The organism is Micromonospora sp. NPDC002389, from assembly GCF_040296095.1.
In the GTDB taxonomy this organism is placed as follows: domain Bacteria; phylum Actinomycetota; class Actinomycetes; order Mycobacteriales; family Micromonosporaceae; genus Micromonospora.
In genome coordinates, this window is record NZ_JBEOWP010000013.1 from 1 (window position 1) to 115343 (window position 115343).

Here is a 115343-nt window from a genome sequence, read left to right on the forward strand (position 1 = left end):
GGGCGGCGGCGGGGCCGCAGTAGTAGAAGTTGGGCTGGGCTTCGTAGCGGACGTCGAGCTGACGCTCGCTGTTGCCCTTGCGGTCGGCCTGCACGGCGGCGGCGGGCGGGCCGGCCGGTGCGGCGTACGCGGTGGTGATGGGGCCGGCGATGGCGCCGCCGGTGAAGGCGAGGCCGGCAGCGGTCAGGGCAGCCTTGCGGAAGATAGCGGTACGCATGATGTCTGCACCTTTCGTTCGGGGGTGCGCGCGGCCCACGTAGGGGGTGTGCCGGGGCCGTGCGAAAGGGGGGAAGTGCGATCGGAACCGTCGGGGGCCGGGGGCCGCTCACGACGTCCGAGCCAGGTGTAACGCCGGGGGGTGCGGGGTCATTCCGACCCGGTCCCGGGGGGCGGCGCCGGGGGAGGCGTCGCGGTCATGCCATGTACAACCCCCGGCCCGGGCCGATGATTCCGCGATCGGGGTGGCCGGGACCACCCCGCGAATGGTGCAAATCGGTCAAGCGTGCATGAATATTATCGGATTAGTCGGACTTAATGGTCGAACCGGGCAGCACCTCGCGCCTGGAGCGCCCCGTCGCCGAGACCTCGGCACTGCCTGTTCCGCGCGCACCCGCCCACGCCTGAGGCGCGGTGTTAGGAGGGGTCCCCTGCTATGCACGAGGCGTTAGCAGGGGACCCTTCCTTACATCTGGAAGGCGGGGGGCGGGGATGTCGGCGTCGGTCGGCCAGGGGATCTCGGGTGCGCGGTGGAAGGTGATGGCGGCCCGGGTCCAGCGCGGGCCATGCCCGGCCAGTCGTCGACGGAATGCGTCCCAGTCGTGGGTACGGCGGGGTGACCAGGCCAGCTCGGCGATGGCGGGCAGGCGGGGCAGCAGCATGAACTCGATCTCGGCGAGGTTCGTCACCGATTCGGTCCAGAGCGGCGCCTCCACCCCGAGCACGGCTTCGGCCGGTACGCCGGTCAGGTGGGTGGCGGGGTCCCACTCGTACGCCCGGCGCACGTCGACGAGGCCGGCCCAGTCGTGTCCGATCGGCGTGTCCGGGGCGTACTTCATGTCCAGGTATGCGTGGTTGCCGGGGGAGAGGATCAGGCGGGCGCCCCGACGGACCGCGTCGGCGGTCTGCGGGTCGTCGCCGTTCGTGCCCCACCACTGCAGGATCCGCCCGTCGACGTGCCCGGCCGGGGCGATCTGGTGCCATCCGACCACCGTCTTGCCGAGCCCGGCGACGATCCGCTGCACCCGCTCGACGAACGCGGCGTAGACGTCGGCGGGCACCTTGAACGCCTCGTCGCCGCCGATGTGCAGCCACCGTCCGGGGGTGAGAGCGGCGAGTTCGCCGAGCACGTCGGCGACGAAGTCGTACGTCCGCTCGTGTGCCGGGTCGACGTAGCTGAACCCGACCTCGGTGCCGGTGTACGGCGGCGGGGCGGTCCGGTCCGGGGCGAGTTCCGGGTAGGCGGCCAGCACGGCGTTGGTGTGCCCGGGCAGGTCGATCTCGGGGATGACGGTGATGTGCCGGGCTGCGGCGTACGTCACGATCCGGCGGTAGTCGGCCTGGGTGTAGTACCCGCCCGGCCCGCCACCGACCTCGGTCGCCCCGCCGACGGTGCTCAGCCCAGGCCAGGAGTCGACGGCGATCCGCCAGCCCTGGTCGTCGGTGAGGTGCAGGTGCAGCCGGTTGAGCTTGTACCGGGCCAGGTGGTCGATCACCCGCAGCACGTCGGGTACGCCGAAGAAGTGCCGGGCCACGTCGAGCATGACGCCCCGGTGCGGGAAGCGCGGCCGGTCGAGGATCGATCCGCCGGGCAGCACCCAGCGTCGGGCCACCGGGGTGGGGCTCTCGATGTCGGCGGGCAGCAGTTGGCGCAGCGTCTGGACTCCGTGGTGCAGACCGGCGGCGGTGCAGGCGGTGAGTCGTACGCCGTCGCGGGTGACGTCGAGCCGGTAGCCCTCCGCGCCGAGGTCGGGGTCGCCGGTCAGGACGAGGGCGATGCCGCCGGCCGGAGTGGGCGCGGTGGTGTCGGTCACCGGCAACGGGTACCCGGTGGCGGGGCGCAACAGCGCGGCGAGTTGCTCGGCGACGGCCAGGGCGGCGGGTTCGGCGCTGACCCGGATCACCGTGTCGGCGGTGAGCGGGTGGTCGGCGGTGGCGTCCGGGGTGACCCGTTCCGGGGCCGGGACCACGTCGTCGAGCCGGACCGGCGCGGGCCGGGCGAGCTGCGCCGCCGCCTCCCGTGCGGCCGTCTCCGCCAGCTCCCCGGTGGTGCGTACCGCCCCGCCGACCGGGTCGACGGCGGCGACCTCCCGAGCGGCGACCGCGCCGACGGCGGTGGTCTCCGGCGCGGTGGGTGGCGTGCGGTCCGTCGTGCCGCCGGTCCGCGCGGCGGGTACGCCGGCCGGGCCGGTGCTCTCGGGCGGTACGGGGGCGGTGGCGGGGGGTGTGGACACGACGACGGCTCCGAGGGGTGTAGTCGCGGCGGTTCTGGCAATGGTGCGAGCGTGACGCTGCGTGCCGTCAAGAGTACGGGGAGGTCGGCCATTGCGTATTCGTGCACGTGGAAACGTTCCCAAAGACCGTGACGAACGCGTGCGGTCGTGATTGCTGTGCCCATTGTCACCGAATGGTCCCGAGGCTCGCGAAGTTCGCTTAGCCTTCGCCCACCGATCGGAAAAGTCCCCCGGATTACCAGTGGTCGATCCCGGGGTACTCGGAAACTGAACTCTCGTTAAGTGTCAATCCGGGCGCGTGGGAGGCTTTGGTGACGCAGGAAACGGTCGAACACAAGTACGTCTACGACTTCGCCGAGGGCAACAAGGACCTCAAGGACCTGCTCGGCGGCAAGGGTGCCAATCTGGCCGAGATGACCAACCTCGGCCTGCCGGTCCCGCCCGGCTTCACCATCACCACCGAGGCATGCCAGGCGTACCTCGCCACCGGGGCGGAGCCCGACGGACTGGCCGACCAGATCGCGCGCCACCTGGATTCCCTGGAGCAGGGGATGGGCCGGCGGCTCGGCGACCCGGACGACCCGCTGCTGGTCTCGGTGCGGTCCGGGGCGAAGTTCTCCATGCCCGGGATGATGGAGACCGTCCTCAACGTCGGGCTCAACGACCGCTCGGTGGTGGGCCTGGCCCGGCAGGCCGGCGCCTCCACCGGCCCGGCCGCCTCCAACGGCAGCGCCGGTCCGACCGTATCCGGCGGCAGCGCCGGTCCGACCGTATCCGGCGGCAGCCCGGCCGCCTCCGGCGGCAGCGACAGGTTCGCCTGGGACTCCTACCGGCGGCTGATCCAGATGTTCGGCAAGACCGTCTGCGAGGTGCCGGGGGAGGAGTTCGAGCAGGCGCTCGACGAGGCCAAGCGGGCCCGGAACACCACCGACGACCTCGACCTGGACGCGGACGACCTGCGGGGACTCGTCGACACGTACAAGAAGATCTTCCGGAAGCACACCGGTCGGGACTTCCCGCAGGAGCCGCGCGAGCAGCTCGACCTGGCCATCCGGGCGGTCTTCGACTCGTGGAACGCGGAGCGGGCGGTGGTCTACCGGCGGCAGGAACGCATCCCGGCCGACCTCGGCACCGCCGTCAACGTGGTGGCGATGGTCTTCGGCAACCTCGGGCCGGACTCCGGCACCGGCGTCGCCTTCACCCGCGACCCGGCCAGCGGCGCGCAGGGCATCTACGGCGACTACCTGGCCAACGCCCAGGGTGAGGACGTCGTCGCCGGCATCCGCAACACCGTGCCGTTGCAGGAGCTGGAACGGATCGACCGCACGTCCTACGACGAACTGCTCGACTACATGGCCCGGCTGGAGCGGCACTACCGGGATCTGTGCGACATCGAGTTCACCATCGAGCACGGCAAGCTCTGGATGTTGCAGACCCGGGTCGGGAAGCGGACCGCCGCCGCCGCGTTCGTCATCGCCGGTCAGCTCGTCGACGAGGGCCTGATCGACCTCGACGAGGCGCTGCACCGGGTCAACGGCGCCCAACTGGCCCAGCTCATGTTCCCGCGTTTCCAGCTCGACCACGGGTTCCAGCCGGTCGCCACCGGCATCGGCGCCTCGCCGGGTGCCGCCGTCGGCAAGGTCGTCTTCACCTCGGCCCGCGCCGTGGAGTTGGCCGGCGAGGGCCAGGACGTGATCCTGGTCCGTCGGGAGACCAACCCGGACGATCTGAACGGCATGATCGCCGCGCGCGGCATCCTGACCTCGCGTGGCGGCAAGACCAGCCACGCCGCCGTGGTGGCCCGGGGGATGGGCAAGACCTGCGTCTCCGGCGCCGACGAGCTGGACATCGACGTGCCCGGCCGGCGATTCACCGTGGCCGGGCAGACGGTCACCGAGGGCGACGTGGTCTCCATCGACGGCACCACCGGCACGGTGTACCTGGGCGAGGTACCGGCCACGCCGTCCGAGGTGGTGCAGTACTTCGAGGGCGAACTCGACCCGGAGAGCACGGACGACGCGCTGGTCCGGGCCGTACACCGGATCATGTCGCACGCCGACGCCGCGCGGCGGCTGGCGGTACGCACCAACGCCGACACCGCCGTCGACGCCGCCCGGGCCCGGCGCTTCGGTGCCGAGGGCATCGGGCTCTGCCGCACCGAGCACATGTTCCTCGGCGACCGGCGTGAGCTGGTCGAACGGCTCATCCTGGCGCGGGAGGCGGAGGAGCGGGAGCAGGCGCTGGCCGCGCTGCTGCCGTTGCAGCGGGCGGACTTCGTGGAGATCTTCCGGGAGATGGACGGGCAACCGGTCACCGTCCGGCTGATCGACCCGCCGCTGCACGAGTTCCTGCCCCCGCTGGAACAGCTCGCGGTCGACGTGGCGGTCGCCCAGGAACGCGGCGAGGACGTCGCCAAGGAGGAGGCGCTGCTGGCCGCCGTCCGCCGGATGCACGAGGAGAACCCGATGCTGGGGCTGCGCGGCGTACGCCTCGGCCTGGTGATCCCCGGCCTGTTCGCGATGCAGGTACGGGCGATCACCGAGGCGGCGGTGGAGTGCACCCGGCAGGGCGTACGCTCCTGCCCCGAGATCATGGTGCCGCTGGTCGGGGCCGTGCAGGAGCTGGAGACGGTACGCGCGGAGGCAGAGCGGATCATCGGCGAGGTGGTCGGCGGCAGCGACGTCGAGGTGCTGATCGGCACGATGATCGAGGTGCCCCGGGCGGCGCTGACCGCCGGGCAGATCGCCGAGGCGGCCGAGTTCTTCTCCTTCGGCACCAACGACCTGACCCAGATGGGCTGGGGGTTCTCCCGCGACGACGTCGAGGGTGCCTTCTTCTGGCGCTACCTGGAGCTGGGCATCTTCGGGATCTCACCGTTCGAGTCCATCGACGCGGACGGGATCGGCCGGCTGGTGCGAATCGCCGCCGAGGAGGGACGGGCCGCCCGCCCCGGGCTGAAACTCGGGGTCTGCGGCGAGCACGGCGGGGATCCGGACTCGGTGCACTTCTTCCACTCGGTCGGGCTGGACTACGTCTCCTGCTCGCCGTTCCGGGTGCCGGTCGCCCGGCTGGAGGCGGGGCGGGCCGCGGTGGTCACGGCGGGTTCGGACAGCCGGTGACGCGGACGGGCCGGTGGACTGGCGGTCCGCCGGCCCGGCACCGGCCCGGTGCCGTCGGACGGTGGTGCCGGGTTCACATCGGCGGGCGACGCCAGGTGATGTACGGGTCGCGGTGCGGGCGCCGGCTGGGCAGGGTGGCCATCGGGGTGCGTACCGCCAACGGGGCGTGCGGATCGGGGCGCTGCGTCGGCAACGTCGGGCGGTGTCGGGCGGCGAGCGCGGCACCGGTCCGGTCGACCAGGCCCCGGGCCTCCTCGCGCAGTGCGACCAGATCCGCGCCCGGCTCGGCGACCAGGGTCAGCAGGGCGTCGCGGCCGGCGGGATAGGTGACCACACAGCCGGCGGCGGTGTGCACCACGGACTCGTGGAACTCACCCCGTCGGACGGTGGTGGCCATCCGGTGGCCGAGGCCGAAGCTGGCGGCGGCCAGGGCGGCGAGGTGGGTGGCATCGGTCGTGGGCAGGTCGCTGGAGATCAGCAGGCCGTCCATGCCGGCGAGGACCACACCGGCGATCTCGGGGCGACGGCGACGCAGCCCGCGCAACTCGGTGCCCATCATCGTTTCCGCGTTCACGAGCGTGTCTCTCCCACCGGTCGTGTCTCCGCCTCAACAAGTGACGTTCCGCAGTGGCGACGCTACCTGTCGGCGTCAAGTTAGGCGATCCCGTGACCGTCGGCAATCGGTCGGCAACTCTCGACTGATCGGGGGATGTGACCACGACAGGGGCACGTCGTGGCCGGGCCGCACCCGCCGACCGGGCGTAACCTGGGCTCGCCCGTGGACCGTCGTCGCGAAGGGTGGCCGGATGGAATCGCGTACCGCACTGCTGGGGAGTCGTGCCGACGGCCGGGCGGCGGTGCCGGCATGACCAGCGTCTGGACGCATCTGACCGTGGACGCGCGCGACCCGGGGCGGCTGGCCCGCTGGTGGGCCGAGGCGCTCGGTTACCAGGTGGTGCGCGAGCTGCCGCACGAGGTGGAGATCCGCGAGTCCGCCGACCGGCTGCCCGGTCTGCTCTTCGTGCGCGCAGGCGGGGTCAAGGAGGGCAAGAACCGGCTGCACCTCGACCTGCGCCCGGCCGACCGGGAGGCCGAGGTGGAGCGGCTGGTCGACATGGGGGCGCGGCACGTCGACGTCGGCCAGGACGGCGACGACTGGACGGTGCTCGCCGACCCGGAGGGCAACGAGTTCTGCGTGCTGCGGCAGGCGGCGGATTGAACCCTGACGGCGCCGAGGCGCGCTGGGTGGCCGAGCCGGCCAAGGACGCCGGCCACGGCCGGTCGCCGTACGAGCGGGACCGGGCCCGGGTGCTGCACTCGGCGGCCTTCCGGCGGCTCGCCACCAAGACCCAGGTGCACACGGCCGGCACCGACGATTTCCTGCGTACCCGGCTGACCCACTCGCTGGAGGTGGCGCAGATCGCCCGCGAGATGGGCGCGCGGCTGGGCTGCGACCCGGACGTGGTGGACACCGCCGGGCTCGCCCACGACCTGGGGCACCCGCCGTTCGGCCACAACGGCGAGGCGGCGCTGGACGTGGTCGCCGCCGACTGCGGTGGCTTCGAGGGCAACGCGCAGACGTTGCGGGTGCTCACCCGTCTGGAGGCCAAGGTGTACGCCGCCGACGGCACCTCGGCCGGACTGAACCTGACCCGCGCCGCGCTGGACGCCGTCGGCAAGTACCCGTGGACCCGCCGACCCGGCCGGCGCAAGTTCGGGGTGTACGCCGACGACCTGCCGGTCTTCCACTGGCTGCGGGAGGGGAGCCCGGCCGGCGAGCGGCGCTGCCTGGAGGCGCAGGTGATGGACTGGGCCGACGACGTGGCGTACTCGGTGCACGACGTCGAGGACGGCATCCACGGCGGGTACCTCACCCTGGAGCCGCTGCGGGCCGACGCCGACGAGAGGGCCGGGCTCTGCGCCGACGTGGCCGCCGTCTACTCGGCCGAGTCGCCCGACTACCTGGGGCAGGCGCTGCTGGACCTGCTGGCCGATCCGGTGTTCGCCCCGCTGGCCGGGTACGACGGCAGTCACCGGGCGCAGGCCGCGCTCAAGGCCACCACCAGCGTGCTGACCGGCCGGTTCGTGGCGACCGCGGTGGCGGCCACCACCGACCGGTACGGGCCCGGGCCGCACCGCCGGTACGAGGCCGACCTCGTCGTACCCCGGCCGTTGCGGGCCCGGTGTGCGCTGCTCAAGGGCATCGCGCTGCGGTACGTGATGCGCCGCCCCGGCGCGGCGGCACGGTACCAGCGGCAACGGGAGATCCTGACCGACCTGGTGGCGGTGCTGGCGCGGCGGGCACCGGATCTGCTCGACCCGGTGTTCGCGCCGTCGTGGCGGGCCGCGCCGGACGACGCCGCCCGGTTGCGGGTGGTCGTCGACCAGGTGGCCTCGCTGACCGACCCGGCCGCACTCTCCTGGCACACCCGCCTACTCGGCACCTGACCGACCGGGGCGCGGATGTAAGGGGGTGCGGTGCAAGGGGGGTGCGGTGCAAGGGGGTGCGGTGCAAGGAAGGGTCCCCTGCTAACGCCTGGTGTATAGGAAGGGACCCCTACTAACGTCACACCCCGTCGCGTGCCGTCGCGTGCCGTCGGGGCAGTCGGGGACGGTCGGGGGCGGGGATCGGGCACCGGGGTGGACGACCCCCGGGCGAGTTAGGTTAGCCTAACCAGATGACGGAGCGCCCGATCAAGGTCACCACCGCCCGCGTGCTGCGCACCGAGCGGCCCACCGCGCACGTGATCCGGCTGGTGCTGGGTGGGGAGGAACTGGTCGGGCTGCCGCTCGGCGAGTACACCGACACCTACATCAAGATCGTGTTCCCGGTCGACGGGGTCGACTACCCGCGCCCGATGGACCTCGCCGCGATCCGGCGCGAGCTGCCCCGGGAGCACTACCCCCGGCTGCGGGCGTACACGGTCCGGAACTGGGACGCGGCGACCGGGGAGATGACCGTGGACGTGGTGCACCACGGCGACGAGGGCCTCGGCGGGCCGTGGGCCGCCGCGCTGCGCCCCGGCGACGAGGTGCTGTTCGTCGGCCCCGGCGGGGCGTACGCGCCGAGCCCGGAGGCGGACTGGCACCTGCTGGTCGGTGACGAGAGCGCGATGCCGGCTATCGCCGCGTCGCTGGCCCGGCTGCCGGCCGGCGCGCCGGCGTACGTCTTCGTCGAGGTGGACGGCCCGCTCGACGAGCAGCCGCTGCCCAGCCCCGGCGCGGTGGCGGTGACCTGGCTGCACCGGGGTGCCCGGCCGGTGGGCGAGGCGCTTGTCGACGCCGTACGCGGGCTGGACTTTCCGCCCGGTGCGGTGCAGGCGTTCGTGCACGGCGAGGCGGGTTTCGTCCGCCAGTTGCGCAAGCTGTTGCGGGTGGAGCGGGGTGTGCCGCGCGACGCGCTCTCCATCTCCGGCTACTGGCGGCGGGGCCTGGACGACGAGGGCTGGCGGGCCAGCAAGCCCGACTGGAACCGTCAGGCCGATCTCGACGAGCAGGCTCCGGTCCCCGCTCCGGTCGGTTGATCAATGGCTTGACGAGCCCTTTCCCTCGAACCCTGTTAACGTCATGATCCAATTGGGTTCGAGGTGCCCGAACCCTCCGTGACGTTCCCGTCCCCGTCGGCGGCCACTGCGTGCCGCTGATCCCCTGGTCCCGCCAGGGTGATTCGTGCTGATTACGGCACGTGGCGGCGCGGGAACCGGAGGATTGGTTCGGGGTGACCATGAGTGACGAGGTACCGCAGCGGCCCGATCGGACGTCCGGTGAGATCGACCGGATAGTGCTCGGGCTCAGCATCGGCGGAGTGCTGGCCGTGGTGGTCTGGGGCGTGCTCGCGAGCGACTCACTGGCCAGCTTCGGCGAATCCGGCCTGGCCTGGGTGACCAGCACGTTCGGCTGGTTCTTCGTGGTCGCCGCCAACGCCTTCCTGGTGCTCGCGGTGGTGCTGGCGGTGTCCCGGTTCGGCCGGTTACGGCTCGGCAAGGACGACGACGAGCCGGAGTTCAGCACGCTCGCCTGGATCGCCATGATGTTCAGCGCCGGCATGGGCATCGGCCTGGTCTTCTTCGCCGTCGCCGAGCCCATCCAGCACTTCACCACCCCGCCACCGGCCAGCGGCGTCGAACCGCAGACCGAGGCGGCCGCCGGGGCGGCCATGCAGTACACGCTGTTCCACTGGACGCTGCACCCCTGGGCGATCTATGCGGTGGTGGCGCTGGCGTTGGCGTACTCGACGTTCCGCAAGGGCCGGCAGAACAGCATCTCGGCGGCGTTCCGGCCGCTGATCGGCGACCGGGCCGACGGGGTTCTGGGCCGCTCGATCGACCTGCTGGCTGTCTTCGCCACCGTCTTCGGCTCGGCCACCAGCCTCGGCCTCGGCGCACTCCAGATCGCCGCCGGCCTCGACCTGGTCGTCGGCATCCCGGACAGCACCGCCGTGGAACTGGTGGTGATCGCCGCGCTCACCCTGGCCTTCGTGATCTCCGCCTTCACCGGCCTGCACAAGGGCATCAAGTGGCTCTCCACCACCAACGTGCTGCTGGCCCTGGCGCTGATGCTGTTCGTGTTCGTGGTCGGTCCGACCATCTACACGCTGGAGGTGCTGCCCGCCTCGATCGGCAACTATCTGGACGACCTGATCGTCATGTCCACGCGTACCGGAGCCTTCTCGGACCCGTCGTGGCTCGGTGGCTGGACCATCTTCTACTGGGCGTGGTGGATCTCCTGGGCACCGTTCGTCGGTACCTTCATCGCCCGGATCTCCCGGGGCCGCACGGTCCGGCAGTTCGTGATCGGCGTCCTGCTGGTGCCCAGCGGCGCCAGCGCCGTCTGGTTCGCGATCATGGGCGGCAGCGCGCTGCGGATCCAGACCACCGGCACTCGTGACCTGGTGGCCGACGTCGCCGCCAGCACCGAGCAGGCGCTGTTCGGGTTGCTCGACGCGCTGCCCCTGGCGGCGCTGACCAGCGTGCTGGCCGTGGTACTCGTCGGGCTGTACTTCGTCACCAGCGCCGACTCGGCCTCGCTGGTGCTCGGCTCGCTGACCTCGCGGGGCGCGCTCCGGCCGCACCGGGTGCTGGTGGTCTCCTGGGGTGTGCTGATCGGCGCGGTCGCGGCGGTGCTGCTGCTCGCCGGTGGGCTCGACGCGCTCCAACAGGCCACCATCATGATCGCGTTGCCGTTCGTGCTGGTGATGCTCGGGCTGGCCGCCTCGCTGGTCAAGGACATGTCCGACGATCCGCTGCTCAAGCCACCGAGCCGCCCTCGGCGGTCCGGCCTGGCCGCCGCCGTCCGCACCGCCCGCTCCTACGGCGAGGAGGACCCGCCGACGGTCCGGCGCTACCTGCGTCGTCGTCCCCGCTGACGCTTGGTGGGTGTTAGGAGGGGACCCCTGCTATACCGCAGGCGTTAGTAGGGGGCCCTTCCTTACACCGTCAGTAGGGCAGGGCAGGATGTAGCCCGAGGAGGTGGCCGACATGGCGGGGCGGATCCGGGACGAGGACATCGCGCTGGTCCGCGAGCGTACGTCGATCGCCGAGGTCATCTCCGACACGGTGACGCTCCGGTCGGCTGGCGGCGGCAACCTCAAGGGGCTCTGCCCGTTCCACGACGAGAAGTCTCCCTCGTTCAACGTCTCGCCCGCCCGTAACGTCTGGTACTGCTTCGGCTGCGGCGCGGGCGGCGACGCGATCAAGTTCCTGATGGACGCCGAGCACCTCAGTTTCGTCGAGTCGGTGGAGCGGCTCGCCGAACGGGCCGGCGTGCAACTGCGGTATATCGAGGACGACCGGTCCGCCCCGCGCGCCCGCCCGCAGCAGGGCCAGCGGCAGCGGCTCGTCGCCGCGCACGCCGCCGCCGTGGAGTTCTACACCGGGCAGCTCACCACCGCCGGGGCGCGGACCGCCCGGGAGTTCCTGGCCGAGCGGGGGTTCGACCGGGCCGCCGCCGAGCGGTACGGCTGCGGTTTCGCTCCGGAGGGCTGGGACCCGCTCACCAAGCACCTGCGCCAGCGCGGGTTCACCCACGACGAGCTGGTCACCGCCGGGCTGTCCCGACCGGCCCGCTCGGGCAGCCTGATCGACCGCTTCCGGCGTCGGCTGCTCTGGCCGATCCGCGACCTCACCGGCGACGTGATCGGCTTCGGCGCCCGCAAGCTCTTCGAGGACGACGACGGCCCGAAGTACCTGAACACCCCCGAGACGCCGATCTACAAGAAGTCGCACGTGCTCTACGGCATCGACCAAGCCAAGCGGGAGATCGCCAAGCAGGGCCGGGTGGTGGTGGTCGAGGGGTACACCGACGTGATGGCCTGCCACCTGGCCGACGTGCCGACCGCCGTGGCGACCTGCGGCACCGCGTTCGGCGCCGACCACATCGGCGTACTGCGCCGGCTGCTGCTGGACACCGACGCGGTGGCCGGCGAGATCATCTTCACCTTCGACGGGGACGCCGCCGGGCAGAAGGCCGCGCTGCGGGCCTTCGAGGACGACCAGCGGTTCGTCGGACGGACCTTCATCGCGGTCAGCCCGGACAACATGGACCCGTGCGAGCTGCGCCTGGCAAAGGGCGACCTGGCCGTACGCGACCTGGTGGCCCGCCGCGAGCCGCTCGTCGACTTCGCGCTGCGGCACATGCTCAACCGCTTCGACCTGGACACCGTGGACGGTCGGGTGGAGGCGATGCGCCGGGCGGCCCCGCTGGTGGCCAAGCTCAAGGACCAGGAAAAGCGTCCCGAGTACGTCCGCAAGCTCGCCGGTGACCTCGGCATGGAGATCGAGCCGGTCCAGCGCGCGGTGCTGGCCGCCGCCTCGGGACGTCCGGCGGATACGCCGACGCGTTCCGCCCGCCCCGACCCGGCGGTGGACAGTCCGCAGTCGATGGTCGAGCGGGAAGCCCTCAAGCTCGCCCTCCAGGAGCCGGCGCTGGCCGGGCCGATGTTCGACGCGGTCGAGGCGAGCGACTACCGGCACCCGGTGCACGTGGTGGTCCGGGAGGCGGTGACGGAGGCCGGCGGTGCCGCCTCGGCGGCCGGTGGCGCGGTGTGGATCGAGTCGGTCCGGGACGCCTGTGTCGACCTGGCAGCCCAGGCCCTCGTCGGTGAGCTGGCCGTGGAGCCGCTGCGAATCGACGGGGAGCCCGACCCGAGGTACGTCTCGATCACCATGGCCCGCCTCCAGTGGGGCTCGGTCACCGCCCGCATCCGGGACCTCAAGTCGCGGATCCAGCGGATCAACCCGGTCAACAACAAGGACGAGTACTTCGCCACCTTCGGCGAGTTGTTGTCGCTGGAGCAGCACGCCCGCGCGCTGCGCGAGCAGGCGGCAGGAGGGCTGTAGAGATGGGACTGTTCCGCCGCCGACGCAAGCTGCCGCAGGCCGACCGGCCACCGCTGGAGCGCGACGAGCGGGTGCTGGCCTGGTCCGCCGCCGGCAACGGCGAGGGCGACGGCGTGGTGGTGGCCACCAACCTGGGGCTCTGGCTGCCCGGACGCGGCCACCGGATCGGCTGGCACGACATCGTCAAGGCGGTCTGGTCCGGCCGGGAGCTGACCGTCACCCCCGGCGAGCAGGTCACCGAACGGGACGGGTACGTGGTGGTCGCCGACTGTCCGGCCGAGCGCTACCTGCTGCTCGATCCCGGTGAGCTGCCGCACCAGATCCGGGCCCGGGTCACCAAGTCGGTCGCGTACACCCAGCACCACGCTGTTTCCGGCGGCGCCGGTCGGGTCGTCGGCCGGCGGGTGTCCGGCGTCGACGGCCTGACCTGGATGGTCCGCTACGACCCCGGCACCCCCACCGACGACCCGGCCGTACTCGCCGAGACCGACCACCTCGTCGCCGCCGCCCGCGCCGCCACCACCCCCACCGACCTCTGACCCGCTGCTCCCGCCGCCCGGTCGCCTTGCTCCGGCGGCTGTCCTCGCCGTCCGTCGGGGCGGCCGCTCACGCCGATCAGGCGGCCGCTCACGCCGATCATGGACTTGTGGCACCCGGAAGGATGTGTTTTGCCCTCTTCTGTCCTCGCCACAACTTCATGATCGGCGCGGAAGCGGGCGGCCAGGGCTTCCGGTGAGGAACTGCCATCCAGGTCACCGGCGGCGTCGTACATCATCGAGCCGAGGTAGACGAGCAGGCCGGTACGGTTCTCCCGGTACTCGCCCAGCAACGCCAGCCGGGCCGGCGAGCACGGCCAGCGGGCACCGCACACCCGGCACCGCCAGGACGGTCGGGCCGCGACGTGGGGGCGGTAACGGGCCATCAACGGTCCCTGTCCCCCGGGAGCGACGGTAGCCACCGCCCGGCGTTGGCCCGCCACCGTCCGGCGAGGGTGAGCCACCCCAGTGGGCCCGGGCCGTTGAGCGGAAGCATCTCCGTCGGCGCGGTCGCCCAGACAGGACGCACGACGGCGGCCTGCCCGGTGACGGGTCGCTCGTTGGCACTCCGCTTGGTGGTGGGTGGCTCGCTTGGGAGGCGTGGGGCGGACGGTTGCCCGGTAGGCGGCTGCGCGAGCGTGGTCGGCGGCGGGTTGGTGTGCGCTCCGCGCCGGGGGAGTGGGACGGGGGTTGTCGGGGGCGGGCATCGCCAGAACCGGAATCGCATGGGTGGGCCTCCGTCGAGGTGAATGGGGCGCCGGCCGAGTCGGGTACGCCGACGCCCCGGCCTGGTTCCGCCCGCCGTCCGATCCTGTGAGCGGTCCCGCTGCGTGACAGTCTGGTGAGGACGCGACTACGGTGGGAGGCTTGGCGCGGTGACGACGAGCGAGTCCCGAGCCATTCCCAGGCGGTACGACGATGTACGGAGGGTGTCCGTGGACCGCTCGTCCATGCTGGAGCACTTCGCGGAGGAACTGCGGCTGGTCCGAGCCACCGCCGACATGTCGCAGACCGCGCTGGCCGAGGCGCTCAGCTACTCGGCGGCGCTGGTGGCGAAGGTGGAGACCTGCGAGCGGAAGCCGAGCCTGGACTTCGCCCGCCGCTGCGACGCCGTCTTCGCCGCCGACGGACGCTTCGAGCGCATCCAACGCCGACTCAGCCGGGAGTCCGTGGTGCCGTGGTTCCGCGACTGGGCAGGCATCGAGGCAGAGGCCACCGCGCTGCGCTCGTTCGAGCCGCTGTGTGTGCCGGGGCTGCTGCAAACCGAGACATACGCCCGTGCGTTGCTGTCGGGTGGCGGATTGTTCGCTGACGACGAGGTCGAGCAGCAGGTGACCAACCGGTTAGATCGCCAGGCGGCGCTGACCCGTGACCGGCCGCCCCTCTTTACTGTGGTCATCGATGAGTATGTCCTGCGCCGCCGGATCGGCGGGCAGGAGGTGATGCGGGAGCAACTGCGACACCTGGGGAAGACAGGCTCAGCCATGCCCCGGGTTCGGATTCAGGTCGTGCCGCTGGCAGCCGGAGCATATGCAGGGCTTGGCGGCCCCTTCGTGATCGCCACCTCGGCCAACGGAGACGATGTCGTCTACCTGGAGGGCCAACGCCACGGACAGGTGATCGACCGTCTCGACTACGTTCAGCAGATGGTCGAGGTTTGGGAGTCGATCCGGGGTGAGGCACTATCGCAGCAGCAGTCCCTCGATCTGATAGCGGAGTTGACAGAGACATGGAGCTGACCGGCGCCCGATGGCGCAAGACCACCCGCAGTGGTCCCGATGGAGGCAACTGCGTGGAGGTGGCCGACAACCTGTCCGGTGTGGTGGCCGTACGCGATTCCAAGGATTCAGCCGGGCCGGTGCTGGTCTTCGGCCCCGACTCTTGGCGTGCGTTCGTCGCCCAGCTCGCCGAGCGCCCGTAGCGGCCCTCGGCACGTAGAGTTCGCGTCAATCTTGGACAGTTTTCGTTAGCTCGTAACGGCAACTGTCCAAGATTCGGGTGCGGGTGCGGGTGGGCACGGTGGGCAGATGACGTCCCGATTACGGAAGTGGCGGAGACATGGAACTGACCGGCGCCCGGTGGCGCAAGAGCACTCGCAGTAACGGCCAGGGAGGCAACTGCGTGGAGGTGGCCGACAACCTGTCGGGCGTGGTGGCCGTACGTGATTCCAAGGATCCGGCCGGGCCGGTGTTGGTCTTCGGTCCCGGCTCCTGGCGTGCGTTCGTCGCCCAACTCGCCGAGCGCCCGTAGCGGCCCTCGGCGCGCGGAGTTCGCGTCAATCTTGGACAGTGCCATTAGCTCCTCGTAACGGCAACTGTCCAAGTTTTGGGTGCGGGTGCGGGTGCGGTGGGCACGGTGGGCCGATGGCGTCCCGATGACGGAGGTGGCGGAGACATGGAGCTGACCGGCGCCCGGTGGCGCAAGAGCACTCGTAGCAACGGGCAGGGTGGTGCCTGCGTGGAGGTGGCCGACAACCTGTCCGGTGTGGTGGCCGTACGTGATTCCAAGGATCCGGCCGGGCCGGTGTTGGTCTTCGGCCCCGACTCCTGGCGTGCGTTCGTCGCCCAGCTCATCGAGCGCCCATAGCGGACGCCGGACGGGACCCGAACAGATCCTGGTACGTGAGCACCCCTCCGAGGGCACTTTCGTACCAAGATCTATCCGGATCGGAACCACCCCCCACGCAAGGCGGGCGGGGTCAGCCGCCCCGGTAGTAGCGGGCGGCGCCGGGGTGTAGGGGGATCGGGTCGGTGGAGGCGGCGCTCTGGCGGTCGAAGTTGCGCGCTTCGGGATGTGCCATGGCCAGGTCGGTCTGGTACGTGAAGAGGAGTCGGGTCAGGTCGTACGCCAGTTGTTCGGGCATGTCGGCGTTGACCAGGATCACGTTGGCCACCGTGACGGTGGGGGTGCCACTCGGCGTGTCGTAGGCGTCCTTGGGCAGCTCGGCGGTGGTGTATACCGAGCCGTGTTCGGCGTTGAGCGACTCGACCAGCTCGGCGATCGGCAGCAGGGCGAACCGGCCCGGTGCGCCGCTCAGCAGGTCGGCGATCCCGGGGGTGGGCAGGCCGCCGGAGAAGAACATCGCGTCCAGGCTGCCGGCACGCATCCGGGTGACCGTCTCGGGCAGCGACAGCCGGGCCCGGCGTACGTCCCGTTCGGGGTCCAGCCCGGCGGCGGTGAGCAGCCGGGCGGCGATGACGTCCGTGCCGGACTTGGGTGAGCCGGTGGAGACCCGCTTACCGCGCAGCGCCGCGAGGTCGGTGATCTGGGCGTCGGCGCGGACGATCACGTGGGTGTAGTTGCTGTAGACCCGGGCCAGGGCCCGGACCGGTTGGGGTTGGCCGTCGAACGCGCCACGGCCGGCAACGGCGTCGGCGGCGGTGTCGGCCAGGCTGAAGGCGATCTCCATGTCGCCCTCGACCAGGCGGGTGATGTTCTCGCCGGAGGCTCCGGTCGGTTCGGCGCGGGCCTCGTAGCCGGGCAGGTGTCGGCTGATGATGTCGGCGTACCCGCCGCCGAGCTGGTAGTAGACGCCGGTGGTGTTCCCGGTGGCCAGGAAGATGCGCCCGTCGTGCCACGGGCGCGGCTCCGGAGTGGCCTCGGCGCCGCAGCCGGCGACGAGCGCGACCGCCAGCACCGCCGCCACCAGACGCCGACCCCGCCCGCGAACCCCGGCATCCGGCCTGCGACCTGCGGCGGCAGGCACGGGAGCGCAGACATCCGGCCCGTTCACGCCGGTACCCCGCCGTGTTCCGCCCAGGTCCGGGTCGCCGGTTCGAGGGCCTCGGCGACCCGCTGGACCAGAGTGGCCGTCTCGTAGCCGATCTGGCCCAGGTCGCATCCGGCGGAGGCGAGCACCCCGATCAGGGCGCGGTCACCGACCGCCATCACCAGCAGCACCCCGCCGTCCATGTCGACGATCTGCTGGCGTACCCGGCCGGCGGACATCAACCGCGCCGCGCCGACGGTCAGGCTGGCCAGACCGCTGATCACGGCGGCGAGCTGGTCCGCCTGGTCGGTGGAGAGGTGGGGCGAGGCGGCCAGTCGCAACCCGTCACCGGAGACGGCGAGGGCGTGCGACACGTCCGGAACCTGCTCGGCGAAGTTCGCCAGGAGCCAGTCCAGGCCGGCGCTGACGTTGGGCATCATTCTGGTCTCCCGGTGTGTCTGGTCTGCTGGTTGCGTCGCATCGCCTGGGCCACCCCGGCCGACAGGGCGGTGAGTCGGGCTCGGACCACCTCGGGGTCGAGCAGGTCGGTGCCGGCCGGTGGGGGTGGCGTGTCGTGCAGTTCGGACTGCAACCCGCCGCCACGGGTACGCCGGGGCAGCCCGCTCGCGGTCGCCGCGCCGGCTGCCGACCAGGCGGGCTGACCGTCCGTCGGCGCGGGCGACGACCAACTCGGCAGCGCGTGGCCCGCCCCGGCACCGGGCCAGCTCGGCGGTGCCTGGCCGGGCCCGACGCCTGTTCCGACGCCCGGCCCGCCTGCGCCGACGCCCGGCCCGACACCCGAGCCCGGCCCGACACCCGCGCCCGGCCCGACACCCGCGCCGACGCCCGACCCGACACCTGCGCCGGCCCCAGACCAGCCGGACGAGCCGTTGGCGGCGGCGCGGACCACCGGCAGCGTCATCGTCGGGGCCCGGTGGACGTTGAACTGCTCCGGCGCGGTGCCCACGTCCACCCGGGGCCGCGGAACGCCGATGCCGCCGGGCGTACCGTCGGGCGACCGGAACCAGGCGGCACCCGGCGGCGTGGCCCGGGGTGCGGCGGACGGCCGCCCCTTGACCTCCTCGACGCGGGTGAGGATCGCCTCGGGGACCTCCACCTGGGCGACCGTGCCGGCACCGGCACTGTGCAGTCGGACCTGCACGCCGTGCCGCGCGGCCAGGTGGGCCACCACGTGCAGGCCCATGCTGCCGGCCGCCGCGCTGGACAGGACGGCCGGTGAGCGCAGCCGCTCGTTGATCTCGGCCAGCCGGCCTTCGCCGATGCCGATGCCCTGGTCGTGTACGCGCAACGTGAGCCCGTCGACCGTGCGTCGACCGTCGACGTGCACCGGTGCGTGCGGCGGGGAGTAGGCGGTGGCGTTCTCCAACAGCTCGGCGAGGAGGTGGACGAGGTTGCCCACGGCCGAGCCGTGGACTGCGGCGGGCGGTACGTCGATCTCGACCCGGGCGTACTCCTCGATCTCCGACGCGGCACCCCGGACCACGTCGGCCAGCAGGTGCGGGCCCTCGTGCGAGCGGCCCGGTTCGCCACCGGCGAGGACCAGCAGGTTCTCCCCGTTACGCCGCATCCGGGCGGCCAGGTGGTCGAGCGCGAACAGCCGGGCCAGCGCGTCGGGATCGGTCTCCTCCTGCTCGAACTCGTCGAGCAGGCGCAATTGCCGGGTGATCAGCGTACGGATCCGGCGGGCCAGCGCCTCGACCATCCGGGTCACGTCCATGCGCAGCTCGGCCTGCTCACCGGCGAGCCGCAGAGCGGCCCGGTTGACCGTGTCGAACGCCTCCGCCACCTGGGCGATCTCGTCGCGCCCACGACTGATCCCGGCGGTGGCCTGGGAGGCCGGACCGGCACCGGAACTGCTGTCGCCGGCCGAGATCGCGGTGATCCGCTCGGGCAGTTCCCGGTGCGCCATGGTCAACGCGGCCACCCGGAGTCGCCGCAGCCGGCGGCTGGTGCGTACCGCAAGCATCGCGGCGGCGATCAGCGAGGCCAGTGCCAGCGCGCCGGTGGAGCCGCCGGTGACCAGCGCCCGCTGGCGGGCGTCGGCGGCCAGCGCGGCGGCCCGGCGGTCGAGTTCGTCGGAGAGTTCGCGGCCCAGCAGGTTGTATCGGCGGATGGTGCCGCTCTGCGCCACGAACCAGGCGTCGCCGTCGGTGTCGAGCGCGGCCGGCTCGCGGTCCGCGTTCAGCGCGCTGTCGCGCATCCGCCGGGCGGTGGAGACGTCACTGCTCTCCATCAACCGGGTGTACGCGGCCGTGGCGCCCGCACCGGCGATCCGGGAGAACTCGGCCTGGCGCTGTTCCGCCGCGCCCCGCAGCCGGCCCAGCCGGACCAGTTCGCCCTCGGCCAGCTCGCCCCGGACGAAGACGGTTCGCAGCAGGTCCCGTTCCAGCGACGCCAGGTGCTCCTGGGCGGCGACCGCGGCCACCTCCCGGGCCCGGTTGGCCAGCTCCGTGTCGCGGACCTGGGCGGGCAGCGCGTCGGCGACCGTGAGCAGCGACTCCACCAGCGCCACGTAGGTCGGGTCGGCGGTCGCGGAGCCCAGTGCGGCCACTCGTGCCTCGTCGAGCTGGACGAGGTGTTCGTCCACGCCGTCCAGCGAACGGCCCAGGTCGGGAGCGGCCCGCCGGGCGTCGCCGCTGGCCGACCGGTACCTCGTCACGGCCTCGTCGACCCGCTGCCGCTGGGCGTCGACCAGTTGCCGGCCGGAGGTCCCGCCGCGCTGACGCAGGGCTGCCGTCTCGCCGAGTTCCCGCTCCACCTCGTGCACCAGCGACACGGTGGCGGTGGCGGTGCCGGCCAGCACCCGGGCGCGTTCGGCGTCGCGGGTGGTCGACAGGGCGCTGTCGGTCTGGATCGCGCCCAGGGCGAGCAGTCCGGCGGTGGCGACGAGGATCGGTGCGAGGAGCTGCGTACGCACCGACCACAGTCGACCCGTGTGATCGGACGGACGGTTGTGCCGGCGTACGCGCGCCAGTGAGGGCAGCGGCACGGGGGTCTCCCGAGGTAGTGGTGGCCGGGCCGGGCCTCCACGGAGGCACCGGCCCGGCCGGGGTCGGTCAGCTCGCGCCGAGGTCCTGCAACGCCTTGTCCGCCCCCCGGTGCAGACCGACCGGGTCGGTCTTGCGGGCGGTGTCCAGAGCGATGCCCTTGGCAGCAGGGTTGGCCTGGGCCAGCGCGTCCTTCTTCTCGAACACCGTCCGAGTGATCGCGCAGGCCACGTTGGCGTCCAGGTCCTTGCGGACGAGCAGCACGTTGGGGACCACGATGGTCGGGGTGTCCGCCACAGTGGAGTACACGTCCTTGCCGATCGTGCCGGCCTGGTACGCGGGGTTCAGTTCGCTCATCTTAGGCAGCAACGGCGTGATGTCGATGAACTTGACCTTGTCCCCCGCCGTGGTGAAGAGGTCCGTCACACCACCGGTGGGTACGCCGCCGGACCAGAAGAATCCGTCCAGGCTGCCGTCCTTGATGCCCTCGACCGTCTTGGTCAGGTCCAGACGCTGCGCCTGGACGTCGGCGGCCGGGTCGAGTCCGGCGGCCTCCAGCAGGCGGTTCGCGATGACCTCGGTGCCGGACTTGGGGGAGCCGGTGGAGATCTTCTTGCCCTTCATGTCGGCCACGGAGTTGATCCCCGCGTCGGCCCGGACGACCACCTGGGTGTAGTTGTCGTAGATCCGGGCCAGCGCCTCGACCGGCTGCGGCGCGGTGAAGGTGCCCTTGCCCTGCACCGCGTTGACGGCGGTGTCGAAGAGCGAGAACGCCACGTCGTACTGGCCGCCGACGAGCTGTTCGATGTTCTGCACCGACGCGCCGGTCTCGGCCGCCGTGCCGGTGAGTCGACCCTCGGTGCTGTTCGAGAGCTGCCCGGCCAGGGCGTTGCCGACCACGTAGTAGACGCCGGTGGCGTTGCCGGTGGCGATGCCCACCCGGGTGTTCTCGGCCACCTCGCAGGTGACGGCGTTCGCGGTGTCGTCCGTGGCGGCGGCGCCCTGACGGCCGCCGCAACCTGCGGTGCCGGCCGCGACGAGGGCGAGTGCTCCCACTCCCGCCACGAGCCGCACGTTGATCCGTCCCACTCTTGCTCCTTCCTCGGTCATGCCGGTGATCCGGCTCGCGTCCCACCGGAGGAGCCGGCGGATCCGCGTCGTACGAAAACGCCCACCGCCATGGCGCCGGCCAGTACGGCACCGATCGCGACGGGTACGGGTTGCAGCCAGAGCAGCGTGAGCCCGGCGATCGCGCCGAGCACGCGTTCCGGTGCGCCCGCCGGGCCCACCCCGGGCAGCCAGCCGCCCGCCGCCACGGCAAGCACCGCGACGCTGAGCGCGGTGACCGTCCCGGCGACGAGGATCCGTTGTGGACCACCCATGCCGAGCAGGCCGAGCCCGGTCGGGGTGACCACGAAGGCGAGCGGGATGAGGTAGGCCGGCAGCGCGTACCGCAGGGTGTGCCACATGGTCGGCACCACCCGGCCGCCGGTGATGGCTGCGGCGGCGACCGCGGCGAGCGCGGTCGGCGGCGACACCTCGGACAGCACCGCGAAGTAGAAGACGAACATCGCCGCGGCGGGGGCGCTGACGCCGAGGTCGAGCAGGGCCGGGCCGATGATCACCCAGCCGATCACGAAGGACGCGGTGACCGGGATGGCGAGTCCGAGCAGGCTCAACGCGACGGCGGCGAGCAGCGCCGTGAGCGCCAGCACCACGGCCGGGTTCGAGCTGACCGCACCGGCGGCGTCGACCAGCAGCGCGGCGGCCTGTGGCCCGAGCCCGGTCTTGGTGGTGGTGGCGGTGATGATGCCGGCCGCCGCGCAGACCACGGTGACGGCGAGGACCCCACGGGCGCCGCCGGAGAGCGCGTCGAGCAGCCGGGGCGGGGTGAGCCGGTGCTTCCGGTCCAGGTAGGAGAGCACGATCGCGAGCAGGGTGGCCAGCACCACCGCGCGGGTGGCCGACATGCCGACGGCGAGCAGACCGACGATCGCGAAGAGCGAGGCGAAGTGGTAGCCGGAGCGGGCCAGCAGCCGCCAGGCGGAGGTGGCCGGCAGGGCCGCCGCGCGTACCCCGGAGCGCCGCGCGTCGATCTCCACCGAGAGCACGATGCCGAGGTAGTAGAGCACCGTCGGCACCATCGCCCAGCCGAGCACCTGGAGGTAGGAGACGCCCAGGTACTCGGCGATGATGAACGCCGCCGCACCGAGCGTGGGCGGGGAGAGGATGGCCCCGACACCGGCCGCCGCGAGCATGCCGCCGGCCCGCTCCGCCGGGTATCCGGCGCGGCGCAGGATCGGCCAGGTGACCGCGCCGATGCTGACGGTGGTGGCCGCACCCGACCCGGAGACGGTGCCGAGCAGGAAACCGGAGGCCACTGCGGTACGGCCGGCGGCGGTGCGGGAGCGACGGAACGCCGCAGCCGACAGGTCGACGAAGAACCGACCCGCGCCGGAGCGGTCGAGCACCGCGCCATAGATGGTGAACAGCACGATGTAGGTGGCGGCCACGTCCAACGGGGTGCCGTAGAACCCGCTGTCGGAGTTGTAGAAGGCGTCCACGAGTTGCCCGAAGTCGAGCCCGGCGTGGGCCACCGCCCAGGTCTGCGGCAGCAGTCCGCCGTAGTAGCCGTAGCCGAGGAAGAGCAGGCACACCACGGGCAGGATCCAGCCGGTGGTGCGCCGGCACGCCTCCAGCAGCAGGAGCAGCAGGACGGTGCCCATCACCACGTCGGTGCCGACGAGCAGGCCCTGCCGGTCGAGGAAGGCGTCGTAGCCACCGCCACCGCCGGCCAGCGCGACCGGCAGCACCGGATAGAGGCAGGCGGCCAGCGCGGCGACGCCCAACGCCCAGTCGACCCCGCTCGGCCCGGTGCGCGGCGGCCGGGCCTGCGCCGGGGACGTGACATCCCGGTCGGTGCTCGCGTCCCGGTTGCGGCGCAGTCGGGGCAGGCGCAGGTCGGCCGGGTACGCGAGGAAGACCAGCGGGAGCACGCCGGCCAGGAAGAAGATCAGGTAGTACTTGCTGCCCTGGGCCAGCGGGCGGAACACCTGCCAGAGCGCGAGCAGTGCGACGGCCAGGGTCGCGCCGGTCAGCAGGACAGCGATCGGCCCGGTCAGCGTACGGCCGGGCTTCTCGTCCTCGAACCGGCTGGCCAGCTCCCGCGCGTCCACCTCCGGCGGCGCGTCGGTGTCCCCGGGGGCGGGACGGTCGCCGGGCGGGGCGCTCGGGTCGGTGGCGCGATCGGGGCCGGACCGTTGCCGGGGGACGGTGGCCGGAACGGTCCCGACGGTGCGCGGATCGGCCTCGGGGTCGGCCTCTGCCACGCGGGCACGGGCGCGATTGCCCTCGGGTCCGGAATCATCGGTGAATCGGATAGCCGACACGAGGGGGGACGATACGCGAATTGACACTTCGTTGGAAACATTGTCGATCATCGTTTCCCTGAGTGACTTTCATTTTGTTTCAGTCACTCCCCGCTGCGGATGTTTCAGAATCGGTTTCGCGATCCGCGCCGGACGTGCGCGTTGGTCTGTCGGGCGCTCGGAGCGGGCCCGTGTGGCCGTGCCCGTTTTCTCCTTCTTGAGGCATTCGGCTGTCATATGTTGGCGTCGAAATGACAGCGAATCCATTACTCTCCGTGCATGTGGTGACGGAGCGTGGCGGCGCCGATCGAGTGGCTCGCGGCGGTCGTGGAGGCGGTGGCGCGGGTGCCGGCGCGATGCCTGGCGCGATTCGGTCGGCGCGTCACGGTTGACAACGCGCAGCCGATGAGACGTGCCTCTCCGGCGCTGTACGCGCCATTCTCCGTACGCATTTCCCGGACCCGGACCGGATTCGCGACGGCCGGTGGCGCGGCGGGGTGGCAACGGCGCAGCGATGTGGTCGGCGGCACGACCCACCCGCCGGTCCGCGCCCAGGGCTGGTGGGTGGGGTTACCCGAGCGTGCTGGCCGGGCATGTCTCGGGCGAGAACGTCGAGGTGAGGGGAGGGGCGATGGCCTCCGAGAAGTCTTCCCGCCCGGACGGGCGCGACGCGGTGCGGCGGCCCGCCGAGGATCCCGGCAGAGGTGCGGAGCACCCGCCGGCCGACCGGGACGCGCCCGACGGGCCGACCCGCCTGTCCCGGGACGAGTGGGTGGCGGCGGCGCGGCGGACCGTACGGGAGTTCAGCTCCGACGGCCTGACCGACTGGGCCGCCGCACTCACCTACTACGGCGTGCTCTCGATCTTCCCCGGCCTGCTGGTGCTGGTGTCGCTGCTCGGACTCCTCGGCCCGGGCGCCACCCAGGGCGTGCGGGACACCATCGACCAGGCGGTGCCGGAGCAGAACATCCGCCAGATCATCGACGCGGCCATCGACCAGGCGCAGCAGAACGGCGGCCTCGCCGGTCTCGCCGCCGTGGTGGGTCTGCTGGCCGCCTTCTGGTCGGCCTCCGGCTACGTCGCCGCGTTCATGCGCGCCTCGAACCTCATCTACGACGTGCCGGAGGGGCGCCCGATCTGGAAGACCCTGCCGATCCGGGTCGGGGTCACCGCCGTGATCGGGGTGCTGCTGCTGGCCAGCGCCGTGATCGTGGTGTTCACCGGCCGGTTCGCCCAGCAGGTCGGTGACGCGATCGGAGTCGGCCGTACGGCGGTGACGGTCTGGGACTACGCCAAGTGGCCGGTGCTGCTGATCCTGGTCAGCCTGATGTTCGCCATCCTCTACTGGGCGTCGCCGAACGCCCGGCAGGGCGGCTTCCGTTGGGTCAGCCCGGGCGGGATTCTGGCGGTGGTGATCTGGCTGCTGGTCTCCGGCGTCTTCGCGCTCTACGTGGCCAACTTCGGCTCGTACAACAAGACCTACGGGGCCCTCGCCGGCGTGATCATCTTCTTGGTCTGGCTCTGGCTCAGCAACGTCGCGATCCTGTTCGGCGCCGAGTTCGACGCCGAGCTGGCACGCGGCCGGGCGATCGCGGGCGGCCTGCGGCCGGTCGACCGGGAGCCGTACGTCGAGCTGCGCGACGACCGCAAGCTGAAGGACGAGGGCGAGGCGCATTGAGGACGCCCGCTAGCTGATCAAAGGCTGCCCGGGTCCGACCGTCGGTGATCGACGGACGGGCCCGGGCTTGTCGTGCCCGGTCGGATCCGCGTCGCGCTCCGGGACGCCGGCTCACCCGGGTGGGTGTCGGCAGGCCGGCGACCACCATCTGCCACGGCACGAACCGTCTGAGCAACCCTTTTCTTGATCCACTTGAAGCTTTTGTCTGTCGGGACAAAAGTTGGCGGAATGTCGGCCGAAGATCTGGACAGGCGGCGCGGAAGGCGCCTACTGTGTCGGGCACAACACATCGGCGTTGCGTCGATGTGAATGGCATCGATGAAAGGGGTCCCGATGCGGACCGTCGAACCCCTGCACGTGCGCCTGTTGCGGTTGCTCCGCGACCAGGGGGCCGTTTCCCGAGCGGAACTGGCGGACCGCCTGGAGATACCCCGTCCCCGGCTGCTGGCAGAGCTGGAGCGTCTGGTCGGACACGGCTACGTCGCCGAGGCCGGTATGGCCGCCTCGCGGGGTGGCCGCCGCTCCACCCTGGTCGAACTGAGCCCGGACCTTCGGTTCGCGGCCGTCGACCTCGGGGCGAGCTCCATCGACGTCGAAGTGCTCAACGGTCGCCTGGAGCCCGTGGCGGCGTACGCGGAGTCGGCCGACATCCGCTCCGGCCCCAAGGTGATCCTGCACCGCGTGAACGAACTGCTGGCCAAGGCCCGGGTGGACGGCGTCTACGACCGGCTGAACGCGGTCGGCATCGGGGTGCCCGGTCCGGTCAGTTTCCGCGACGGGGTGCCGGTGTCGCCGCCGATCATGCCGGGATGGGACCGCTTTCCCGTCCGTGAGCTGCTGACCCGCGAACACGGCTGCCCGGCGGTGGTCGACAACGACGTGAACATCATGGCGATCGGGGAGCGGCACGGTGGGGTGGCGCACTCGGTCGACGACTTCCTCTTCGTCAAGATCGGCACCGGCATCGGGTGCGGGATCTATCTGAGCGGCGAGGTCTACCGGGGCACCGACGGCTGCGCCGGGGACATCGGCCACATCCAGGTGGACGGACACGGGCCGGTCTGCTCGTGCGGCAACGCCGGCTGCCTGGAGGCGCTGTTCAGCGGTGCCGCGCTGGCCAAGGACGCCACTGCGGCAGCGCGTACCGGTGCCTCGCCCGCGCTGGCCGAACGGCTGCGCGTGCAGGGGGCGGTCACCGCCCAGGACGTCGCCGCCGGTGCCGTCGAAGGGGACGTGGCCTGCATCCAGCTCATCCGCGAGGGCGGTCGACGCGTCGGCAGCGTCCTGGCCGGACTGGTGAGCTTCACCAACCCGTCGATGATCGTCATCGGCGGGGGACTCGCCCACCTGGGCCACGTACTGCTCGCCGAGATCCGCAGCGTCGTCTACCGGCGCTCCCTGCCGCTGGCCACCGGCAACCTGCCGGTCGTGCTCTCCGAGCTGGGGCCGCGTGCCGGTGTCGCGGGAGCCGCGGTGCTCGCCAGTGACCTGGCCTTCCAGGAGGCGGCATGAACAGTCAGGGTGACGTGAGCGACGCGCCGCTGGTCGAGGCCCCGGACGACACCGTCGCCGGCGAGGTGGTCCTGCGCCTGACCGACGTGGTCAAGACCTTCCCGGGCGTACGCGCGCTGGACGGCGTGCAACTGGAGGTGCGGGCCGGTGAGGTGCACTGCCTGCTCGGCCAGAACGGCGCCGGCAAGTCGACGTTGATCAAGGTGCTCGCCGGAGTGCATCGACCGGACTCGGGGCTGGTCGAATGGCGCGGAGAGCCGGTCACCTTCGCCAATCCGCAGGCCGCCATGCGGGCCGGGATCGCCACCATCTATCAGGAACTCGACCTCGTCGAGGACCTGTCGGTGGCGGAGAACGCCTTCCTGGGGCACGAGCCGCGCCGTCTCGGCTTCGTCCGTCGGGGGCAGATGGCCCGGCGTACCCGGCAGATCCTCGGCCGGCTCGGGCACGCGGAGATCCCGCCGGGCCGGATGGTGCGGGCGCTGCCCGCAGCCGGCAAGCAGGTGGTCAGCATGGCCCGCGCGCTTTCCCACGAGGCCCGGCTGATCATCATGGACGAACCGAGCGCGGTGCTCGCCCACGACGAGGTGGAGAACCTCTTCCGGATCATCCGCGAGCTGACCGCGCAGGGCATCGCGGTCATCTACATCTCACACCGGCTGGAGGAGATCCGCGAGATCGGTGACCGGGTGACCGTCCTCAAGGACGGCCGGACCACGGCCGCGAACCTGGCGGCCCGGGACACCCCGACCGGGGATTTGGTCTCCCGGATGACCGGCCGGACCATCGAGTACGTCTTCCCGGACCGTCCCGCCGACACCGGCGTCGGCGACGAGCTGCTCCAGGTCGACGGGTTGACCCGCGCCGGGGAGTTCGCCGACGTCTCGCTCTCCGTGCGGGCCGGTGAGATCGTCGGCATCGCCGGGCTGGTCGGCTCCGGCCGGTCCGAGCTGCTGGAGACCATCTACGGCGCGCGCCGGGCCGAGGCCGGCTCGGTGCGGATGTCCGGCCGGGCCCTGCGACCGGGCAGCGTCGGCGCGGCGGTCCGGGCCGGCATGGGCATGGCCCCGGAGGAACGCAAGAGCCAGGCGCTGCTGCTCGGCGAACCGATCTACCGCAACGTCACGCTGGCCACCTTCAGCCGGTACGCCCGACTCGGGTTCACCGACGTCGGGAAGGAACGCGCCGAGGCGGACCGGATCGCGGAGAACCTGGAGATGCGCCCGCGCGACGTACGCCGGGCGGTGCGCACCCTCTCCGGCGGCAACCAACAGAAGGTGGTGGTCGGGCGCTGGCTGCTCGGCGACACCAGGCTGCTGCTGCTCGACGAACCCACCCGGGGCGTGGACGTGGGCGCCCGCGCCGAGCTGTACCAGGTGATCCGGCAGCTCGCCGCCGAGGGCGTCGGGGTGCTGCTGGTCTCCAGCGAGGTACCCGAGGTGCTCGGTCTGGCCGACCGGGTGCTGGTGATGCGGGAGGGCCGGGTCGTGCGTACCGCCCCGGCGGGCGAACTCGACGAAGACACCGTGCTCGACCTCGTGATGGCGGGGTCCCTGATGGAAGGCGGAGTGCCGGCATGAGCGAGCGATCGCCCGCTACCACACAGTTGCCGGCGCAGTCGCCGCCGGTGGACCCGGCACCGACCGGGGTGACCAAGCACGATCCGTCTGGCGGGTCGAGGCGCGGGCTGTCCTTCTGGAGCGGTGAGGGCGGCGAGGGCGCCAAGCGGAACCTGGCCCTGATCGGGGTGTTGCTGGCGCTCTTCGTGATCGGTGCGGCCACCCGCTCCGACCTGTACTCCAACCCCGACTGGGTCTGGGCCAACATGCTCAGCATCCTCAAGCTCGCCTCGGTGGTCGGCGTGGTCACCGTCGGGATGACCTTCGTGATCATCGGAGGCGGCATCGACCTCTCCGTCGGCGCGATCGTCGCGCTCGCCGGGGTCTGGTGCACTACGGTCGCGACCCAGAGCTTCGGCGCCGGCGGCATGATCTTCACCGCGATCGTGGTCGGGGTGGCGGTCGGCCTGGTCAACGGGACGCTCATCGCGTACGGGCGGCTGGTGCCGTTCATCGCCACGCTGGCCATGCTGGTGGCCGCCCGGGGACTGGCCGCCGAGATCTCCGACAAGCAGACGCAGATCTCGCAGAACGGCGTCATCAACGGCATCGCCAGCAACGACCTGCTCGGCATCCCGCTGCTGGTCTACATCCTGGCCGCCGTCGTCGCCGCCGGGTGGGTGCTGCTCAACCGCACCACCTTCGGTCGGCGTACGGTCGCCGTCGGCGGCAACCCGGAGGCGGCCCGGCTGGCCGGCATCAACGTCCGGCTGCACACCCTGCTGCTCTACGCGCTCTCCGGCCTCTGCTGCGGCATCGCCGCGATCATGCTCACCGCCCAGGCCACCTCGGCCCAGGCGGCGATGGCCAACCTCTACGAGCTGGACGCGATCGCTGCCGTGATCATCGGTGGCACGCTGCTCAGCGGCGGGCGGGGCACCATCGTCGGCTCCCTGCTCGGTGTGATCATCTTCGCCACCATCACCAACCTGTTCGCGATCAACGGCCTCTCCACCGAGGCGCAGAACATGGTCAAGGGCGGCATCATCGTCGCCGCCGTCCTGATCCAGCAGGTGCAGTTCGGCACCCTCACCCAGTTCTTCCGCCGCAACAACCGGCTCACCACCGGCTGACTTCTCTCGCACTTCCGCACCACACCGGGCCACCCGAGCGAACGACGGTGGCCGGGTAGCGCACACCCAATTTCCCTCCACCACCTGACATCAGGAGGTCGTCATGACCCAGCACAGTCGCGACATGTCGCGGCGCCGGATGCTCTTCGGCGGGGCGGCCGTCGGTGCCGGCGTCCTGCTCTCCGCCTGCACCAGCAACGAGCAGGGGACGCCCACCGAGGCACAGACCAAGGCGGCCGAGGGCGGCGGCAACGCCGAGCCCGGTGAGCGGGTCACGATCGGTTTCTCCGCGCCGGCCGCCGACCACGGCTGGATCGCCGCGATCACGAACAACGCCCGGGCGCAGGCCGGCGCGTACTCCGACGTGGAGTTCAAGACGGTCGAGGCCGGTGCGGACGCGGCAGCCCAGCGGGCGGCGCTGTCCACCCTGATCTCGCAGAAGCCCGACGTGATCGTGCTGCTGCCGCACGACGGCAAGGAGCTGAACTCGTTCGGTCTGGAGGCGATGGCGGCCGGCATCCCGGTGGTCAACCTGGACCGGGCCTTCCCGGACGCCAAGGCGTACCGGTTGCAGATCAAGGGCGACAACTACGGCATGGGCGTCTCCGCCGCGACCTTCATCTACGAGCAGCTCAAGGCCAAGGGCGTGAGCAACCCGGTGATCGCCGAGATCGCCGGGATGGACGAGTTGGAGCTGACCCAGGAGCGGACGAAGGGCTTCAACGACACCCTGGCCCAGCACGGCCTGCGGGTGGCCAACCGGCGGGCGGCCCGGTTCACCGTCGACTCCGGCCAGCAGGAGACGAGCCAGTTGCTCCAGGCGCTGCCGAAGATCGACGCGGTCTGGAACCACGACGACGACCAGGGTATCGGCGTGCTGGCCGCGATCAGCCAGGCCAACCGCAACGAGTTCTTCATGGTCGGCGGCGCCGGCTCGAAGAAGGCGATGGAGGACATCCAGGCCGACAACACGGTGCTCAAGGCCACCGTGACCTACAGCCCGTCGATGGCCTCGTCGGCCATCTCGCTGGCCCGGCTGATCGGCCAGAACCGGGGCATGTCGGATCTGGTCGAGCTCCAGGTGCCCAAGGAGATCGTCCTCGCCTCCGAGACGATCACGAAGGAGAACGCGAGCGACTACCTCAAGCTCGGGTTCTGACACCACGGGGGGAGACCCACCTTGTCCACGACTGACAACCAACTGCGGGTCGGCATGGTCGGCTACGCGTTCATGGGCGCCGCGCACTCGCAGGCCTGGCGGACCGTGAATCGAGTGTTCGACCTGCCGGCGCGGGCCCGGATGGTGGCCGTCTGCGGGCGTGATCCGGGAAAGGTGGCCGACGCCGCCGACCGGCTCGGCTGGGAGGAGCACACCACGGACTGGCGGGAGCTGGTGACCCGACCCGACATCGACGTGGTCGACATCTGCACACCGGGGGACAGCCACGCCGAGATCGCCCTCGCGGCGTTGGCCGCCGGCAAGCATGTGCTGTGCGAGAAGCCGCTGGCCAACACCGTCGCCGAGGCGCGGGAGATGGCCGCCGCGGCAGCCACCGCCCAGGCCAGCGGGGCCCGCTCGATGTGCGGGTTCAACTACCGGCGGGTGCCCGCGGTGGCGCTGATGCGTCAGCTCGTCGCCGACGGGCGGCTGGGCCAGATCCGGCACGTCCGGGCCAGCTACCTGCAGGACTGGATCGTGGACCCGCAGTTCCCGCTGGTCTGGCGGTTGCAGAAGGACCAGGCGGGCTCCGGCGCGCTGGGTGACATCGGTGCGCACATCATCGACCTGACCCAGTACGTCACCGGCCAGCGGATCGCCGGGGTCAGCGCGGTCACCGAGACGTTCGTCAAGGAGCGGCCGTTGCCGTCCGGGTCGAGCGGGCTGGCGGCGCAGGCCGACGGTGCCGCCGCCACCGGACCGGTGACCGTCGACGACGCCGCGATCTTCGTGGCCCGACTCGACGGCGGCGCGCTGGCCACGTACGAGGCGACCCGGTTCGCCACCGGTCGCAAGAACGCCCTCCGGGTGGAGATCAACGGGTCGCTCGGCTCGGTCGTCTTCGACCTGGAACGCCTCAACGAGCTGGAGTTCTACGACGCCACGCGCCCGACGGCCGAGCAGGGCTTCAGCCGGATCCTGGTGACCGAGAGCGAGCACCCGTACCTGTCGGCCTGGTGGCCGCCGGGCCACATCATCGGGTACGAGCACTCCTTCACCCACCAGATGCGCGACTTCATCGAGGCGGTGGCGATCGGCGTCGACCCGTCGCCCTCGTTCGTCGAGGCGTTGCAGGTGCAACTGGTGTTGGACGCGGTGGTCCGCTCGGCCGAGCTGGGGTCCGCCTGGACCGAGGTGGAGCCGACCTTGGCGACGGTCGCCGCCTGAACCGCCTCCGGTACCGACCGGCGAGGGCCGGCCGCGGTTGCGCCCCGCGGCCGGAACGGGGTCGGTACCGGAGGTCGTGCCACCGGCCACCCGGCCCGGTGGCACGAGGAACGCGGTGCCTCCGGTGCGGCCGGACCGGGATTCCCCGGCCGCACCGGAGGACCGCCACCGGCGGCAACGTCGCCGCCGGTCGGGAGATCCCGCCGGGTACGCACCACCCGATCTTCCCCGCCTCTGGGCGGACCTGTTCGCCACGAGTCGTCCGGCCCGGTCACCGATGCCGGTGGCCGACCGGTTGCGGGGGAGGCAGGGGCGCGACGCCGACCGCCCCTGCCTGCTAGCCCCGTCCGTCCGCACCGCCCGAATGCCGGCTGGCGTCGTCGCCGCCGACCTCGACGCCAGCCGGTGAGTTTCATCGGGCGGCGCGGCGGACGGGGCGCATCCGCCCGAAGTGATCCGAAGGAGCGCCATGCGTACGGGTGTCTGGCTGGTGGGGGCGCGCGGCTCGGTCGCGACCACCAGCATCGTCGGGGCGCTCGCCCTGCGGGCCGGTCTGACCGGGCCCACCGGGTGCGTCACCGAGCTGCCCGAGCTGCGCGGCCCGGCCCTGCCGACCTTCGCCGAGCTGGTGTTCGGCGGCCACGACGTGGTCACCACGCCGCTCGCCAAACGTGCCGAGGCGCTCGCCACCGCCGGCGTGCTGCCGGTCCGCCTGGTCGCCGCGTTGACCGAGGAACTGGCTGCCGTGGAACGCGACCTGCGCCCCGCGCCGATCGGCGGCAGCCAGGCCGACCGGGCCGCCGCCACCGTCCGTGACCTCGTCGACTTCCGCGAGTGGCACGGGCTGGACCGGGTGGTGGTGGTCAACGTCGCGGCCACCGAGCCGACGCCCCGACCGCACCCCGGCCACGCCGACCCGGACGCGCTGCGGGCCGCCCTCGCCGGCCCCGACGAGGTGCTGCCACCCAGTTCCCTGTACGCGTACGCGGCGGTGACGGCGGGCTGCCCGTACGTCGACTTCACCCCGTCGACCGGGCTCCGGTTGCCGGCGTTGACCACGCTTGCCGACACGCACCGGGTGCCGTACGCGGGACACGACGGCAAGACCGGGGAGACGCTGCTCAAGTCGGTGCTCGCCCCGATGTTCGCGATGCGCCACCTCACCGTCCGGTCCTGGTCCGGACTCAACCTGCTCGGTGGCGGTGACGGTGCGACCCTCTCCGAACCGGCCGCCAACGCCGCCAAGGTCCGCAGCAAGCAGCGGGTGCTCGGCGAGACGCTCGGCTACCTGCCGCAGGGCGACACCCGCATCGAGTACGTCGAGGAACTGGGCGACTTCAAGACCGCCTGGGACCTGATCACCTTCGCCGGCTTCCTGGGCACCGGTATGCGCCTGGAGTTCACCTGGCAGGGCTGCGACTCGGCGTTGGCCGCTCCGCTCGTGCTCGACCTGGCCCGGCTCACCGCCGCAGCGCACGCCGCCGGGGTCAGCGGGCCGCTGACCGATCTCGCCTTCTTCTTCAAGGACCCGCTCGGCACCGCCACCCACTCACTCGGCGACCAGTGGACCCGGCTCGCCGCGTTCACCCGTCGCCTGCACGCCGGAGGTCGCGATGCCTCGCGTGGCTGACCTCGCCGAGCTGGTCCGGGCCCCGGCCGCGCTCTCGGTGCCCGGGGACGTGGTGGCCGGTGCCGCGGCGGCCGGTGCGCTCGGCCCGGGTACGCCCGTGCTGGCCACCGCGTCGGTGCTGCTCTATTGGGCCGGGATGGCCGCCAACGACTGGGCGGACCGGCGGCTGGACGCCGTCGAGCGCCCCGAACGCCCGATCCCCAGCGGCCGGGTCCACCCCGGACTCGCGGTCGGCCTGGCCGCCGGCCTGACCGTGGCCGGCGTCGGGCTCGCCGCGCTGGGCGGGGGCCGTCGCGCCACCGCCGTCGCGGTGCCGTTGGCCGCCGCCGTCTGGGCGTACGACCTGGCCGCCAAGAACACCGCCGCCGGGCCTGCGGTGATGGCCACCTGCCGGGGACTGGACGTCCTGCTCGGTGCCGCCGGTGGCCGACCAGCTCGGGCGTTGCCGGCGGCGCTGACCGTCGCCGCGCACACCTGGACCGTCACCGCCCTGTCCCGTCGCGAGGTCACCGGTGCCGACCGGGCGCTGCCGAGACGTACCCTCGCCGGCACCGCGCTGGTCGCAGCGAGCGCCGCGCTGCCGTCGGGCCGGGACGCTCCGACGGCCGCCGGCCGGGTGGCGGCGACGCTGCCCGGGGTGCTCGCTGGTTGGTACGCCGTCCGGTACGGCACCGCCCAGGCCCGGGTCGCCGCCGACCCGAGCGCCGGCCGGGTCCGCGCGGCCGTCGGCGCCGGGATCACCGGGCTGCCCGCGTTGCAGGGCGCGCTGACCGCGCGGGCCGGTGCCGGCCTGCTCGGGCTGGCGGTCGCCGCCGCCGCGCCGCTGGGCCGCAGGCTGGCCCGGAAGGTCTCACCGACATGACCGCCGCCGACTCCGCGAACCCGGGCGGGCTGCGTTTCGGGTACGGCACCAACGGCTTCGCCAACCACCGGCTGGACGACGCGCTGTCGGTCATCGCCGACCTCGGCTACACCGGCGTGGCGCTCACCCTCGACCACGACCACCTCGACCCGTTCGCGCCGGGGCTGGCCCGCCGGGTCGACGCCGTCGGCCGCCGACTGGCCGACCTCGGTCTGGGTCTGGTGATCGAGACCGGGGCGCGGTACCTGCTCGACCCCTGGCACAAGCACGCGCCGACGCTGCTGCACGACGACCCCGCGCTGCGGATCGAGTTCCTGCGCCGCGCGGTGGCGATCGGTGCAGACCTCGACGCCGAGGCGGTCTCGTTCTGGGCCGGTGTCCGACCCGAGTCGGTCCCACCGGCCCTCGCCTGGGATCGCCTGGTCGCCGGCTGCGCGCCGGTGGTCGCGGCGGCCGACGCCGCCGGGGTGACCCTCGGCTTCGAGCCCGAGCCGGGCATGCTGGTCGAGGACATCGCCGATTGGCGTCGCCTGTACGCGGCCCTCGGCGCCCCGCCCCGGCTGGGCATCACCCTCGACATCGGACACTGTCGCTGCCTGGAGCCGATACCGGTGCCCGACTGTGTCCGCGCGGTCGCCACGCACCTGGTCAACGTGCAGATCGACGACATGCGGCGCGGCGTGCACGAACACCTGGAGTTCGGCGCCGGCGAGATCGACTTCCCGCCGGTGCTGGCCGCCCTGCGGGAGGTCGGCTACCGGGGCCTGGTCGCGGTCGAGCTGCCCCGCCACTCGCACACCGCCCCCAGCATCGCCGCCCGCTCCCTGGACTTCCTGCACACCGCCGCGTCGACCGCCGCCGCGTCGACCGCCGCCGCGTCGACCGCCGCCGCGTCGACCGCCGGTGCGGGCGAGGCGACAGCGGTCCCGGGGGCCGCGTGACGGTGAGGCGGACTTCGGAGCGCGGAGAGTGCTGACTGGCGAAGCGGAGGAAGGGGTGCGGACGGCGATGACACCGGACGAACTGCGGGCGGCCCTGCGGGGCGTACCCGACCCGGAGTGGCTGGCGACGGCGCTGCGGCGCGTCGCGGCCGAGCCCGCCACGATCGCGCGGCTCTTTCCTGCCGCCGGTCGGCACTGTGGTCGGGCCGAGCTGCCCGACCTGCCCGGCTGGACCGCCGACGAGGCGGCTCGTGCGTTGCTGCTGACCGCCCTGATGACCGGGCACGCAGGGCAGGCCGAGCAGGCAGGGCATGTCGAGCAGGCCGGGCTCGCCGAGACGTTGTACCGGGACGGCGACGCGGCGGAGAAGCGGGCGGTGCTCAAGGCGTTGGCGCTGCTGCCGATCGGCGCGGCCGGGGTGCCGCTGCTGCACGACGCGATCCGCACCAACGACACCCGACTGGTCGCCGCCGCCCTCGGCCCCTACGCCCGTCATCTCGACCCGCCGGCCTGGCGGCAGGCGGTGCTCAAGTGCGTCTTCACCGGCGTACCGCTGGCCGTGGTGGCCGACCTCGACGCCCGCGCCGACGGGGAGCTGGCGCAGATGCTCGGCGCGTTGGCCGACGAGCGGCGGGCCGCCGGGCGGGACATGCCCGCCGACGCCGTCGCGTTGCTGGACCGGCTGACCACCCACCACAGGGAGGTGTGATGCGGATCTTCGACCCGCACATCCACATGACGTCCCGGACCACCGACGACTACGAGCGGATGGCCGCCGCGGGGGTCCGGGCGGTGGTCGAGCCGGCGTTCTGGCTCGGCCAGCCACGCACCAGCGTCGGCTCGTTCACCGACTACTTCGACTCGCTGGTCGGTTGGGAGCCGTTCCGGGCCGGGCAGTTCGGCGTACGTCACCATGCCACGATCGCGCTGAACCCGAAGGAGGCCAACGACCCGCGCTGCCGGGCGGTGCTCGACGTGCTGCCCCGCTACCTGGAGAAGGACGGCGTGGTGGCGGTCGGCGAGATCGGGTACGACTCGATGACGCCGGAGGAGGACGAGGTCTTCGCCGCCCAACTCGCGCTGGCGGTGGAGCACGAGCTGCCGGCGCTGGTGCACACCCCGCACCGGGACAAGGCCCGGGGCGTCGAGCGCACCCTCGCGGTGGTCGTCGAGTCGGGGATCGGGGCGGGGCGGGTGGTGGTCGACCACCTCAACGAGGTGACCGTCCGCGCCGTGCGGGACAGCGGGTGCTGGCTCGGGTTCTCCATCTATCCCGACACCAAGATGTCGCCGCCCCGGATGGTCGAGCTGCTCAAGGCGTACGGGACCGAGCGGGTGCTGGTCAACTCGGCCGCCGACTGGGGTCGCTCGGACCCGCTGCTGACCCGGGCCACCGGCGAGGCGATGCTGGCGGCCGGGTTCACCGACGACGACGTGGACCTGGTGCTGTGGCGCAACCCGGTGGAGTTCTACGGCCAGTCGGGACGGCTCGACCTGAGCGACGTCGACGCCGAGCCCACCTTCGCCGGCAACTCGATCCTGCGTGGCGGTGGCTGATGCGGCTGCGCCATCCCGGCGGGCGCACCGTGCACCTCGGGTACTGCACCAACGTGCACGCCGCCGAGGACCTCGCCGGCATCGTCGCCCAACTCGACCGCTACGCGGTGCCGGTCCGGGAGACGCTCGGCAGCGACCTGCTCGGCCTCGGGCTGTGGCTGGCCGCCCCGGTCGCCGCCGAACTCGCCGCCGACCCGGACGCCCGTCGTCGGTTGCGCACCGAGCTGACCGTACGCGGGCTGGAGGTGGTCACCCTCAACGGTTTCCCGTACGCGGCTTTCCAAGCGCCCGTGGTCAAGGGCGCGGTGTACCTGCCGGACTGGACCGACGCGCGGCGGCTCCGGTACACCCTGGACCTGGCCCGGGTGCTGGCCGACCTGCTGCCCGACGACGCCGTGCGGGGCTCCGTCTCGACCCTGCCGCTGGCCTGGCGTACCCCCTGGGACACCGCCCGTGCGGACGCGGCCCGGCAGCGGCTGGACCAACTCGCCGCCGGGCTCGCCACGGTGGAGCGGGATACCGGCCGGACGGTGCGGGTCGGCTTCGAGCCGGAGCCCGGCTGTGTCGTGGAGAGCAGCGCCCAGGCGGTCACCGCGCTGTCCGGGACGGACACCGAGCGGCTCGGCATCTGCCTGGACCTCGCCCACCTCGCCTGTGCCTGGGAGGAGCCGGCCGCCGCCCTCGACCGGTTGGCCGCCGCCGGGCTGCCGGTGGTGAAGGTGCAGGTCTCCGCCGCGCTGGAGGCGGCCGACCCGGTCGGCGACGCCGATGCGCTGCGCCGCTGGGTCGAGCCGCGCTTCCTGCACCAGACCCGTGCCGCGAGCTGTGCCACCGCCACCGCCAGCACCGGCCCGGCGGCCTCGTCGTCGGCGGGGGACCCGGCCGACCCGGCCTGGGCGGCCGACGACCTGGACGCGGCGCTCGACGCGGCGCTGCCCGGCCCGTGGCGGGTGCACTACCACGTGCCGTTGCACGCCCCGCCCGAGCCGCCGCTGGGCTCGACGCTGCCGGTGCTGCGCGCCGCGCTGGCCGTCCTGCTCGGCGGCGCCGACGCGGGCTGCGACCACCTCGACGTCGAGACGTACACCTGGGGGGTGCTGCCGGTCCGGCGGCGCCCGCGCACCGATGCGGAGCTGGCCGCCGGGATCGCCGCCGAACTGGCCTTCACCCGCGACGAACTGGTCGCCCTCGGGCTGACCCCGACCGAGACGGTGGCGACGCCGTGACCGACCCTGGAGGACCGTCGTGAGCCGACCCCTGGTGGTGCTGGACGTGGTGGGGCTGACCCCCCGGCTGCTGGCGCACATGCCCCGGCTGCGGGCGGTCGCCGACGCCGGTTTCCAGGCCGAGCTGGGTACGGTGCTGCCGGCGGTGACCTGCTCGGCACAGTCGACGTTCCTCACCGGGGCGCTTCCCACCGAGCACGGGATCGTCGGCAACGGGTGGTACTTCCGGGACCTCGGCGAGGTGCTGCTGTGGCGGCAGCACCACGCGCTGGTCGGCGGGGAGAAGCTGTGGCAGGCGGCCCGCCGGGCCGAGCCCGGCTACACCGTGGCGAACGTCTGCTGGTGGTACGCGATGGGCGCGGACGTGAACTGGACGGTCACGCCCCGGCCGGTCTACTACGCCGACGGCCGCAAGGAACCGGACTGCTACACCGACCCGCCCGAGCTGCACGACCGACTCACCGCGCGGCTGGGCACGTTCCCGCTGTTCACCTACTGGGGGCCGGGCGCGGGGCTGCCGTCGTCGCGGTGGATCTGCCGGGCCGCCCAGCAGATCGTCGAGGAACAGGCACCGGACCTGACCCTGGTCTACGTCCCGCATCTCGACTACGACCTGCAACGCTTCGGCCCCTCGTCGCCCCGGGCCGCTGCGGCGGCGGCCGAGTTGGACGGCGTACTCGGGCCGCTGCTGGACGCCGCGCGGGACCGCGAGGCGACCGTGGTGGTGCTCTCGGAGTACGGCATCACCGACGTGTCCCGGCCGGTCGACGTCAACCGGCTGTTGCGGGCCGAGGGGCTGTTGCGGGTCTACACGCAGGCCGGGATGGAGTACCTGGACCCGTGGACGTCGCGGGCCTTCGCGGTCGCCGATCACCAGGTCGCCCACGTGTACGTGCGGGACCCGGCGGATGTCCCGGCGGTGGCGCAGCTCTGCGCCGGGCTGCCGGGAGTGGCCGAGGTGCTCGACGCCGACGGCAAGGCGGCGTACGGGCTGGACCATCCGCGCGCCGGTGAACTGGTGCTGGTCGCCGAGCCGGACGCCTGGTTCACCTACTACTACTGGCACGACGACGCCCGCGCGCCGGACTTCGCCCGACTGGTCGAGATCCACCGCAAACCCGGGTACGACCCGGCGGAGCTGTTCTTCGACCCGGCCGCCCCGGGTGCGGCGAAGCGACGGGCCGGGGTGGCCCTGGCCCGCAAGAAGCTCGGCATGCGGTACCTGATGAGCGTGGTCGGCCTGGACGCCGGGGCCGCCGCGGTGCGTGGTTCGCACGGCCGGCTGCCCGCCGACCCCGCCGACGGGCCGGTGCTGCTCTGCTCGGACGGGTCGGCGGCGCGGGACCGGATCGCTGCCACGGAGGTGAAGGGGCTGCTGCTGCACCTGGCCGGGCTCCCGGTGCGGTGACCGTCACGGTGCCGTCCGCCGACGCGGGCGCGTTACGAGCCAGGTTCGACGCCGAGCTGACCGCGTTCCTCGACCGGCAGGACCCGGACTGGCCGGACGGCGCGCCCCGGGGCGTCTTCACCACGCTGCACCGGTTCGTGCTGGCCGGCGGGAAGCGGCTGCGTCCGCTGTTCTGCTACTGGGGCTGGCGGGGCGCCGGTGGCCCGGACGGCACGCCGATCGTGACCGCCGCCGCGGCGTTGGAGCTGTTCCACGCGTTCGCGTTGATCCACGACGACATCCTGGACGGCAGCGACCGTCGCCGGGGTGAGCCCTCGGTGCACCGGATCTTCGCCGACCTGCACGCCCGCTCGTCGTGGCGGGGCGACCCCGAGGCGTACGGGCGCAACACCGCCCTGCTCTGCGGCGACCTCTGCGCGGCCTGGTCGGACCAGATGTTCCACGAGTGCGGGCTGACCGCCGAGGCGGTGCACCGGGGGTACGGCGTCTTCGCGTTGATGCGGACCGAGGTGATCGCGGGGGAGTACCTCGACCTGGTGTCCGGAGTGGGCGACGGCTCGGTGGCCAGCGCGCTCACGGTGATCCGGATGAAGGCGGCCCGCTACACGGTGACCCGGCCGTTGCAGATCGGCGCCACCCTGGCCGGCGCGCCACCCGAACTGGTCACCGCGCTGGTCGAGTTCGGCGACCCGTTGGGGGACGCCTTCCAGCTCCGCGACGACGTGCTCGGAGTGTTCGGCGACCCGGCGGTCACCGGCAAGTCCGTGCTGGACGACCTGCGCGAGGGCAAGCCGACGGTGATGATGGCGCTCGCCCGCGCCGCCGCCGACCGGTCGCAGAGCGCCCGGTTGCGTGAGCTGTTCGGCAACCCGGACCTGGACGGTGACGGCGCCGCCGAGCTTCGCAAGATCATCGAGAGCACCGGTGCCCGGGACGAGATCGAGCGGATGATCCGGCGACGCGCCGAAGCGGCGCTGACCGTACTGGCGCACGTCCCGGTGACGCCGGAGAGCCGCGCGGCGCTGAGCGCGCTGGCCAGACAGGCGATCGATCGTCGGCACTGACCCGCCACCCCGGCAACTTTTGATCGAACTGACGAAAGTCAGTGCCGACTCGGCGGAAGATATAGACACATCGACCAATGTCGTTTAGTGTCATCGCCAGCACCGGATTGTTTCGTCGAGGTGAACCGGCGGCGCGGGAACCCACGACAGCACCACCGCACCCCTCCCGCTACGGCATCCGGCGCGACGGCGCGCGCCCCGCCCTGGCAGTCACTCGTCAGGAAGGGACAGGACACGCATGTCCACCCACCACCACCGCCACCCCGCACGGTGGCTCACCGGCGCCTCGGCGCTGCTGCTGGCCGTCACCGCCGGCACAGTGGCCCTCGGTGCCGGGCCGGCCGCTCTCGGCGGCCCCACCCCGGCCCAGGCCCACCCCATCGTCGCCACCGACTTCCAGCAGGTCACCCTCGCCAAGGGCGTGGCCGAGGTCGGCGAGCCGATGACCCTCGCGGTGCTGCCCGACCGCTCGGTCCTGCACACCGCCCGCAACGGCACGCTGCGCCGCACCGACGCGGCCGGCACCACCACCGTGATCGGCACCGTCCCGGTCTACACCCACGACGAGGAAGGGTTGCAGGGCGTCGGCGTCGACCCCAACTTCGCCAGCAACCGGCACGTCTTCCTCTACTACGCCCCGCCACTGTCCACCCCGTCCGGTGACGCCCCGGCGACGGCCACCGACTTCTCCGCCTGGCGCGGCGTCAACCGGCTGTCCCGGTTCACCCTCAACGCCGACTTCACGCTCAACCAGTCCAGCAAGGTCGACGTGCTGGACGTCCCCGCCGACCGGGGCATCTGCTGCCACGTCGGCGGCGACATCGACTTCGACGCCGCCGGCAACCTGTACCTCTCCACCGGCGACGACACCAACCCGTTCGACTCCGCCGGATACTCACCGATCGACGAACGGACCAACCGCAACCCGGCGTACGACGCGCAGCGCAGCGCGGCCAACACCAACGACCTGCGCGGCAAGATCCTGCGCATCAAGGTCAACGCCGACGGGACGTACGCCATCCCGGCCGGCAACATGTTCGCCCCCGGTACGGCCGGCACCCGCCCCGAGATCTACGCGATGGGCCTGCGCAATCCGTTCCGGATGAGCGTCGACAAGGCCACCGGCATCGTCTACGTCGGCGACTACGGGCCGGACGCCGGCTCCACCAGCAGCCGGGGCCCCAGCGGGCAGGTCGAGTTCAACCGGATCACCGCGCCCGGCTTCTACGGCTGGCCGTACTGCACCGGCACCAACACCACCAACGAGACGTACGCCGAGTGGAACTTCGCCAACGGCACCGCCGGCCCGAAGTACAACTGCACCGGCGGGGCGACCAACAACTCGTTCCGCAACACCGGCCTGACCACCCTGCCGGCCGCCAAACCCGCCTGGATCCGGTACGCCGGAGACGCCGGCAGCCCGCCGGAGTTCGGCAGCGGCTCCGAGTCACCCGCCGGCGGCCCGGTCTACCGCTACAACGCCGCGTCCACCTCGACCACCAAGTGGCCGCAGAGCTTCGACGGCCAGTTCTTCGCCGGCGAGTTCGGGCGCGGCTGGATCAAGCCGATCCACATCAACAGCGACGGCTCGGTGGGCGCCATCGACGCCTCCTTCCCGTGGAACGGCAAGCAGGTCATGGACATGGCCTTCGGGCCGGACGGCGCGCTCTACGTGCTGGACTACGGCACCGGGTACTTCAACGGCGACGCCAACTCGGCGCTCTACCGCTACGACTACGTCGGCGGCGGCAACCGCGCCCCGACGGCGGTGGCGTCGGCGAACCGCACCTCCGGGGTCGCCCCGTTGACCGTGAACTTCTCCTCGGCCGGGTCGTCGGACCCGGAGGGTGGGGCGTTGACCTACTCGTGGGCGTTCGGCGACGGCACCACCTCGACGGCCGCCAACCCGAGCAAGACGTACACCGCCAACGGCACGTACAACGCCACGCTGACCGTCCGCGACCCGCAGGGCGCCACCGGCAACGCCAGCGTGCAGATCCGGGTCGGCAACACCGCGCCCACGGTCACCATCAACGGCCCGGTCAACGGCTCACTCTTCTCCTTCGGCGACACCGTGCCGTTCAGCATCACCGTCACCGACCCGGAGGACGGCACGATCGACTGCACCAAGGTCCGGATGACCTATGTGCTGGGCCACGACAGCCACGGCCACCAGATCACCTCGCAGACCGGCTGCTCCGGCTCCATCACCATCCCGGTCGACGGTGAACACGACTACGCGGCGAACATCTTCGCGATCTTCGACGCCGAGTACACCGACACCGGCGGACTCACCACCCACACCCAGCACATCCTCCAGCCGCGCAGCCGACAGGCCGAGCACTACAAGACCTCGTCGGGCATCGCGGTCTTCGACAAGGCCCCGGCCGAGGGCGGCAAGACGGTCGGCAACATCAACAACGGCGACTGGATCGCGTTCGAGCCGTACCGGATCAACAACGTGACGTCGTTCAGCGCCCGGGTCTCCTCGGCCGGCACCGGCGGCACCCTCCAGGTCCGCGCCGGCTCGGCCACCGGCACCGTGCTCGGCTCGGCCACCGTCCCGGTGACCGGCGGTTGGGAGACGTTCACGACCGTGAGCGGCGCGATCACCAACCCGCCGAGCGGCACCACCACGCTCTACCTCACGTTCGCCGGCACCGGCACCGGATCGCTGTACGACCTGGACTCGTTCACCTTCACCACGGGCAGCGGGAACACCGGCGGCACCGGCCCGATCACCGGTCTGGCGGGCAAGTGCCTGGACGTGCGGAACGCGGCGACTGCCGACGGTACGCAGATCCAGATCTACACCTGCAACGGCAGTGCGGCGCAGACCTGGTCGGTGACGCCGAACTCGACGATCCGCGCGCTGGGCAAGTGCCTGGACGTCGACGGGGGCGGGTCGGCGGACGGTACGAAGATCCAGCTCTGGACCTGCAACGGCTCGGCTGCCCAGAACTGGTCCGCGCAGTCGAACGGGACGCTGCGGAACCCGCAGTCCGGTAAGTGCCTGGACGTGTCGAACAACAGCTCGGCCGACGGCCAGGCGGTCCACCTCTGGACCTGTCACACCAACGCCAACCAGCGCTGGGTCCTGCCCTGACAGAAGGAGGGGTCCCCTGCTAACGCCTCGTGTATAGCAGGGGTCCCCTCCTCACACCACGAACCGTAGGGAGAGCGACATGCGCAGACTCCTCAGAAGACCCGCCGCCGGCCTGGCCACCGCCGTCCTCGCCGTCCTCGCCTGCACCGCACCGGCCACCCCGGCCAGCGCCGCCGACGCCCCGTACGACGTGCTGGTCTTCTCCAAGACCGCCGGCTTCCGGCACGACTCCATCGCGGTCGGCACCCAGGCCATCCGCGACCTGGGCGCGGCGAACAGCTTCACCGTCACCGCCACCGAGGACGCCGCCGCGTTCACCACCGGCAACCTCGCCCAGTACGAGGCGGTCGTCTTCCTCAACACCACCGGCGACGTGCTCAACGCCACCCAGCAGACCGCCTTCGAGTCGTACATCAACGCAGGCGGCGGATTCGTCGGCGTGCACGCCGCCGCCGACACCGAGTACGGCTGGTCCTTCTACGGCAACCTGGTCGGCGCGTACTTCCGCTCGCACCCGGCGATCCAGCAGGCCACCGTACGGGTCGAGGACCGCGGCCACGCGGCCACCGCCCACCTGCCGCAGAACTGGGTACGCACCGACGAGTGGTACGACTTCCAGACCAACGCCCGCTCCGGCGCGCGGGTGCTGGCCAACCTGAACGAGTCGACGTACTCGGGTGGGGTGATGGGTGCCGACCACCCGATCGCCTGGTGCAAGACGGTCAACTCCGGGCGGTCCTTTTACACCGGCGGCGGCCACACCCAGGCCACGTACGCCGAGCCGGCGTTCCGGGCGCACCTGCTCGGCGGCATCCGGTACGCGGCCGGCCGCACCAAGGCCGACTGCCGCCCGGAGACCGGCTACACCGCCCTCTACAACGGCTCGACCACCGGCTGGTCCCAGGCCGGACCGGGCAGCTTCACCAACTCGGACGCCACGCTGACCTCGGTCGGCGGGATGGGCCTGTACTGGTACAGCGCGAAGCAGTTCACGAACTACTCGCTCAAGCTGGACTGGCGGCTCGCCGGGGACGACAACTCGGGTGTATTCATCGGCTTCCCGCCGTCGAGCGACCCGAACTCGGCCATCAACAACGGCTACGAGGTGCAGATCGACCCCACCGACGCCGCCGACCGGACCACCGGCGCGGTCTACGGCTTCAAGTCCGCCGACCTCGCCGCCCGCGACGCCGCACTGAACCCGGCGGGGGAGTGGAACACCTACGAGCTGCTGGTGGAGGGGGAGCGCCTCCAGGTCTTCCTCAACGGGGCGAAGATCAACGACTTCACCAACACCGACCCGGTACGGTCGCTCGCCGGCCACATCGGCATCCAGAACCACGGTACGGGTGACGACGTGTCCTTCCGCAACATCCGGATCAAGGAGTTGGGCGGCACGAACCCGCCACCCACCGGCACCGGACGGATCACCGGTCTGGCCGGCAAGTGCCTGGACGTGCGGAACGCGGCGACCGCCGACGGTACGCAGATCCAGATCTACACCTGCAACGGCAGCGCCGCCCAGACCTGGACGGTCACGCCGAACTCGACGATCCGCGCGCTGGGCAAGTGCCTGGACGTCAACGGCGGTGCCTCGGCCGACGGTACGAAGATCCAGCTCTGGACCTGCAACGGCTCCGGCGCCCAGAACTGGTCCGCGCAGTCCAACGGCACGTTGCGTAACCCGCAGTCCGGTAAGTGCCTGGACGTGTCGAACAACAGCTCGGCCGACGGCCAGGCGGTCCACCTCTGGACCTGTCACACCAACGCCAACCAGCGCTGGGTCCTTCCGTAACGGTTAGGAGGGGTCCCCTGCTATGCACGAGGCGTTAGCAGGGGACCCTTCCTTACACCCTCCGCGAGCGCGTTACACCCGCCGCAGCCGCAAGCGCACTGCACCTCCGCAAGCGCGTTACACCTTTCGCTACCGTGCGGTGCGCGCCTAGAGTGAAGGCGGCGACCGCGAGGTGGCCGGTGCACCGACGGGAGGCGCAACCCGTCGGTCCCAGGTGCCACCGCGCCCACCGGTCCACCCCCTCGCAGGCCGCCACGTCCGGCCGCCCTCGCCCCGGTCACGCAGGTACGGAATCCCCACCATCGCACAGGGGAGAAGAACTATGGCGCGACCGATCACGCTGTTCACCGGCCAGTGGGCCGACCTTCCATTCGACGAGGTGTGCCGGCTCGCCGCCGAATGGGGCTACGACGGGCTGGAGATCGCCTGCTGGGGCGACCACTTCGAGGTCGACAAGGCCCTGGCCGACGACTCGTACGTCGACCGCAAACGGGAGACGCTGGCCAAGCACAACCTCCAAGTCTTCACGATCTCCAATCACCTGGTCGGCCAGGCGGTCTGCGACCACCCGATCGACGAGCGGCACCAGGGCATCCTGCCGGCCAGGATCTGGGGCGACGGCGAACCCGAAGGCGTACGCCAGCGGGCCGCCGAGGAGATCAAGGACACCGCCCGCGCGGCGGCGAAGCTCGGCGTCAACACGGTCGTCGGCTTCACCGGCTCGTCGATCTGGCACACCCTGGCGATGTTCCCGCCCGTGCCGCCGTCGATGATCGAGCGCGGCTACCAGGACTTCGCCGACCGGTGGAACCCGATCCTGGACGTCTTCGACGAGGTCGGGGTCCGCTTCGCCCACGAGGTGCACCCGAGCGAGATCGCGTACGACTACTACACCACCAAGCGCACCCTGGAGGCGATCGGGCACCGGACGGCGTTCGGGCTGAACTGGGACCCGTCGCACTTCGTCTGGCAGGAGCTCGACCCGGTCAACTTCATCTTCGACTTCGCCGACCGGATCTACCACGTCGACTGCAAGGACGCCAAGGTACGCACCGGCGACGGTCGACGCGGTCGGCTGGCCTCGCACCTGCCCTGGGCGGACCTGCGGCGCGGCTGGGACTTCGTCTCCACCGGCCACGGCGACGTGCCGTGGGAGGACTGCTTCCGCGCCCTGAACGCGATCGGCTACGACGGGCCGATCTCAATCGAGTGGGAGGACGCCGGGATGGACCGGCTGGTCGGTGCGCCCGAGGCGCTCCAGTTCGTCCGGCGCCTCGCCTTCGACGCCCCGTCCGCCGCCTTCGACGCCGCGTTCAGCAGCAAGGACTGATCCCCGCCGACTCCGCACGGACCGAGCCCCGCCGGCTCCGCGCAAGGACGATCCCCGCTGAGTCGGCAAGGACCGATCCCTGCCGACTCGGCAGGGAGAACTGACCTCCGCCGACCGGGGGCCGACTCTCCGGCCCCCGGTCGACGCACGCCTGCTCAGCCGACGGTGAAGACGTGCTCGCTGGCCAGCCGGGCCGCGCCCACCAGGCCGGCCCGGTCGGCCAGGTCGGAGAGGACCACCGGCATGGTGCCGGTGGCCGTCGGCGCCGACCGGCGGTAGACCACGCCGCGTACCTCGGCGAGCAGGATGTGCCCGAGCCCCTCCGGCGCGCCACCGATCACCACGATGCCCGGGTTGAAGAAACTGACCAGGCCGACGAGCACCTGGCCGAGGCGGCGCGCGGCGTCGCGTACCAGAGCCTGGGCCGTCGGGTCCCCGGCGAGCGCGGCGGCGGCGACGTCCGACACGGTCAACGTGCCGGCCTCGGCCAGCCGCGCGGCCAGCGGCGCGCAGCGGCCGGTCCGTGCCGCGGCCGTCGCGGCCCGGGTCAGTCCGGCGTCGCCGCAGTACGCCTCCAGGCAACCCACCTCTCCGCAGGCGCAGGTCGGCCCGTCCTCGGACAGCGGCAGGTGCGCGATGTCGCCGGCGCTGCTGGTCGAACCCCGGTACAGCGTGCCGCCGAGCACCAGCCCGCAGCCGATCGCCGTGCCAAGCTTGAGATAGAGGAAGTCGTCGAAGGTGCGCCCGATGCCGGCGTGCTGCTCGCCCAGCGCCAGCACGTTCGCGTCGTTGTCGACCAGCGCCGGGCAGCCCAGCTCGGCGGCGAAGGCGTCCCGGACCGGGAAGCGTTGCCAGCCGGGCAGCGCGGTCGGCGCGATGGAGGCGCCGTTGTCGACCGGCCCGGGTAGCGCGACACCGACGCCGGTGGGTTCGCCGCCCCCCGACTCGGCGCGGAGCTTGCCGATGAGTTCGACGCACCGCCCGATCACCGGCTCGGGTCCCCGACGGACGTCGGCCGGCTCGCTGGTCTCGGCCAGCACGTTCAACTCGCCGTCGGTGACTGCCACGCTGATCCGGTCGGCCCCGACGAGCACGCCGACGAACCGCACCCCGGCGGCGAGCCGCAGCAGGGACGAGCGCCGTCCGCCCCGAGAGGCGGCCGGACCGGCGGTCTCGACCAGGCCGCGGGCGACGAGGCGATCCAGCTCGGTGGTGAGAGTGGTACGCGACAGGCCGAGCAGATCACCCAGCTCGACCCGGGAACGAGGGCCCTCGTCGCGCAGCAGCCGGACCAGTCGCGCCTGCTGCGGGTTCTCCGGCCGGAGAAGGGCCATCCCCACCACCTCCGGTCCGGAGTCTTCCACGACGGTGTTTCGGCACTGTGGCCGGAACCGTCGCCCGGCCCTGCCCGACCTCGACCTCCGGCCGCCCCTTCCTGTTCCGGCCGCCGCGCTCCTGTCCGGCCGCCGGTACGGCCCGCCCGGCTGTTGCTTGAGCTGCCACCACGTGACCCGTCACCGTGCGGCATGGCGCGGTCTGTGGCGGTGTGGTCCGTGACCCGCCCGCCATGGCGCGGTCTGTGGCGGTGTGGTCCGTGATCCGCCCGCCATGGCGCGGTCTGTGGCGGTGTGGTCCGTGATCCGCCCGCCATGGCGCGGTCTGTGGCGGCGTGGTCCGTGACGGCCCGCCCTCGCCACGGCCGCCCCGTCATCCCCTGGCCCCTCGCCGGGCGACGGCCTTGCGCAGCCCGGGGTGGCCGGGTCGCTGGAGGTGGGGTTGCGCAGCCTCGGGCGGCTTGGGGTGGGGCGGGGTTGCGCAGCCTGGGTGGCCGGGGCGCTGGAGGTGGGGTTGCGCAGCCTGGGGCAGCCGGGTGGCTTGGCCCGAGGCGGCCCGGTGTGGCCTGGCGTAACCCGGTGTGGCCTGGCGTGAACCGGGGCGGCCTGGCGTGAACCGGGGCGGCCTGGCGTGAACCGGTGTGGCCGGCGGTGGTGGAACTCAGAGGTGGTCCGGACCGTCACGACTGCGCTGGAGATGCCGTGGAGGCGGACGGGACCGTGTGGTGGGTAGATTTGTTGTCGCTCCAGCGACAACAAATCTACCCACCATGTCGCCCGGCGCAGCCGAGCGGACGTTCGGACATGTCGTGTGACGTCTGCGTCGGCCGGCGGGCAGGGGGAGATGTCCGTGTGTCGCTGGCGTGGACCGGAGAGCAAGGTCGGTGCCGCGTGGTGCCGGCGTCGATCGGCGAGCAAGGCGGGGCCGCGTGATTCGGCGTGGGCCTGCTGGCGGGCTGGGCTGGTGCGGTGTCCAGGAACGTTGGCGGTGTCGCGGCGAGGTTCAGGCGGCGATCCGGCAAGGCGGAGGCTGGCCCGGATACCGGTGTTGTATCCGGGCCAGCCTCCAACGCCGCCGGGCGTCGTTTGAATCCGGCGCGGCCCGGTGAACGTTCCTGGACACCGCACTAGGTGCCGCGTGAGTGCTTGGTGGACCGTCGGGCGGGGGAGGGGACGCCATCGTGCGTCGACTGACGGGCGGCCGGAAGTGCCACGTGACGCTGGCGCGGACGAGCGGAAGACCGGATGCGCTGCGCGATCTTGACGGCGACTGGTGGGCGGCGCACAGCGACAGGCCCGGCCGCCGAGGTGGCGGCCGGGCCCGATCGCGTACGGCTCTAGAGAGTGCTGCCGTTGGTACCGGTCGACTTGCTGCGGGGGGTGGCCGACGTCGAGCTGGTCGCGCTCGACGAGCTGCTGCCCGCCTTGCTGCCTGCCGTCGCCGGAGTACCGGCGTAGGTGTCGTCCGCCGGGGTCAGCCCGTGCTTGCCGTTGCTGTGCAGCTTCTCGCCCAGCTTGGAGTGCTCGAGCTTGTCCTTGCCCTCCTGGTAGAGGCGGTTGGCCTGGGCCTGCGCGACCCCGGCCGCCTCCTGGACCGTCGGGTGGTCGAGGACCTTGCGGCCCTGGACCATCAGCTCCTCGTACTTCTCACGGCCGGCACGGGCGCCCAGGACGAACCCCGCAGCCAGCCCGCCAAGGAACATGATCTTTCCGCGCATGGCGGCTCCTTTCGTACCTGGCGCACTGTCTTCCGTGCCCGAAGTCCGGGCGGCGGTCGATCACACTCGCGCCTACGTCATGTCGTCGGCAGTTATCTACCCATCCTCCTCTCCGCTCATACCTCCTTGGGCCGCGATGACGATTTATCCGCTTGCGTCCGGTTAGCAACCTGTCCGGCGGGAGGGTAACCCCCTAGCCCGCGACCCCCCGGAATCCTGTACTCTTGTGCCGGTCGCGCGGCGCGGAGAGATCCGCACCGAGCGGTGGCACGGTCCCCCGTAGCTCAATTGGCAGAGCAGCCGGCTGTTAACCGGCAGGTTTTTGGTTCGAGTCCAAACGGGGGAGCTTTACCTTCTCGTCCCGACGCCCACCGGCACCCGGTGGGCGTTCGTCGTATCCCGGCCCGCCTGAGCCGCCCCACCCCGGGACCGGCCCACCCCGGGCACAGCCCACCCAGGCCCACCCCAGGCTCGCCCCACCCTGAGCCCGCCCCACCCCGGGACCGCCCCACCCTGAGCCCGCCCCACCCTGAGCCCGCCCCACCCCGGGGCCGGCTGACCCGGACCTGCCCGCACGGCGGCGTCGGGCAGCGAAAACGGGGACACCGGAGCCGAAGATGATCACCTATTATCCTCGCTGTGCCCGCACCCCTCCCGCCGGTGACCTTCGACGTCGCTGCGGCATATCCGCAGGTAGCGGCCGGTCGTGACGCCCTGGCCGCCGGCGACTGGCCGGCCCTGCGCGCGCTCGTCGACGCTCAGGACGCGCACGGCCGGACCGTCCTGGTCGGCGAGGTCGGCGGTGCCCCCGACGCGGAGCCGGTGCTGCGCGGGGTGCTCGCCGAGCACCCCGAGGATCCGGTGGCGGGAGCGATGCTCGGCGCGCACCTGATCCGGGTCGGCTGGCGCATCCGCACCGCCCTACGGGCCCAGCATGTCAGCCGGAAGCAGTTCGCCGACTTCTTCGACCACCTGCGCCGCGCCGAGCAGATCCTGATCGAGGTCACCGCCCGCCACCCACAGGACGCGGCAGCCTGGACCCAGCGGGTCACCAGCGGCCGGGGCCTACAGGTGGGGCAGGCCGAGGCCCGCCGTCGGTACGACCGTCTCGCCGCACATCACCCGCACCATCTGCCGGCCCAGGCATCGCTGCTCCAGCAGTTCTGTCCCAAGTGGAGCGGCACCTGGGAGAAGACGCACGCGTTCGCCCACGAGTGCGCCGAGGCCGCGCCACCCGGCGCCGCCAACGCGGTACTCGTCGTCGAGGCGTACCTGGAACAGGCCCTGGACCACGACCGGGTCGCCGCGGCGAGCCAGTTCCTGCGCGAGCCGGCGGTGGCCGCCGGGATCCGCGCGGCGGCGGAACGCTCCGTCTGGCACCCCGACTACCGCGACGGCTGGGGTTGGGTGTGGGTACGCAGCACCTTCGCCCTCGCCTTCTGCCTGATGCAGGAGTGGCACCCGGCGGCGCGCGAGTTCGCCGCACTCGGCGGCTTCGGCGACGAGTCGATGTTCGGCTATTTCGGTGACGGGGCGACCGAGTTCCAGCGGCTGCGCGCGAAGGCGTACGCGAAGGCTGGCCGGCCGTGATCGCGCACCTGGACACCGACGGGGTCCCCACGCTGCTCGCGCCCACCGGCGGGCCGATACGGGCCGGGCTGACCTTCCGGGTCGGCACCGCCGACGAGACCCTGGCCCGGCACGGCATCACCCACCTGCTCGAACACCTCGCCCTCGCCCCACTCGGCAGCGCCGACTACCACTTCAACGGCGCCACCGGGCCGGTCTTCACCACCTTCCACATGCAGGGCTCCGAGCACGACATCGCCACCTTCCTCACCGCCGTCTGCGCCCACCTCACCGACCTGCCCACCGAGCGGCTGGAGGTGGAGAAGGACATCCTGCGGACCGAGTGGAGCAGCCGGGGCAGCGCCGCCATCGACGACATCCCGCTCTGGCGGCACGGTGCCCGCGACTTCGGGCTGGGCAGCTACCCCGAGTGGGGACTCGCCGCGCTCACCGCCGACGACCTGCGCCAGTGGGCATCGCGCTGGTTCACCCGGGAGAACGCGGTGCTCTGGATCGCCGGTGACCGGGTCCCCGACGGGCTGACGCTCACGCTGCCCAGCGGTACCCGGCAGCCCGTACCGGCCGCGTCGTCGGCGCTGCCCGCCACCCCGGCGTACTTCGTGCGCGGCAACCAGGCCGTGGTGCTCGACGCGGTGGTGCGGCGCGGACCCGCCGCCGGTCTCTTCGCCGACGTGCTGGAACGCGAACTGTTCCGCGCGCTGCGCCAGGACGCCGGCCTCTCCTACACGATCGCCGGCGGCTACGAGCCGCGCGGCGACGGCCACGCCGTCCTGCGCGCCCTTGCCGACGCGCTGGCCGAGAAGCAGGACGCCGTCCTCGGCGGCTTCGTCGACGTGCTGGCCAAGCTGCGGGTCGGCCGGATCGAACAGAGCGACCTCGACGCCGCCGTGGCCAAGCGCATCGAGATGCTGGCCACCGCCGAGGCCGACGCCGCCAGACTGACCGGGTACGCCTTCAACCTGCTCACCGGCGAGCCCAACCTCAGCCTCGACGAGCACCGCGCCGCGTTGAGGGCGGTCACCGTGGCCGACCTGCACCAGGTCGCTCAGGAGGTGCACGCCTCGGCCCTCCTGATGGTGCCCGAGGGCACCCGCGCCGACTGGGCCGGTTTCGTCGCCGCCCCCACCACCACCGAGGCGATCCCCGCCGGCACCACCCACCGCTCCCGCGACGACGACGGCCAGCTCCGCGTCGGCCCCGACGGCATCAGCTACCTCGGTGACGGCGGCCCGCTGACCGTCCGGTACGCCGACTGCGCCGCCATGCTCGCCTGGCCCGACGGCGCCCGCCAACTGATCGGCCACGACGCGATCGTGCTGCACGTCGAGCCGACCCTGTTCGACCTGCGCCCGCCCGGACTGGCCGTGCTCGACACCGCCGTACCCGCCGACCGCCAGGTCGCCATGCCGCCCCGCGACCCCCAGCAGATCCCACAACCCGGCGGCGTACGCGACGACCGCGACCGCCGTGATTACGTCCCCCGCCCCCGGCGTGCCCGGCGGGAGACGTTGCTCCTGGTGCTCGGCGTCCTGGCCGTCCTCGGCCTCGGCGGCCGGGCCCTGCTGCTCACCATCGACGTGGTCCTAGAACCCCTCACGGACAACGCCGGCGGACGGTGGGGTGCGGTCGTCCGAGGCTGGCTGCTCACTGTTATCCTCGCGTTGCCCATCGTGCTGTTGGCGCGGGGGCGACGCCGGTGAGAAGCGGCCACCGATGCTGGCCGGTGATCGACTGGGCGGGATAAGATCCGCGCGGTGCCGGGGCGGTAGCTCAGCCGGTTAGAGCAGGGGACTCATAATCCCTCGGTCACGGGTTCGAGTCCCGTCCGCCCCACACACTCCTCTGAACGCGGCTTGGTCGTGATGCGACCGTCACGCGGACCCGCTGGTCGATGGTTCGAGTCTTCCTGGGCAGTGATCGATTATGCATGCATAATGAATGCATGGTTGCTCTTCAGATTCGGGATGTGCCAGAGGAAGTACGAGACGCGCTGGCGGCGCAGGCTAAGGCGCGCGGGCAGTCGCTCCAGACGTACCTGCTGGAACTGGTGGAGACGCAGGCCCGCCGGCTGGGCAACACGGCGGCCCTTGATCGCTTCGCCGGCCGATCGGATGGTGCTCGCTCCCTCGTGGGTGAGAGCGCCGCCGAGTTGAGCGACCAGCGAGAGCAGCGCGGACCGTGGGGAAGTGCCGCATGATCGTCGTGGATGCGTCGGTTTTGGCCGATGCCCTGGTCGATGACGGGCCGGTTGGCGATGCGGCACGGGCGGAGCTGACCGGAGATCCGCACTGGGCCGCGCCGGGGCACCTTCTGGTCGAGGTCATGTCTGTGATCAGAGGCAAGGTCCTCGGTGGGAAGCTCGGCCTTGCCCGGGCACAGGAGGCGATCGACACCCTGCCCTCATTGGTCATCGACGAGGTCGGCGTCGCGGCGTTGCTTGACCGTATGTGGCAGATGCGGGGCAACGTCACAGCGTACGACGCGGCTTACGTCGCGGCGGCGGAGTTGATGGCCTGCCCACTCGTGACCGGTGACGGTCGGCTCGCTAAGGCCAGTGGTGTCCGCTGCGAGATCCGACTACTCGCGACGTCCTGACGGCGGCCGGGCGAGGATCATCGGCCTCACGCCTTTGCGCTGACCAGCCTGAGCGGAAGCGGCTCACCGGCGATCGTCGCAGCGCGGTTCGCATGGTGACGCCTGCGGCGGCCTTGACCTCGACGTTGGTCGTGTCCCCGCCCGACGCGCACAGCGCCCGCACCAGGCTGTCCAAGTCCTCAACCACGACACGAAATGTAACCACCCGAGAGTTGCATTTCGTGTTCATGGGTTACATCTGGCGCTTCGACACCCCACAGCGGCAGCGGATCAACTGATGCTCGTGCCTGGTGGCATCTCCGGCGCACCAGGTCAAACCTAGATCAGATGGGGCGCGGACGGTGAGCCAGCGTCCCGACTGCGACGTGCGCGGCGTGCATGGGGTTGAGCCGGTTTGGTCCGAGGTCTGGTGACCCATCGCTGTCCGGCTCGGGACAGAGCGCGTCCGGGTGGCCGACGATGCCGTCATCATCGTCGATATCCACCCCTCGCGCGACTCGCGTCTGAACGGAGAAACGATGCGGACGCATGCCCGACTGCGGTCGATCGCCACACTGGCCGCCGCCCTCGTCGCCACGCTCACCGTCGCCCTGCTGCCGGCCGCGCCGGCGCTCGCGCTGCCATCGGGCACCGGCTGGTCGGCGTCGTGGAACTACTACCACCCCACCGCCTACCAGTACTCCGGCACGCTGCCCGGGGTACGTCTGACCGGGTACGCCACCGACAACGCCGGCATCTCGTCCACGGTCGGCACCATCGAGGACATCGCGGCGGACGGGCGCTGCGCCCGGGTGCTGCTCTACGCCGCCGGCGTCGGCTACATCGCCGACCGCACCACCTGCGGCAACGGCACCTACCTGACCTACAACACCGGCACCTACAACCAGGGTCTCCTGGTGATCGTGTACCGGATGATCGACGGCACCACCACGTACGACAAGGGTTTCCACCTGTTCATCCCGGCCTCGGCCACGGACTCCGGGCTGCGGACGGTCGGCACCGGCGCGAGCTGGTCGTACTACACCTCGACCGCCTTCCAGTACGCGATCACCCGCGACGGCGTCAGCTCGGTGGGCTACGGCGCACACCAGTCCGGTGACCTGCGCTCCTCGCTGAGCACCGTGGAGAAGACCGCAGGCACGGCGGGATGCGCCACCGGCAAGGTCACCGGCGGTACGACGGTCAGCGGCAGCACCTGCGTCAACGGTGGTACGGCCTCGTTCCATCGGTTCGACCACAGCTACAACCTGGAGGCGTCCGCCTGCTACCAGCCCACCGCCGGCACGCAGCGCTGCCTGGCGGTGAACATCCCCGAGCCCTGGTGACAGATCGACGCCGTCGCGCCGCAGACGTGCCGCGACCGGGCCGGGCCGAATCGGGCCGGCCCGGTGGACGGGGTCAGCGGCGGGTCTTCGGCAGGTCGAACTGGTCGGCGCGGCGGCAGTCCCGCTGGTTGCCGATCGCCTCGGGACCCAACCGGTCGAGTACCGCCCGGGCCCGGTCGCGGCCCCGGTTCCAGGCGTACCACGGGTCCGGCTCGGCCAGGTCGTCGGCGATCCAGCTCAGGGTGCACCGGCGTACCGGGTCGGGCAGGGCGGCGAGGGCGGGCGTGGCGTCGGCCGAGAGCGCCCGCAGATACCAGGCGTCGATCCGGCCGGTCTCCTGGTAGCGGTCGATGTTGCGGCGGGCCACGTAGTCCTCGGGGTTGAGCGCCGCCAGCCCGAGCAGCATCACCACCGCGAGCGCCGTGGTGAGCCGGGGGATCCAGTCGCCGCGCCACCGGACGCCGGCCACCAGGACCATCAGGAAGACGGCGCCGAGCAGCAGCTCGAACGCCATCACGAAGACGCGCTCGCCGGTGAAGCTGTAGACCTTCTGGTAGGTCCACATCCGCGACAGTGCCGACACCACGATCACCACGCTCAACGCGCTGAGCAGGCCGAGCAGGATCCGTAGCAGTACCCGGTCGCGCGGGGTGTCCCGGCGGGCCCAGCGGGTCACCCCGCCGAGGATCGCCAACGTCAGCACGGTCACCGCGACTAATTGCCAGAAGCCGCTGCGGGCGTACTCGGAGTAGCTGAGGCCGGTGGTCGACAGCACGTGCCGTTGCCCGCCGAACAGGACGGTGAACTGCACCAGCACGAAGCCGCCGAAGAGGGCGGTCAGGGCGGCGATCGGCGGGGCCCACTCGACCAGGCTGAGCCGCCGGGCGGTGGGCAGGTCCACCAGGGACAGGTCCGGCGGTGCCGCGAGCGTGTAGAGCGCGGCCACCGCGATCAGGCCACCGACGGCGGCCAGGAACAGCCACCGGACCACCCCGCCGCCGCTGACCTCGGGGATGAGGACGCCGAGCGCCTGGGAGAAGGCGGCGTCGGCGGAGGAGAGCAGCGCACCGAAGACGACCAGGACGGCCACGGTGGCGGTGACCGAGCCGACGACGCGGCGGGTGGTGCCGTCACCACCGGGCGCTCTGATGTGGGCGCGCACCCACGGCAGTCCGCGTAGCGCGGCGAGTGGAGCGGCGCCCAGGCTGAACAGGATCGAGCGCATCCGCCGTCCGCCGACGATCGCCAGGGCCGCGCAGCACAGCGCCGCGAGCACGCAGAACGTCACCAGCCACCAGGCGTTGCGGAAGGCCAGCACCGCGAGCAGCGCCAGGGCGGCACCGGCCCAGCCGGCCCGGACCCACCGCTGTGCCCTGGGCAGGTCGGCGGTGTGTCGGCGGACGGCGACCAGCACCCCGGCGGTCAGCACCAGCCAGCCGAGGAACCAACCGACGCCGGCACGCCCCAACGGCACGAACGCGGCCACCCCCAGCGCCCCGGCCAGGACCGCCAGCGGAGTGGCCCGATCGCGGGCCGGTGCCGGGCCGGGCCAGGCCCGATCCAGGAACGACGGTTGGAGTGGCCGGGACCGGAACTCGTACGGCGAGCCGGTCATCCGGTAGCCGGGCACTGACGGAACAGGAGTGCCCATCGACGTCGCCGGTGCCGGTCCGGACACGGCAGCCACGGCACCGCCACTGTCCGGTCGCGCCGGTGTCGCCTGCGCGGACGCCACCGGCGTTCCGTCGGAGGTCCGCGCCCGAACCGCCGTGTCGGGTGCTGGCGGCGTCGCCTCGGGAGCCCGCTGGCTTGCCGCTGCCGTCTCCGGAATCCGCTGCGCCGGTGGTGATGCGGCCTCCGCGTCCGGCTCGGTCGGCGGGGATGACTCCGGTCCCTGCGTCGTCGACGACAACGCCGGGCCCGATGAAGCTGGAGCCACCGTCTCCTCGCGAGGGGCCCTCTCCGGGCTCGGTTCGTCCGCCGCTTCCGCACTCCGCGGGGCTGGCGCGTGCGCCGCCGGAACGGGGGAGACCGGGGGAGTCGCGGGCGGGCGAGCGGAGACCGGCGCGGCGGCCGCCGGTGGGGTCGTGGAAGCGGCCACCATCGAGGTGCCCGGGGCGGTGGCGGCCGGGTCGTCGGCCGCCACCAGCGGGAGGAAGATCGCGTACCCCCGGGTGCCCGGCGGCACGGTCACCGGGATGGCCCAGGCGGGCTGGTCGGCGGCGCCGGGCCAGACGATGGGTGACAACCCGTCGGTGGGCGGCAGGACCAGCAGCCGGGGTGGTGTCCCGGTGGGACCGGCGTCGGGTGGCACAGGGATGTCGCCGGGTTCCTCGGTCGGGAAACGCTCGGCGGGTGGCGGCTCGGACACCGCGCCCTCCTCGATGGACGAATTGCCGTCACTCTAAGGGCGGCACACCTCTGCGCGTTGTCCCCTCTGCCCGGGATGCGGCGACCCGTCGGCCCACGCTCACTCGGGCGTGCCGGTGCCCCGGCCCCGGTCGTCCAGGACCAGCGGAGCACGGCCGCGTACGGCGTACCGGATGTGGGTGACCTCGGGGGTGGGCACCACCCGGATGGGGGACATCTCGATCGCCTCGAAGTCGTCCAGGCCCAGGTCGGGGTCGAACAGGCGCAGGCCGTCGCCGAGCACCACCGGCACCACGTGCAGTTCCACCTCGTCCAGCAAGCCGGCCCGCAGCACCTGCCGGACCAGGCTGCCGCCGCCGGCCACCGCCACGTCCTTGCCGCCGGCCGCCTCGCGGGCCTGTGCCACGGCGGCGGCCACCCCGTCGGTGACGTAGGTGAAGCTGGTGCCGCCCTGGCGCAGCAGCGTCGGACGGGGCCGGTGGGTCACCACGAACACCGGGGCCCGGAACGGCGGCTCGTCGCCCCACGGCACCTCACCGCCGTCGGCCATCCGCCGCCCCATCACGTACGCACCGGCCGCGCCGAACGACTCGGCGACGATCTCCGAGTTGACGTCGTGCTCGCCACCGGCGAAACCCTGCCGTTCGCGCCACGACATCGCGGCGGTGACCCAGCGGGTGACCCGGAAGAAGCCGTGGCTCTCCGCCGAGTGCATCCAGTCGCCGGTCCCGTCGTGTCGTGGGCCGGCGTAGCAGCCGTCCAGCGACACCGACAGTTGCGCGGTCACCTTGGTCATCTCCGTACCTCCGCAGTCTGCGGCGGGCACCCGCCGCTCACCGGTGGATCGGAGCCGGACCGGCCACTTCTACCGATCGCCGCTGTGTCCTGGGTCACTCTCGCAGCGGGCGGCGCGGCGTAGCAGGTGCCGCCGTTCAGCGTCATTGCCGGCGAGGTCGGCCGCCCGACGCCAGGCCACCGCCGCGGCGCTCCGGTCGCCGGCCAGCTCCAGCAGGTGGGCGCGGACCGCGTACCGCCGGTGGTGGTCGGCGAGCAGGCCCGACTCCACCTCGGCCAGCAGCGCCAACCCGGCCTCGGGCCCGCGCACCATGCCCACCGCCACCGCCCGGTTCAGCGTCGCCACCGGGTTGGGTGCCATCCGCTCCAGCACCTCGTAGAGGGCGAGGACCTGCGGCCAGTCGGTCTCCTCGGTGTTCGGTGCCTCGGCGTGCACTGCGGCGATGGCGGCCTGCACCTGGTACGGGCCGGGCGGCGAGGTGGCGAGGCTCGCCGCGACCAGCGCGCAGCCCTCGGCGATCGCCGTCCGGTCCCACCGCCCACGGTCCTGCTCGGCCAGCGGCACCAGTTCGCCCTCCGGGCCGACCCGGGCCGCCGCCCGCGCCTCGGTCAGCAGCATCAACGCGAGCAGTCCGGCGGTCTCCCCGTCGTCCGGCAGTCGCTCGTGCAACCGGCGGGTCAGCCGCAGCGCCTGCCGGGTCAGGCCGGCGCGGCGCAGGTCGGGGCCGCTGCTGGCGCTGTACCCCTCGTTGAACATCAGGTACAGCACCTGCCGGACCACGGCCAGCCGACGGCCCTGTTCCGCCGCCTGCGGCGTGGCGAACCGTGCGCCCGCCTCGCGCAGCCGCTGTTTGGCCCGCACGATCCGCTGCCCCATGGTCTTCTCCGGCACCAGGAAGGCGGCGGCCACCTCGGCGGTGGTGAGCCCGCCGACGGCCCGCAGGGTGAGCGCGAGCTGCGCCGGTGCGGGCAGTGCCGGGTGGCAGCAGAGCAGGAACAACTCCAGCAGGTCGTCGCGGGGCGGTGCGGCGGCGTCCGGTGGCGGCGCGACGAGCGCGTCCCGCGGCAGGGCGTCGTGAGCGGTCCGTTCCCGGCGGGTCCGGGCCGTCTCGGCGCGGACCTGGTCGACGTACCGGCGGGCGGCCACGGTGTGCAGCCAGCCCGCCGGGTGTTCCGGTACGCCCTCGCGCGGCCACGCCTCGACGGCCGCGACCAGCGCCTCCTGGACCGCGTCCTCGGCGGTGGCGAAGTCGCCGTAGCGGCGTACCAGGGTGCCCAGCACCTGCGGGGCGAGGCGGCGCAGCAGGTCGACCGTGGGCTCGTCCAGGCTCAGTTTCCGGCCCCGTCCTGGGTCATCAGCGGCCAGATCTCCAGGCCGCCGCCGATCCCGGTGCCCATCCGCAGCCCCGGATACGACCGGGCGATCTCCAGCGCACGCTGCTCACTGTCCACGTCGACCACGAAGTACGACCCGACGTACTCCTTGGCCTCCAGGTACGGCCCGTCGGTGACGACCGGCGCGGCGTCGACCATGCGGACCGCCCGGGGTCGGACCTCCAGCCCCTGCGAGTCGACCAGTTCACCGGAGTCGCGCAGCGCCTGGTTGAAGGCGTCCACCTCGCCGATCAGCGTGGCCAGGTCGCCCTCCGGCAGGCTGCCCCAGACCTCTTCGTTGCCGTAGATCAACATCAGGTACTTCATGCGCCATCCTCATAATAATCGATATGTCCGTAAATAGACAGGACAACGGGCCCTCTCCTGACGCACTGTTGTAGCAGGTGGAGAGGCTGCGGACGGCGGGCCACGTCCGACTGGGCCGCCCGGTGACCGGGTGGATGCCCCGCCCCGCCCGACAGCGACGTCGCCACCGTCATCACGCCGAACCCTCCACCGGACCGGGCATCCGCCCGCTCCGGCCGTCGCCGCACCTCCCGCCGGGCCGACGGGGCAGCCCGCCGGTCACCGCGACCAGGAAGGAGCCGTCATGGCCGCTCCCACCGTCACCGCCGCCCTCAACGCGAGCACCTACGCCCCCGGGGCGCAGATGCTACTCACCGTCACCTACGGCGACCCGGACACCAAGACGCTCACCGTCACCGTCGTGGTCACCGACGCGCAGGGCAACAGCAGCGCGCCGGCCAAGGTCACCGCCGTCATCGACCCGCTCACCATTACCGTCACCGACGCCTCCGGCCGCACCTGGACGCGGGTGTCGGACAACGGATCGGTGGCCGTGTACCGGGCGGTGGCGTGATGGCCCGGGTCACCGTCACCGTGCGCGACTCCACCGGTCAGGCCGCCAGCGCCGCCGTCGACTACGCGATCACGCCGCCGGTGCTCGGCGGCTACTACCTGGCCGGGAACGCCGACCCGACCGCCGACATGGCCGGCGGCAACTTCCGGTCGCTGACCCAGTACCGCAGCTTCGCCGACAGCTACGTCTTCCCCGGGTACAACCGGCCGTGGCTGGTCACACTCGGCCGTGGCGGGATCCAGATCAACATGGTGCTGGAGCTGAAGCACTACGGGGCGGCCGACACCGGGGCGCAGACCTTCACCGTCGACGGGGTGCGCTACGTCGTGCCCGCCCCGGCGATGACCATCCAACAGCGTCCCGGCGCGGTCTGGCCCAAGGCGTACGGCTATGACCAGGTGCTCGCCGGACAGTGCGACGGACTCTTCGCCCGGGCGCTGTCGCAGTACCGGACGATGGGGTTCGGGGTGAACATCCAGCTCGCCTCCGAGCTGGACACCGACCACGAGTTCGGCACCACCGAGTCCGGCCGGGCGTACACCTGGGCGGAGTCGGACGTGCGTGCGGTGCAGGCGATGACGTACATCGTGAACTGGTTCCGGGCCAAGTCGCTGCCGCAGGGCACCACCTTCTCGGTCGGTCTCGGCGGCTTCGACCGGCCCTGTTTCCAGCGCACCCACCCGGAGTCGCTGATGTCGCGGCTCGACTTCCTCCAGTGGAACGTCTACGCCACCAGCGCCTCGCACACCGCGTTGGACCGGTTCCGCAGGACCAAGGACTGGGCCGTGGCCGACCTCGGCCCGGTGGCCCTGGCCCGCCCGGTGCTGATCGCCGAGTGGGGCGTACGCGTCGCCGAGATCCCCGACCAGTCGGCCTGGATCGCCACCGTGCCGGCCGCCATCGCCCGGCTCAACGCCGAGCGCGGCCCGTTCATCGCCCGGACCAACTACTTCAACTCGGGCTGGGGCACGCTCAGCCCGAAGGCGCCCGGACTGGCCGCCCTCCGGGCCGCGTACGCCCGTCCCCCGTACGCCTGATCGCTACGGGGCGGGCGGCGGGCCGAGCAGGTCGGTGAGCGCGTCCAGCAGCGGCGCGGTGACCTGGTTGTTGACGCTCCAGAGACGCCGGGCGCTTTGGCACGGGGTGTGCCGGACCCAGAATTCGGCCGTGGCGCCGGTCGCGTCGGCCACGGTCAGCGTGTCGAACGCGGTGGGCGCGGGGTAGCCCGGCCACTCGCCGCAGTCGCTGCTCTCGGCCTTTCGGTCGAACGTGTCGTTGAGCACCGGGCGCAGGTCGTCGGCTCCCGCGCGCCGTCGCTCCTGCCGGACCAGTTCGGCGGTGTCGTCGGCCACCTCGTACCGGCAGGCGGTGACCTCGACCAGCGGGGTCGGCAGGACTGTCACGTAACGGTCGCTGTTGTTGAGCCGGATCCGGTCCGGCGGCCCGGGGTTGGACGGCTTGTTCCGTACCCGGTCGGCGGGGATCGTGGCCGGGCAGTCCGGGGTGGTGATCGCGGCCGGGTCGGTGGTCACGGCGAGCTGCTCCCGGTACCGGTCGAGGAACGTCGAGAAGACCTCGAAATCGGCTCCCCGCCCGTGGGTGGCGGTGACCGCCACACGGCAGGCGCCGCTCATCCAGACCGTCACCGGCTCGCGGTCGGAGTAGCGCAGTATCAGCACCGTCTCGCCGTCTACCCCTGGTGCGGTGCACACGATCTGCCCGGCCGGCACCGGTCGCCCGGCTCGGTCCGTTGGTCTGAGCGGCTGGGCGTTGAGCAACCGGACGATCTCGTCCACCCCGGTGGTGAGGGTCCGCGGGCCGGGGTGCTCCTGTCCGATGCCCGGAGGGTCGACCTGCACCTGGCAGTTGGTGATCTCGACCGCGCCGGGCGGGACGAGCGGCTCGTCGTCGCCGTAGCGCACGGCGTCCAGGTCGGGCTGCTCGGCGAGGCTGGTCGGGCAGACGACCTCGCCGATCGGGTCGGTGGTCGTCACCGGTGGGCCGGTCCGGTCCGGCGTCCACAGCGCCGGTAGGCCGACGCCGAGCGCCACGACCAGGGTGACGGCCGCCGCCGTGCCGGTGACCATCCGGCGACGGTGTCGGCGTACCCGGGTCCCGACCTCGGCGATGCGGTCGCGCGGGGCGGGCAGTGGGGGGACGGCGTCGGCGAACAGTCGGCGGATGTCCTCGTCGTCACGGGTCACGACACGACCTTCCGTTGGGTGAACAGGTCCAGGTTCGGATCGGTACGCAGGCTGCGCAGGGCACGGGACGACTGCACCTTCACCGTGTTCGTCGAGCAGCCCAGCACCTCGGCGGTCCGCTCCACGGAGAGGTCCTCGGCGTAGCGCAGCACCACGATCGCCCGCTGTTGGCGGCTGAGTCGGGCCAGCGCCCGGCGGAGCGCGTCGCGGTCGGCCGACTCGCGGGCCGGGTCGCTCCGGCCGGCGTGCTCGGGCGGTGCGGCGGACGGGATCTCGGCCCGCCACCGGCGGCGCCACCACGACACGTACGTGGTGAACAGGGCGCGTCGCAGGTACGCCTCGGGATGTCCGGTGGACACCGTCGACCAGCGCTGCCAGGCGGCGGCGAGCACGGTCTGCAACAGGTCCTCGGCCCGCCCGGCGTCGCCGGTCAGCAGCCAGGCCGACCGGAGCAACGCGGGGGACCGGGCTGTCACGAACTCGGCGAAGCCCTCCGGCGGCGCCGGGTGTCCGTCGGTCATGCGCACCTCCCGGTACGTAGACGCGCACGCCGGGTCGGAAGGTTAACGGTCCGCACCCCGGCTTGACAGCGGCACCGCTTCGGTTGCATGGTTAGTTACATGAGTAGTGAACCGGCTAACCAGGGCGGCAGGCCAGGGCGGCGGACGTGATGGAGGACGGTCGACCGATCTTTCTCCAGATCGCGGAGCTGCTGGAGAACTCGATCCTGGACGGGACGCTGGCCGAGGAGGCACAGGTGCCGTCCACGAACGAGCTGGCGGCCTTCCACCGGATCAACCCGGCGACCGCCGCGAAGGGGGTCAACAAGCTCGTCGACGACGGAACGCTCTACAAGAAACGAGGAATCGGGATGTTCGTCTCCTCCGGCGCCCGCGCCGTGCTACGCGGTCGACGCCGCGACGAGTTCGCCCGGCAGTACGTGCAACCGCTGCTCGCCGAGGCGCGCAAGCTCGGCATCGACCCGGCGGAACTCAAGAGCATGATCGACACCTGGGAGGGGGAGCGATGAGTCCCGTCGTCACTGTCACGGACCTGACCAAGCGGTACCGCGGCGTCACGGCGCTGGACCGGGTCAGCTTCTCGCTCGCCGGAAACCGGATCTACGGCCTGCTGGGACGCAACGGCGCCGGCAAGACCACCCTGATGCAGATCCTCACCGCGCAGAACTTCGCCACCTCCGGCGAGGTCGCGGTCTTCGGGCAGCACCCGTACGAGAACGAGAGCGTGTTGTCCCGGACCTCCTTCATCAAGGAGAGCCAGACCTATCCGTCGAACCTCCAGGTGCGGCACGTGCTGCGGGCCGCCGCCCTGGTCCACCCCGGGTGGGACGAGCAGTTCGCGCAGCAGTTGGTCGAGGACTTCCGGCTGCCGCCGAGGCGCAACGTCCGCAAGCTCTCCCGGGGCATGCTCTCCGCGCTGGGCATCATCGTCGGGCTGGCCTCGCGGGCACCGCTGACCTTCTTCGACGAGCCCTATCTCGGGCTGGACGCGGTGGCCCGGCAGATCTTCTACGACCGGCTGCTGGCCGACTACACCGAACACCCCCGCACGATCGTGCTCTCGACCCACCTCATCGACGAGGTCAGCGACCTGATCGAGCACGTGCTGCTGATCGACGCCGGGCGGCTGCTGCTGGACGAGGAGGCGGAGGCGTTGCGCGGCCAGGTGCTCACCGTCTCCGGCCCGGTCGCAGCCGTGGACGAGTTCAGCCGTACCGCCACCGAACTGCACCGGATGCTGCTCGGCGGCACGGCCCGCGCCACCGTGCGCGGTGACTTCGGCCCGGCCGAGTGGGAGCGGGCCCGGTCCCTGGGCCTGACCCTGGAGGCCGCGTCGTTGCAGGACACCGTGGTGCGCCTGACCACCTCGACCGACGGACACGCCGCCGGCGCGACCAGCACGGAGGCTGCCCGATGAATCGTGCCCTGACCGTCGCCCGGCTTCAGTTCGTCGCCTGGCCCAGCGTGGTCGGCTGGCCCTGGGGGATCCTCACCCTCAGCTTCCTCATCAACCTGGCGCTCTTCACCTCGATGAACGAGACGATCGACCCCACGCCGACCACGGGTGGACTGGCCAGCATCTATGTCGTCATGTTCATCGCCTGCGTCAACAGCATCACGCAGGACTTCCCGTTCGCGATCGGGCTGGGCATCTCGCGCCGCAACTTCTATCTCGGCAACGTGGTCAGCTTCGGGGTTCAGGCGATCATCTACGCGGCCGTGCTCTACCTGCTGTCGCTCGTGGAGGAGGCCACCGGTGGCTGGGGCATCGACCTGACCTTCTTCGGCATTCCGTTCCTCTGGGTGGAGAACCCGGTGCTGCGGTTCCTCGGCTTCGCGCTCCCATTCCTGTTGCTCGGCTTCCTGGGGATCGCGATCGCGCTGGTGTTCAAGCGGTGGGGCGTCAACGGCATGCTCACCCTGAGCACCGTGGCGCTGGTCGTGATCGGTGGTGCCGTGGTCCTGGCGACCTGGCGCGGCTGGTGGTCGGCGGTCGGTGGCTGGTTCGCCGACCAGTCGGGTGCCGCCCTGCTGGTGGGCTGGCCGGCGCTGCTCACGCTGCCGCTCGCCGTCGTCAGCTACCTGATCATCCGGCGGGCGACCCCCTGACCGTCGACGGCCCGGTGACGGACGCCCGAGGGGGGCGCGGGGGACCGTCGACCGAGCAGAACGGGGGCGGCCCCTCCCGACCGGGTGTCGGGAGGGGCCGCGTGCGGTCGGTCGTGGTCAGCGCCAGGTGTCGGTCAGGGTGACCGAACCGGTGGCGGTGGCGGTGCGGTTCCCGCCCGACTCCCAGACCACCTGGCCCGAGTCGGTGCGCTTGACGTACTTGTAGGAGAACGTGGTGCCGGCCGGCACGCCCAGCCCTCCGGTCCAGACCGGGTAGGCGGTCGGTGACAGCCGGACTCCCTTGGCCGGGTCCCAGCCGCCGAGCGCGGGCAGGTCACCGACGACGTAGAGATTCTGGCCGAGCGTCGTGGTGGCGGTGGCCCGGAAGGAGACCGTGGTGGCGTCCGGCGGGTTGCTGACCTGCTGGTTCCAGGTGGCGGTCAGGGCGGTGCCGGCGGTGCCGGTGCGGTTCGGGTCGTTCTCCCACTGCACGGTGCCGTTGCCGACCTTGACCAGCTTCCACTCGAACGCGGTGCCCGACGGCACCGACACCGACCCGGTCCAGGTCGGGTAGCTGCCGGACGTGGTGGAGAGCTTGACGCCGTTCGCCGGGTTCCAGGAGCCGAGCGCGGGGATCGAGCCGACGACGTACACCTCCTGGCCGGGGTTGGTGGAGACGGTCGCGGTGAACCTCGTCGACCCGGCCGGGACGGACGGGCTGGCGGTCGGGGTCGGCGAGCCGGTCGGGGTCGCCGTCGGGGTCGGCGTGGCCCCGTCCAGGCGAGCCTCGACGTGCAGGGCTACCGCCTGGTCGGCCGCGATCGACGCGGTGAAGGCACCGCCGGAGACGGTCACCGCACCGCCGGGGCAGGCTCCGGTGGACCGGTCGTACGCGCCCCGGCCGACGTTGCAGTAGCGGCCGTCCGGCAGCGATGTGGCGAAGCTACGGCTCCAGGCGCTGCTGGTGGCGTTGAAGGCGGCGTACCCCCGGTTGCCCCGGGCGAAGGCCAGCCGCCCGTTGCCGTCGGTGACCACCGACCCGATGCCGGTGCCGGCGACCGCGTTGCGGAAGCCCGGCATGCCCGCCACACCCGGGTTGCGGTGCTCGCAGATCCAGGCGCTGCCGGTGCAGTCGGCGGCCAGCGTGGTGCCGTTGGACGAGCTGGGCGGGCCCTGCCCGTGCACCGAGCCGAACGCGTAGCTCGACATGAGCTGGGGCCGACCGTACGGGTGGGCCATCATGAACGTGTCCGCCAGGTAGTAGCGGGCGCCGCTCTTGTAGGTCAGCGTCGGGTTTTCGCGCTGGGTGTCGTGGTTGTCGACGAAGACGACCGCCTGCCCGGCGGTGAGCCCGCCGTAGTTGGGCAGGTTGCCCAACTGGGCGATGTTGCCGTCGCGGAACGCCGAGGAGACGGCGCGCTGGTAGTCGAAGTTGGTCACCCCGCCGTACGGCGCGTACGCGGTGTAGGGGATCGTCCCGTCGCCGTACACCTCGTGGAACAGGTCAGGCCGACCGCCGAAACCGGGTACGTCCCGCAACCGGTTGATGATGTCGCCCAGGTGTGCCTCCTGCACGTGCTTGGCCGCGTCCACCCGGAAGCCGGCCACGCCCAGGTCGATCACCGCGTTCATGTACTTGGCGATCTTGCGCCGCACCTCGGGGTCGGCGGTGTTCAGGTCGGCCAGGTCGAGCAGTTCGCAGTCCTGGACCTCCTGCTTGTTGCCCCAGTTGCTGATCCGCCGATAGCAGGGCGCGAAGTCGCCGTATCCGTAGCTGTCGCCGGAACCGTCGTTGAACAGGTTGGGGTAGCTGTACTTGCTGTAGACGGTGCCGGCGCTGCCCGGGCCGCTGCCCGCCGAACCGGTGCCGCTCATGTGGTTGAGCACCATGTCCACATAGATCTTCACGCCCTGGGCGCGGCAGCGCTCGACCATGTCGACGAACTGGGCCTTGGTGCCGCGCCGGGTCGAGTCCAGCCGGTACGACACCGGCTGGTAGTCCTGCCACCACGGGTACGTGGCGCCCTCGGCGCTGGGCAGCACCACGTGCTCCTGCGGCGGGGAGACCTGCACGCCGCCCCAACCCTGGGGCCCGAGGGTGCTCTCGCACTCCTGCGCGACGGAGTCCCACCGCCACTGGAACAGGTGGACGATCGCGTCGCCGTTGACGCGTACGTCGGCTGCGCTGGCCGGCGCGGTGCCGGCGGCGACGACGGTGAGACCGGCCGCGACGAGTGTCGCGGCCAGGGCCGCGGGTATCGCGGCGCGGGGACGGGGGATTCGCACGGGCCCTCCTCGGGGGACGGTCAGGCAGACGTGGTGACAGCACAGATTCCTGCAAGCTATGCAAGAAGTTGCGGTGATGGCGTGACCGTAACAGTGACGTCGATGCTTGGGAACCTCTGATTCACACGTCGACTCAACTGCGAGCAGCCTCTTGCGGATGACTGAAAACGCTGCAAGAATTTGCGTCCACCTCGGCTGGAACGGTCGGTGACTCACACCCGAGGGCGACGTCCGTCCGTGCCGAAACGTAGATAGGCCAGCACCGCCAGCACCGCGCACACCGCCTGGACGGCGACCCAACCCCAGCCCGGTTGCACCGGACCCAGGAGGGCGACCAACGTGGGCGCCGCGAACAGCAGCACGTCCGTCCCGTTGAGCAGCCACAGCACCGGGCCGGGCGAGAAGGCGCCCATCGGGGTGACGACCAGGGGCAGGGAGTGGTCGATCCGGCCCGCCTGTGCCCGCCGGACGGCCATCATCGCGGCCGTCGGGCCGAACGCCAACCCCAGCGCCCACCAGGGGCCCGGCGGCAGGTCACCGAGCAACCCCAGCACCGCCACGGCCAGTCCGGACCAGGCCGTGGCCAGCACCGTCGGCACGACCAGCCGGATCGCGACCGCCCGCCGGCCGGTCAGCCCGAGCAGCCGCAGCAGCGCCGGATGGGCCGCGTCGTGGCGCAGCGCGTCGAGGGTGACCCCGGCGGTGGTGACCGCCCCCAGGACCAGGGCGGTCGCCGGCAGCCAGCCGGCACCGGCGGTGAGCAACGCCGGCAGTGGAGTCGCCACGGCCAGCCAGCCCAGCCGCCACCCGCGTCGGCGCAGCACCAGCAGGTCCTGTTGCAGCGGCACCAGCCGGCCGAACCGGGGACGCAGCGGCCGGGAGCGCAGGGCCCGCCGCCGCCAGTACCGGCGCTCGCGCAGGTCGGCGAGGAACGACGGCTCGACGGCGTACGCGGCGTCCAGGTACGTGCCGACGGTCAGCGACGGCTCGTGCAGCCGGACGTCGGGCAAGCGCGCCAGGTCGCGGACGGCCACGGCGGTGAGGCTCGCGACGAGGAGCAGGACGCCGAGGGTGAGCGGGAGCGGCGGCGCGTCGACGCCGGACAGTGTCGGCATCGGTCGTACCCGGGTGAGCAGCACCGTCGCGCCCAGCGCCACCAACAGCGCCGGCAGCGTGGCGTCCAGCACCCGGGCGTACCCCGGCCGCTGCTGCGCGGCCATCGCGAGCAGTGCCAGGAGCGCACCGGCGGCCGTACCCAGGGCGAGCCAACCGGCCAGGGCGGACCCGGAGACCGGGCGGACCGCCAGGCGGGCGGCACCGGCCAACGCCAGCAACGCGCCGATGACCGCACCGACCGCCAGCGCCCGCACCAGCGCCGGCAGCAGCAGACCACGCCGGGGCACCGGCGCCGGCAGCAGCCACGTCAGCTCACCACGCCCCAGGACCAACGGACCCGCCTGACGCAACAGCAGCATCAGGCCGACAGCACCCGCACCCAGCAGCACCAGCACCACCAGCCGGTCCGGCGGGGCCGCCCCCGCCGCCGGCCACATCGCCGACCCGACCCCCGGACCGAACAGCCCGACCGCCATCGCCACCGTCAGCACCAGCAGGTACGCGCTCTCCAGCGAGAGCGAGGGGGCGCGTTCGGCCCGCCGCCGGCGCACCCAGCGGCGCAGCCGGCGGGCGGTCGGCGGCAGCGGCTCCCGGCGGGTCGGCGCCTCGGCCACCCGCGTCATGTGCCCGCGTCGGGCGCCGGTGACCATGTGCCCGGGTTGGGCGCCGGTGACCATGTGCCCGCGTCGGGCGCCGGTGACCCGGTGTGCAGCCGGAGGACCGGACAGTCGAGGGCGGCCACGAAGACCGGATCGTGACTGGCGAACAGCAGGCTCCCACCGGCGGCCAGATGGTCGCCGAGCAGACCGGCCACCACCGGCCGGATCGCCGCGTCCAGCCGCTGTTCCGGCTCGTCCAGCACCAGCAGCTCCGCCGGACGGGCCAGGGCAGCGGCCAGCAGCAGCCGTTGCCGCTCGCCCGAGGAGAGTCGGTCCGGGGTACCGTCGCCGAGGTCGCGCAGGCCCAACACGGACAGCAGTTCGTCCACCCGACCGTCGGCCGGGTCGGCGCCACCGGCCAGCCGGACCAGCTCCACGTGCTCCCGCACCGTCAGTCCGGCGTACCAACTGGGCTGCTCGACGGTGGCCACCACCCGGCGCCAGAACGCGGCCGAGCCGTCCGGCGCGGCCCCGAAGACCCGGACCCGGCCCGCGCTGGGGTCGGTCAGGCCGGTGACGCAGCGCAACACGGTGGACTTGCCCGCACCGTTCTCACCGACCAGGCAGAGCGCGCCGCCCGCCGGCAGGTCGAAGCCGACGTCCCGCACCACGGTCACGCTGCCGAACGTGACGTGGAGGTCCGCGACGGCGACGACCGGTTCACCCACCGCACCACCCTAGATGGGTGGCACAAGTCGGGCGGTACGGCGCTGGGCTTTCTATGCTCGGTCCATGGAACTGCGGATCTTCACCGAACCTCAGCAGGGTGCGACCTACGACGACCTGCTGGCCGTGGCCCGCCGCGCCGAGGAGACCGGCTTCGGCGCCTTCTTCCGCTCGGACCACTACCTCAAGATGGGGTCGGTCAGCGGCGAGCCGGGCCCCACCGACGCCTGGACGACCCTGGCCGGGCTGGCCCGGGACACCCGCTCGATCCGGCTCGGCACGCTGATGACCGCCGCGACGTTCCGGCTGCCCGGCCCGCTGGCCATCACCGTCGCGCAGGTCGACCAGATGAGCGGCGGCCGGGTCGAACTGGGTATCGGCACCGGGTGGTACGACGCCGAGCACCGCGCGTACGGCATCCCGTTCCCGGCGCTCAAGGAGCGCTTCGACCGGCTGGACGAGCAGCTCGCCGTGATCACCGGTCTGTGGCGTACCCCGCCGGGGGAGACGTTCGCCTTCACCGGCCGCCACTACCAGGTCAGCGACTCACCGGCGCTGCCCAAGCCGGTGCAGCAGCCGCACCCGCCGATCCTGCTCGGTGGCATGGGCGCGAAGCGGACCCCGCAGCTCACCGCCAGGTACGCCGACGAGTTCAACCTGCCGTTCGTCTCGATCGACGACACGGTCACCCAGTTCGGTCGGGTGCGTGCCGCCTGCCAGGAGATCGGCCGGAACCCGGACGAGTTGACCTGGTCCAACGCGCTGGTGCTCTGCTGCGGCAAGGACGACGCCGAGGTGGCCCGGCGGGCCGCCGCGATCGGCCGGGAGGCGGACGAGCTGCGCGAGAACGGGCTGGCCGGCACGCCCGCCGAGGTGGTCGACAAGCTCGGCCGGTACGCCTCGGTGGGCAGCCAGCGGGCCTACCTCCAGGTGCTCGACCTTGGCGACCTGGACCACCTGGACCTGGTCGCCTCGGAGGTGCTGCCGCAGCTATGAGCGGTGCGGCTGCTCTGGGCGGGCGACTGCTCTGCGCGGGCGGCTGCTCTGGGCGGTGCGGTGTCGACCCCGGTCCGTCAGGGGGCCGGGGTCCGCAGCACGGTCTCCAGCCGCCCGTCGCGGTCGTTGTCGAGGTAGGTGACGTCCGGGATCCCGTCGCCGTCGAGGTCGTACTGCACCACGTCGGCCACACCGTCGCCGTCGAAGTCGGTGACCACCGCGACCGAACCGTCCAGGTGCCGGCTGACGATCGACCGGGCACCGCCCTCGATCCGAGGCGGCGGGCCGGGGGTCGGCACCGGCGACGGCGCCGGTCCCGGCGTGGGCGACGGCTGCGGGGTGGGCTGGCCCGCCGGGTACGCACCGGTCGGCGCGCTGGCCGGGAACACGCCGCTGCCGGTCGGGTCGATCTCCTCCTCGGAGGGGTACACGTCGCCACGAGGGGCGGGATCACGGTAGCTGCTCATCGGCGTAGGGTTCCCCGACGGAGCCGACGGTAACCGTCGGCGCGGAAGGGAGAGGTCGCGTGTCGACGCAGCGCAACTGGGCGGGCAACATCCGGTACTCCGCGCGGGCGTACCACCGGCCGTCGTCCGTGGACGAGCTGCGCGAGCTGGTCGCCGGCAGCGAGCACATCCGGGCGGTGGGCAGTGGGCACTCCTTCAACCGGCTCGGTGACACCACCGGCGACCTGGTCGACCTGTCCGGGTTGCCGGACACGATCCGGCTCGACCCGCAGCGCCGGACCGTCGACGTCCCGGCCGCGATCCGCTACGGCGACCTGGCCACCTGGCTGCACCAGCGGGGGTACGCGCTGGCCAACCTGGCCTCCCTGCCGCACATCTCGGTGGCCGGCGCGGTCGCCACCGGCACCCACGGTTCCGGTGTCACCGTCGGCAACCTGGCCACCGCCGTCGCCGGACTCGAACTGGTCACCGGCACCGGCGACCTGCACACCGTCGACCGGGACTCGGCCGACTTCGCCGGCACGGTCGTCGCCCTCGGCGCGCTCGGCGTGGTCACCCGGGTCACCCTGGACGTGGTGCCCACCTACGACATCCGGCAGTACGTCCGGCTGGACCTGCCCCGCGCCGCGCTGGACGAGGCGCTGGCCGCCGCGTACAGCGTCAGTGTCTTCACCGACTGGCGCTCCACCCTCGGCACCCAGGTCTGGCGCAAGCAGCTCGCCGACCAGCCGCCACCGCCCGCCGACTGGCTCGGCACCACGGCGGCCGACCGGCCCTGGCACCCGGTGCCCGGCATGCCCACGGTCAACTGCACCGAGCAGCTCGGGGTGGTCGGGCCGTGGCACGAGCGGTTGCCGCACTTCCGGCTCGGCTTCACCCCGAGCAGCGGCGACGAGTTGCAGTCCGAGTACCACCTGCCGCGCGCCGACGCCGCCGAGGCACTGGCCGCGCTGGACGAGGTGGCCCACCTGATCGCCCCGGTGTCGCAGACCAGCGAGCTGCGGACCATCGCGGCCGACAAGCTGTGGTTGAGCCCGCAGTACGACCGGGACACCCTCGCGATCCACTTCACCTGGATCGCCGACACCACCAAGGTGCTGCCGGTGCTCGCCGAGGTGGAACGCGCCCTGGCCCCCTTCGCCCCACGCCCGCACTGGGGCAAGGTCTTCACCCTGCCGCCCGAGGCGATCGCGGCCACCTACCCCCGCTGGGCGGACTTCGCCGCGCTGCTCACCCGGCTGGACCCGACCGGCAGGTTCCGCACCGAGGAACTGGACCACCTCTTCCCCCGCTGACCGCGCGTCGCCCCCGCCCCTCGTGCTCGCCCCCGCCCCTCGTGCTCGCCCCCGCCCCTCTCCCGTGGCCGCCCGGCATTCAAGATCGCACTCGATCCTGGATCGAGTGGCCTCGGAGCGGTGCTGACACCACTCGATCCCGGATCGAGCACTCAGCAGGCGCCGCGCTGGCGCTCGGCGGTGTCGTCAGCGGCCGGCGGTGACCTGGTCGCGCATGCTGCCGCGCTGCACCGCCCGGCTGATGTCGCTGGGTGAGACGATGCCGACCAGGCGACCGTCGGCGACCACCAGCGCCCGCCCGTCGGCGCAGTCGCTGAGCCGCGGGAGCAGGTCGGTGAGCTGCTCGTCGGGGGAGGCGAGCACCAACTCGTCGGAGCGGCAGGCCACCGACTCCAGCGTGGTGCTGCCCCGCGCGTCACTCGGCACACCGCGTACCCGGTCGAGGGTGACCAGGCCGACCGGTCGGCCGTCCTCGGTCAGCGGCAGCGCGGTGTGCCGGTAGGCGAACAGGTAGTTGTCGACGAAATCGGCCACCGTCATCTCGCCCGAGGCGGTCTGCGGCTGCGGCGTCATCACGTCGGCCACCCGGATCCCCCGCAACGCTGAGCCCACCCGCGCCTGCCGCTCCTCCAGACTGGCCGCGCCGATCAGGAACCAGCCGATCAGGGCCAGCCAGAGCCCACCCACACCGGCGCCGGTGAGGAACCGGAACAACCCGAAGCCGATCAGCGCCAGCCCCAGCACCCACCCGGCCCGCGCCGCCACCACCGTCGCCCGGGTCCGGTCCCCGGTGGCCTTCCACACCGCCGCCCGCAGCAGCCGCCCACCGTCCAGCGGGGCGGCCGGCAGGATGTTGAAGACCGCCAGCAGCAGGTTGATCCCGCCCAGCCAGGCCATCACGCCCAGCCACAGCCCGTGCACCCCGGCGAGGTTGAGCAGCATCGCGAGTACCCCGAAGAAGGCGCCGATGATCAGGCTGACCAGCGGCCCCACGCCGGCGATCCGCAGCTCGGCACCGGGCGTACGCGCCTCGCCGCGCAACTCCGCCACCCCGCCGAACAGCCAGAGGGTGATCCCGCCGACGCCCAACCCGTTGCGCTTGGCCACCACCGCGTGCGACACCTCGTGCGCCAGCAGTCCCAGGAAGAACACGACTGCCGCCGCCAGCCCCGCCAGCACGTACGCGACCACCGACCGGTCCGGGTACGACGTCGGGAACAGGTTGGCCGACAGCCCCCACCAGATCAGCGCGAAGATGACCAGGACGCTCCAGTTGACCCCGACAGGTACGCCCACGATCCGGCCGAGCCGGAAACTCGCCCTCATGTGTCGTAGTTACCCCCGCAGGTCGTTTCCATGCCAGCCCGGAACGTCACCACTGCGGCTACCTGCCGGTTTCCCGATGACGGTCGAACATGGCGGACAGCTCCGACCGCCCCCGATCCACCACGGCGACGAGCGGGGCCAGGTCGATGCCGGCCGGGACCGGCATGTCGGTGACGAGGTCGCGTACTTGGAACCGGCGCTCCAACCAGCGATGCAACGCGCGGCGGTCTTCGGTCTTCCGGTCGTGGTCCGGCAGGTCCCATACCCGCTTCGAGTACAGCGTGTCGTCGTCTCCGAGCGCCGCGAGGAGCCCGGAATGGCGCATGAGGCACGGATAGCAGTGGCCGCAGTGCAGCTCCGGATGGCTGCTGGAAGCGCGACCACAACTCACCGTGTGCCGGGTCAACGTCGTCGGCGTCAGACCCGCGTTCAGTGCGCGACGGCACACCTCACCCTTGGTGAGGTGCAGGTACGGATTGACCACCTCGACGGCGCCACCGACCTGCCGGATCAGCTCGTTGAGAAGCCCCAACGTGAAGGGGTGCACCGATCGGGTGGAACAGGCCGCCACCCGGGCCGGCGTCAGTGCCGGATTCAGCGCCAACTGGCCGTTCTCCGGCACGGCGACCTGTGCCACCCGGTGGGTGGCGGCGAAGAAGACGGCGGTCGCCGCGTAGAGCAGTCCTCGGGTACGCGCGGACTTCTCCAGCCTTGGACGCCCGGCGCGTACCTGCTGTGACGACACGAACTGCGACAGCCCTCGGCGCCGTGAACGATCGATCGCACCGAACACGGCATCCTGCGGTGTCTTCCACTTGGGCTCGAAGTAGGAGACGAGCAGCAGGTCACCTGCGGGCACCAGGGACCGCTCCGCCACGTACGCGGTGGAGTCGAGACCGCCGGAGAAGAGGGCGACCTCCTCGATCGAGGTGTCGTAGTGGCTTCTGCCCTGATGCGGCAGGGGCGGTGCACCGGGGCGGACGCTGATCCGCCAGCGGTCCGCAGTGAGAGCCCCGACCAGCGACGAGAACAGTTCGAGCGCGTGTCCGTGCCAGACGTCCGCGTTCGTCACCTGGACCCGAAGGTTGACCTGTCGGGTCCAACGGTCGTCCGCCGTGTCGCGGAGGGAGAGCTTGTCGGCGAGAAACACCGCCCGAGCGATGTGCAGTAGGTCCTCCGCCCAGGCGGGACGGCGCCACGGCACCTCGCTGAGGGTGCAGAGCGCCTCGGGGGCGGCTTCGAGGTAGCCCCGGCCGATTCTCTCCCGGCCGTTCTCGTCCCGGGAGGTCGGATAGTCGTACGCATAGGTGGCTGGTCTCATGCGGCCAGTTCCAGTCCGTGGTCGCCGAGGCCGACCGCTTCGGCTACCGTCTCCGCGAGCAGATCCCGGGCGACGTCGGCGAGGCGGGGCCGCTCGGGCTCTCGTACGGCGGCCACCGCGCAGGGATCGGGGAGGATCTTCACCACCTGGTCGGCGACGAGGCCGGCCACGGTACCCGTGGGATCGAGCGCCAGTACGGGCACGGCGAGCTTGACGTGCTCGGCGATCAGGACGTGCACGAACTCGCCGACCATGCCCCCGAAGAACAGCCGGTAGAGGTCGCAGAACAGCTCGCCGCTGATGCCGTTCGTCCGCGTACCGGCGAGAACGCCGCCGTCCGCGTCCACGAGGCGTTCGGCCACCCGTCGCGCCGTGCAGCGGGTGACCGCGTCGACGATTATTCGACCGTCGCCGCCGACCTCGTCGACGAACCGCCGGACGAACTCGTCCTCAGGTGTGATCGCGCCCTGATCCGTGATGTCTCGAAGCAGCGCCGGATCGGGTCGGCGCAGGTCGTCCAGGACGGTGACCAGACGCTCGCCGCCTGCCCGGGCCGCCTCCTGGAGGCCGAACCGGTCCGGATCCTCGCGGAGCGCGTCGCGCAGTGCCCGTCGGAGGTGTGCTGCGGTCTCTTCGAAGAAGCGCTGGTCGGTGGTGGCGAGTTCATCCGGCTGGCTCTCCGGATCAGGTGTCCAGCCGCCCAGGCGGCGCTTGGTGCTGGTCCAGCCGCCTGTGGTCGGGCCGGGTAGACGGGTCGACGTGCCCAAGGCGACCTCCCGGAGGGGACGGGAAAGCGCGCGACCGCGAGTCTATGGAAACCGAACGTACTTGTTCAAGTGCTGAGTGTATTGATGGCTGGCGCGAATCGTCACGGCCAGGCCGCTGGCGGAACTTGAAGAGGGCCGTTGCCGGAGGCGCCCGCACCGTCTGTCGCTGTCTGGATCGCTGTCGAGCTGATGGCGCAGGCGGTTCGACCCCCGGTCGACGTGGCGTCTGGCTAGTGCGTCTACATGGTTGATCGGATCGAATCGATCTGACTCCAGAGCAGGGCTCCCGCCACGCTGGCCACCACGGACGCCGCGACGAACGTCGGCCAGGACCTCGTGGCCCTGCGGTAAGCAAGGAGAACGGTGACGCTCACCGTGGCGAGCGCGACGCTGGCCCCGGCAGCGACGAGGTTGCCCAGGAAGAACGGGTCGTCCAGGACATGCCATGCCTGGAAGGTAGCCACGAGGTGCAGCCCCTGGCCGGCGAGCAGTCCCACCGCCGCCCCGGCGGCGAGCGAGGCTCGCAGTCGTGTTCCGCGCCGGACGGTGGTGCCCAGCCAACCGAGCGTCACCCCGGCGGCGACGGAGGCGACGAGCCAGAGCGCGGAGTGGCGGCCCACCGAGGCCAGGCCCGACATGGCGGCAGAACTGCCGTCCGCCAACTGCCCGGAGTGCCAGCGCCGCCCGTGCACCAGGATGAGCCCGTAGTACGCGACGGTGGCGACGAGCAGCAGCGTGGTGGCGTTGCGGATGGCGCTCCTGGGATGGGGCGACGCGTACCCGGCCAGCAGGGCTGCCATGCCCCAGACGAAACCGGTGCTGGTCAGGGTGAGGATGACCAGTCCCGCCACACCCGGTACCTCGTCGCCGACGAAGGCGAACAGACCGAGGACCCCACCGCCCCCGAGCACCGGCCACCAGAACCGGGCCTGGTGGGGCGCGGTCTCCGGTACCGCAGCCGATGGCGTCATCCGGTCTCCTCGCTGGCCTCGTTCACGCGGTGGTCGGAGGGCGGTCGATCACAGGTCCGGGATCTCGCCACCGCCGGTGCCGCTGAGCATGCCACCGTCGACCAGGACGCTCGTACCGGTCAGGAAGCTCATCTCGCCCGAGGCGAGGGCCGATCGTCGTCGCCGCGCCCGAGGGTGAGCGGGACGTCGAGGTACGTGAGCTGAAGAAGGTGCTGCGCGGCTACCTGGCCCCGATCGTCGGCTGAGCCGGGTGCGGCGGCCTGCCGTGTGTCGGCGGTCTGCTCAGGCGGTGGCCGGTGCGGCGGGTAGTTCGTCGACGACCACCACGGGGCTGCCCTCGGGCACCTCCTTGAGCAACAGGCGCTGCCCGCTGGGGGTGAGCCGGATGCAGCCGTTGGTGGTCTGCCGACCCAGTTCGCCGTCGTGGTACCAGGTGTGGATGCCGATGTGGGCGCCGCGCAGTCCGGCCGGCACCGAGTCCGGGTCGTCGGGGATCGAGCCGAGGGCGTAGATGTCCACTCCGCCGTACACGCTCTCCGGCGGTGGGGTGCGGCCCAGGACGAAGGTGCGGCCCAGCGGTGTCTCCTGGCCGCGCTGACCCAGGCTGACCTGCCAGGTGCGGCGGGCGACCCCGTCGCGGTACCAGGTGAGGCGGTACGGCACCCGCTCCACCACGATCTGGTCCCGCAGCGCGACGGTCCGGAAGCCGCCGGGTGGCAGCCAGGCCAGCTTGCGGTTGGCCGACGGCAGCAGGACGGCGGTCCAGCCCTGCTCGCGTCGGGCGATCGGCACGGTGAGCGGCACCTCGCTGATGGTGGGCATCAGGAAGGCGACTGGTCGCCCGCCCGGCCCGTCGTACGCGGCCAGTCGTCGGGTCGGCCGCAGCCCCTCGGTCAACGGGGTCGTGTCCAGAGTGTCCGGATCGTCGGGGAAGCCGGTCGGCGCCGGGTCGTAGTCGATCTCGGGCAGGTCGTCCGGTGCCGGTGCGGCGGACGCGACGATCTCGTCGAGCGGTGGCGGCGTCGGACTCGGCATCTCCGCCCGGTCGCTCGGCCGTGCGATCGGTGCCGGCTCCGGCGACGGTGTCAGCGCCCAGCCGACGTACGTCGACCCGCCCAGCAACACGGCAACCCCGACCGCCGCGACGACTCCCCGTCGCCCCCTGCCCCAGTCCCCAATCCGCACAACTAACCCTAACAACCCAACCACCCCAAAAACCCCATTTCCTCCCGTGGCTCCCACCCGACCTCGTTGATCAAGAAGTTCGCGTCGGAATCGACCAGAACCCCGACACAAACCTCTTGATCAACTCGCCGAGGGCGGGGCGGGGGAGTGGGGGTTAGGGGAGGCGGGCGTTTGTGTGGAGGGCTATGGCGTCGTGGGCGGGGACGGTGGCGGCGAACCAGCCGTTGGCGTCGACGGTGATGACCGGGCCGCTGCAGGTGCCGTTGGCGAAGGTGCCGTGGATGACGTCGCAGTAGCGGCCGGCGGGCAGGCCGGTCTGGTACGAGCGGCCGGTGATCGGGAAATCCTCGTCGTTGATGGTGACGAAGCCCCGGCCGGTGCGGCTGAAGGCGATGTGCTGGTAGCCGTTGTCGTACCAGTTGCTGACCCCGGTGCCCTCGGTGGCGTTGCGGAAGCCGACCATGTTGGCGATGACCGGCCAGCGGTGCTCGCACTCCCAGCCGGAGTAGCAGGTGGTGTTGAGCGTCTTGTTGTTGCTGTCCGAGGGCGGGCCCGCGTCGCGGTTGGTGATGGTGTAGCTGGACATCACCGTTGGCGACCCGTACGGCCAGGCCAGCATGAAGGCGTTGGCCAGGGCGTACGTGCCCCGGTCGCGATAGGTGAGCACCCCGCCGTCGTCGCGCTGGGTGTCGTGGTTGTCCACGAAGACCGACGCCACCGAGCTGGGCAGGTGCCCCCAGCCCTCACCGAAGTTGCGCAGGTAGGCGAGCCGTTCGGAGCGGAAGACCCGGGCCAGGTCCTTGCCGTAGCGGAACTCGTGCACGTCACCGTTGCCGGTGTACTCCTCGGGCCGGATCGGCTCGCCGGGACCGTAGATGACCTCCTGCACCACGTACGCGGGGCGGTTCAGGCGGCGCAGGATGTCGGCGATGTCGGCGGCGGGCATGTGCTTGCTGGCGTCCAGCCGGAAGCCGTCCACGCCCAGTGACAGCAGGTCGTTGAGGTACCCGGCCAGCCGGGACCGGACGTACTCGGAGCCGGTCTTGAGGTCGGCGAGGTTGACCAGCTCGCAGTTCTGCACCTCGTACCGGTCGAGGTAGTTGACGATGTCGTTGTTGCCGTTGCGGCCGCAGTAGTGGAAGTCCTGCGCCTGGTAGATGCCGGGGTAGACGTGGTGCTGGTAGGACGAGCCGGCCCAGCCGGTGCCGCCGTTGGTCTGGCCGGACATGTGGTTGACGACGGCGTCGACGATCACCTTGACGCCGGCCGCCTGGCAGGTGGCCACCATGGACCGGAACTGCTCGCGGGTGCCCTTGCGGGACTCGATCCGGTAGCTGACCGGCTGGTAGGCGACCCACCACTGGTTGCCGCGTACGTGTTCCTGCGGGGGTGAGACCTGGACGTAGCCGTAGCCCTTGGGGCCCAGTGTGCTGGTGCACTCGGCGGCCACCGAGGGCCAGTTCCACTCGAAGAGGTTGGCGATGACCTTCTTGCCGCCGGTCGGGGCGGCGGCGGCCGGGGGTGTGGCCACGGTGCCGGGTGCGAGGAGGCTGGCGATCACGGCGAGAGCGATGATCGCCGGGCGGAGTCGACGTCGACGCATCGGGTGCTCCTGGGGTGCCGGAGGACGGGGACGGCGGTGCGATTGCCCGGATCTTGCAACCGGGACTGAAAATTTCGGCAAGATTACAAGCGCGTTTCATCGGCTGTCAATGTTAAGAGGGGGCCCGTGCTATGCACGAGGCGTTAACAGGGGGCCCTTCCTTGCACCTCAGGCGATGGACGTCGGTGACTGTCTCCGACAGGGTGGCGGAGCCGCTACACGCGCCGGGCGGGGAGACGGTTCGACAACTCGTCGAGAAATTTTCGGCTGGAGCTAATCCGACTGAACGCTCCGGACGTACTGGTGGGGGGAACAGGGTCGGCCGGCGGTGCGCCGCCGCGAGACGATCGAGGAGCTAATGGCCCGGGCTACGCAGAACGAGAAGGCGCCTGCCGTCCGTACCAGCACCAGCACCAGAGGCATCCGGGTACGGTCCCGCAGCCAGATCCTGGCGCTGTCCGCGTCCGGGATCGCGGCGCTGTGGGCGCTGATGATGCTCACCAACGTCGGCCAGCGGGCGTACGCCATGGGCTTCTTCTTCACCGAGTTCTTCGCCGGTGTGATCGCCCTGGTCGCGTTGAGCCTGACCGTGATGATGGGGCTGCTCGCCACCGACCGGCTGGTGCTGCTGATCCGGCACCGGGTGCTGTTGCAGTCGGCGCACCGGGCCACCGGCATCCTCGGCGTCGCCGGCCTGGTCTTCCACGTCATCACGAAGATCGCCAGCGGTCGGGCCGGGGTCACCGACATGGCGGTGCCGTTCGTCGGGGGCCGGGGACTCTACGTCGGCCTCGGCACCATCGCCGCGCTGCTCATGGTGGGTGTGCTCTGGACCGGCATCATCCGGGCCCGGTTCGCCGACGTCGGTCCCAAGTGGCTGTGGCGCGGCCTGCACTCGATGGCGTACCTGTCCTGGCCCTTCGGCATCTTCCACGGCCTCGGCGCCGGACGTGCGCCGGCCACCTGGGTCACCCTCAGCTACTGGCTCTGCGTGGTGCTGGTGGTGGTGGCGCTGCTGGTCCGCCTCTCGGTCAGCCTCCAGCGCCGCAGTCGCGAGCAGCACCAGGCCGCCGCGCTCAACGAGGCGATGACCGGCAGCAAGTCCACCGAGGAGACCCGGGGCAAGGGCCTGCTCGGCACCCTCACCGGCCGGCGCGCCGAGGGCGAGGACGGCCGCGAGAAGCGGGTGCGCCGCGACATGAGCTGGGCCGAGAGCACCTCCGGCACCTGGGCCAGCCCGACCATCCGGCGCAACGACCCGGAGCGCTTCACCGTGCCGGTGGTCCCCGAGCCGGGCAGTCTGCGCGAGCCGGTACGTCCCGGCCGGGACCGCCTCGACGAGGACCTGGAGCCGGTGGTGCGGCGTCCCTCGCGTCGCGAGGAGGAGGAGTTCGAGCGGGCCATCCGCCGGGAGACCGAGCTGATGGAGCCGGTGTCCCGACGGCGTGACGAGGAACCGGTCGGCCGGCGTGCCGTCCGCCGCGACGACGAGCTGGAGTCCACCGGGCGGCGCGCGTACCGCCGGGACGAGGAGGAGCTGGAGCCGGTGGGCCGCCGGGTCCGCGAGGACGAGGAGCCGGTCCGGCGCCGTGCGTCCCGCCGCGAGGAGGAGCGCGAGTCGGTGGGCCGACGCTCCGCGCGCCGCCGCGAGGAGGAGTCGGAGTACGAGCGCGAGCCGGGCGGCCGACGCCGCCGCGACGACGAGGAGACCGGCCGGTACCGCCGTTCCCGGGTGGACGACGACGCCGGTACCCGCTACTCGTCCCCGCCCCGCCGCCGCGCCGACGAGCCGGAGGAGCCCTGGGACAGCCCGCGTCGCTGGGAGTCGAACGCCCCGATCTCGGCCGGTCCGATCTCCGGTGCGCCCATCTCGGGTTCGCCGATCTCCGGTACGCCCATCTCCGCCGAGCCGCGCAGCGGAGGCGGGCGGCACAGCGTGGAAGACGACGTGCCGGAGGCGGAGAACGACTACTGGCGGCCCCCGGCCCGGTACGCGGCGGAGGACGACGTGGACGACGACACCCCGACCCTGGTCGACCTCGCCTCCCGGCGCGCCCGCCGGGCGTCGGACAGCCGGCGTCGCCGGGCCGACCCGGAGAAGGTGGACGGCGCCTACTGGGCCGGGCTGCGAGGGGAGGCCAAGTGACGGAGCGTGCCGTGGTCCCGCCGGTGGCCTGTGTCGGTGAGCCCCGGCTCACCGCCGGGTTCGCCGAGTTCGGCCGGCTCGACCTGCAGGCCCACGAGATGGTGCACGGCCCGATCAGCCCGATGGAGCCGTCCAACCTGCTGCGTCTCGCGGAGGGCATCCAGCTCAAGGGCAAGGGCGGCGCCGGGTTCCCGTTCGCCAGGAAACTGCGGGCGGTGCTGGAGTCCTGTGAACGCCAGGACCTGCCGCCGGTGGTGGTGGTCAACGCCACCGAGGGGGAGCCGGCGAGCTGGAAGGACAAGGTGATCCTCACCCGGGCCCCGCACCTGATCCTGGACGGCGCGGCGCTGGCCGCCTTCGCGTTGGACGCCGAGGAGATCGTGCTCTGCGTGGCCGACGACCTGGTCGGCCGGGACTCCCTGATGGAGGCGCTGGACGAGCGGCGGATGCCGGTGCCGACCAGCGTGGTGACGGTGCCGCACCGGTTCATCAGCGGGGAGGGCGGCGCGCTGGTCAACGGGATCAACGGGCTGCCGCACATCCCGCCCGGCACCAAGAAGCGCTCCAGCGACTCCGGCGTCAGCAACCTGCCCACCCTGCTCTCCAACGCCGAGACGTACTCGCAGCTCGCGGTGGCCGCCCGCCTCGGCCCGTACGAGTACGCGGCGCTCGGCACCGACGACGAGCCGGGCACCGTGCTGCTCAGCGTGACCGGCGCGGCCAAGCGGCACGCGGTGGTGGAGTGCGCGGCCGGCACCCCGCTGCGGGAGATCCTCGAACTCTGCGAGGTGCCCGACGGGCCGGGCATCCTGATGGGCGGCTACCACGGCAAGTGGATCACCAGGGAGGCGGCGGAGAAGGCCGAGGTCTCCCGCAAGGGACTCGCCGCGGTCGGCGGCACCCTCGGTGCCGGCATCATCGTGCCGCTCGCGAACGACACCTGCCCGCTCGGCGAGGCCGCCCAGGTGGTGCGCTACCTGGCCGGCGAGTCGGCCGGGCAGTGCGGGCCGTGCAAGCGGGGCCTGCCCGACCTGGCCCGCGCGGTCGACCTGGCGGTCTCCGGCAGCGCGCCGGTGGAGGTGGTGCGAGCCGCCGCCGGTGACGTCAAGGGGCGCGGCGCGTGCAGCCACCCCGACGGTACGTCCCGCTTCGCGCTGTCGGCGATGGAGGTCTTCGCCGACGACCTCAAGAAGCACACCACCGGCGAGGGCTGCGGCCGGCGGGTCAAGGGCATGATGGGCCTGCCCGGCGCCCCCGACCCGGACCCGCAGAAGCTGGTCCTGGACTGGTCCCGGTGCGACGGCCACGGCCTCTGCGCCCACGTGGTGCCGGACTTCATCCGGCTCGACCAGAACGGCTATCCCGCCTTCCCGCCCACCCCGGTGCCGACCTGGCTGCGGGAGGGCGCGTCGAAGGCGGTCAAGGTCTGCCCGGAGCTGGCGCTGCGGTTGACCAAGGCCTGAGCGTGCCGCGACCGAAGCCGGTACCGGGCACGCGTGCCGCGACCGAAGCGGGAGTGCGTACGCGTACCGCAACCGAAGCGGGAGTGCGTGCCCGTGCGGTGACCGAAGCGGGACCGGGCGGGCGGCCGGTGGCCGTACCAGCGAACCGAAGGAGACACCGATGAGGCCGGTCCGACCGACGCGACGTGCCATCGGTGCGGTCGCCGTCCTGCTCGCCGCCGCGCTGGCGGCCGGCGGCTGCGGTGCCGCGGACTCGGTCGAGGAGGCTGCGGCCGTACCGGAGTCCGCCTCCGCGCCCGCACCCACCCCGGCGTCTGCGGAGCCCGCCGGACCGACGCCCGGCCCCACCACTCCGGTGCCGGTACCCGACACCCTGCGGTTCACCGGGCAGACCCTGGCCGGTGCGGATTTCGACGCCGCCGCCCTGGCCGGTCGTCCGGTGGTGCTCTGGTTCTGGGCGCCCTGGTGTGCCACCTGTGCCAGCCAGGCGTGGACCATCGCCGAGATCGAACCGGGCTTCCGGGACACCGTGCCGATCGTCGGCGTCGCCGGGCTCGGCGAACGCAAGGCGATGACCGACTTCGTCACCGAGTTCGAACTCGGCCCGATGCCGCAGATCGACGACCGGCAGGGCACGCTCTGGAAGCGGTTCGGGGTCGTCGAGCAGAGCACCTTCGTGATCATCGATCGGGAGGGCAAGGTCGCGCACAAGGGGTGGCTGGACGGGGAGGACCTCACCCGGCGGGTCACCGCGCTGGCCGCCTGATGGAGGCGCCGCTCCTGCTCGCGCTGACCGCGGGCATGCTCGGCGCGGTCAACCCGTGCGGCTTCGCGATGCTGCCGGCGTACCTGTCGCTGCTGGTCGCCGGGGCCACCGACACCCGGGGCGCCGTCGGCCGGGCACTCACCGCCGCCGCCGCGCTCACCTGCGGGTACGTGCTGGTGTTCGGTGCCTTCGGCCTGGCCCTGGCCCCGTTCGCCGGGTGGCTGCGTCCCCGGCTGCCGTGGTTCACCGTCGGGCTGGGACTGCTGCTCCTGCTACTCGGCTGCTGGCTGCTCGCCGGACGACGGCTGCCCAGCCTGCGCCCGCTGACCCGGGCGCCCCGACTGACCCGCAGTTGGCCGTCGATGGTGCTGTTCGGCATGGCGTACGCGACCGCCTCGCTGGGCTGCGCCATCGCGCCGTTCCTGGCGATCGTGGTGACCAGCCTCCAGGCCGGATCGACCGGACGCGGGCTGGCGCTGTTCGGGGCGTACGCCCTGGGGATGGGGTTGGTGGTCGCGGTGGCCGCGCTCGGCGTGGCGCTGCTGCGCGGCGAAGTGGTCGCCCGGCTGAGGGGCGCCGGCGCCTGGGCGCCCCGGGTCAGCGGCCTGGTGCTGCTGCTCGCCGGCGGTTACGTCGCCTGGTACGGCTGGTACGAGGCGCGGCTGGCCGCCGGTCGTCGCGAGGCGCTCGCCGATCCGGTGGTGAGCGCCGTCGCCGGTGTCCAGCGTTCGCTGGCGGCGGCTCTGGACAGCGCGGGTCCGGCGGTGCTCGTCGCGGTTGCCGGCGTGCTGCTGCTCGCCGGCTTGCTGCGAAGGAAGGGCACCTTATTAACGCCTGCGGTAGAGCAGGGGTCCCCTGCTAACACCGCACTCCGCCGCGAGCCGCCGGACGCGAGCGCACGGAGCGGCACTGCACCGAGCGGCGCCGCACCGAGCGACGCCGCACCACCGGTCGATACCGCGCGCAGCGGCAGTGCGCCGGTCGGCGTACCGGGCAGCGGGTCGGAGCGTCGGGGGCCGCACGCGGCGACCCCCGACGAACCGGTCAGCGCGGGGTGAGTCGGTCGGTGCCGATCCGGTCGCGGAGCACCTCCGGCACCAGCACCGAACCGTCGGCCTGCTGGAACTGCTCCAGGATCGCCGGCAGCAGCCGGCTGGTCGCCAGCGCCGAGCCGTTCAGCGTGTGTACGAACCGGGTCTGCTTGCCGCCCGGCTCGCGGTAGCGGATCGCCGCCCGTCGGGCCTGGTAGTCACCGCCCCAGGAGACCGACGAGACCTCCTTGTACTTGCCGGTGCTGGGCATCCACACCTCGATGTCCAGCGTCTTGCGCATCGAGGCGCTGGAGTCGCCGGCCGCCAGCAGGCTGCGCTGGTAGTGCAGGCCCAACCCCTCGACCAGGCTCTCCGCGTGGGCGACCATCTGTTCCAGCGCGGCGTCGGCCTGCTCGGGCAGGGTGAACTGGAAGATCTCCACCTTGTTGAACTGGTGGCCCCGCACGGTGCCGCGCTCGTCGGAGTGCGAGCCCGCCGCCTCGCGGCGGTAGCAGGGGGTGTACGCGAACACCCGCAGCGGCAGCTTCGCGGCCTCCAGGATCTCGTCCTGGTACGCGCCGAGGATCGCCGTCTCCGCCGTCGGCAGCAGGAACTGCCCACGCGGGGCGGACTGCTTGTCCAGGTGGTAGACGTCGTCGTAGAACTTCGGGAACTGGCCGGCGGCGAAGCCCGCGGTGTCCAGCAGCAGGTGCGGCGGGAGCAGGAACTCGTACCCGGCCTCGATGTTGCTCTCGATCAGCCAGTTGACCAGCGCCCACTCCAGGCGGGCACCCAGGCCGGTGTACATCCAGAAGCCCGACCCGCCCAGCTTGACGCCGCGCTCGTGGTCGACCAGGCCCAGCGCCCGGCTCAACTCGACGTGATCACGGACCTTCTCGATCGCCGGAGGCGCGCCGAAGGTCTTCACCACCCGGTTGGCCTCCTTGCCACCGGGGACCACGTCCTCGGCGGGCAGGTTGGGCAGCTCGCTCATCACGGTACGCAGCCGTGCCTGCACCTCGTCGAGTTCGCTCTCCAACTCGGCGATCTGCTTGCGGCCGACCTCGGAGGTCGTCTCCGGCTCGACACCGGCCCGCTTCGCCTGCGCGTACGCCCGTGCCTCGGCCTTGCGACGCTGGCGTTCCCCGTCGATCTCACTGATCAGCCGGCGACGCTCCCGGTCGAGCTGCTGGATGTCGTCCAGCGCCCGGTCGACCTCGGCGGCCTCCAGCCGCTTCGCCAGCGCGGTCGCCACCGCGTCGCGATCCTTCCGGATCAACTCCATGTCGAGCATGCTGCTCCGTACGCCTCCGTCCGGAAGTCGGGTGGACTACCAGATGCTACCGCCGCGCCCGGATCGCCCCGACTCCCGCACCCGCCCGACCGATCCTGCTCAGCGGCGCGCTTCGCGCTGAGCCGGTGGCGCGCTCGGCCGGCGCGCTCGCTCAGAGCTGGTGGGGACGCTCGGCGGGCGCGTTCGGTCAGAGCCGGTGGGCACGCTTGTGCCGAGACAGCGGCGCGTTCGGTCAGAGCCGGATCGGCATCAGGCGCGTTCGGTCAGAGCCGGATCGGCATCAGGATGGAGAAGGCGCCCTCGTCGTCCGGGCGGCGGATCGCCAGCGGGGTGACCGGGCTGTCCAGTTCGAGCACCAGATGGCCGCTCCCGGCCGCGTCCAGCGCGTCGAGCAGGTACGCGCCGTTCACCCCGACCCGCAGGTCGTCGGCGTGGTGCAGGTCGTCGGGGCCGAGCAGGCGCAGCCCGTCGCCCGTCCCCAACCCGAGTACGGTCACCGGCAGCGGAGCACCGGCGTACTCGCGCGTCAGCGTGGGACCGCCCGCCCGCAGCGCGCCGGCCAGCCACTCGGCGTCCACCGCGATGCGGCGGATCGGCCCGTGCTCGCCCGCGCGGGGCAGCAGCACGTGGTAGTCGGGGAAGTCGTCCGGCAGCGCCGTGGCGTGCAGCTCCCGCCCGCCCACGTCGGCGTGCAGCCGGGACGTGGTCAGCGTCAGCCGTACCTCGTGCGCGTCGACGTCCGGGTCGGTCACCAGTCGGCTCAGCCTGTCCACCCCCGCCAGCGGCAGCAGCGTACGCACCGCCGGGCCGTCCACCGTCGCGTCGGCGCTCGCCACCGCCAGCCGGTGCTGGTCGGTGGCCACCAGCCGTACGCCCGTGTCGGTCACGTCGAACAGGACACCGGTGAGCGCCGGCAGTTCCGGGTCGGTCCCGACGGCGAAGCGGACCGCGTCCACGGCGGCGGCGAGTCCCGCGCGGTCCAGGGTGAGCCGGGTGGCAGCGTGCGACTCCTCGACCGGCAGCAGTGCCCGGATCCGGGACACCTCGCGGCGCGCGTCGGCCAGCCCGTCGGCCAACCGTCGGAGTTGGGTGTCGAGCAGCCGGTGCACGACGGCTGGTTCGGCGCGTACCGCCTGGGCGATCTCGGCCACCGGCAGGCCGACCCGGCGCAGCCCGGCGACGAGCCGGGCCGAAGCGACCTGGTCGTCGGTGTAGCGGCGGTATCCGGTCACCGGGTCCACCAGGGCCGGCACCAGGACCCCGGCGGCGTCGTAGAACCGCAGGGCACTCACGGTCAGCCCGCTGTCCCGGGCTACCTCGCCGATGCTGCGCAGGTCACGCTCCACCCCGCAGATCCTGCCGCCTCGACCAGGTCGAGGGTCAACCGGGCGCCGGGCGGATGTTAGGAGGGGTCCCTTCCTATACACGAGGCGTTAGAAAGGGACCCTTCCTTTCACCAAAACCGTTCGCCCAGCACCGTTCACTCGACGACGCGGAAGGTGAGGCCGGCGGTGGTGAGGCGGGTCAGGAGTGCGTCGCCCATCGCGGTCACTGGTGTGACCTGGCCGGACGTGGCCGGCAGGTCGTCCAGGGCCAGGCAGAGGGCGGACTCGGCGAGCATCTTGGCGGTCTCGTCGTAGCCGGGGTCGCCGCCGGCCACCTCGGTGACCACCCGCCGACCGCCGCCGGTGCCCACGAAACGGACCCGGAACCACGACTCGGCCCGCTGCTCGGCGCTCGGGCCTTGGCCGGAGGCGAGCCGGCCGAGCAGCCAGCGCCGGGCCGGGGGCAGCCGGGTGAGTCCGGCCAGCGCGCCCAGGCCGACGCCCGCCACCAGGACGGTGGGCAGGCGCTTGACCGCCGCGAAGTGCCGGTAGCGGAAGTCCGGCCCGTACTCGGGGCGGGCGGCGGCCGAGCGGCGTACCACCTGCGGGTCGATGGTCGGCAGCGGCACCGCCCAGACCGGCAGGTCCCGCGACCGGGCCAGCTTGCCCGGCACGGCCCGGACCCGGCGGTCGGTGGGGCGCGGTTCGGCCGCCCGTCGCTCGCGGGCCACCCGGGACGTCTCGGCCTGCCGGGAGAAGGCGGTCAGCGCCGAGTGGTACGTGCCGCCGGAGAACCGGCCGCCGGCCCGTACGTAGCCGTCCACGGTGATCGGTACGTCGGCCGGGAGGTGCTTGACGGTGAACCAGACGCCCAGGTCGTGCGGGATCGAGTCGAAGCCGCAGGCGTGCACCAGCCGGGCCCCGGTGCGGGTCGCCTCGGCGTGGTGCCGCAGGTACATCTGGTCGACGAACTCGGGTTCGCCGGTGATGTCGAGGTAGTCCGTGCCGGCTGCCGCACATGCCGCGACCAGCGGTTCCCCGTGGTGCACGTACGGGCCGACGGTGCTGGCCACCACCCGGGCCCGCTCGGCGACCGCCCGCAGCGACGCCGGGTCGGTGACGTCGGCGGTGAGCAGCGGCAGGTCCGCCAGGTCCGGCGTGATCGCGGCCAGCCGGTCCCGGACCGCAGCCAACTTGTCGGGGTTGCGTCCGGCGATCGCCCAGCGCAGTCCGGCCGGCGCGTGCCGGGCCAGGTACTGCGCGGTCAGCTCACCGGTGAACCCGGTCGCCCCGAACAGCACGACGTCGTACGTCCGTTCCGCAGCCATTCCGCGATGATGTCATCCACCGGGCCGACCGTCGATCGATAGCGGCTCGTGCGGGGTGAACACGGCCCGCAGGCAGTCGTCGGGGTGGTCGCGGAACAGCGCGTACCCCTGGGCCGCCCGCTCCAGCGGGAAGTGGTGCGTGGCCAGGTGTTCGGTACGCAGTTCGTCGCGGGCCATCCGGTCCAGCAGCATCGGGATGTACCGCTGGCCGTGCTGGCGCGCTCCGCGCACGGTGAGCCCCTTGTGCACCACCGCGCCGGTCGGGAACGCGTCGACGACGCGCGTGCCGCCGTTGAGCACGAAGACCGTGCCGCCCTTGCGGCAGGCGTGCACCGCCTCGCGCAGCGCCTCGGGCGCGCGGCGGCGTCCGGTGAAACGCTCCGCCAGGGACCGGGGCTCCTCGGCCGCGCCGCCGACCGCCTCCACACAGACGTCCGGTCCCCGCCCGCCGCTGAGCTCGCGCAGTTCCGCCAGCACGTCGGTGTGGCGCAGGTCGAGGGTTTCCGCGCCGGTGTGCTGCCGGGCCATCAGCAGCCGCCCCGGGTGCCGGTCGACGACCACCACCCGGTCGGCGCCGAGCAACCCGGCCGCCCGGGCGGTCAGTTGCCCCACCGCCCCGGCACCCCAGACGGCCACCACGTCCCCGGGGCGGACCGTGCCCAGGTCGGCACCCATCCAACCGGCCGGGGCGGCGTCCGAGGCGAACAGGGCCCGGTCGTCACCGACGGACTCCGGCACGGTGAACGCCCCGACGTCGGCGTACGGCACCCGGACGTACTCGGCGTGGCTGCCGGCGAAGCCTCCGGCGGCCCGGGGCTGGCCGAAGCAGCCGGCCACCGGGTGCCCCCACTCCGCCTCCCCGGCGGCCGGCTCGGTGCTGCCGTTGTCGCAGCAGGCCGGCAGCCCGCGCCGGCAGTACCAGCAGGCACCGCAGGCCACCGAGGCGCAGACCACCACCCGGTCGCCGACCCGGTGCCGGCGGACCGCCGGACCCACCTCCAGCACGTCGCCGAGGAACTCGTGGCCGAGCACGTCGCCGGGGGACAGGCCGGGTGTCCGCCCGGCGAGCAGCGACAGGTCGGCGCCGCAGGTGGCGCTGCGGCGTACCCGGACGATCATGTCCTGGTCGTTGCGCAGCTCCGGGTCCGGGACCTGGCGCACGGCCAGGTCCCCGCCGGAGGTCCAACACAGCGCCCTCATCCCGGCGGGCGCGCCGGTCGGTCGGTGGACGGACGGTCGGCGCGCAACACCTCACCGGCCTCGACGAGCTGCTTGACCTGCCACAACGCCTGGCGCACCAGGAGCTGCGGGTCGTCGCCGACCAGGTGGGCGGCGAACCCTGGCGGGGTGGCGTCGGTCCGTGGTCGGGCGGCCAGTTCGACGCCCCGGTCGCCGGGCGCGGCGCGCAGTGCGACGTCGACCGCGCCGTCGAGCCGACGCAGCGGCTCGGGCCAGCCGCGTGCCGGCAGGACCTCCTCCGCCGGGCGGTCGACGGTGACCACCTGCCAGCGCCCGGTGCGGGCGCCGTCGGGTCCCCGGCGGCGTGTGGCCCACCGGCGGGCGACCACCGACCGGGCGGTACGCGCCGCCGCCCCACCGAGGACGCCGGCCACCGCGACGACCGTCCTGACCCGTCCCACTCGCACCTCCGGATCCGTGTCCGCCCCGATCGTCCGGATCGGCGGCCCCGACCAGCGGACGGAACCTCTCCACGCTCGCCCGGGGTGAGGTGAACCCGGCTCGCCCCGAAGGGGTGAACGGCTGCCGGTCGGGTAACCGCCCGCCGCAGGACCGGGGAGGAGTACGCGTCCGTGGGGGTGGGCCGGATGCCGGATGACCGCAGCACCGTACGGACCGCCGGGGCGGTCGGCGTACCGGCCGGCCCGCCCCTGCTGGCGTCGCGGCTGACGCCTGCCGTGCTCCCGAGACCGGTGGTGCTGCGTCCCCGGCTGGCCCGGATGTTGGACGAGGGGGTGACGTCGCCGGTCACGCTGGTCCGCGCGCCCGCCGGGTGGGGCAAGACCACGCTGCTCGCGTCGTGGCGGCAGGCCGTGACCGAGGCCGACCCGGACGCCCCGGCACCGGCCTGGATCTCGGTGGAGGCCGGCGACGACAGCGACCGTCTCTGGTCGTACCTCGCGGCAGCGCTGCGGTCGGTCGCGGACCCGGGGGCGGACCCGGCCGCGACGCCGGTGCCCGACCGGGCCCCACGCCCGGACGAACTGGAGGTGCTCGCCGCCGCCCTGGCTGCCCGGGAGCGACCCGTGGTGCTGATCCTGGACGACCTGCACCGCGTCACCGATCCGGCCGCCCTGGCCGGGCTGGAGTTCCTGCTGCGGCACACCGAGCAGCGGTTGCGGGTGGTGGCGGCCGGGCGGGCCGGCCTGCCGTTGGCGGTGCACCGGCTACGGCTGGCCGGTGAACTGACCGAGATCGGTCCGGGTGACCTGGCCTTCACCGCCGACGAGGTGGCCGACCTGCTGACCGCGCACGGGGTGGCGGTGCCGGCCGCCGCCGTCGAGCGGCTGCGCGGACGAACCGAGGGGTGGGCGGCGGCGTTGCGGATCGCCGCGCTCGGGCTGCACGGCCAGCCGGACCCGGACCGGTGGATCAGCCAGCTCGGCGCGGACCAGCCGGAGATCGCCGGCTACCTGCGCGAGGAGGTGCTCGCCGGGCTGGACCCGGCCGATCGGGACCTGCTGCGCCGCGCGGCGGTCACCGACACCGTCTGCGCCGGACTGGCGGTGGCGCTGACCGGTGACGGCGACGCCGAGGGGCGACTCGGCGCGCTCGCGGCGGACGCCGGACTGCTGCACCCCGACGGCGGGCGGCCGGTGTGGTACCGGTGCCATCCGCTCCTGGCCGACCTGCTGTACCGCGAAGTGTCCCGGCTGCCCGCCGAGGAGCAGCGTGACCTGCACCTGCGCGCGGCGAGCTGGTACGCCGGCAACAGCCGACCGGCCGACGCGCTGCGGCACGCGCTCGTCGCCGGCGACTGGACGAGGGCGACCGACCTGTTCGTGACCGGCTGGCCCGAGTTGGCGTACGACCGGGGCGGCCGGACCGGGCCGGTGCCCGCGCCACCCCCGGCGGAGGCGGTGTCGCGTGACCCGGAACTGGCGCTGGCCTGCGCCGCCCAGCGGGCCCTCGACGGCGACGGCGACGCCGCCCACCGGCATCTACGGCTGGCCGCCGGGCACGCCCGCGCCCTGCCGGAACCGCGCCGCAGCCGGTTCGCCCGGCTGGTCGTCGCCGTCGAACTCACCCTGGCCCGGCTGGCCGACGACCCCGAGGCGGTACGCGCCGCCGCCGCCCGCCTGCTCGCCACCCGCCCCACCGCCGCATCGCCCACCGCCGCATCGCCCACCGTCGAGGAGCCCACCGCTGTCGCGGAGCCCGCCGTCGTGGAGGCCACCGTCGTGGAGGCCACTGCGGGACGGCACGCTCTCGTCGCTCCGGACGGGGGCGCGACGGTCCGCGCCGACGACCCACGGGCCGGCACCAGGGACGACGCCGACGTGCGGGCGGTGGCCGGTACCGCCTCGGCCCTGCTCGCCCTCGACGCCGGTGACCTGGCCGGTGCGGCGAGCGGGTTCGCGGCGGCGCTGGCGGCGGCGCGGTCGGCCGGTCGGCCGCGCACCGAACTGGTCTGCGCCAGCCGGTGGGCGCTGCTCGCGGCGCTGCGCGGCGAGCTGCGCGCGGCCGAGGAGGCGGCCCGCGCGGCGCTGGCCCTGCCGCCCTGCCAGGGCTGGTCGGCGCAGCTCGACTGCGGGTACGCCTACCTGGCGTTGGCCCTGGTGGCGCTGCATCGGGACCAGCCCGCGGAGGCCGAGGCGAACCTGGCCCTGGCGGCATCGGCGAACGAGGAGGCGGCGGCCGGCGCGGTGGCGGGCTGGTGCCGGGCGTACCTGCGCGGCGACGAGGGGGATCTCGCGGTGGCCCACCGACTGCTGGTGGAGGCCCGGAGCCGCTGGTCCGGCCGGGGCGGCGAGCTGGACGTGCGGCTGCGGGCGGCCGAGGCGGACCTGCACAGCGCCCGCGGTGACGTGGCGACGGCCCGGGACCTGGCCAATGGCCACCCGGAGTCGTCGGCGCCCCCGCTGGCGGTGGCCGCCGCCCGGGTCGAGCTGCGGGCCGGTGACCCGCGCGCCGCCGCCCGCCTGCTGCCGGACTGGTCGGCGCCGTCGTCGGCCGACTGGCCGCTGCCGGTACGCCTGGAAGCCGCGTTGCTCGACGCGGTGCTCGCGGCCCGGAGCGGGGACGGGCGGCGGGCCGGCCGGACGGTGGAGCAGGCGCTCGACCTGGCGGCCCCGGACGGGTACCGGCGGCCGTTCACCCGGGCCGAGCCGGGCCTGCGGGACCTGCTCGCCGCCCACCTGGACTCCGGCACGGCGCACTGGCCGACGGTCAGTGACCTGGTCCGTGCCGTCGAGGTGTCGGACGGGCGGGGTACGCCCGGCGTGCCGGTGGCGGCACTGGACGAGCCGTTGACCGAGCGGGAGCTGACCATCCTGCGGTACCTGCAGAGCATCCTGTCCAACGTGGAGATCGCGGCCGAGCTGTCCGTCTCGGTGAACACCGTCAAGACGCACGTCCGCAACATCTATCGCAAGCTGGACGCGACCCGCCGTCGGGACGCGGTACGCCGGGCCCGCCAACTGCGTCTCATCTGATCCGGGTACGCGACGGTGGCGGGTGAGTGCTCGCCCGCCACCGTCGCCACCGCCTCGGCCACTGTCAGCCGGTGGCGTCGTCGACCACGGTCAGGAGGGTGCCCGGGTCGACGTCGCCGTCGTGGCGGTCGCCGTTGACGAACAGGGTGGGGCTGGCGTCCACGCCGCTACGGATCGCGCCGACGAAGTCCTGCCGGATCCGGTCACCACCGGCGTGCCGCCCGATCTCCGCGTCCACCTCGTCGACCGGCAGGCCGAGCTGCTCGATGCCGAGCGTCAGGTGCACCGGGTCGAGTTGGTCCTGGTGCTCGTAGAGCCAGTCGTGCATCTCCCAGAACCGTCCGCGCCGACCGGCGGCCTCCGCCGCCTCGGCGGCCCGCTCCGCGTACGGGTGGATGTTGGCGATGGGGAAGTGCCGATAGACGAGGCGGACGGTGTCGGACCGCTGCCGCTGGACCTCCTGGAGGTTGCGGTGGGCCGTCCCGCAGAACGGGCACTGGAAGTCGCCGTACTCGACGATCGTCACCGGCGCGTCCACCGGGCCCCGGACGTGGTCGTGCTCCGTGACGGGTGTGCGGAGCCGCGCAGTGACCTGCAATGGCGTGGTCAGCCGATCGGTCATACCCGCCAGTCTGCTGTCCGGCCGGGTGAGGCGGGGTCACCCGGCCGGGGTGGTTGGGCGGCCGGGACGGCTCAGCCCAGCACCGGGGCCACCGCGATGTGGTTCTGCACCTCGCGGATGCCGGGAGCGGACCAGACGACCCGTTCGACCTCGGCTCGCTCGGGCATCGAGTGCACCAACCCGCCCAGCAGCACCGTGTCGCCGTGCACGCGTACCGTCACCTGCTCGGCCTGGGTGGCCTGGTTGCGGGCCAGCGCGTCGACGATCCGCTGGGCCAGCACGGCGCCGTCGGGGCGTACCGAGGGTCGGACGACGAGACCGTCGCTGACCCCGCGTACGCCGCCGAGCCCGGCGACCGCCTGCTGGGCGGCCCGGCGCTGGTACTCCCACTCGACCTCGCCGTGCAGGGTGACCCAGCCCTGCGAGACCGTCACGTCGATCTGCTCGACCGGCACGAACGCGTGCCACTGGAGGGCGTGCGTCACGGCGGCGGCGATCTCCGGGTCGGTACGCTCCGCGCCGGTGGCCGTGTGCACGGCGAGGTCGTTGGCGACGGCCCGGACCTGGGCCACCCGGTGGGCGGCCCGTTCCGCCGCCCACTTCTTGGCGTAGCCGTCCACCCGTCCGGTCAGTGTCACCACGCCCTCCGCGACGCTCACCCCGATCTCGTGCGGCCGGACCCGGGGCTCCCAGTCGAGTTCGTCCAGCACCGCGGTCCGGATGTGCTCGTCGGTGCGCTGGATCGTCGAGATGCTGGCCATCTCCTCGCTCCTCTCGCGGTGTCGGGCGCGGACCCGATACGGGTCCGCCGGGACCGAGCCTGGTGGGGGTCCGGGTGATCCGGCCTCACCCGGCTCGGGCGAGATGCCGCGCACAAATGCAAGGAAGGGTCCCCTGCTATGCACGAGGCGTTAGCAGGGGACCCTTCCTTACATCGAACTGCCGGTCGGGCGGTGCCGTCAGGTCAGCGGGCCGGCGGGGGAGTCCGGGCGCTCGACGTCCACGAACTCGATGTCGTCGACGGCCCGATCCCGGCTGCCGGCGGCCCGCGCGGCGCTGCCGGCGGCCCAGCCGATCGCGGCGCCGACCAGGGCCGCGCCGATCAACAGGGTCCAGGGCAGCGCGGGACGGCGTCCGGCGAGCGCGTCGAAGGCCACGCTGGCCCGGTGCCGCGCCTCCTCGGCCGCCGATCCGACCAGGTCACCGGCGTCGTCGGCGAAACCGGCCGAGGTGTGCCGCGCCGAGCGGGCGGCGTCCCGGATGCTGTCGCCCGCCGAGACGAGGTGTTGCCACGCCTGGTCCGTGATCTGTTCCGGCTTGCTGCGACGGTCCAGCAGGTTGCTTCCGAACATGTGGTTCCCTCCTCGACAGTGCCGAAGCCGGTGGCCGGGGCAGACCTCGGACGTCGGCGGTTCGCCACCGACGCTGTGCCCCGCCGGACGCCACCGCAAACCAGCGTGCCTGCGTGGTCGGTGCCGGCCGCGTGGACGCCGCCCGCGCACGGTGCGCCAGCGGCGTACCGGATCACCCCTGGGACACCACCGCGACGACCGCCGCGCGGGCGAAGTCGTCGTCATCGTCATCGTCGTCGTCATCGCCCCCGCCGCCGAACCCGCAGGCGAGCAGGAGGGCGAGCAGGGCGCTGACACCGGCCAGACCGGCGAGCCTGCGAAGCATCGCGTCGTCCCTTCGTCGTGGTCGTCATCGGTGATGCTAGGCACACTCCGCCACCGGCACCGGCTGGTCGCAGGTCAGGCCGTCGGCTGGCGGGGGCACGCCGGGGTCCCGGATATCGGACGGGCGAGCCGCGGCCCGCTACCCTGGTTCGTCGGTGCGAGCCTCGGCTTGCTCCGAGTGATAGGACGTAATAAGTCCGGATATGGGCGATTTGACGCGCCGATGTCCGCGAATTGCTCATCCCGAGGGGTGGCGACCGAGGCCGTCGGAGGAATACTCTCGGTCGCGGCCCGCGTACTGATGAGGCGCCCGTCGTACGGGCGAGTGGAGGTGCTCGCGTGAGCCTGTCGATCCTGCAGACGGTTCGGCCCGGTGGTGTCATCGAGATCGCCCCTCGGGGCGAGATCGACGTCGACACCGCGTACGAGGTGAAAGAGGCCATCGCCGAAGTGCTGGCCAAGGGGCGGCCGGCCCGGATCGAGCTCAACATGCGGCTGGTCACCTTCATCGACTCGGTGGGCATCAGCGCGATGGTCGCCGGCTTCCAGACGGCTGAGGTCAGCGGCGTCAAGCTGATCGTCACCGAACCCAGTCGGTTCGTGCACCGACAGCTCTGGGTGACCGGGCTGCTCGGTCTCTTCGGCGCGCCGGAGCCGTACTACGCCGGTGCCGCCGCCACTCCCGAGGTCCTTCCCGGCGGCTGACCGTCAGTCGCCGTCGAGACCGGTCAGGTTCACGTCGGACACCTCGGTGACGGCGCGGACCGCCGTCACCGAGGCGTACCCGTCGGCGAGCCACGCCAGGTCGGTCCCGGGCTGCACCGCCTGACCGGGCTCCTCCAGCGCGGTCCGCACGAAACCGTGGCCGGCCTCGGCGACGGTCATCTGCACCTGACCGAAGGTGGCCAGCCCCGCCCGGCGTACGCCGCGCAGCCGGCCCAGCGGCACGTCCGGCGAGTTGACGTTGAGCACGCTCTCCACCGGACCGGCGGTCAGCCGGGGGAGCAGGTCCAACGCCACGTGGGCGGCGGTGGCCCAGTTCCGTTCGGCGTCGCGTACCCGGGCCGCGGCGGCCACCGCGGCACCTCCGCTGACGGCGGTCGCCTCCCCGACGGAGAGCACGTCCAGTGACACCGCCAACGCCCGGCAGCCGTTGGCGGCGGCGGTGAACGCCGCACCCACCGTGCCGGAGTGCAACACCGCCCGGCCCGCGTTCGCCCCCCGGTTGATGCCGGAGAGCAGCACCGACGGCGGCGGCCCGAAGGCGCCGTGCACGGCGATCAACGCGATGAAGCCGGGTGAGCCGCCGACCCCGAAGGCCGGTACCCCGGCCAGCTCCGGCAACGGATGCTCACGGACCACCACCTGCCCGTCCTGCTCCACCGCACTCATCGCGGCGCTGGTGCCGCTCGCCTCCTCCAACGGTGCCGCGACCACCACGTCCAGCCCTCGGTCGACCGCCGCCCGGGCCAGTGCATGGATGCCCGGCGCGGCGATCCCGTCGTCGTTGGTGATCAACACTCGCAGGGTCATGCGCCACCCACCCGGTGGGCCAACTCGTCGGGGGTGGTGCGTTCCTGCCGGCGGACACCGGCCGGCTCCAGGCGTACCCGGTCCACCAGGCCGGTGATCGAGTCCAGCCGCCCGGTGCCCAGCCCGTGCCGGGTGACGTTCAGCGCGCCGGCCGCCGCGCCGGTCCGGATCGCGGTGCGTACGTCACCGCCGCGCGCCACCACGGCGGCCACACTGGCGGTCATCGAGTCCCCCGCACCGCGCGGATCGGCCGCCTCCAGGCGGGGCATCTGCACCTCGAAGACCTCGCCGTCGACGAGGGCCAGTGCCGGCTTGTCGGCACGGCTGACCACCACGTTCTCGGCGCCGGTGGCGTGCAGGTCGTACATCGCCCGGGTGAGCTGCTCCTCGTCGTCGTCGGCCGCGCGGCCGTCGGCGATCAGCTCCTCGTGGCTGACCTTGACGAAGAAGACCCCGCTGTCCAGCACCGCCGTGAGGTGGTCGCCGCAGAGGTCCACCACCACCCGGCTGCCGTTGGCGCCGAGGTCGGCGGCGAAACGCCGGTACAGGTCGGCGGGGACCAGCGACGGGTCGTTCGGGCCGCTCAGGATGCTCACCGCCGCCCGCAGCCCCTCGCCCAGCGACAGGTTGTAGAGCTCGTCCAACTCGTGTCGGCTCAGCGGCTGCCCGGTCACGTCGACGATCTCCTGCCGGGTGCCCTCGCGGCGGTCGTGCACGTACCCGCCGCTGCCGCCGGAGTCCCGCGCCACCACCTTGAGGTCGACGCCCTCGCTGACCAGCAGCGGCTCCAGCACCTGCCCGATCTCGCCGCCGAGCGCGGTGCAGAGCACCACGTCGACGCCGTGCGACAGCACCATCCGGGCCTGCCAGACGCCCTGACCGCCGGGGTGCAGGTGCAGCTCCGGAGTCTCGTTGGGCTGGTCGATCGTGACCGTGAGCAGTGGGGTCGGCGCGAAGACCATCACATGTCCGGTCGCCGCACTCACGACGCACCGTCGCACTGGGTCCGCTGCGGTCCGCTCATAACCGTTCCTCCCGGTCGCCACGAAATGTCCGCTTCGATGTCGACGGTAACCAAGGTGGCCGGAGAGCGCGCGGCGACGGGCGGGGCGGAACCGAGGCAGCCGCCTCGGAGTGCGGGAACGACGACGCCGGGTGGACCACCCGCGAGGGCGGCCACCCGGCGTGCCGTGTGGATCAGTACACCGACAGGTGCACGTGGTTGGTGTGGTCGCTGGACGGGTCGCCCCGCGCGCCGCTGTACGTCCGCCAGCCGCTGCTCGGCAGCCAGATCTGCTTGTACCAGATCACGTAGAGCACGGCGAGACGGTCGGCGTTGTTGACGTAGAACGCCGCCAGGTTGTTGCCGTACGTCCGGTCGCCGCCGGTGGCGACCCCGCCGAAGCCGTTCTTCTGCGCCGCGAAGTCGCAGGCCCGACCCTTCGGGTGCTCACCCGAGCCGCCCGCGCGGTAGCAGGAGACGTACCGGGTGAAGCCGGCCGCCTTGGCCTGGTTGAGCGCGTGCAGGGTGCGGGGCGTGATGCAGCCGTTGGCCGGGGTGGGGTCGTTGACGCTGCACGACTCGGCCGGCCAGGAGCCGTTGGCGTTGCGCGGTGCCGGCTTGGCCGTGGGGCTGCTGGAACCGCCGCCGCGTGCCGGGGTCCGGCTGGCCCGCTCCTGTGCCGCAGCCCGCTCGGCGCGCTCGGCGCGCTCCTCGGCCACGGTCAGCGAGCGCTCGGCCTGCTCCTTGCGCTTGGCCATCACGGCCACCTGCTTGCGCTGCTCCTGCACCTCGACATCGAGGGCCTGCTTGGTCTTGCTGACCTCGTCCCGGGTGGTCCGCAGGTCCCGCAGCGCGCGTTCCTCATTGGCCGCCACCGCGTCCAGCGCCGCCGCGCGGTCCATGAAACCGGCCGGGGAACCGCTGTTGAGCAGCGCCGACGCGGCACCGAGTCGGCCGCCGCGATACGCCTGCGCGGCGATCTCGGCTACCTTGTCGCTGCGTTCGGTGAGCTGACCCTCGGTCGTGGTGAGCTGCTCGGCCAGCTTCTTCTGCCGGTCGACCGAGCGGTCCAGGGCGGTCTTGGCGTCGAGGTAGCCCTTGCTGGCCGCCTCCAACTGGGCGCGCAGCGCCGGTGTGCCGCCCTCGTCGCCGACGTCACCGGGGGCTGCGGAGGCGGCGCTGAAGGGAGCGAGCGCGGCGCCCAGGGCGAGGGCGAGCCCCGCAGCGATCAGGGCCGCCGTACGGGCGGCCGGTCTCACGGTTGCCACTGCTGGCATGCACATGTCCTTCCGTCAGCCGCCGACCGGGTTAGCTGACGGGTTCGGGACGGAAGATCCCTACCGCTGGACGCGGATGCACCCCTGGAACATGGTTCCCCGGTTCGCCCTGGCAGGCGATTAGGCGGCGGTCACCGCCGGCACCGTCGAGTGCCGCCTGGCGGAGACCGGGTCCGAGCCTACCGGTGCTGGTGGGGCTGGTGCAGCCGGTGTGACTCCTGGTGTTCCCCTGATCACCAGTAAACCAGACATAACGGATTTTGGTTGCTTTTTGTCCAGTGCCCAAACGGTCCAGGCGACGATCCGGCGAGTGGCTTTTCAGCTATGCACTGCTCAGCCAGTCGGTGGTGCGACGGACGTCGGCGGCAGTGCGGCAACGGATGGTCTTGTCCGCGACCAGACTGACGAACTGCTCAAGCGTGCGGGTTCCGTTGGCCCCGTCCCGTTCATGCAGTTGCTCGGCTGTCGCGAGGGGTCGGGAACGGTAGCTGCGCGATCCACGCGCTACGCGGACGGCTGACCGGACATCCCAGTCACTGCCACCGCGTAGTCGGTGCTCAATCGCGCGCCGCACTACCCGCCAGGTCGTCATCCGCGTCGGCAAGTCGAGCCAGACGACGACGTCGGCAGCGTCGCGCAACGCTGAGGTCCAGCCGGCATACAAACCCTCCGCCACCCAGGTTTCAGTGGTGGCGAGTTCGGCCGCGCGTTCCCGACGGACACCATCAGAGGTCCGTGTCCACTGCCAGAACGGAGCCTCGTTACGACCGTCCGGAGAGTCATACGCCAGCCTGTCCAACTCGCGACACGGCGCGGACAGCAGCGTTGCCAACGTGCGTGCAAGCGTCGTCTTTCCACTGCCAGGACCGCCGAGGATGAGCACGCGCTTCGCCTTCACAGGACGCGCCCGAAGTTCGTGTGCTGGCATGACGGGCACCCTATCCGGCGCGCTGATCACAGCTGCTACACAACCCTGGACGACCGCCCCGTCAGCCGTCTCCCGGCCCAGGGGAGCGAGGCCCCTCAGCCCCGCCCACACCGAGGACGACGTTCTACACCACATGGAGACCGGGCGATGGTCCGGACTGCTGACCCTCTACACCGGCCGCTACGGCTACCGGTGGCGCCGCAGGTTCACCGCAGAGTGGCGCAAGGCAACGAATACCGCGTCCACATCTCCGGTCGGTGCCTCCGGCTCAGCCGGTCGGGTCGATCGTGGTCAGCCGCTGGGTGGCCCGGGACAGGGCGACGTAGAGCGTACGCACGCCGGAGCCCGGATCGGCACGGATCTCACCGGGGGCGACCAGCACCACGCCGTCGTACTCCATGCCCTTGGCCTCCAGGCTGGTCACCACCTGGAGGCGCTCGCCGCCGAGCCCGCCCAGCCAGGCCGCGACCTCGTCCCGGCGCGGCACCGGCGTGATCACCCCGACGGTGCCCTCGACCTCGCCGAGCAGCGCGCTCGCGGCGGTCAGCACGCTGGTCTCCAGCTCCGCCGCCGGCACCACCAGCTCCACCGGGTCGACCCCGGTGGTCCGCACCGCGGTGGGCAGGGCCAGGTCCGGGTACGCCCGCCGGATCTCGGCCGCCGCCACCGCGAAGATCTCCGCCGAGTTGCGGTAGTTGGTGGTGAGCGTGAAGCGGTGCCGCCGACGGCGACCCAACGCCTGGTCCCGGGCCCGGGACAGCTCCTGCGGATCCCCCGTCCACGCGGTCTGCGCCGGGTCACCCACCACCGTCCACGAGGCCAACCGACCGCGCCGGCCGATCATCCGCCACTGCATCGGTGACACGTCCTGCGACTCGTCCACCACCACGTGCGCGTAGTCGCGGTAGTCCTCGGGCCGCTCCCGGGCCGCCTGGCGGGCGGCCCGCTGCCGGTCGGCGTACGTGCTCAGCTCGCGTACCCCACCGGCGAGCTGGAACGGGTCGCGCTTCGCGCGGGCCGGACGCACCGGCTTGCCGAGCAGCGCGTCCAGCTCGTCGAGCAGCGCCACGTCGGCGACGGTCGGCCCCTCGGCGGCCAGCCCCCGGTACGCCTGCTCCAGCAGCCGGATCTCGGCCCGGGACAGCAGCCCGGCGGCGTACCGGCGCAGCCGCTGCGGATCGGCCAGCCAGCCGAGCACGTGCCGGGGATGCAGCCGGGGCCACCACGCCTTGAGGAAGTCCCGGAAGTCCGTCCGGTCGATCAGCTCGTCCTCGAAGGCCCGCTGCTCGGGCAGCCGGGCGATGCCCAACCGGCGGGCCTGCGCCCAGAGCGCCGCCAGGACACCGTCGAAGCCGGCCCGGCGTACCTCGTTGCGTCGCGCGCCCCGGGCCAACGCCCGGTCCCGGATGGCGTCCAACTCGGCCCGCTCCAGCCGCAGCAACTGCCCCCGGTAGAGCAGCCGCAGCTCGGCCGGGGAGTCGGGTACGCCGTCCCGGGCCGCCCGCTCCAGCAACCGGCGCATCCGCAGCGACCCCTTGACCGCGGCCACCTCGACCGGGTCGGTGCGGGTGGCGACCAGCCCGGGGAAGAGGGTGCCCAGCGAGTGCAGGGTGGCGGTCTCCTCGCCCAGGGACGGCAGCACCGAGGCGATGTACTCGACGAAGACCGAGGAGGGGCCGACCACCAGGATGCCGCCCCCGGCGTACCGGCTGCGGTCGGAGTAGAGCAGGTACGCGGCACGGTGCAGCGCCACCGCCGTCTTGCCGGTGCCCGGCCCACCCGAGACCAGCGTCACCCCGGAACCGGGGGAGCGGATCGCCTCGTCCTGCTCGCGCTGGATGGTCGCCACGATGTCGCGCATGCCCCGACCGGTGGTCCGGGACAGGTTGGCCAGCAGCGCGCCGTCGCCGACCACCGCCATCTCCGCCGGTGCGGCGTCCGGGTCGAGCAGGTCGTCCTCGATCCGGGTGACCCGCTCCCGGCTGGACTGGATCGTCCGGCGGCGTACCACGCCGAGCGGCTCGGCCGGGGTGGCCTGATAGAACGGGGCGGCGGCCGGGGCGCGCCAGTCGACCACCAGCGTGGCGGCGTCCTCGTCGCGGATGCCCAGCCGTCCGACGTGGAACACCTGCCCGTCGCGCAGGTCCAGACGGCCGAAGACCAGCCCCTCGTACTCGGCGTCGAGCACGTGACGGCGCTGCGCGGCGTGGAACACCATCGCGTCCCGCTCCACCAGCGCGCCGAAGTTGCCGACCCGGGCCAGCCGGTAGCCGTCCCGCTCGGCACGGACCGCCGCGCGGCGCAGCTCGGCCAGTCGTGCGTACACCCGGTCGAGATGCCGCTGCTCGACGGCGATCTCCTGGTCCAGGGTGCTCTGGTCCACCGCTTCGTTCTCCTCGTCACGCCGGCCCGGCCAACCGCACGAGATTACGCCCCACCTCGCGGGCGTGCGGAGGCACCGGGCCCGGGTGCGATCTCTAGCGCGGTGTCCAGAACGTTCACCGGGCCGCGCCTGGACCTCGCCGCGACACCGCCAACGTTCCTGGACACCGCACTAGCGGCGGCGGGTGCGGCCGGCGGCGGCGCGACCACCGGCGCGTCGGGCGTCGGCGAGCACCTGACGCAGCACGCCGGAGAGGGCCGCGGTGACCTCCTCGGGGCGCTCCATCATCAACATGTGCCCGGCGCCGGGGCAGACGGTCAGCTCGGTGGCGGGCAGCGCGGCGGCGATCGACTCCGCGCACGGCGGCGGGGTGAGCCGGTCCCGGTCGCCGACCAACGCCGCCGCCGGCAGATCCGCCAGCGCGGCCAACGTCTCCAGCCGGTGCTGGGCGCCGAAGGAGGCCCGGAACCCGCCGATCGAGCGCAGCGAGGCGCGCGCCACCGCCGAGGTGACCAGGCGGATGTCGGTCGGGTCGCAGCGGTCGCCGAAGAGCATCCAGCGGATGCTGGGGCGGAGCGCACGCAACAGGGCCCGGGGCGGACGCCAGGCCCCGCAGCGGGCGAGCACCCCGGCTCCGGTGGTCTCGGCCAGCCGGATGATCCGGGCGATCCGGGGCGACAACCCGTAGACCGTGTGCGTGTGGCCCTCGGCGGTGGTCGAGACGAAGACCAGCCCGGCCACCCGGCGGGCGAAGTGCCCGGGGTGCCGGTGCGCGTACTCCATGATCGTCATGCCGCCCATGGAGTGACCGACCAGCACCACCCGCCCGTTCGGCACCACCGCGTCCAGCACTGCGGCCAGGTCGTCGCCGAGCTGGGCCAGCGTCGCCGTGGGCAGCGTCATGCAGCTCGACCGACCGTGGCCACGTGCGTCGTAACTGACCACCCGCACCGACCGGTACGCCGTGCGCAGCGCCGTCACCTGCCGGTGCCAGCTCCGCGCGTCGAGCGTCCAGCCGTGCAGCAGCACCGCCGTGACCTCGGCGTCAGCCGGGCCGTCGACGTCCACGTGCAGGCGTATGTCGTCGCCCAGTCGCACCTCGACCGGATCTGGCATCGCCACCTCCCCAGGCACAGGCGGATGCGTAACACCGGGGATACCCGGTGGTAACACCGGCTACCCGTCATGAGACCACGCGGATCGGGGTGCTGAGAAGATCCCGGAACCGGGTACGTCGACGGGAGGATCCGGTCAAGCTGTGACCATGGCGATGCCACGGACGGCCGATCCACGACCGGACGACCGGGCGGCCGGCGGGACCCCACGCGCCGCACTGGCCGCACTGCTCGCCGGCAACAGGCGCTTCGTCAGCGGCCAGCCGGTGCACGGACACGACGTCACCGCCGCCGCCGCGAGCGCCTCCGGAGACCAGCAGCCGTACGCCGTCCTGCTCGGCTGCATCGACTCGCGGGTACCGCTCGAAGCGATCTTCGACCAGACCTTCGGCTCGATCTGCGTCATCCGCACCGGCGGCCACGTGCTGGACCGCGCGGTCCTCGGCTCGATCGAGTACGTCGTCGACGTGCTGGGCGTACCACTGGTGATGGTGCTCGGGCACGAACGCTGCGGCGCGGTGGCCGCGACGGTCGACACGCTGCGTACCGGTCGACGCCCGGCCGGGGCCTTGGCCCACCTGATCGACCGGATCGCGCCCGCTGTGACCGAGGTGGGGCTGGACGACCCGCAGGTCCAGCCCCTGGCCGTACGCCGCCACGTCCGGCGCACCGTCACCACCCTGCGCGCCGACCCGCTCCTGGCCCCCGCCGTCGCCTCCGGCCGGGTCGCCGTGACCGGCGCCCTCTACACCCTCACCACCGGCGAGGTCTCCCTGGTCGCCCCCACCCCCTGACCACCCCACCCCACCCGTCCCCACCCGTCCCGCTGGCCGCTGCCCGCCCTGTCTCGCGCGATCATGGACTTGTGGCAGAGGTTTTGGGCCGTTATCCGACCTTTTGTCGCTGCCACGGCTCCATGATCGACGCAGTGGAGCGAGGGGTGCGGCGAGGCAAGGCAAGGTGCGCGAGGCGAGGTGGGGTGCTGCGAGGCGGGGTGCTGCGAGGCGGGGTGCTGCGTCGGCGGGTGCGGCGCGGGCGGGTCGGGGTCGGGGTGGGGACGCGCGAACGCCCGCCGGGTGAGCCCGGCGGGCGTTCGTGGTGGTGCGGGTGGGGCGGTGCTCAGCCCTCGAAGACGCCGGCCTCGACCAGGCGCTTCTCGGTGGCGTCCCAGCCGTCGCCCGGGTGGGCGGCGTTGAGGCCGTTGATCTCCGCCCGGATCTTGGTGGCGTGACCGGCGGCGGCCAGCACCCGGATCTCCTCGATGAAGGCCTCGGAGTCGGTACGCAGGTGCGCGGTCTTGCCGTTGGTCAGGTTCCGCACGTAGGCGTGCTTGCCGCCGTTGAGCGGAATCAGGTACTTGAACTCGCCCAGCACGCTGAGTGCGCCACCCTGGCCAGCCTGGCCGGCCCGGACTGATGCGCGCGCGGTCTTAGAGGTGTTGCTCGCCACGGAGGTACTCCTTGCAAGACGTACGGAGGACGGGGAACGTCCGGGGGCTGATGCGGGCGGTACCGAACGGGTGACCCGCAGAGGCTGTACGCGGCACAGGCCGCCGATGGAACTGTACACGAGCCACGATCCCGGCTGGTCACCGCGGCGTCACGAGGTGGAACCGCAGTCACCTGTCCGGGTATTCCGACCGGCGGATTTCCCGATTCGCTGGCGCACCATCCGTCACAGGAGTCATCATGTGTTCCAGCAACGCACCCGGTCCGGGTCGAGGTCGTAGGGGAAGACGCACCTCGCTCTCCGGGAGGTCACCGTGCCAACGCGTGGCGTCGTATACGTCCATTCGACCCCGCTCGCCGTGTGCTCACACGTCGAGTGGGCGATCGCGCGCGTCCTTGTCGCGCCGGTCAACCTGCAATGGACGGCTCAACCCGTCGACCCCGGCGCCCGCCGGGCCGAGTGCGGGTGGTCCGGTCGCCCGGGGACGGGCGCCGAACTGGCTGCTGCCCTCCGGCAGTGGCCCATGATCCGTTTCGAGGTGACCGAGGAACCCAGTCCGGGCGCCGACGGCGAGCGTTTCATGTATGTGCCGGGACGCGGGCTGTTCCGGGCCACGGTCGGTGCCGCCGGTGACATCCAGCTCGGCGAGGACCGGCTGCGCAGCATCATGGCCGGGGCCCGGGGACCGGAGGCGCTCGCGCACGCGCTGGACAAGGCGCTCGGCACCGCCTGGGACGCCGAGCTGGAGCCGTACCGCTACGCCGGTGACGGCGCGCCGGTGACCCTGCTCACCCGGGTCGGCTGAGCGGCCGGACCCGAGGCCCGCCACCTCCGGCGGCGTACCGGCACGCCCGTCCCCTGGTTGACGGTCGAGTTGCCCCGATACGCGGTGAGCTGGTGGACTGGGCCGCGTGTCGACTACCCCTCGGCGCGTCGTCGCCGCGTTCGTCGCCGTGACCGCGTTACTCGTCACCGGCTGTTCGGGAGCCGGGCAGCGACCGGGGGCCGCCCCGTCGTCGGCCCCGGCGACAGAACCGGCACCCCCGTCGAGCGCACCGCCGGACGACCCGGCCACCCGGGCCGCCGCGCTGGTCGCCGAACTCGCCGACGAGGACCTGGTCGGCCAGGTGCTGATGCCGTACGCCTACGGCGACCAGGCCACCAAGGTCTCGGCCGGCTCGGCCGCCGGCAACCGGAACCTCGGCGGCGTGGACACTCCGGCCGAGATGATCGAGAAGTACCGGCTCGGTGGCCTGATCCTGGTCGGTTTCAGCGCCGACGACCCCACCCAGGGCAACCAGCCGACCACCAACGTCGACAACCCGAAGCAGGTCCGCCAGCTCACCACCGGCCTACGGGAGGCCGCCGACAAGCTGCCCGCCGGCACGGCGCCGTTCCTGATCGGCACCGACCAGGAGTACGGCGTGGTCACCCGGATCACCGACGGGGTGACCATGCTGCCCAGCGCGCTCGCCGCCGGTGCCGCCGACGATCCGGCGTTGACCGAGGCCGCCTGGCGGGCCGCCGGCACCGAGTTGGCCGCGATGGGGATCAACCTCGACTTTGCGCCGGTCGCCGACGTGCTGGTCAAGCGCAGCACGGTGATCGGGTCCCGGTCGTTCGGCGCGGACCCGACCCGCGCCGCCGGACAGGTCGGCGGTGCGGTCCGGGGGCTTCAGGCGTCCGGTGTCGCGGCCACCGTCAAGCACTTCCCCGGGCACGGGCACAGCGCCGTGGACTCGCACGAGGACCTGCCGGTGCTCACGCAGTCGCGCAAGAAGCTCGCCGCCGAGGCATGGCCCCCGTTCAGCGCCGGCATCCAGGCGGGCGCCCTGGCCGTGATGTCCGCCCACCTCGACGTGGCGGAGATCGATCCGGGAGTGGCCGCCACCTTCTCCCGCAAACTGCTCACCGACGTGCTGCGCGGCGAACTCGGGTTCCAGGGCGTGGTCATCACCGACGGGATGAACATGTCGCCGGCCCGCCGCTGGGGGCCGGGTGAGGCGGCGGTACGCGCACTCAAGGCCGGCAACGACCTGATCCTCATGCCGCCGCACGTCGGTCAGGCGTACGACGGGCTGCTGACGGCGCTGCGGGACGGCTCGCTGCCCCGGGCCCGACTGGTGGAGGCGGCCACCCGCGTACTGACGATGAAGTTCACCCTGGCCGACAAGCCGGTGCCGGAGATGTCCACGCTGCGGGCTCCGGCGCATCTCAAGGCCGCCGGTGACCTGGCCGCCGCCGCGGTGACCGTGTTGAAGGGCCGGTGCGACACCAGCGGGGTCAAGGGCCCGGTCACCGTCACCTCCTCCGGCGGGCGGGCGCACACCCGGACCGCGCTGACCGAGGCACTCACCGCCGCCGGGGTGGAGGTGGTGCCCAGCGGCGGCACGGTCGTGCACCTCGTCGGGTACGGCGACGGGGCCGGCGACCTGCGCTCCGGAGCCGCCGTCACCGTCGCCATGGACACCCCGTACGTGCTGGCGCAGGCGACCTCGCCGACGCTGCTGGCCACGTACTCGTCGAGCCGGGCCTCGATGACGGCGCTCGCCGACGTACTCGCCGGCAAGGCTGCCCCGCGCGGACGGTCCCCGGTGAAGGTCTCCGGACTGCCCGCCACCACCTGCGGCTGACCCGCCGACCGGCCCGGAACACGCATCGGCCCCGCCGACGCGTGGTGCGTCGGCGGGGCCGATGCGGTGCTGCCGCAGCCTGCGCCGCCGGGGCGGCTCAGGCCCGGGTGAAGACGAGCGCCACGTTGTGCCCGCCGAAGCCGAACGAGTTGTTCAGCGCGGCGGGGATGTCCATGTGGCGGGCCTTGCCGGCGGCCACATCGAGGTCGAGGCCGTCGTCCGGGTCGTCCAGGTTGATCGTCGGCGGGACCACGCTGTCGCGGATCGCCAGGATCGTGGCGATCGACTCCAGCGCGCCGGCCGCGCCGAGCAGGTGCCCGGACATCGACTTGGTGGCGGTCAGCACCGGGTGGTCGCCCAGTGCCGCGTGCAGTGCCTTGATCTCGGCGATGTCGCCCACCGGAGTGGACGTGGCGTGCGCGTTGACGTGGCTGATGTCGGCCCGGTCCACGTCCGCGTCGGCGATCGCCTTCGCGATGGCCCGGATCGCGCCGGCGCCCTCCGGGTGCGGCTGGACGATGTCGTAGCCGTCGGAGGTGATACCGGCACCGGCCAGCCGCGCGTACACCCGGGCGCCCCGGGCGGCGGCGTGCTCGGCACGCTCCAGCACCACGATGCCGGCGCCCTCGCCGAGGACGAAGCCGTCCCGGCCCTTGTCCCACGGCCGGGAGGCCCGCTCGGGCTCGTCGTTGCGGGTCGACATGGCCCGCATCGAGGCGAAACCGGCGATCGGCAGCGCGTGGATCACCGCTTCGGTGCCACCGGCCACCACCACGTCGGCGCGACCGGCCCGGATCATGTCCAGACCCAGCGCGATCGCCTCCGCGCCGGTCGCGCAGGCACTGGCCACCGAGTGCACACCGGCCTGGGCGCCGAGTTCCAGACCCACCCACGCGGCGGGACCGTTGGGCATCAGCATGGGCACGGTGTGCGGGGAGACCCGCCGGGGGCCGGACGCCTCCAGGATGTCGTCCTGGTTGAGCAGGGTGACCGCGCCACCGATGCCGGAGCCGATGCTGACCCCGATCCGTTCCGGGTCCGCTCCGGCGTCGACCAGGCCGGCGTCGGCCCAGGCCTGGTGGGCGGCGATCAACGCGATCGCCTCGGAGCGGTCCAGCCGGCGCAGCTTGACCCGGTCCAGCACGGTGGAGGGATCGACCGCCAGTTGGGCGGCGATCCGGACCGGCAACTGACCGGCCCACTCCTGGGTGAGCGCACTCACCCCGGAGCGGCCGGCGAGCATGGCGTCCCAGGTCGACGCGACGTCCCCGCCCAGCGGGGTGGTCGCGCCGATCCCGGTGACGACGACGTCAGGACGACTCATGATCAGGACTGCGCCTCGATGTAGCTCACGGCGTCCCCGACCGTCTTGAGGTTCTGGACCTCGTTGTCCGGGATCTTGACGCCGAACTTCTCCTCGGCCGCCACCACGACCTCCACCATGGAGAGCGAGTCGACGTCCAGGTCGTCGGTGAAGGACTTCCCCTCGGCCACGTCGTCCGGGTTCACCCCGGCAACCTCTTCGAGGATCTCGGCGAGGCCGGTGGTGATCTCGTCACGGGTCATTGCGGTGGGTTCCTCTCATCGGGATTTCTCGACGGGCGGCGACGCCGTCCGTCACACCTCTGCGCCTGCGCGCCGAGGGGGTATCAGGGGCAGCGGACGACCTGACCGGCGTAGGTCAGGCCACCGCCGAAACCGAACAGCAGCACCGGCGCGCCGGAGGGCACCTCGCGGCGCTCCACCAGCTTCGACAGGGCCAGCGGGATGCTCGCCGCCGAGGTGTTGCCGGACTCGATCAGGTCCTTCGCGATGATCGCCTGCGGGATGTTCAGCCGCTTCGCGATGCCGTCGATGATCCGCGTGTTGGCCTGGTGCGGAACGAATGCGGCCAGCTCCGACGGGTCGACCCCGGCCCGCTCGCACGCCTGCAGGGCCAGCGGCGCCAGGGCGGTGGTGGCCCAGCGGAACACCGTCTGACCCTCCTGCGCGACGTACGGGCGCCAGCCCTCGATGCGTACCGCGTCGCCGCGTTCCGGCACCGAGCCCCAGACCACCGGGCCGATACCGGCCGGCTCGCCCTCGGGTGCGGCGGTGACCACCGCGGCGCCCGCCCCGTCCCCGAAGATGATGCAGGTGGAGCGGTCGTTCCAGTCGATGAAGTCGGACAGCTTCTCCGCGCCGATCACGATGGCGTTGCGGCTGGCACCGGCGCGGACCGCGTGGTCCACGGTGCCCAGCGCGTACGCGAACCCGGAGCAGGCCGTGTTCAGGTCGAACGCCCCCGGGGCGTCGATCCCCAGCTTGGCCGCGACCCGGCAGGCCACGTTCGGGCTGCGGTCGATCGAGGTGCAGGTCGCCACCACGACCAGGTCGATGTCGGAGGCGGTCAGCCCCGAGTTGGCCAGCGCCTTGTCCGCCGCGGCGGCGGCCATGTCGGCGACCGTCTCGTCACCGGCGATCCGCCGGCTGGCGATGCCGACCCGGTCCCGGATCCACGCGTCGTTGGTCTCCACCAACTGGGCGATCTCGTCGTTGGTCACCACCCGGGACGGCTGGTAGTGCCCCAGGGACAGGATGCGACTGCCGCTCATGACGAGCCCTTCCTACGGTCGATCTCGGCACGGGAGTCGGACGGACTGAGGCGGCCAGCGCTCACGCCTGCCCTCCGGCGACGCGGGCGATCAGGTCGCGGGCGGCGGGCAGCTTGTCCGGGGTGTTCAGGGTCACGATCTCCGGCAGACCGGGGCCCTTGAGCTCGCGCTTGACCAGGCCGGAGAGCGTACCGGCGGGCGGCAGCTCGATCACGCCGGTCACCCCGAGGTCGGCGAGGGTGGCCATGCACAGGTCCCAGCGGACCGGGGCGGTGACCTGCCGGACCAGCCGCTGGAGCATCTCCGCGCCCTGCCCGACGGCGGTGCCGTCGAGGTTGGAGAGCAGGATCCGCGTCGGGTCGGCGGTGGTGACGTCGGCCGCCACCGTGGCCAGCGCCGCCTCTGCGGGAGCCATGTACGGGGTGTGGAAGGCGCCCGCGACCTGGAGCTTGATGACCCGCGTCTGGGTCGGCGGCTCGGCGGCCAGCTTCTCCAGGCCGTCGACCGCACCGGCGGCGACGACCTGCCCGGTGCCGTTGCGGTTCGCGGCGTGCAGCCCGTGCCCCTCGATCGCGGCGAGCACCTCGTCCGGGTCGCCGCCGAGGACCGCGGCCATGCCGGTCGGTTCCAGCGCGCAGGCGGCGGCCATCTCCCGGCCGCGTACCCCGGCGAGGGAGATCGCGGCGTCCGCCGGCAGCGCGCCGGCCAGCGCCGCCGCACCGAGTTCGCCGACGCTGTGCCCGGCGGTCAGCGCCACGTCCTGCATCGGCAGGTGTTCGGCGGCGAGCAGGGCCGCGGCCACCAGCAGCGGCTGGGTGCGGGCGGTGTCCCGGATCTCGTCGGCGTCGGCCTCGGTGCCCAGGTGCACCAGGTCGACGCCGGCCAGCGCGGACCAGTGACGCAGCCGCGCCTCGGCGCCGGGCAGGTCGAGCCAGGGAGTCAGGAAGCCGGGTTTCTGAGAACCCTGGCCGGGGCAGAGTACGGCGAGCACGTCTATGACTCTCCCGGATACCCACCGGTTGCGCTGTGCCGACCGGTACCAAACCGCACTAGGACCTTTGGAGAGATCCTACAAAGATTGGTGCTGATCATCGCCGACCTGTGATCTTTTACCGGTCGGTGGGGCCAATGTCGGGGTCGGCACCACCGGATCCAACCGACCCACGGTCAGCGCCACCCGCAACGCGAAGGCGTCCCGGGGCGACAACGGGCTGAATCCGGTGACATCCGAGATCCGCCGCAGCCGGTAACGCACCGTGTTCGGGTGCACGAACAGCGCCCGGGCCGCGCTCTCCAGCGTGCCGCCTGCGGCGAAGAAGGCGTCCAGCGTCTCCAGCAGCTCACCGCCGGCCCGCACCAGCACCGCGTACACGTCGTGCCGCAGCCGCCGCCGGGCCTCCGCGTCGCCGGCCAGGGACCGTTCGGGCAGCAGGTCACCGGCGTAGACCGGCCGGGGCGCGGCCGGCCACGCCGGGGCCGCACGGTAACCGGCCAACGCCGCCCGGGCCGACTCGGTTGCCTCGTCCAGGCTCGGCACCGAGGGGCCGACGACCACCGGGCCGTCACCGAAGGCGGAGAGCAGCTCGGCGGTGGCCGCCACCGGGTCCGCCGCCCCACCCAGCACGATCACCAGACGGTCACCGTGCACGCCGCCGATCACCTCGACCCCGACCCGCCGGGCCTGCCGGTAGACGGTGTGCAGCACGGCGGCGACCTCGCCGCCGGGGGAGGGGCCGACCGCCACCGCGACCGGCGGCGCGTCCGTCCAGCCGAGCGCGGCGGCCCGGCTGGCCAGCACGTCCGGGGAGTCACCCCGCAGCAGCGCGTCGACCAGCAGGGCCTGGAGCCGGGCGTCCCACGAACCGCGCGACTCGGCCGCCCGGGCGTACACCCGGGCCGCGGCGAAGGCGATCTCCCGGGAGTAGCGCAGCACCGCCTCGCGCAACTGCGCCGCCTCGCCCGGGGCGGCCAGGTCGTCGACCTGCTCCTCGACCACGTCGATGGTCACCTTGATCAGGGCGACGGTCTGCTGGAGGGTGATCGACCGGGCCAGCGCCTGCGGCGCGGTGGCGAACACCTCGTCGGAGACCTCCTGGGTGCCCTTGTTGCGGCCGCCGTCGGAGCGCAGCCACTGCACCAGGGAGCGCGCGCCGGCCTGCGCCACCAGCATCACCCAGGACCGCTGGTCGGCGGGCAGTTCGCGGAACCAGGGCAGCGTGTCGTCCATCCGGGCCACGCTGTCGGTGGCCAGCGCACCTGCGGCCCGCTCGATCCGGCGCAGCGTGGCCGACAGGTCCGTCCCGCCCGACTCGCTCACCCGCCTAGCCTGACATGTCCTGAGCTGGACCTCGCCGGCAGGCGTCGGCGGGACCGACAGCACCCACCCGGTACGCGCTGCACGGGCCGTCGGAGCCGGCCAGTACGGTAACGAGGCACGTCGGGTGGGCACCGGCGGGTGAGGGCGAGCGTGAGGAGACACCGATGGCGCACGGGGAGGCTGACCACGGCTGCGCCCAGGGAGAGCCCTGCCGACCGGGACCGCACGAGCAGCCAGCCGTCGCCAAGCACCACCGTCGGCTCATCGGCCTGGCCCACCCGGGCGAACCCACGCCGGTACGGGCGGCCGAGCGTCCCGAGGAGGACGTCGCTCCGGTACGCCCGCGCCCCGTCGACCCCGTGGTGCCCCGTCAGCGTACGGGCGAGACCGCCGTGCCGGAGCCGGTCACCGGTGGCTGTCGCAGCGACCTGCCCGGCTGGGCCGGCGCCCACCGGCACGGCCCGGTCCGGCCGGCACTGCGGGCGGTACGCCGGGAACGGCCCCCGCGCCGCTGGTGCTGAGGCTCAGCCGGAACGGCGCTGTTTAGCCGGCCCGGCGCTGCTGGTTGCTGAGGCTCAGCCCGGCGGCGCTGGTGCTCGGTGCGTCCGGCGGCGCGCTCGTGCTCAGGCTCAGGCTGGCGGTGCTGGTGCGCGGAGGTTCAGCGGGTCCGGCGGCGGACCAGCAGCGCGATCCCGGCCAGCCCGAGGGTGATCACCAGCATCACCGCGACGTTCAGCAGGAGCAGGCGGCGCAGATCGCTGAAGGCCTCGTTGATGTCCTGAGCGGGGTTGAGCGCGTCCTCCGGAATGATCCGTTCGCCTCCACCGACCCCGCCGCTGACCGCCTCGTACGTCCGCTCCAGCGGCACCCCGACGGTGCGCAGCGTCTCCGACATGGTCATCCGCCCGAGGAACCAGGCCGCCGTGGTCTTGCGGGCGTCCGGCTGCTTGGCCGGCCGATAGACGCGCGGTCCGCCGACCGCCTTCGGATAGAGGTCGTAGGTCTGCTTCGGAGTGTCACCGGCCAGCACCACCACGGTGTACTTCGGACCGAGGTCGGCCTTCTTGGGCGCGCTGGCCCGCGCCAGGGATCGACTCACCTGGTCGATGACGGCGGTCACCTGCTCCGGGCTGCTGTCGTGGCGCAGGCGCAACGGCTCGGCCAACCCGTCTCCGGTGATGTCGACGCCGGCCGGCGGCGCCTTCGGCGCGGCCTTGGCCGGCTCGACGAAGGCCAGCGACAACAACACCGCAGCGACTCCACCGACCGCTATCGTGGCCAGTCGCCTCATCCGTCGGACCATGCCGCCTCCTCGCCCCGTCGATGGTCGGCTGTGCTGCAGGGGTCACGCGTTGGAGGGCCGACGGCGGTGACCGTGCCCACAGGACGGGTACCCACCACAAAGACTCCGTGGAACGACGATCGGTTGCAGCTGGTGAAACACTAATTGGAACTATCTGCGATCGCGAATCGACCGATGATCAGCCGTGGACACGCGGGGCGGATCTTACCGGTGCGGAGGCCGTGATGGGGGGCAGGGTAGCGCGTACGACGCGGTCCTGGACAGTGGTGTTCGGCGTGGCGCTCGGTGTGTCGTTGC

General features: G+C 72.5%; 96 protein-coding genes, 2 tRNA genes, 2 pseudogenes and 1 riboswitch. Of the genes and pseudogenes, 52 read left to right on the forward strand and 48 right to left on the reverse strand.

Annotated features, from left to right (window positions below):
- Both ABT008_RS22955 and ABT008_RS22960 read right to left on the reverse strand, forming a co-directional pair.
- Positions 1 to 217: pseudogene (locus tag ABT008_RS22955) on the reverse strand (C39 family peptidase); the annotation flags it as partial.
- A gap of 433 nt (positions 218 to 650) precedes the next feature.
- Positions 651 to 2450 (reverse strand): beta-N-acetylhexosaminidase, encoded by a 1800-nt coding sequence (locus ABT008_RS22960; protein ID WP_350698282.1) that lies wholly within the window; start codon positions 2448 to 2450, stop codon positions 651 to 653.
- 413 nt (positions 2451 to 2863) lie between these two features.
- Here ABT008_RS22960 and ppdK point away from each other — a divergent pair, with 413 nt between their 5' ends.
- Entirely contained in the window at positions 2864 to 5569 is a 2706-nt protein-coding gene (gene ppdK, locus ABT008_RS22965; protein ID WP_502890493.1) for a pyruvate, phosphate dikinase, read from the forward strand.
- A gap of 73 nt (positions 5570 to 5642) precedes the next feature.
- Here the strand turns inward: ppdK and ABT008_RS22970 are convergent, their stop codons facing one another.
- Positions 5643 to 6143 carry a roadblock/LC7 domain-containing protein gene (locus ABT008_RS22970; RefSeq protein WP_350698284.1) on the reverse strand — a complete coding sequence of 167 codons (501 nt, stop codon included), beginning with the start codon at positions 6141 to 6143 and terminating at the stop codon, positions 5643 to 5645.
- Between the two features lie 291 nt (positions 6144 to 6434).
- On the opposite strand from ABT008_RS22970, the gene ABT008_RS22975 reads away from it, so the two are divergent.
- The 10 genes from ABT008_RS22975 to ABT008_RS23020 all read left to right on the forward strand — a co-directional run bounded on the left by ABT008_RS22975 (position 6435) and on the right by ABT008_RS23020 (position 16028).
- Positions 6435 to 6788: a VOC family protein gene (locus tag ABT008_RS22975; RefSeq protein WP_350698285.1), complete on the forward strand. Its 354-nt coding sequence runs from the start codon at positions 6435 to 6437 to the stop codon at positions 6786 to 6788.
- A complete protein-coding gene (locus ABT008_RS22980; RefSeq protein WP_350698286.1) occupies positions 6785 to 8017 on the forward strand; it encodes a deoxyguanosinetriphosphate triphosphohydrolase in 1233 nt (410 codons plus the stop codon). The genes ABT008_RS22975 and ABT008_RS22980 overlap by 4 nt, the downstream gene beginning before the upstream one ends.
- A 230-nt stretch (positions 8018 to 8247) precedes the next feature.
- Positions 8248 to 9093: a siderophore-interacting protein gene (locus ABT008_RS22985; protein WP_350698288.1), complete on the forward strand. Its 846-nt coding sequence runs from the start codon at positions 8248 to 8250 to the stop codon at positions 9091 to 9093.
- A 200-nt stretch (positions 9094 to 9293) separates the two neighbouring features.
- A complete protein-coding gene (locus ABT008_RS22990) occupies positions 9294 to 10934 on the forward strand; it encodes a BCCT family transporter (protein WP_350698289.1) in 1641 nt (546 codons plus the stop codon).
- 112 nt (positions 10935 to 11046) lie between these two features.
- Positions 11047 to 12906 (forward strand): DNA primase, encoded by a 1860-nt coding sequence (gene dnaG, locus ABT008_RS22995; RefSeq protein WP_350698291.1) that lies wholly within the window; start codon positions 11047 to 11049, stop codon positions 12904 to 12906.
- Between the two features lie 2 nt (positions 12907 to 12908).
- Positions 12909 to 13445: a hypothetical protein gene (locus ABT008_RS23000; RefSeq protein WP_350698293.1), complete on the forward strand. Its 537-nt coding sequence runs from the start codon at positions 12909 to 12911 to the stop codon at positions 13443 to 13445.
- A gap of 932 nt (positions 13446 to 14377) precedes the next feature.
- Positions 14378 to 15181 carry a helix-turn-helix domain-containing protein gene (locus ABT008_RS23005; RefSeq protein ID WP_350698295.1) on the forward strand — a complete coding sequence of 268 codons (804 nt, stop codon included), beginning with the start codon at positions 14378 to 14380 and terminating at the stop codon, positions 15179 to 15181.
- Entirely contained in the window at positions 15172 to 15363 is a 192-nt protein-coding gene (locus ABT008_RS23010) for a DUF397 domain-containing protein (RefSeq protein ID WP_350698297.1), read from the forward strand. Before ABT008_RS23005 ends, ABT008_RS23010 begins: the two co-directional genes overlap by 10 nt.
- 137 nt (positions 15364 to 15500) lie before the next feature.
- Positions 15501 to 15692: a DUF397 domain-containing protein gene (locus ABT008_RS23015; protein WP_350698298.1), complete on the forward strand. Its 192-nt coding sequence runs from the start codon at positions 15501 to 15503 to the stop codon at positions 15690 to 15692.
- A gap of 144 nt (positions 15693 to 15836) precedes the next feature.
- Positions 15837 to 16028, forward strand: a complete 192-nt coding sequence (locus ABT008_RS23020; protein WP_350698300.1) for a DUF397 domain-containing protein — start codon at positions 15837 to 15839, stop codon at positions 16026 to 16028.
- Between the two features lie 112 nt (positions 16029 to 16140).
- Here ABT008_RS23020 and ABT008_RS23025 read toward each other — a convergent pair whose 3' ends face one another.
- From ABT008_RS23025 to ABT008_RS23045, 5 genes are all read right to left on the reverse strand, one after another.
- Positions 16141 to 17088, reverse strand: a complete 948-nt coding sequence (locus ABT008_RS23025; protein WP_350698302.1) for a TAXI family TRAP transporter solute-binding subunit — start codon at positions 17086 to 17088, stop codon at positions 16141 to 16143.
- Between the two features lie 83 nt (positions 17089 to 17171).
- Positions 17172 to 17591, reverse strand: coding sequence for a roadblock/LC7 domain-containing protein (locus tag ABT008_RS23030; protein WP_117231037.1), 420 nt, complete (start codon positions 17589 to 17591; stop codon positions 17172 to 17174).
- On the reverse strand, positions 17588 to 20089 hold the full coding sequence (locus ABT008_RS23035) for a sensor histidine kinase (protein ID WP_350698304.1): 2502 nt from the start codon (positions 20087 to 20089) through the stop codon (positions 17588 to 17590). The genes ABT008_RS23030 and ABT008_RS23035 overlap by 4 nt, the downstream gene beginning before the upstream one ends.
- 139 nt (positions 20090 to 20228) lie before the next feature.
- Complete coding sequence (locus ABT008_RS23040) at positions 20229 to 21248, reverse strand: TAXI family TRAP transporter solute-binding subunit (RefSeq protein WP_350698307.1); 1020 nt, start codon at positions 21246 to 21248, stop codon at positions 20229 to 20231.
- 17 nt (positions 21249 to 21265) lie between these two features.
- The gene (locus ABT008_RS23045) at positions 21266 to 23335 is read right to left on the reverse strand and encodes a TRAP transporter permease (protein WP_350698554.1); all 2070 of its coding nucleotides are present in this window, start codon (positions 23333 to 23335) and stop codon (positions 21266 to 21268) included.
- Positions 23336 to 24158: 823 nt separating this feature from the next.
- Here ABT008_RS23045 and ABT008_RS23050 point away from each other — a divergent pair.
- The 17 genes from ABT008_RS23050 to ABT008_RS23130 all read left to right on the forward strand — a co-directional run bounded on the left by ABT008_RS23050 (position 24159) and on the right by ABT008_RS23130 (position 46714).
- A complete protein-coding gene (locus tag ABT008_RS23050) occupies positions 24159 to 25205 on the forward strand; it encodes a YihY/virulence factor BrkB family protein (protein WP_350698309.1) in 1047 nt (348 codons plus the stop codon).
- A gap of 333 nt (positions 25206 to 25538) precedes the next feature.
- Positions 25539 to 26717: an ROK family protein gene (locus ABT008_RS23055; RefSeq protein WP_350698311.1), complete on the forward strand. Its 1179-nt coding sequence runs from the start codon at positions 25539 to 25541 to the stop codon at positions 26715 to 26717.
- Positions 26714 to 28297 carry a sugar ABC transporter ATP-binding protein gene (locus ABT008_RS23060; protein WP_350698313.1) on the forward strand — a complete coding sequence of 528 codons (1584 nt, stop codon included), beginning with the start codon at positions 26714 to 26716 and terminating at the stop codon, positions 28295 to 28297. Before ABT008_RS23055 ends, ABT008_RS23060 begins: the two co-directional genes overlap by 4 nt.
- On the forward strand, positions 28294 to 29409 hold the full coding sequence (locus ABT008_RS23065) for an ABC transporter permease (protein ID WP_350698315.1): 1116 nt from the start codon (positions 28294 to 28296) through the stop codon (positions 29407 to 29409). Before ABT008_RS23060 ends, ABT008_RS23065 begins: the two co-directional genes overlap by 4 nt.
- A 103-nt stretch (positions 29410 to 29512) precedes the next feature.
- A complete protein-coding gene (locus ABT008_RS23070; protein WP_350698317.1) occupies positions 29513 to 30568 on the forward strand; it encodes a substrate-binding domain-containing protein in 1056 nt (351 codons plus the stop codon).
- Positions 30569 to 30622: 54 nt separating this feature from the next.
- On the forward strand, positions 30623 to 31795 hold the full coding sequence (locus tag ABT008_RS23075) for a Gfo/Idh/MocA family protein (protein WP_502890494.1): 1173 nt from the start codon (positions 30623 to 30625) through the stop codon (positions 31793 to 31795).
- 469 nt (positions 31796 to 32264) lie between these two features.
- Positions 32265 to 33425: an inositol-3-phosphate synthase gene (locus ABT008_RS23080; RefSeq protein ID WP_350698321.1), complete on the forward strand. Its 1161-nt coding sequence runs from the start codon at positions 32265 to 32267 to the stop codon at positions 33423 to 33425.
- Positions 33409 to 34287, forward strand: coding sequence for an SCO3242 family prenyltransferase (locus tag ABT008_RS23085; protein WP_350698323.1), 879 nt, complete (start codon positions 33409 to 33411; stop codon positions 34285 to 34287). Before ABT008_RS23080 ends, ABT008_RS23085 begins: the two co-directional genes overlap by 17 nt.
- Positions 34284 to 35228: a sugar phosphate isomerase/epimerase family protein gene (locus tag ABT008_RS23090; protein ID WP_350698324.1), complete on the forward strand. Its 945-nt coding sequence runs from the start codon at positions 34284 to 34286 to the stop codon at positions 35226 to 35228. Before ABT008_RS23085 ends, ABT008_RS23090 begins: the two co-directional genes overlap by 4 nt.
- 67 nt (positions 35229 to 35295) lie before the next feature.
- Entirely contained in the window at positions 35296 to 35937 is a 642-nt protein-coding gene (locus tag ABT008_RS23095; RefSeq protein WP_350698325.1) for an EboA domain-containing protein, read from the forward strand.
- Positions 35937 to 36785 (forward strand): TatD family hydrolase, encoded by an 849-nt coding sequence (locus ABT008_RS23100; protein WP_350698326.1) that lies wholly within the window; start codon positions 35937 to 35939, stop codon positions 36783 to 36785. The genes ABT008_RS23095 and ABT008_RS23100 overlap by 1 nt, the downstream gene beginning before the upstream one ends.
- A complete protein-coding gene (gene eboE / locus ABT008_RS23105; protein ID WP_350698327.1) occupies positions 36785 to 38011 on the forward strand; it encodes a metabolite traffic protein EboE in 1227 nt (408 codons plus the stop codon). The genes ABT008_RS23100 and eboE overlap by 1 nt, the downstream gene beginning before the upstream one ends.
- A 19-nt stretch (positions 38012 to 38030) precedes the next feature.
- The gene (locus ABT008_RS23110; protein ID WP_350698328.1) at positions 38031 to 39419 is read left to right on the forward strand and encodes an alkaline phosphatase family protein; all 1389 of its coding nucleotides are present in this window, start codon (positions 38031 to 38033) and stop codon (positions 39417 to 39419) included.
- Positions 39416 to 40483, forward strand: a complete 1068-nt coding sequence (locus tag ABT008_RS23115; RefSeq protein WP_350698329.1) for a polyprenyl synthetase family protein — start codon at positions 39416 to 39418, stop codon at positions 40481 to 40483. The genes ABT008_RS23110 and ABT008_RS23115 overlap by 4 nt, the downstream gene beginning before the upstream one ends.
- A 238-nt stretch (positions 40484 to 40721) precedes the next feature.
- Positions 40722 to 43589, forward strand: coding sequence for a PQQ-dependent sugar dehydrogenase (locus ABT008_RS23120; protein ID WP_350698330.1), 2868 nt, complete (start codon positions 40722 to 40724; stop codon positions 43587 to 43589).
- A gap of 79 nt (positions 43590 to 43668) precedes the next feature.
- Positions 43669 to 45384, forward strand: coding sequence for a lectin (locus ABT008_RS23125; protein WP_350698331.1), 1716 nt, complete (start codon positions 43669 to 43671; stop codon positions 45382 to 45384).
- A gap of 322 nt (positions 45385 to 45706) precedes the next feature.
- Entirely contained in the window at positions 45707 to 46714 is a 1008-nt protein-coding gene (locus ABT008_RS23130; protein ID WP_350698333.1) for a sugar phosphate isomerase/epimerase family protein, read from the forward strand.
- A 155-nt stretch (positions 46715 to 46869) separates the two neighbouring features.
- Here the strand turns inward: ABT008_RS23130 and ABT008_RS23135 are convergent, their stop codons facing one another.
- Both ABT008_RS23135 and ABT008_RS23140 read right to left on the reverse strand, forming a co-directional pair.
- Positions 46870 to 48048, reverse strand: a complete 1179-nt coding sequence (locus ABT008_RS23135) for an ROK family transcriptional regulator (protein WP_350698335.1) — start codon at positions 48046 to 48048, stop codon at positions 46870 to 46872.
- A gap of 1337 nt (positions 48049 to 49385) precedes the next feature.
- Positions 49386 to 49766, reverse strand: a complete 381-nt coding sequence (locus ABT008_RS23140) for a hypothetical protein (protein ID WP_350698337.1) — start codon at positions 49764 to 49766, stop codon at positions 49386 to 49388.
- 273 nt (positions 49767 to 50039) lie between these two features.
- Here ABT008_RS23140 and ABT008_RS23145 point away from each other — a divergent pair.
- The 7 genes from ABT008_RS23145 (at position 50040) to ABT008_RS23175 (ending at position 55276) form a co-directional block, all read left to right on the forward strand.
- Positions 50040 to 50112 (forward strand) — tRNA-Asn (locus tag ABT008_RS23145).
- Between the two features lie 293 nt (positions 50113 to 50405).
- Positions 50406 to 51356 (forward strand): tetratricopeptide repeat protein, encoded by a 951-nt coding sequence (locus ABT008_RS23150; RefSeq protein ID WP_350698339.1) that lies wholly within the window; start codon positions 50406 to 50408, stop codon positions 51354 to 51356.
- Positions 51353 to 53056, forward strand: coding sequence for a M16 family metallopeptidase (locus tag ABT008_RS23155; protein WP_350698340.1), 1704 nt, complete (start codon positions 51353 to 51355; stop codon positions 53054 to 53056). Before ABT008_RS23150 ends, ABT008_RS23155 begins: the two co-directional genes overlap by 4 nt.
- Positions 53057 to 53115: 59 nt before the next feature.
- Positions 53116 to 53189 (forward strand) — tRNA-Ile (locus ABT008_RS23160).
- Between the two features lie 109 nt (positions 53190 to 53298).
- Positions 53299 to 53553 carry a FitA-like ribbon-helix-helix domain-containing protein gene (locus tag ABT008_RS23165; RefSeq protein WP_350698342.1) on the forward strand — a complete coding sequence of 85 codons (255 nt, stop codon included), beginning with the start codon at positions 53299 to 53301 and terminating at the stop codon, positions 53551 to 53553.
- A complete protein-coding gene (locus ABT008_RS23170; protein ID WP_350698344.1) occupies positions 53535 to 53951 on the forward strand; it encodes a type II toxin-antitoxin system VapC family toxin in 417 nt (138 codons plus the stop codon). The genes ABT008_RS23165 and ABT008_RS23170 overlap by 19 nt, the downstream gene beginning before the upstream one ends.
- Positions 53952 to 54469: 518 nt before the next feature.
- Entirely contained in the window at positions 54470 to 55276 is an 807-nt protein-coding gene (locus tag ABT008_RS23175) for a hypothetical protein (RefSeq protein WP_350698346.1), read from the forward strand.
- 73 nt (positions 55277 to 55349) lie between these two features.
- On the opposite strand, the gene ABT008_RS23180 is transcribed toward ABT008_RS23175, so the two are convergent.
- From ABT008_RS23180 to ABT008_RS23195, 4 genes are all read right to left on the reverse strand, one after another.
- The gene (locus ABT008_RS23180) at positions 55350 to 57647 is read right to left on the reverse strand and encodes a DUF4153 domain-containing protein (RefSeq protein WP_350698348.1); all 2298 of its coding nucleotides are present in this window, start codon (positions 57645 to 57647) and stop codon (positions 55350 to 55352) included.
- 99 nt (positions 57648 to 57746) lie between these two features.
- Positions 57747 to 58442 (reverse strand): dihydrofolate reductase family protein, encoded by a 696-nt coding sequence (locus ABT008_RS23185; protein ID WP_350698350.1) that lies wholly within the window; start codon positions 58440 to 58442, stop codon positions 57747 to 57749.
- A gap of 69 nt (positions 58443 to 58511) precedes the next feature.
- Positions 58512 to 59768 carry an RNA polymerase sigma factor gene (locus ABT008_RS23190; RefSeq protein ID WP_350698556.1) on the reverse strand — a complete coding sequence of 419 codons (1257 nt, stop codon included), beginning with the start codon at positions 59766 to 59768 and terminating at the stop codon, positions 58512 to 58514.
- A 2-nt stretch (positions 59769 to 59770) separates the two neighbouring features.
- Positions 59771 to 60142 (reverse strand): YciI family protein, encoded by a 372-nt coding sequence (locus ABT008_RS23195; protein ID WP_350698352.1) that lies wholly within the window; start codon positions 60140 to 60142, stop codon positions 59771 to 59773.
- 283 nt (positions 60143 to 60425) lie between these two features.
- On the opposite strand from ABT008_RS23195, the gene ABT008_RS23200 reads away from it, so the two are divergent.
- Both ABT008_RS23200 and ABT008_RS23205 read left to right on the forward strand, forming a co-directional pair.
- Positions 60426 to 60695, forward strand: coding sequence for a hypothetical protein (locus tag ABT008_RS23200; protein WP_350698354.1), 270 nt, complete (start codon positions 60426 to 60428; stop codon positions 60693 to 60695).
- Positions 60695 to 61732 carry a hypothetical protein gene (locus ABT008_RS23205; RefSeq protein ID WP_350698356.1) on the forward strand — a complete coding sequence of 346 codons (1038 nt, stop codon included), beginning with the start codon at positions 60695 to 60697 and terminating at the stop codon, positions 61730 to 61732. Before ABT008_RS23200 ends, ABT008_RS23205 begins: the two co-directional genes overlap by 1 nt.
- A gap of 3 nt (positions 61733 to 61735) precedes the next feature.
- On the opposite strand, the gene ABT008_RS23210 is transcribed toward ABT008_RS23205, so the two are convergent.
- Entirely contained in the window at positions 61736 to 62899 is a 1164-nt protein-coding gene (locus ABT008_RS23210) for a hypothetical protein (RefSeq protein WP_350698358.1), read from the reverse strand.
- A complete protein-coding gene (locus ABT008_RS23215; protein WP_350698360.1) occupies positions 62896 to 63420 on the reverse strand; it encodes a SigE family RNA polymerase sigma factor in 525 nt (174 codons plus the stop codon). The genes ABT008_RS23210 and ABT008_RS23215 overlap by 4 nt, the downstream gene beginning before the upstream one ends.
- 149 nt (positions 63421 to 63569) lie before the next feature.
- On the opposite strand from ABT008_RS23215, the gene ABT008_RS23220 reads away from it, so the two are divergent.
- The 3 genes from ABT008_RS23220 to ABT008_RS23230 are packed head-to-tail and all read left to right on the forward strand — an operon-like array spanning position 63570 to position 65529.
- Complete coding sequence (locus tag ABT008_RS23220) at positions 63570 to 63929, forward strand: GntR family transcriptional regulator (protein ID WP_350698362.1); 360 nt, start codon at positions 63570 to 63572, stop codon at positions 63927 to 63929.
- Complete coding sequence (locus ABT008_RS23225) at positions 63926 to 64837, forward strand: ABC transporter ATP-binding protein (RefSeq protein ID WP_350698363.1); 912 nt, start codon at positions 63926 to 63928, stop codon at positions 64835 to 64837. The genes ABT008_RS23220 and ABT008_RS23225 overlap by 4 nt, the downstream gene beginning before the upstream one ends.
- Positions 64834 to 65529 (forward strand): ABC transporter permease, encoded by a 696-nt coding sequence (locus ABT008_RS23230; RefSeq protein WP_350698365.1) that lies wholly within the window; start codon positions 64834 to 64836, stop codon positions 65527 to 65529. Before ABT008_RS23225 ends, ABT008_RS23230 begins: the two co-directional genes overlap by 4 nt.
- Positions 65530 to 65646: 117 nt before the next feature.
- Here ABT008_RS23230 and ABT008_RS23235 read toward each other — a convergent pair whose 3' ends face one another.
- The 3 genes from ABT008_RS23235 to ABT008_RS23245 form a co-directional block, all read right to left on the reverse strand.
- Positions 65647 to 67815 carry a carbohydrate-binding module family 20 domain-containing protein gene (locus ABT008_RS23235; protein WP_350698367.1) on the reverse strand — a complete coding sequence of 723 codons (2169 nt, stop codon included), beginning with the start codon at positions 67813 to 67815 and terminating at the stop codon, positions 65647 to 65649.
- Between the two features lie 212 nt (positions 67816 to 68027).
- Positions 68028 to 69608: a DUF6297 family protein gene (locus ABT008_RS23240; protein ID WP_350698369.1), complete on the reverse strand. Its 1581-nt coding sequence runs from the start codon at positions 69606 to 69608 to the stop codon at positions 68028 to 68030.
- On the reverse strand, positions 69551 to 70258 hold the full coding sequence (locus tag ABT008_RS23245) for an ABC transporter ATP-binding protein (RefSeq protein ID WP_502890489.1): 708 nt from the start codon (positions 70256 to 70258) through the stop codon (positions 69551 to 69553). Before ABT008_RS23245 ends, ABT008_RS23240 begins: the two co-directional genes overlap by 58 nt.
- 64 nt (positions 70259 to 70322) lie before the next feature.
- Between ABT008_RS23245 and ABT008_RS23250 the strand changes: the two genes are divergently transcribed.
- Positions 70323 to 71252, forward strand: coding sequence for an LLM class F420-dependent oxidoreductase (locus ABT008_RS23250; protein ID WP_350698371.1), 930 nt, complete (start codon positions 70323 to 70325; stop codon positions 71250 to 71252).
- Positions 71253 to 71329: 77 nt separating this feature from the next.
- On the opposite strand, the gene ABT008_RS23255 is transcribed toward ABT008_RS23250, so the two are convergent.
- Positions 71330 to 71719, reverse strand: coding sequence for a thrombospondin type 3 repeat-containing protein (locus ABT008_RS23255; RefSeq protein ID WP_350698373.1), 390 nt, complete (start codon positions 71717 to 71719; stop codon positions 71330 to 71332).
- A 59-nt stretch (positions 71720 to 71778) separates the two neighbouring features.
- Here ABT008_RS23255 and ABT008_RS23260 point away from each other — a divergent pair, with 59 nt between their 5' ends.
- Positions 71779 to 73014 (forward strand): D-arabinono-1,4-lactone oxidase, encoded by a 1236-nt coding sequence (locus tag ABT008_RS23260; protein ID WP_350698375.1) that lies wholly within the window; start codon positions 71779 to 71781, stop codon positions 73012 to 73014.
- 186 nt (positions 73015 to 73200) lie between these two features.
- On the opposite strand, the gene ABT008_RS23265 is transcribed toward ABT008_RS23260, so the two are convergent.
- From ABT008_RS23265 to ABT008_RS23290, 6 genes are all read right to left on the reverse strand, one after another.
- On the reverse strand, positions 73201 to 74340 hold the full coding sequence (locus ABT008_RS23265) for a site-2 protease family protein (RefSeq protein WP_350698377.1): 1140 nt from the start codon (positions 74338 to 74340) through the stop codon (positions 73201 to 73203).
- A gap of 58 nt (positions 74341 to 74398) precedes the next feature.
- Positions 74399 to 75661, reverse strand: coding sequence for a 7-cyano-7-deazaguanine synthase (locus ABT008_RS23270; RefSeq protein WP_350698379.1), 1263 nt, complete (start codon positions 75659 to 75661; stop codon positions 74399 to 74401).
- A complete protein-coding gene (locus tag ABT008_RS23275) occupies positions 75658 to 76428 on the reverse strand; it encodes a hypothetical protein (RefSeq protein WP_350698381.1) in 771 nt (256 codons plus the stop codon). The genes ABT008_RS23270 and ABT008_RS23275 overlap by 4 nt, the downstream gene beginning before the upstream one ends.
- 239 nt (positions 76429 to 76667) lie before the next feature.
- A complete protein-coding gene (locus ABT008_RS23280; RefSeq protein WP_350698383.1) occupies positions 76668 to 77399 on the reverse strand; it encodes a hypothetical protein in 732 nt (243 codons plus the stop codon).
- 282 nt (positions 77400 to 77681) lie between these two features.
- Complete coding sequence (locus ABT008_RS23285; RefSeq protein WP_350698385.1) at positions 77682 to 78434, reverse strand: L,D-transpeptidase; 753 nt, start codon at positions 78432 to 78434, stop codon at positions 77682 to 77684.
- Between the two features lie 304 nt (positions 78435 to 78738).
- Positions 78739 to 80187 (reverse strand): alpha-amylase, encoded by a 1449-nt coding sequence (locus ABT008_RS23290; protein WP_350698387.1) that lies wholly within the window; start codon positions 80185 to 80187, stop codon positions 78739 to 78741.
- 328 nt (positions 80188 to 80515) lie between these two features.
- Between ABT008_RS23290 and ABT008_RS23295 the strand changes: the two genes are divergently transcribed.
- The 4 genes from ABT008_RS23295 to ABT008_RS23310 all read left to right on the forward strand — a co-directional run bounded on the left by ABT008_RS23295 (position 80516) and on the right by ABT008_RS23310 (position 85620).
- On the forward strand, positions 80516 to 82333 hold the full coding sequence (locus ABT008_RS23295; RefSeq protein WP_350698389.1) for a ferric reductase-like transmembrane domain-containing protein: 1818 nt from the start codon (positions 80516 to 80518) through the stop codon (positions 82331 to 82333).
- A complete protein-coding gene (locus ABT008_RS23300) occupies positions 82330 to 83796 on the forward strand; it encodes an NADH-ubiquinone oxidoreductase-F iron-sulfur binding region domain-containing protein (protein ID WP_350698391.1) in 1467 nt (488 codons plus the stop codon). The genes ABT008_RS23295 and ABT008_RS23300 overlap by 4 nt, the downstream gene beginning before the upstream one ends.
- 160 nt (positions 83797 to 83956) lie before the next feature.
- Positions 83957 to 84562 (forward strand): redoxin domain-containing protein, encoded by a 606-nt coding sequence (locus tag ABT008_RS23305; RefSeq protein WP_350698393.1) that lies wholly within the window; start codon positions 83957 to 83959, stop codon positions 84560 to 84562.
- Positions 84562 to 85620, forward strand: coding sequence for a cytochrome c biogenesis CcdA family protein (locus ABT008_RS23310; RefSeq protein WP_350698395.1), 1059 nt, complete (start codon positions 84562 to 84564; stop codon positions 85618 to 85620). The genes ABT008_RS23305 and ABT008_RS23310 overlap by 1 nt, the downstream gene beginning before the upstream one ends.
- On the opposite strand, the gene serS is transcribed toward ABT008_RS23310, so the two are convergent.
- From serS to ABT008_RS23335, 5 genes are all read right to left on the reverse strand, one after another.
- Positions 85607 to 86887, reverse strand: coding sequence for a serine--tRNA ligase (gene serS / locus ABT008_RS23315; RefSeq protein ID WP_350698397.1), 1281 nt, complete (start codon positions 86885 to 86887; stop codon positions 85607 to 85609). The genes ABT008_RS23310 and serS overlap by 14 nt on opposite strands.
- A 263-nt stretch (positions 86888 to 87150) precedes the next feature.
- Complete coding sequence (locus ABT008_RS23320) at positions 87151 to 88221, reverse strand: DNA polymerase III subunit beta family protein (protein WP_350698560.1); 1071 nt, start codon at positions 88219 to 88221, stop codon at positions 87151 to 87153.
- A 146-nt stretch (positions 88222 to 88367) separates the two neighbouring features.
- On the reverse strand, positions 88368 to 89540 hold the full coding sequence (locus tag ABT008_RS23325; protein WP_350698399.1) for a saccharopine dehydrogenase family protein: 1173 nt from the start codon (positions 89538 to 89540) through the stop codon (positions 88368 to 88370).
- Between the two features lie 12 nt (positions 89541 to 89552).
- Complete coding sequence (locus tag ABT008_RS23330) at positions 89553 to 90740, reverse strand: alcohol dehydrogenase catalytic domain-containing protein (RefSeq protein ID WP_350698400.1); 1188 nt, start codon at positions 90738 to 90740, stop codon at positions 89553 to 89555.
- A complete protein-coding gene (locus ABT008_RS23335; protein ID WP_502890490.1) occupies positions 90737 to 91180 on the reverse strand; it encodes a hypothetical protein in 444 nt (147 codons plus the stop codon). The genes ABT008_RS23330 and ABT008_RS23335 overlap by 4 nt, the downstream gene beginning before the upstream one ends.
- Positions 91181 to 91366: 186 nt before the next feature.
- Between ABT008_RS23335 and ABT008_RS23340 the strand changes: the two genes are divergently transcribed.
- Complete coding sequence (locus tag ABT008_RS23340; RefSeq protein ID WP_350698402.1) at positions 91367 to 94213, forward strand: helix-turn-helix transcriptional regulator; 2847 nt, start codon at positions 91367 to 91369, stop codon at positions 94211 to 94213.
- A gap of 64 nt (positions 94214 to 94277) precedes the next feature.
- On the opposite strand, the gene ABT008_RS23345 is transcribed toward ABT008_RS23340, so the two are convergent.
- The 4 genes from ABT008_RS23345 to ABT008_RS23360 all read right to left on the reverse strand — a co-directional run bounded on the left by ABT008_RS23345 (position 94278) and on the right by ABT008_RS23360 (position 96512).
- Positions 94278 to 94823 (reverse strand): DsbA family protein, encoded by a 546-nt coding sequence (locus ABT008_RS23345; RefSeq protein WP_350698563.1) that lies wholly within the window; start codon positions 94821 to 94823, stop codon positions 94278 to 94280.
- 83 nt (positions 94824 to 94906) lie between these two features.
- A complete protein-coding gene (locus ABT008_RS23350) occupies positions 94907 to 95596 on the reverse strand; it encodes a BON domain-containing protein (RefSeq protein WP_350698404.1) in 690 nt (229 codons plus the stop codon).
- Between the two features lie 198 nt (positions 95597 to 95794).
- Positions 95795 to 96187 (reverse strand): hypothetical protein, encoded by a 393-nt coding sequence (locus ABT008_RS23355; RefSeq protein WP_350698406.1) that lies wholly within the window; start codon positions 96185 to 96187, stop codon positions 95795 to 95797.
- 172 nt (positions 96188 to 96359) lie between these two features.
- On the reverse strand, positions 96360 to 96512 hold the full coding sequence (locus ABT008_RS23360) for a hypothetical protein (protein WP_350698408.1): 153 nt from the start codon (positions 96510 to 96512) through the stop codon (positions 96360 to 96362).
- A 338-nt stretch (positions 96513 to 96850) separates the two neighbouring features.
- On the opposite strand from ABT008_RS23360, the gene ABT008_RS23365 reads away from it, so the two are divergent.
- Positions 96851 to 97216 (forward strand): STAS domain-containing protein, encoded by a 366-nt coding sequence (locus ABT008_RS23365; RefSeq protein ID WP_131054395.1) that lies wholly within the window; start codon positions 96851 to 96853, stop codon positions 97214 to 97216.
- A gap of 3 nt (positions 97217 to 97219) precedes the next feature.
- Here the strand turns inward: ABT008_RS23365 and surE are convergent, their stop codons facing one another.
- From surE to ABT008_RS23395, 6 genes are all read right to left on the reverse strand, one after another.
- Complete coding sequence (gene surE / locus ABT008_RS23370) at positions 97220 to 98044, reverse strand: 5'/3'-nucleotidase SurE (RefSeq protein ID WP_350698410.1); 825 nt, start codon at positions 98042 to 98044, stop codon at positions 97220 to 97222.
- Positions 98041 to 99006, reverse strand: a complete 966-nt coding sequence (locus ABT008_RS23375; RefSeq protein WP_350698565.1) for a PfkB family carbohydrate kinase — start codon at positions 99004 to 99006, stop codon at positions 98041 to 98043. The genes surE and ABT008_RS23375 overlap by 4 nt, the downstream gene beginning before the upstream one ends.
- A gap of 235 nt (positions 99007 to 99241) precedes the next feature.
- On the reverse strand, positions 99242 to 100324 hold the full coding sequence (locus ABT008_RS23380) for a coiled-coil domain-containing protein (protein WP_350698412.1): 1083 nt from the start codon (positions 100322 to 100324) through the stop codon (positions 99242 to 99244).
- Positions 100325 to 100328: 4 nt separating this feature from the next.
- Positions 100329 to 100461, reverse strand: a riboswitch (cyclic di-AMP (ydaO/yuaA leader).
- A 185-nt stretch (positions 100462 to 100646) separates the two neighbouring features.
- Positions 100647 to 101252, reverse strand: coding sequence for a P-loop NTPase family protein (locus ABT008_RS23385; RefSeq protein WP_350698414.1), 606 nt, complete (start codon positions 101250 to 101252; stop codon positions 100647 to 100649).
- A gap of 268 nt (positions 101253 to 101520) precedes the next feature.
- The gene (locus tag ABT008_RS23390; protein ID WP_350698416.1) at positions 101521 to 103635 is read right to left on the reverse strand and encodes a HelD family protein; all 2115 of its coding nucleotides are present in this window, start codon (positions 103633 to 103635) and stop codon (positions 101521 to 101523) included.
- Positions 103636 to 103806: 171 nt separating this feature from the next.
- Positions 103807 to 104751, reverse strand: coding sequence for an alpha/beta fold hydrolase (locus ABT008_RS23395; protein WP_350698418.1), 945 nt, complete (start codon positions 104749 to 104751; stop codon positions 103807 to 103809).
- Positions 104752 to 104899: 148 nt separating this feature from the next.
- On the opposite strand from ABT008_RS23395, the gene ABT008_RS23400 reads away from it, so the two are divergent.
- On the forward strand, positions 104900 to 105544 hold the full coding sequence (locus ABT008_RS23400) for a carbonic anhydrase (RefSeq protein WP_502890491.1): 645 nt from the start codon (positions 104900 to 104902) through the stop codon (positions 105542 to 105544).
- Positions 105545 to 105869: 325 nt separating this feature from the next.
- Here ABT008_RS23400 and ABT008_RS23405 read toward each other — a convergent pair whose 3' ends face one another.
- Positions 105870 to 106199 carry a hypothetical protein gene (locus ABT008_RS23405; protein WP_350698420.1) on the reverse strand — a complete coding sequence of 110 codons (330 nt, stop codon included), beginning with the start codon at positions 106197 to 106199 and terminating at the stop codon, positions 105870 to 105872.
- 313 nt (positions 106200 to 106512) lie between these two features.
- Between ABT008_RS23405 and ABT008_RS23410 the strand changes: the two genes are divergently transcribed.
- A complete protein-coding gene (locus ABT008_RS23410; RefSeq protein WP_350698422.1) occupies positions 106513 to 107004 on the forward strand; it encodes a DUF3145 domain-containing protein in 492 nt (163 codons plus the stop codon).
- Positions 107005 to 107101: 97 nt separating this feature from the next.
- Positions 107102 to 108832, forward strand: coding sequence for a glycoside hydrolase family 3 protein (locus ABT008_RS23415; protein ID WP_350698569.1), 1731 nt, complete (start codon positions 107102 to 107104; stop codon positions 108830 to 108832).
- A 97-nt stretch (positions 108833 to 108929) separates the two neighbouring features.
- Here ABT008_RS23415 and fabF read toward each other — a convergent pair whose 3' ends face one another.
- The 5 genes and pseudogenes from fabF to ABT008_RS23440 all read right to left on the reverse strand — a co-directional run bounded on the left by fabF (position 108930) and on the right by ABT008_RS23440 (position 113806).
- The gene (gene fabF, locus ABT008_RS23420) at positions 108930 to 110156 is read right to left on the reverse strand and encodes a beta-ketoacyl-ACP synthase II (RefSeq protein WP_350698424.1); all 1227 of its coding nucleotides are present in this window, start codon (positions 110154 to 110156) and stop codon (positions 108930 to 108932) included.
- Between the two features lie 2 nt (positions 110157 to 110158).
- Complete coding sequence (locus ABT008_RS23425) at positions 110159 to 110398, reverse strand: acyl carrier protein (protein ID WP_053653162.1); 240 nt, start codon at positions 110396 to 110398, stop codon at positions 110159 to 110161.
- 83 nt (positions 110399 to 110481) lie between these two features.
- Complete coding sequence (locus ABT008_RS23430; protein ID WP_350698426.1) at positions 110482 to 111426, reverse strand: beta-ketoacyl-ACP synthase III; 945 nt, start codon at positions 111424 to 111426, stop codon at positions 110482 to 110484.
- A gap of 73 nt (positions 111427 to 111499) precedes the next feature.
- Positions 111500 to 112417, reverse strand: a pseudogene (locus tag ABT008_RS23435) (ACP S-malonyltransferase); the annotation flags it as partial.
- A 78-nt stretch (positions 112418 to 112495) separates the two neighbouring features.
- Positions 112496 to 113806: a PucR family transcriptional regulator gene (locus ABT008_RS23440; protein WP_350698428.1), complete on the reverse strand. Its 1311-nt coding sequence runs from the start codon at positions 113804 to 113806 to the stop codon at positions 112496 to 112498.
- Between the two features lie 101 nt (positions 113807 to 113907).
- On the opposite strand from ABT008_RS23440, the gene ABT008_RS23445 reads away from it, so the two are divergent.
- Entirely contained in the window at positions 113908 to 114264 is a 357-nt protein-coding gene (locus ABT008_RS23445; protein ID WP_350698430.1) for a hypothetical protein, read from the forward strand.
- A gap of 137 nt (positions 114265 to 114401) precedes the next feature.
- Here the strand turns inward: ABT008_RS23445 and ABT008_RS23450 are convergent, their stop codons facing one another.
- The gene (locus ABT008_RS23450; RefSeq protein ID WP_350698432.1) at positions 114402 to 115046 is read right to left on the reverse strand and encodes a hypothetical protein; all 645 of its coding nucleotides are present in this window, start codon (positions 115044 to 115046) and stop codon (positions 114402 to 114404) included.
- Positions 115047 to 115343: the final 297 nt, after the last annotated feature.

Excerpts from the sequence above, each read along its gene's own strand:
- ppdK (WP_502890493.1), top strand. The coding sequence starts at position 2,864 with ATGACCAACCTCGGCCTGCCGGTCCCGCCCGGCTTCACCATCACCACC.
- ABT008_RS22975 (WP_350698285.1), top strand. The coding sequence starts at position 6,435 with ATGACCAGCGTCTGGACGCATCTGACCGTGGACGCGCGCGACCCGGGG.
- ABT008_RS22985 (WP_350698288.1), top strand. The coding sequence starts at position 8,248 with ATGACGGAGCGCCCGATCAAGGTCACCACCGCCCGCGTGCTGCGCACC.
- ABT008_RS22990 (WP_350698289.1), top strand. The coding sequence starts at position 9,294 with ATGAGTGACGAGGTACCGCAGCGGCCCGATCGGACGTCCGGTGAGATC.
- dnaG (WP_350698291.1), top strand. The coding sequence starts at position 11,047 with ATGGCGGGGCGGATCCGGGACGAGGACATCGCGCTGGTCCGCGAGCGT.
- ABT008_RS23000 (WP_350698293.1), top strand. The coding sequence starts at position 12,909 with ATGGGACTGTTCCGCCGCCGACGCAAGCTGCCGCAGGCCGACCGGCCA.
- ABT008_RS23010 (WP_350698297.1), top strand. The coding sequence starts at position 15,172 with ATGGAGCTGACCGGCGCCCGATGGCGCAAGACCACCCGCAGTGGTCCC.
- ABT008_RS23015 (WP_350698298.1), top strand. The coding sequence starts at position 15,501 with ATGGAACTGACCGGCGCCCGGTGGCGCAAGAGCACTCGCAGTAACGGC.
- ABT008_RS23020 (WP_350698300.1), top strand. The coding sequence starts at position 15,837 with ATGGAGCTGACCGGCGCCCGGTGGCGCAAGAGCACTCGTAGCAACGGG.
- ABT008_RS23030 (WP_117231037.1), bottom strand. The coding sequence starts at position 17,591 with ATGATGCCCAACGTCAGCGCCGGCCTGGACTGGCTCCTGGCGAACTTC.
- ABT008_RS23050 (WP_350698309.1), top strand. The coding sequence starts at position 24,159 with ATGGCCTCCGAGAAGTCTTCCCGCCCGGACGGGCGCGACGCGGTGCGG.
- ABT008_RS23055 (WP_350698311.1), top strand. The coding sequence starts at position 25,539 with ATGCGGACCGTCGAACCCCTGCACGTGCGCCTGTTGCGGTTGCTCCGC.
- ABT008_RS23060 (WP_350698313.1), top strand. The coding sequence starts at position 26,714 with ATGAACAGTCAGGGTGACGTGAGCGACGCGCCGCTGGTCGAGGCCCCG.
- ABT008_RS23065 (WP_350698315.1), top strand. The coding sequence starts at position 28,294 with ATGAGCGAGCGATCGCCCGCTACCACACAGTTGCCGGCGCAGTCGCCG.
- ABT008_RS23070 (WP_350698317.1), top strand. The coding sequence starts at position 29,513 with ATGACCCAGCACAGTCGCGACATGTCGCGGCGCCGGATGCTCTTCGGC.
- ABT008_RS23075 (WP_502890494.1), top strand. The coding sequence starts at position 30,623 with ATGGTCGGCTACGCGTTCATGGGCGCCGCGCACTCGCAGGCCTGGCGG.
- ABT008_RS23080 (WP_350698321.1), top strand. The coding sequence starts at position 32,265 with ATGCGTACGGGTGTCTGGCTGGTGGGGGCGCGCGGCTCGGTCGCGACC.
- ABT008_RS23085 (WP_350698323.1), top strand. The coding sequence starts at position 33,409 with ATGCCTCGCGTGGCTGACCTCGCCGAGCTGGTCCGGGCCCCGGCCGCG.
- ABT008_RS23090 (WP_350698324.1), top strand. The coding sequence starts at position 34,284 with ATGACCGCCGCCGACTCCGCGAACCCGGGCGGGCTGCGTTTCGGGTAC.
- ABT008_RS23095 (WP_350698325.1), top strand. The coding sequence starts at position 35,296 with ATGACACCGGACGAACTGCGGGCGGCCCTGCGGGGCGTACCCGACCCG.
- ABT008_RS23100 (WP_350698326.1), top strand. The coding sequence starts at position 35,937 with ATGCGGATCTTCGACCCGCACATCCACATGACGTCCCGGACCACCGAC.
- eboE (WP_350698327.1), top strand. The coding sequence starts at position 36,785 with ATGCGGCTGCGCCATCCCGGCGGGCGCACCGTGCACCTCGGGTACTGC.
- ABT008_RS23120 (WP_350698330.1), top strand. The coding sequence starts at position 40,722 with ATGTCCACCCACCACCACCGCCACCCCGCACGGTGGCTCACCGGCGCC.
- ABT008_RS23125 (WP_350698331.1), top strand. The coding sequence starts at position 43,669 with ATGCGCAGACTCCTCAGAAGACCCGCCGCCGGCCTGGCCACCGCCGTC.
- ABT008_RS23130 (WP_350698333.1), top strand. The coding sequence starts at position 45,707 with ATGGCGCGACCGATCACGCTGTTCACCGGCCAGTGGGCCGACCTTCCA.
- ABT008_RS23135 (WP_350698335.1), bottom strand. The coding sequence starts at position 48,048 with ATGGCCCTTCTCCGGCCGGAGAACCCGCAGCAGGCGCGACTGGTCCGG.
- ABT008_RS23140 (WP_350698337.1), bottom strand. The coding sequence starts at position 49,766 with ATGCGCGGAAAGATCATGTTCCTTGGCGGGCTGGCTGCGGGGTTCGTC.
- ABT008_RS23165 (WP_350698342.1), top strand. The coding sequence starts at position 53,299 with ATGGTTGCTCTTCAGATTCGGGATGTGCCAGAGGAAGTACGAGACGCG.
- ABT008_RS23175 (WP_350698346.1), top strand. The coding sequence starts at position 54,470 with ATGCGGACGCATGCCCGACTGCGGTCGATCGCCACACTGGCCGCCGCC.
- ABT008_RS23185 (WP_350698350.1), bottom strand. The coding sequence starts at position 58,442 with ATGACCAAGGTGACCGCGCAACTGTCGGTGTCGCTGGACGGCTGCTAC.
- ABT008_RS23195 (WP_350698352.1), bottom strand. The coding sequence starts at position 60,142 with ATGAAGTACCTGATGTTGATCTACGGCAACGAAGAGGTCTGGGGCAGC.
- ABT008_RS23200 (WP_350698354.1), top strand. The coding sequence starts at position 60,426 with ATGGCCGCTCCCACCGTCACCGCCGCCCTCAACGCGAGCACCTACGCC.
- ABT008_RS23205 (WP_350698356.1), top strand. The coding sequence starts at position 60,695 with ATGGCCCGGGTCACCGTCACCGTGCGCGACTCCACCGGTCAGGCCGCC.
- ABT008_RS23215 (WP_350698360.1), bottom strand. The coding sequence starts at position 63,420 with ATGACCGACGGACACCCGGCGCCGCCGGAGGGCTTCGCCGAGTTCGTG.
- ABT008_RS23220 (WP_350698362.1), top strand. The coding sequence starts at position 63,570 with ATGGAGGACGGTCGACCGATCTTTCTCCAGATCGCGGAGCTGCTGGAG.
- ABT008_RS23225 (WP_350698363.1), top strand. The coding sequence starts at position 63,926 with ATGAGTCCCGTCGTCACTGTCACGGACCTGACCAAGCGGTACCGCGGC.
- ABT008_RS23230 (WP_350698365.1), top strand. The coding sequence starts at position 64,834 with ATGAATCGTGCCCTGACCGTCGCCCGGCTTCAGTTCGTCGCCTGGCCC.
- ABT008_RS23240 (WP_350698369.1), bottom strand. The coding sequence starts at position 69,608 with ATGGTCACCGGCGCCCAACCCGGGCACATGGTCACCGGCGCCCGACGC.
- ABT008_RS23250 (WP_350698371.1), top strand. The coding sequence starts at position 70,323 with ATGGAACTGCGGATCTTCACCGAACCTCAGCAGGGTGCGACCTACGAC.
- ABT008_RS23255 (WP_350698373.1), bottom strand. The coding sequence starts at position 71,719 with ATGAGCAGCTACCGTGATCCCGCCCCTCGTGGCGACGTGTACCCCTCC.
- ABT008_RS23265 (WP_350698377.1), bottom strand. The coding sequence starts at position 74,340 with ATGAGGGCGAGTTTCCGGCTCGGCCGGATCGTGGGCGTACCTGTCGGG.
- ABT008_RS23270 (WP_350698379.1), bottom strand. The coding sequence starts at position 75,661 with ATGAGACCAGCCACCTATGCGTACGACTATCCGACCTCCCGGGACGAG.
- ABT008_RS23280 (WP_350698383.1), bottom strand. The coding sequence starts at position 77,399 with ATGACGCCATCGGCTGCGGTACCGGAGACCGCGCCCCACCAGGCCCGG.
- ABT008_RS23285 (WP_350698385.1), bottom strand. The coding sequence starts at position 78,434 with ATGCCGAGTCCGACGCCGCCACCGCTCGACGAGATCGTCGCGTCCGCC.
- ABT008_RS23290 (WP_350698387.1), bottom strand. The coding sequence starts at position 80,187 with ATGCGTCGACGTCGACTCCGCCCGGCGATCATCGCTCTCGCCGTGATC.
- ABT008_RS23305 (WP_350698393.1), top strand. The coding sequence starts at position 83,957 with ATGAGGCCGGTCCGACCGACGCGACGTGCCATCGGTGCGGTCGCCGTC.
- ABT008_RS23310 (WP_350698395.1), top strand. The coding sequence starts at position 84,562 with ATGGAGGCGCCGCTCCTGCTCGCGCTGACCGCGGGCATGCTCGGCGCG.
- serS (WP_350698397.1), bottom strand. The coding sequence starts at position 86,887 with ATGCTCGACATGGAGTTGATCCGGAAGGATCGCGACGCGGTGGCGACC.
- ABT008_RS23325 (WP_350698399.1), bottom strand. The coding sequence starts at position 89,540 with ATGGCTGCGGAACGGACGTACGACGTCGTGCTGTTCGGGGCGACCGGG.
- ABT008_RS23330 (WP_350698400.1), bottom strand. The coding sequence starts at position 90,740 with ATGAGGGCGCTGTGTTGGACCTCCGGCGGGGACCTGGCCGTGCGCCAG.
- ABT008_RS23340 (WP_350698402.1), top strand. The coding sequence starts at position 91,367 with ATGCCGGATGACCGCAGCACCGTACGGACCGCCGGGGCGGTCGGCGTA.
- ABT008_RS23350 (WP_350698404.1), bottom strand. The coding sequence starts at position 95,596 with ATGGCCAGCATCTCGACGATCCAGCGCACCGACGAGCACATCCGGACC.
- ABT008_RS23355 (WP_350698406.1), bottom strand. The coding sequence starts at position 96,187 with ATGTTCGGAAGCAACCTGCTGGACCGTCGCAGCAAGCCGGAACAGATC.
- ABT008_RS23360 (WP_350698408.1), bottom strand. The coding sequence starts at position 96,512 with ATGCTTCGCAGGCTCGCCGGTCTGGCCGGTGTCAGCGCCCTGCTCGCC.
- surE (WP_350698410.1), bottom strand. The coding sequence starts at position 98,044 with ATGACCCTGCGAGTGTTGATCACCAACGACGACGGGATCGCCGCGCCG.
- ABT008_RS23375 (WP_350698565.1), bottom strand. The coding sequence starts at position 99,006 with ATGGTCTTCGCGCCGACCCCACTGCTCACGGTCACGATCGACCAGCCC.
- ABT008_RS23380 (WP_350698412.1), bottom strand. The coding sequence starts at position 100,324 with ATGCCAGCAGTGGCAACCGTGAGACCGGCCGCCCGTACGGCGGCCCTG.
- ABT008_RS23385 (WP_350698414.1), bottom strand. The coding sequence starts at position 101,252 with ATGCCAGCACACGAACTTCGGGCGCGTCCTGTGAAGGCGAAGCGCGTG.
- ABT008_RS23395 (WP_350698418.1), bottom strand. The coding sequence starts at position 104,751 with ATGCCAGATCCGGTCGAGGTGCGACTGGGCGACGACATACGCCTGCAC.
- ABT008_RS23400 (WP_502890491.1), top strand. The coding sequence starts at position 104,900 with ATGGCGATGCCACGGACGGCCGATCCACGACCGGACGACCGGGCGGCC.
- fabF (WP_350698424.1), bottom strand. The coding sequence starts at position 110,156 with ATGAGTCGTCCTGACGTCGTCGTCACCGGGATCGGCGCGACCACCCCG.
- ABT008_RS23425 (WP_053653162.1), bottom strand. The coding sequence starts at position 110,398 with ATGACCCGTGACGAGATCACCACCGGCCTCGCCGAGATCCTCGAAGAG.
- ABT008_RS23430 (WP_350698426.1), bottom strand. The coding sequence starts at position 111,426 with ATGAGCGGCAGTCGCATCCTGTCCCTGGGGCACTACCAGCCGTCCCGG.
- ABT008_RS23445 (WP_350698430.1), top strand. The coding sequence starts at position 113,908 with ATGGCGCACGGGGAGGCTGACCACGGCTGCGCCCAGGGAGAGCCCTGC.
- ABT008_RS23450 (WP_350698432.1), bottom strand. The coding sequence starts at position 115,046 with ATGGTCCGACGGATGAGGCGACTGGCCACGATAGCGGTCGGTGGAGTC.